A 114886-nucleotide genomic window follows, 5' to 3' on the forward strand; every position below is an offset into this window, starting at 1 on the left:
GACGCCCACGATCGAGCCGTTGACACCGGAGTTGGATGCGATGACGAAGGCGTCGTTCTCGCCCACCGGCACTGTGGCCATGAGCTCGTCGACGACCCACGGCTCGCGCTCCAGGGCACCGGTGAGCACGTCGACGGGGCGATCGCCGTGCAGCACGATGTCGCGCAGGGCGATCTTGTTCGTGGGGATGAGTCCGCCCGCGCGGCCCGCGATCTCCATCGCGAACGCCTCGGAGTGGCCGGTGCCGAAGGCCTGGATGACCCCGCCGTCGCGCAGGCTCTGGGCGAGCAGGCTGATCGCGGGCTCGAGAGCGCCCTGCTCGGCGCCCTGTGCCAGGGCTTCGAGGCGAGTCTCGGCTTCGCGTAGCAAGTCGGTGGGGGTCGCGGTCATCCGGCCGCCTCCTTGGTGCGGTAACGGGTCGACCGGGGGCTTCCGCCGCGTCGGTGCGAGGACACGGCCATGGCGCTCGCCGCCAGACGCAGCCCGGCCTCGGCGAATGTGCGCTGGGCGACGAGCAGGTAGAGCAGATCGATCACCAGCAGCTGAGAATGCTTGACCGAGAGGTTGTCGGGGCGCAGATACGGCGTCGGTGCTGCCGAGGTGAGGGTCACATCGGCGACCGAGGCGAGCCAGGAGTCGGGATCGTGTGTCAGGGCGACCGTGAACGCGCCGGCGGCGCCGGCCTGGGAGAGCATCTGGATGGTCTCCTCGGTGCGGCCCGTGTTCGAGATGCCCACGGCGACGGAGTGCTCGTCCTGCAGGGCGGCGCTGGTGAGCCCCGAGTGCACATCGCTCCAGGCGTGCGCTCTGACCCCGATGCGGTACAGGCGCCCGCACAGCTCCTCGGCAATGATGCCGCTGCTGCCCTGCCCGTAGATGTCGACCGTGCGGCCGCGGGCGATCATGTCGGCCACGCGGGTGACCGCGTCGAGATCGAGACCGGCTGCGGTGGTCTCCAGGCTGAGCGTGTGCAGCGAGACGAGAGTGCGCAGCACGGTCTCGGCGGGGTCGTCGGGGCCGAACTCGCGGCCGATGTCCGCGCTCCATGTGGCGTCGGCGTCGCCCCGTCCGCTCTGCATCGCCACGCCCACGCGGAACTGCGTATAGCCATCGAAGCCGATGGCGCGGCAGAACCGGGTCACGGTGGCAGGCGAGGTGCCGGCACGCTCGGCGAGCTCGGTGATCGTCAGCTCGACGGGGGCGGTGGGGTGCTCGGCGATCACATCGGCGATCTGCGCCATGGCGCGGGGCATACCGGGGCGGCGCTGCGCGATGCGCTGCGCGATCGTCGGCGCATTGCCTGCGCCCTGCTCCCGTGGCACCATTGCCCCCAGTTCGAGATCGTGTCTACCTGACATCACTCGTGAAACGACTGTCATCCTTGAAAACGCACCGTCACCGGCGCGCATCGGATGAAAAGCATTCTCATCCGAGGCCGGGCGGATAGTCAATGAGGACGGATAACAAATTGGGTCGCGACGCGCTGCTGCTGGGCATCGATGCGGGAGGAACCTCCACGCGGGCCGTGCTCGCCACGCACAGCGGCGACTGCGTCGGCTACGGCGTCGGAGGTCCGGGAAACCCGACGGCGCGGGGCGTGGCGGAGGCCTCTTGCGGCGTGGCCGAGGCGGTGGACGCCGCCCTGCGCGCCGCAGGCGGCACGCTCGCCGAGGTCGTGCTGGTCGTCGCGGCCGTCGCCGGACACGACGCCGGTGCCGAGGCGCGCTGGCTCGACCCCGCGTTGCGCGCACGAGGCTTCACCGACGACGTCGTCTTCGAATCCGACCTGCTCGCCGCCTACGCCAGCGGCAGCGTTTCGCCCTTCGGCTACGGCGTGGTCTGCGGCACGGGCGCCAGCGTCATCCGCGTCGAGAAGGAGAAGACGGTCGCCACCTCCGACGGGCTGGGATGGATGCTCGGCGACCGCGGCAGCGGATTCTGGATCGGGCGCCGCGTCGTACGCGCGGCCGCCGCTCACCTCGACGGCACGGGCCCCGAGACCGCGCTCACCGAGGGCGTCCTGACGATGCTCGATCCCGACGGCGCCGCGGTGCTGCCCGGTCGGGCGGTGTCAGGGCGGTCCGAAGACCTGGACCGCCTCATCCGGGTCGTCTACGCCGGCACTCCGGCGCGACTGGCGGGTCTGACCCCGCTCGCGTTCACCGCCGCCGGTGCCGGCGACGCCGTGGGCACGGCGATCCTCACCGCAGCCGGCGAGGAGATGCTGCACACCTTCCGCGCTGTTCGAACCGAGCCCGGTCCGGTCGTTATCGGCGGCAGCGTGCTGAGCACGCCGGGGCCTGCGCATGCCGCGTTCCTCGCCGGGTTGGACGAAGGCTTCCCTCCGATCGCCGTCGTCGACGGGACGGTGGGCACACTCATCCTGGCGATGCGCCGCAGCGGCATCCGACCCGACGAAGCCATGCGGCAGCGCATCACCGACTCGCTGCGCGCGCTCCGCGCCGAGAGTTCTCCCGTGGATCATCGGGCGCGGAGGTCGCGCGCCTAGAATTGGTCGTCTATGAACCCCGACGCCCTCGCCGCCGCCATCCTCTCCGTCCTCGCCCCGATCGCGGCCGAGCGACGTCCCGAGGAGCCCTTCGCGCTCGCCGCCTCCGACATCGTGCTCGAGCGCCCGCGCAACCGCGACCACGGCGACTGGGCGACGAACATCGCGATGCGTCTCGCCAAGCCTCTGGGCACGAACCCCCGCGAGCTCGCCCAGGCCGTCGCCGACGGTCTCGCCGCGGTCGACGGCATCGCCTCGGCCGAGGTGGCGGGGCCCGGATTCATCAACGTGCGTCTGGATGCCGCTGCGGCCGGTGCCCTCGCCCGCGAGATCGTCGAAGCCGCCGACGCCTACGGCACCAACGACTCGCAGGCGGGCGTGAGCGTGAACGTCGAGTTCGTCTCGGCCAATCCCACCGGCCCGCTGCACATCGCCCACACCCGTTGGGCGGCGCTGGGCGACTCGATCGTCCGTCTGCTGCTGGCCAGCGGAGCCCACGCCGTGCGCGAGTACTACATCAACGACGCAGGCGCTCAGATGGAGCGCTTCGCGCACTCCGTGCTCGCGGCGGCGAAGGGCGAGCCGACGCCGGAGGGCGGCTACCCCGGCGAGTACATCGCCCAGCTCGCCCGCCGCGTGCTCGAGGCGCGCCCCGACCTGCTCTCGCTGGACGATGCCGAGCAGCTCATCGTCGCCCGCGATCTCGCCTACGAGTACCAGCTCGCCGAGATCAAGAGCTCGCTCGAGCGCTTCAACGTGCCCTTCGACGTGTGGTTCTCCGAACGCACCCTGCACGCCCCCGCCGCCGACGGCGGTCCGAGCCTCGTGTCGCGCGCCATCGAGCGCCTGCGCGCGCAGGGCCACGTGTTCGACGAGGACGGCGCGATCTGGGTGCGCACCACCGATTTCAGCGACGACAAGGATCGCGTGATCCGCCGCTCCAACGGCGAGTACACGTACTTCGCCGCCGATGCCGCCTACTACCTGAACAAGGGCGATCGCGGATTCGAGAACAAGATCTACCTGCTCGGCGCCGACCACCACGGCTACGTGCACCGGCTCAAGGCCGTCGCGGGCGCGGCGGGTGAGGATCCGGACAGGAACATCCAGGTGCTCATCGGTCAGATGGTCTCGATCAACGGTGCCCGGCTCAGCAAGCGCGCGGGCAACATCATCGAGATGGACGACCTGCTCGACTGGCTCGGCACGGACGCGCTGCGCTACTCGCTGGAGCGCTCGCCGGCCGACTCGCCGCTGGATCTGGATCCCGAGCTGCTGCAGAAGCGCACCAACGACAACCCGGTCTTCTATGTGCAGTACGCGCACGCCCGCACGCACAATGTCGCCCGCAACGCCGCGGAATCGGGTGTCGACCGCTCGGAGTTCGCGCCGGAGCTGCTCGTGCACGAGACCGAGTCGGCGCTGCTGGGGGCGCTGCAGGAGTTCCCCCGCATCGTGGCCTTCGCCGCCGACGTGCGCGAGCCGCATCGCATCGCCCGGTACCTGGAAGAGCTCGCGGGCCTGTACCACCGCTGGTACGACACGTGCCGGGTGATCCCGAAGGGCGACGGCCCGATCGAGTCCGTGCACCGCACCCGGCTCTGGCTCAACGACGCCACCGGCCAGGTGCTGCGCAATGGGCTCGATCTGCTCGGCGTCTCCGCGCCGGAAAGGATGTGACGGCGATGGGCGACACCGAGCCGTATCCGCGAGATCTCGGCGTCGCGCATCCGACGGTGCCGCTGCCGCGCGAACAGGCGGCCGTCGCCGCGCCGCGCCGTCGGCGCCGGTGGCCGTGGGTCGTCGGCATCGTCGTCGTGCTCGCGGGGCTCGTCGTCGCGGGGGAGTTCATCGCGCGGGCTGTGGTCGCCGACGTGGTGCGCAGCGAGGCCATCAAGGCGCTCGAGCTGCCCGAGGAGCAGAAGATCGACGTGCAGAGCGACGGTTTCGTGCTGCTCCAGCTCCTCTCGGGACGTCTCGACAGGCTGCACGTGTCCTCCGATGAGGTGAGGGTCGGCCCTCTCACGGGTGCTGTCGAGGCAGAGGGCACCGGCATCCCGCTGCGCGGGGGAGAGCTGTCGTCCGCCGAGGCGACCGTGCGGGTGACCGCGGCCCAGCTCGCCGCCGCGCTGACCACGACGCAGCTTCCGCTCGAAGAGATCTCGATCACGGGGAGCGACGTCACCGCGTCGGGCACGTTCGACGTGCTCGGCGTCGACGTGCCGATCTCGCTCACGCTCACCCCCGACGCCGACGACGGCGACCTCGTGCTCACACCCGTGTCGGCATCCGTCGTCGGGGCGACGCTGGATGCGGCAGAGCTGCGCAGGCAGTTCGGCGGCCTGGTCGACGGCCTGCTCGATCCGCGGGCGGTATGCATCGCCGATCGCCTTCCGGCGGGCGTTCATCTGCGCTCGCTTCAGGCGATCGACGGCGAGCTCGTCGCGGGCTTCGACATCGACGGCGCGATCGCCGCGGATCCGGCCCTCCGCGAGAAGGGCACCTGCGACTGACGCGCGGAACCGCTCAGCCGCCGGATTCTTCGCGCACGGCTTCGGCCGCCGCTTCCCGTTCCGCCTCGGCGCGAGAGACGGCGAGATCCGCCCTCTGCAGGCGGCGGCCCGCGAAGGTGTGCACCGTGCCCGCGCGGTGATCCTCGGCATCCTCCGCGGCAGTGACGATGAACGCCGCGGCGTACAGGATCACCTGCGCCGAGAGGTTGAGCCAGATGAGCAGCGCGATGAGAGAGGCGAACGAGGCCAGCAGCGGGTTGGACTTGGCGCCGCCGACGAACAGGCCCGACAGCTGCTGCAGCACGAGCAGGCCGAGCCCGCCGATCAACGCTCCCTGCCACAGGGCCTTGGCGGGAGCGCGCACGCCGGAGAGCACGACGAACAGCGCGACGACGAGGAGGGTGTCGAGCGCGAACACGATGAGCATCTCGGCACCGCGCTGCATCCAGCGTGCGGCCGCAGAGCCTTCGGCGCCGAACAGCTCCGACAGCGCCTCGATGCCGATCGAGCTTGAGAAGGATGCCAGGGCCGACACGGCGAACGACACCGCGATCGCCGCGGCGAGTGCCAGGTTGCGCAGGATCACCCACACCCAGAGAACGTCGTCTCCGGTGGTATCGGCGATGCTGCGCAGCGCGGTGCGCAGCGACCCGATCGCCGAGAGCGAGGCTCCGATCAGGCCCACGAGCGAGATGATCCCCGCGATCGACAGGCCCGTGCTCACCGTGATGCCGTCGGGATCGACCAGCCCGTCCTTGCCCACGAGACCGGGGATCGCATCGTCGACGGCGCGGACGAGGGCGTCCCAGGCGTCCTGATTGCCGGCCAGCCAGATCGCTGCGGCGGAGAAGCCCAGCAGGAGGGCCGCGAACACGCTGAACAGCGCACGATAGGTGATGCCGTCGGCGAAGGTGGGGCCGTGCTTCTCGAGGTAGAGCAGGCCCGCCCGCACCGGTCGCAGCCGCAGGGCGAAGGCCTGCACGGCTCCGCTCGCCCGCAGGAACAGATTCTTGCGCTCGCCCTCGTCGGGCGGGCTCTTCTCGCCGTCATCCTCGTTTGCGACCATGTTTCGAGCGTACTGATCCACGCAGACCGACCGTGGTGAAGGGCCCGCGGACGCGGTGCCATAGACTTCTGAGCACTCGGCAACAACCCGCCGAGGCATCCTCCCGCGACCGGATCCGCTCTCGCGAGCGGACATCGTCGCGCGATCCCCTACGATGATTGGCGCCCTGTGGTCACGCATCCGTCCGACGAACCCCTCGCTCCCGCGTGGCTGACGGTGCCCGACGACGCGAACGTCCTGGACCCGGCGGTCTGGCCGGCGTCCGCCGAACGCGATGAGAACGGCGCGCTGCGCCTCGGCGGCGTCGGCGTCGAGGAACTGCAGCACCGGTTCGGCACTCCTCTTTACGTGCTCGACGAGGGCGAAGTCCGCACCCATGCGAGGCGCTTCCGCGAGGCGCTGGAATCGGCGGCCGCGCGGCACGGCGTGACGGCACACGTCTACTACGCAGGCAAGGCCTTCCTCAGCGGGGCGATGGTGCAGTGGGTGCTCGCCGAGCGCCTGCGCATCGACGTGTGCAGCCGCGGCGAACTCGAACTCGCGCTGGCCTCGGGCGCGGATGCCGCCCTCCTCGGCTTCCACGGCAACAACAAGAGCACGACCGAGCTGGAGCGGGCGATCGAAGCCGGCATCGGCACGATCATCGTCGACAGCCTCGTCGAGATCGACCGGATCGCGGAGATCGCGGAGCGGCGCGGCGCGGTGCAGCCCGTGCTCGTGCGCGTCAACAGCGGGGTGCACGCCGAGACGCACGACTTCCTCGCCACGGCGCACGAAGACCAGAAGTTCGGTTTCGCGATGCCGCAGGCGCCTGAGGCCGTCTCCCGCATCCGAGAGCTGCCGAGCCTCCGGCTCCTTGGCCTGCACTGCCACATCGGCTCGCAGATCTTCGGCGCGGCGGGCTTCGCCGAATCGGCCGCGCGCATGGTCGAGCTGCATGCACGATTGAGCGCGGAGGAGCCGTTGCCGCTGCTGAACCTCGGCGGCGGGTTCGGCATCGCCTACACCTCCGCCGACGATCCGACTCCGATCGAAGAACTCGCCGAGGCGATCGTCGGCGCCGTGGCGAAGGAGTGCGCGGCGCGCGGCGTTCCGATGCCGGATCTCGCTTTCGAGCCGGGACGCGCCATCGTCGGTCAGGCCGGCGTCACGCTGTACGAGGTGGGCACCGTCAAACCCGTCGATCTGGGCGAGCGTGGAGAGCGGGTGTATGTGAGCGTCGACGGCGGGATGAGCGACAACGCCCGCCCCGCGCTCTACGGCGCGCAGTTCTCGGCGCGCATCGCCTCGCGCGAGAGCGAGGCCGCACCCGCCCTCGTGCGCGTCGTGGGCCACCATTGCGAATCTGGCGACATCGTCGTCGATCACGACTACCTCCCCGGAGACGTCGCGCCGGGTGACCTGTTGGCCGTCCCCGCGACGGGGGCGTACAGCCACGGACTCTCCAGCAACTACAACCACGCCCCCCGCCGCCCCGTCGTCGCCGTCGGCGACGGCAGGGCGCGAGTCATCGTGCGAGGTGAGACCATCGCAGACCTCCTCGCGCGCGACGTCATCATCGCCGAGGCTCGGGATGCGGCGGAGACACGAACGGCCGGCGACCCCGCCGGAGAAGGAGAAGAATGACCGAGCATCGCACCCTCCGGGTCGCGCTGCTGGGCGCGGGATCCGTCGGATCCCAGGTCGCCCGGCTGCTGCGCGAGCACGGTGACGACCTGTCTGAACGCAGCGGAGCGCGCCTCGAACTCGCGGGCATCCTCGTGCGCGACATCGACGCCCCGCGCGATGTCGAGCTGCCGCGCGAGCTGCTCACGACCGACGCGGAGCAGCTCATCCTCGGAGCGGACATCGTCATCGAGCTGATGGGCGGCATCGAGCCCGCCCGCTCGTACGTGCTGCAGGCCATCCGCGGCGGAGCCGACGTCGTCACGGGCAACAAGGCCCTACTTGCCACGCACGGCGCCGAGATCTTCGAGGCCGCCGATCAGGTGGGCGCCTCGGTCTCGTACGAGGCGGCCGTCGCCGCGGCGATCCCGATCATCCGCCCGCTGCGCGACTCGCTCGCAGGAGACCGGATCGAGCGCATCTTCGGCATCGTCAACGGCAGCACCAACTTCATCCTCGACAAGATGGACCGCGAGGGGCTCGACGCCGCCGAGGCGCAGCGGATCGCCACCGAGCTCGGCTACCTCGAAGCCGACCCCACGCTCGATCTGGAGGGCTACGACGCGGCGCAGAAGGCGGCGATCCTCGCCAGCCTCGCCTTCCACACACGCGTCTCGCTCGACGACGTGCACCGCGAGGGCATCGAGAGCGTCACCGCCGACATGATCGAGGATGCGCGTCGCGCCGGATCGGTCATCAAGCTGCTCGCGATCTGCGAGCGCATCGCCGCAGATGACGACGGGGACGACGCCGTCTCGGTGCGGGTCTACCCGGCCCTCATCAGCCGCGAGCATCCGCTGGCCGCCGTGCACGGCGGCAACAACGCGGTCTTCGTCGAGGCAGAGGCCGCCGGCCCCCTGATGTTCTACGGTGCGGGAGCGGGCGGCGCGCAGACCGCATCGGCCGTGCTCGGCGACGTCGTGTCGGCGGCGCGGCGGCATCTCGCCGGCGGCGTGGGCGTGGGGGAGTCGGCCAGGCAGAACCGGTCGGTCGCCCCGATCGCGCGCATCACCACGCGCTACCAGATCACCCTCGAGGTCGCCGACCAGCCGGGTGTGCTCGCCGCTGTCGCGGGCGTGCTCGGCGAGCAGGGCGTGTCGATCGCCACCGCCCTGCAGACCGTCGAGCGCGAGGACAGCGCCGTGGCGCGCATCGTCATCGGCACGCACCGCGCGTCCGAGAAGGCGCTCAGCGCCACCGTGGCCCGCCTCGCAGCGAACCCCGCGGTCGGCCGCGTGGTGTCGGTGCTGCGGATGGAGGGGGAGTGAGCCTCGTCCGTGCAGGGCTGAGCCTGGACGTCCGCGTCCCCGCCACCAGCGCCAATCTCGGCCCCGGGTTCGACACGCTCGGTCTGGCGCTGAGCGTGTACGACGAGCTGGAGGTCATCGTGCTCGAGGGCGCTGCGCTGGAGATCGAGGTGACCGGATCTGGTGCCGATGAGATCGCGCGCGATGCGTCGAATCTCGTCGTGCGCTCCATCGCGCATGTGTTCGCCGATGTCGGCGTCGAGATGCCCGGGCTGCGCCTCAGCGCCCGCAACGGCGTGCCGCATGGGCGCGGGCTCGGCTCGTCGGGTGCCGCTGTGGCGGCGGGCGTGCTCGCCGCGAAGGGCTTGCTGCGAGGAATCGCCGAGCTCGACGACAGGGCGCTGCTGCGTCTGGCGACCGAACTGGAGGGGCACCCCGACAACGTCGCACCCGCCCTGTTCGGCGGGCTCACGATCGCGTGGAGCGGCGAAGCAGGTCCGCGTCACAAGAAGCTCCTCGTGCATCGCGGCGTCTCTCCACTCGTGCTCGTGCCCGGTTACACGATGTCGACCTCGGCGGCGCGCAGCCTGCAGCCGCAGCAGGTGCCCAGCGAGGATGCCGTCTTCAACGTCTCGCGCTCCGCGCTCCTCATCGCCGCGCTCACCCAGAGCCCCGACCTGCTGCTGGATGCGACGGACGACCGGCTGCATCAGAACTACCGTGCCCCGGCGATGCCGGAGACCGACCGCCTCGTGCGCGCCCTGCGCGCCGAGGGTTTCGCGGCCGTCGTCTCGGGCGCAGGGCCCAGCGTGCTCGTGCTGTGCGATGGGCCGGGGCGGCGGCTGGACGCCGTGGCTCTGGCCGATGCCGTTACGGACGCGCCGTGGGAGCACAGGATGGTCGCCGTCGACGTGCAGGGTGGTACAGTAAGGAACCGAGCGGAGGCCACGTCGTCACGATCGTGATTCCGGCCTGAGGCGCTTCTTCGCCTCATCCGCACCCCAACCCCACTGGTCTCGAGGGACCATGGCGCGTGCGCTGGGCACCCCGTCCCGCGCATAGGCGGTGCGGTCGCGTGCAGCATCGTTGCGCGCATCGCTCTTTCCCATGACTTACAGAGGAGTGCTCGTGGAGACCGTCTCCGACACCCAGAACGAAACCCCCGCCGCCGCAGAGGCGCCCGCCGTCGCCGAAGAGGCGCCCAAGGCTCCGCGCAAGCGTGCACCGCGCCGCGCGACCACGGCATCTGCGGCCGCCGCGACCGATGCACCGGCCGCGACCGATGCGCCGACCCCGTCCGATGCACCGGCAGAGACCCCCGCCGGCGACACCGCGGGCAGTGCGTCGTCCGACGAGGCGCCCGCCGAGAAGGCCCCGCGCCGCACCCGTGCGAAGAAGGCCGAGGCGGCCCCCGAGTCCGATGGCGGCAAGGCCCCGGTTGCCCCCCCCGCCGACACGGCATCCACCGATGCGTCGGAGGCACCCGCCGAGAAGAAGCCGTCGCGCGCCCGCAAGAGCCGTGCGAAGACCGATGACGCCGACGCGTCATCCGACGACATCGCGGAGAAGTCCGACGAGGCGCCCTCGGGCTCCCGCGGACGCGGCGGTCGTGGCAAGGCGGACAAGCCCGACGGCGACGACAAGAGTGCCTCGACCGATGAGAAGGCACCCGCCGAGAAGACACCCGCCGAGAAGACGCAGAGCGCCCGGAACGGCAAGCGCGACGACAAGTCCGCGTCGGACAAGGACGACAAGAACGACGACGCCGCCGACGGCGATGAGCAGGGCGGCCGCGGCCGCGGTCGCAACCGCAACCGGAACCGCAACCGCAACGGCGCTCAGAACGGCGGAGGAGACTCCGCGGACGACGAGGGCTCGTCGAACACCCGCACCCGCCAGCGCAACAAGCGCCGCGGCAACGGGCAGAACGACGAGTTCGAGACCGAGATCGGCGAGGACGACGTGCTCATCCCCGTCGCCGGCATCCTCGACGTGCTCGACAACTATGCCTTCGTCCGCACGACCGGCTACCTCGCCGGCCCCAGCGACGTCTACGTCTCGCTCGGGCAGGTCAAGAAGTACAACCTGCGCAAGGGCGATGCGATCGTCGGTGCGATCAAGCAGCCGCGTGAGGGCGAGCAGCAGGGGCGCCAGAAGTACAACGCGCTGGTGAAGGTCGACTCGATCAACGGCCTGTCCACCGACGACGCCGCCACGCGCGTCGAGTTCGGCAAGCTCACGCCGCTGTATCCGCAGGAGCGCCTGCGGATGGAGACGGCGCCCGAGAAGCTGACGCAGCGCATCATCGACCTCGTCGCCCCCGTCGGCAAGGGTCAGCGCGGGCTCATCGTCGCGCCGCCCAAGGCGGGCAAGACGATCGTGCTGCAGCAGATCGCCAACGCGATCGCGCAGAACAACCCCGAGGTGCATCTCATGGTCGTGCTCGTCGACGAGCGCCCCGAAGAGGTGACCGACATGGAGCGCTCGGTCAAGGGCGAGGTCATCGCCTCGACCTTCGATCGCCCCGCCGAAGACCACACCACGGTCGCCGAGCTCGCCATCGAGCGCGCCAAGCGCCTGGTCGAGCTGGGCCGCGACGTCGTCGTGCTTCTCGACTCGATCACCCGCCTGGGCCGCGCGTACAACATCGCCACGCCCACCTCGGGCCGCGTGCTCACCGGTGGAGTGGATGCAGCGGCGCTGTACCCGCCCAAGCGCTTCTTCGGCGCCGCGCGCAACATCGAGAACGGCGGATCGCTCACCATCCTCGCCACGGCGCTCGTGGAGACCGGGTCCAAGATGGACGAGGTCATCTTCGAGGAGTTCAAGGGCACGGGCAACAGCGAGCTGCGCCTGTCGCGCCAGCTGGCCGACAAGCGCATCTTCCCGGCCGTCGACGTCAACGCGTCGAGCACGCGCCGCGAGGAGATGCTGCTCTCGCCCGACGAGGTCAAGATCACCTGGAAGCTGCGCCGCGCGCTTGCGGGACTGGACCCCCAGCAGGCCCTGGAGGTTGTGCTGGGCAAGCTCAAGGAGACCCAGTCCAACGTCGAGTTCCTCTTGCAGATGCAGAACGTGCAGATGCAGAAGGTGACGCAGGGCACCGGGCACAGCCACGGGCACGAGAACAGCATCCGCTGACGCCGCGCCCTCGTCATGTTCGAACAGGTCGACGCGCTGCGAGAGGAGCACCGGGCGGTCGAGCGCGAGCTCTCCGACCCGGACGTGCACGCGGATGCGGCGCGCGCCAAGCGCGTGAACCGTCGCTATGCCGAGCTCAGCCGCATCGTGAAGGCGCACGACGACTGGACGGCCGCCGGCGACGACCTCGAGGCGGCGCGCGAGCTCGCCCGTGACGACGAGGCGTTCGCCGCCGAGGTGCCCGCGCTCGAGGAAGCGCTGCACGCGGCGCAGGAGCGCTTGCGGCGCCTGCTCATCCCGCGCGATCCCGACGACGCCCGCGACGTGATCATGGAGATCAAGGCGGGGGAGGGCGGCGCCGAGTCGGCGCTGTTCGCCGCCGACCTGCTGCGCATGTATCTGCAGTACGCCGCCCACAAGGGGTGGAAGACCGAGCTGCTGGAGCGCACCGAGTCGGACCTGGGCGGCTACAAAGACGTGCAGGTGGCGATCAAAGGCGCTTCCGCCGATCCCGCCCAGGGAGTATGGGCCCACCTGAAGTACGAGGGCGGCGTGCACCGCGTGCAGCGCGTGCCGGCCACCGAGTCGCAGGGGCGCATCCACACGTCCACGACCGGTGTGCTCGTCTTCCCCGAGGTCGACGAGCCCGACGAGATCGAGATCAACCAGAACGACCTCAAGATCGACGTCTTCCGCTCGTCGGGTCCCGGTGGGCAGTCGGTGAACACGACCGACTCGGCCGTGCGCATCACGCACGTGCCCACCGGGATCGTCGTGTCGATGCAGAACGAGAAGTCGCAGTTGCAGAACCGCGAGGCGGGCATGCGCGTGCTGCGCGCCCGATTGCTGGCAAAGCAGCAGGAGGAGCTCGAGGCGGCCGCCTCGGATGCACGCAAGTCGCAGATCCGCGGCATGGATCGCTCGGAACGCATCCGCACGTACAACTTCCCGGAGAACCGGATCGCCGATCACCGCACCGGGTTCAAGGCCTACAACCTCGACCAGGTGATGGACGGGGCGCTGGACCCGCTCATCGAGTCGTGCATCGCGGCCGATGAGGAAGCACGGCTCGCCGCGCTCTGATCCGTCGCCGCTGTGGCACTCAGATCACGTACTCGGGTGCCATGAGGACGGCCCGCGAGTCCTCGCCCGAGATGCGGGCGCGTGCACGGGCGGGAACGCCGACGAGCACGCTGTCGGCCGGGGCGTCTTTGGTGACCACCGCGTTCGCGCCGATCAGCGAGCGGGCGCCGACCGTGACCGGACCGAGGATCTTCGCGCCGGCGCCCACGGCGACGCCGTCGCCGAGCGTGGGGTGGCGCTTGCCGGTGTCGCGGGTGCGACCGCCGAGCGTGACGCCATGGTAGAGCATGACGTCGTCGCCGATCTCGGCCGTTTCGCCGATCACGACGCCTGAGCCGTGATCGATGAAGAACCGACGGCCGATCGTCGCGCCGGGATGGATCTCGATGCCGGTGAGCCAGCGCGTGACCTGCGAGCCGAGCCGCGCCGGGAACCGGGCGCCGCGACGCCACAGGGCGGCGTTGACGCGGTGCGCCCAGATCGCATGGAGCCCTGGGTAGAGCAGGGCGACCTCGAGGGGCCCGCGCGCGGCGGGATCGCGCAGACGCGCGGCCGCGATGTCTTCGCGGATCCGTGCGAACGGGCTCATCGGGTCAGGCCTTCGGGGCGTCGCGCAGGTCTTCGAACAGCGCGGTGGAGATGTAGCGCTCGCCCGTGTCGGGGGCGACGACGACGATCGTCTTGCCCTTGTTCTCGGGGCGCCCCGCGACCTTCAGCGCCGCGGCGACGGCGGCGCCGGTCGACATGCCCACGAGCAGGCCCTCCTTGGCGGCGAGATCGCGGGCGACCTTCAGCGACTCCTCGAACTCGGCCGTGATGACCTCGTCGAGCACGTCGCGGTCGAGCACGTCGGGCACGAAGTTGGGGCCGATGCCCTGGATCTTGTGCGGGCCGGGGTGCCCCTCGGTGAGCACGGGGGAGTCCTTGGGCTCGACGGCGATGACGGTGACATCGGGCTTGGCGGCCTTCAGCGCCTGGCCCGTTCCGGTCACGGTGCCGCCGGTGCCGACGCCGGCCACGAACACGTCGACATCGCCGTCGGTGTCGCGCAGGATCTCCTGCGCCGTCGTCTCGCGGTGGATCTGCGGGTTGGCGGCGTTCTCGAACTGCCGCACCCAGACGGCGCCGGGGGTGTCCGCGACGATCTGCTCGGTGACCTCGATGGCCCCCGACATGCCCTTGGTGGGATCGGTCAGCACGACCTCGGCGCCGAAGGCCTTCAGCAGCACGCGACGCTCCTTCGACATCGACGCCGGCATCGTGAGGATCACGCGGTAGCCGCGGGCGGCGCCCACCATGGCCAGGGCGATCCCCGTGTTGCCGCTGGTCGACTCGACGATCGTGCCGCCGGGCTTCAGCTGCCCGGACTTCTCGGCGGCGTTGACCATGGCGATGCCGATGCGGTCCTTGACGCTCGCCGCCGGGTTGTAGAACTCGAGCTTGAGCAGCACCGTGGCATCCAGGCCCTCGGTGACGCGGTTCAACCGCACCAGCGGTGTGTTGCCGAAAGCGGTGGTGATGTCGGAGTGGATGCCGGCCATGAGTGCCCTTTCGTGCGCGATACGGCTCGTCCGCGGCCGCCGCACCAGCCTATTGCCCGCAGATCGCGGAGTGTCCGAATGTGACGGGTCCGCCAGTACGCTGGGGGATCGTGCCCGACACCCCCCTCTCCGCCGTACTGCGCGCCGCCGCCCTGCTCCTCGCCGATGCGGGCGTGCCCGATCCGTCCGTCGATGCGGAACTGCTCGCGGCGCACGTCCTCGGCCTCGGCCGGGGGGAGCTGCAGGCCGCTGCCGTGCGCGGAGACGCACTGGGCGAGGCCGACGCCCGCCGACTGGACGACGCGCTGGCACGACGGGCCGCGCGCGAGCCGCTGCAGCACATCACGGGACTCGCCCCGTTTCGCCACCTCGAGCTCGCGATCGGACCCGGGGCGTTCGTGCCGCGGCCCGAGACCGAGATGGTCGCGCAGTTCGCGATCGACGCACTCCTCGCCGCGCCCGCCCCCGAACCCATCGGCGTCGACCTCGGCACCGGCAGCGGCGCCATCGCCCGCGCCATGGCCGACGAGGTGCCGCACGCGGCCGTCCACGCGGTGGAGCGCTCGCCCGAGGCGCACGCATGGGCGCGGCGCAACCTCGTCGCGGCGCCCAACGCGACCCTCGTGCTCGGCGACCTCGCCGACACGCTGGCCGAGCTCGACGGCCGCGTCGACGTCGTCGTCTCCAACCCTCCGTACGTGCCGGATGCGGCGATCCCGCGTGATCCCGAGGTGCGGCTGTTCGACCCGCCCGCGGCCCTGTACGGCGGCGAGGACGGGCTCGACGTCGTCCGCGCCATCAGCACGCGCGCCCTGCGCCTGCTCTACCCCGGCGGCGTGCTCGTGCTCGAGCACGGCGAGCTGCAGGGCGAGGGCATCCGCGCTCTGCTTCGCGCGGACGGCTGGCTCGCGACGGCGACGCATCAGGACCTCACCCATCGCGATCGCGTCACGACGGCGCTGCGGCCGCCGCTGCCTGCGGACGGATCCGCAGGAGACGCCGATCCCGCCCGCGTAGACTGAGCCCGACATGTCTTCCGTCTTCGATTGCCGCGACGCGGATCAACTGCTCGCCGGCATGCGCCATGCACGCCAGGCCATCGGCCGCGGCGAGCTCCTCGTGCTCCCCACCGACACCGTGTACGGCATCGGCGCCGATGCGTTCTCGCCCGACGCCGTGCGAAAGCTCCTCGAGGCGAAGGGCCGCGGACGCGACCAGCCGCCCCCCGTGCTCGTGGGCAGCACGGCGGCGCTGAACGCCCTCGTCGAGACGGTGCCGGAGCCGGTGCAGCGACTGGTCGACGAGTTCTGGCCGGGCGGGCTCACGATCGTGCTCCCCGCGCAGGCCTCGCTCGCCTGGGATCTCGGCGACACGCACGGCACGGTGGCGGTGCGCATGCCCGACCTGCGCATCGTGCTCGAGCTGCTGGAGGAGACCGGTCCGCTCGCCGTCTCCAGCGCCAACCTCACCGGTCAGGCCGCGGCCATCGACGTGAACTCGGCCCGCGGGATGCTCGGCGACAGTGTCGCGGTGTACCTCGACAACGGACCGAGCGCCACCGGCATCGCCTCGACGATCATCGACGCGACCTCACTGGTGCGTCCCGGCGGAGACGAGGCGCGCGTGCGCGTGCTCCGCGAGGGCGCCGTCCGCCGCGCCGAGCTCGAGCGGGTGCTGGGCGACCTTCTCGAAGAGTCAGCGTGAAGCAGTATCTGTTCACGATCATCCTCACGGCGGCGATCACTCTCGCCATGTCGTGGGGGGTCTGGCAGCTCAGTCTCCGTTTCAAGCTCTACCCGGGCATCCGCGAGCGCGACGTGCACACCACGCCCACGCCGCGTCTCGGGGGAGTGGCGATGTTCCTCGCCATCGTCGCCGCGGTCGCGGCGTCATCCGCCAACCCGTTCTTCGGCATCATCTGGTCGCGCCCGCAGACCGTCTGGGCCGTGCTGGGAGCGGCTGCGCTCATCGCCGTGATCGGCGTGATCGACGATCTGTGGGACCTGGACTGGATGATCAAGCTCGGCGCGCAGTTCGTCGCCGCGGGGCTGATCACGGTCGTCGGCGGACTGCAGATCCTGTTCCTGCCGGTGGGGGAGCCCGTCGTCGGCTCGAGCTGGGTGAGCATCGCGGTGACCATGCTCGCGATCGTCATCGTCATGAACGCCGTCAACTTCATCGACGGCCTCGACGGACTCGTCGCCGGGGTGTGCCTCATCGCCAACGCGGTGTTCTTCGCGTACTCCTATGTGCTCGCCAGAGACACCGGAGCCTCGAGCTACTTCAACCTGGCCTCCTTCCTCGCGGCCGTGCTCATCGGCGCGTGCATCGGGTTCCTGCCGATGAACTGGAGCCCGGCGAAGCTGTTCATGGGCGACTCCGGCGCACTCGTGCTCGGGCTGCTCATGGCCACCTCCGCGGTCGCGATCACCGGCTCGCTCAACCCCTCCGCCCTCGGCCACGACCAGATCGGCCGTTCCCAGCTGCTCGGTGCGTTCATCCCGATCCTGCTGCCGGTGGCCGTCGTGATCCTGCCGCTGCTCGACTTCGGCCTCGCCGTGCTGCGGCGCATGGGGGCGGGCAAGTCGCCGTTCTCCCCGGATCGCAAGCACCTGCATCACCGGATGCTCGACCTCGGCCACCGCGATCGCGACGCGGTGCTCATCTTCTACGCCTGGACGGCGATCATCTCGCTGTCGGTGCTGCTCATGTATGTGGGCACGCGTCAGGCATGGCCGGGCGACTATCTGATCGGGATCGGGTTCGGCGTGGTCGGCGTGGCGGCCTGCCTCGTCGTGACCCTGCTTCCCTCCGACAGCCGCGCCGCCGCAGCACGCGCGGCGGCTGCACCCGTTCCCGAACCCGAGATCAGGGGAGACCGATGAGCCCGAGTCCTGTCAGCAGCACGCCGATCCTGCGCCGCACCCTGATCGTCGGCGGCATCGCCGCGATCCTCCTCGCCATCGTCGCCGCCGTCATCGGCGGGCTCGTCGCCGGTGCGAACGGCATGTGGAGCGGACTCGCCGGCGTGCTCCTCGCCGTCGTGTTCCTCGCCATCACGGGCATCAGCATCCTCGTGGCCAACCGCTGGTACGGCGATCCGTTGTACGTGCAGTTCTTCTTCGCGATCGTGCTGGGCGGATGGCTGCTCAAGCTCGCCCTGTTCGTCGTGATCATGCTCGTGCTGCGCGGACAGCCGTGGATCTCGCCGCTGGTGTTCTTCCTCTCGATCGTCGCCGGCGTGGTCATGTCGCTCGTCGTCGACGTCGTCGTGCTGATGAAGATGCGCCTGCCGCACGTGAGCGATATATCGTTGCCGACCTCGGATCCCGAGGACGAGAGCGACCCGCAGGGGGCCGCCGGCCGGGGGGAACAGCCCACAGGGGACACACCTCCGACGTCGCCCGATCCCTGACTCTGCTAGGGTGGGACATGCGCCCGCTCGCTCTGCGAGCGCTTGCGCAACCTCGTCTCACCACGTCCATCGTCGCTCCGGTTTCGCACCGGTGCCCCGAAGCTGGAGCTCGCGCTGTTGAATCTCGCTGCGACCATGATCACCCGACTGGCCTCCGACGGCGGCGAGTTCCACGGCCCGTCGATGAACGACTTCTTCCCGGAGATCCTGTTCGAGGTCGCTGGCATCCCGGTCCACCGGATCCACATCATCCAGTTCCTGTCGGTCGTCGCCGTCGTGTTGATCCTCTGGCTCGGCACGCGCCGCATGAAGGTCGTCCCCGGCCGGTTCCAGAGCCTGGTCGAGATGGGCCTCGACTTCGTCCGCACCGGCATCGGCCACGACCTGCTCGGCCGTAAGGACGGCGAACGCTTCGCTCCGCTGCTCGTGACGATCTTCTTCATGGTCTTGTTCATGAACATCACGGGCATCATCCCGTTCCTGAACATGCCCGGCACCGCGATCATCGCCGTGCCGCTCACGCTGGCGGTCATCAGCTACGTGACCTTCATCTACGCGGGCATGAAGAAGAGCCCGCTCGGCTTCTGGAAGAACTCCCTCTTCCCGGCCGGCGTGCCGTGGCCGGTGTACATCATCGTCACGCCGCTCGAGTTCATCTCGACGTTCATCATCCGGCCGGTCACTCTGACGCTGCGACTCATGATGAACCTCGTCGTGGGGCACATGATCCTCGTGCTCTGCTTCTCGGCCACCTGGTTCTTCTTCTTCACGGCGGGCGGCGGCTGGGCAGCGCTCGGTGTGGGCACCCTCGCCTTCGGCGGCGCCTTCACGATCTTCGAGATCCTGGTCGTCGTCCTGCAGTCCTACGTCTTCACCGTCCTCACCGCGATCTACATCCAGCTCGCGGTGGCAGAAGAGCACTGAGCCCATCAGACACTGAGCGGGCGGGCCAAAGCCCACCCACCCAACGAAAGGAAAAAACCCGTGGACGCAACTACGGTTCTCGCTGACGTCAACGGCCACCTCGCCGCGGTCGGTTACGGTCTCGCCGCCATCGGACCCGCCATCGGCGTGGGCATCGTCGTCGGCAAGACGATCGAGGGCGTCGCCCGCCAGCCCGAGCTGGCCGGTCGACTGCAGGTCCTCATGTGGATCGGCATCGCCTTCACCGAGGCACTCGCCTTCGTCGGCATCGCTGTCGGGTTCATCCCCTTCCCGTAATCCGCACCGACTTCCGAAGGAGACAGGATGCTTGACGCTCTTGTCACGCGCCTCGCGGCGGAGGAGGCACCCAACCCCCTCATCCCCGCGTGGTACGACATCATCTGGTCGGCGCTGTGGTTCCTCATCATCCTCATCGTCGTGTGGAAGGTCGCCCTTCCGCGACTCACGGCCATGCTCGATGAGCGCTCCGCCGCGATCGAGGGGAACATCGCCAAGGCCGACGAGGCTCAGAAGCAGGCGGAGGCCGCGCTCGAGGAGTACACGCGTCAGCTCGCCGAGGCCCGTACGGAGGCCGGACAGATCCGCGAGGCCGCCCGTGAGGACGGCAAGAAGATCGTGACCGAGGCCAAGGAGGCCGCGACCACCGAAGCCGCCCGGGTGACCGCTGCCGCATCCGCGCAGATCGAGGCTGAGCGCCAGAGTGCTCTCGTCTCGCTGCGCGGCGAGGTCGGAACCCTCGCCCTCGACCTGGCCGGCGGTGTGGTCGGGGAGACGCTCTCCGACGACGCACGCGCGAGCGCGGTCGTCGACCGGTTCCTCGCCGATCTCGAGAAGGCGGAGAAGTAATGGGCAGCGCGACCACTCAGGCGCTCGCGGCATCGACCACGGCGTTGACCGCGACGAGCGGGCTCACCCTCGACTCGGCGCGCGAGCTGTTCGCGGCCGCGCGTCAGGTCGGCGAGTCGGCTGGGCTGAGCGGCGCGCTCGCCGATCCCTCCGCACCCGCTGCCGCCCGCGAAGCGCTCGTCGCACGAGTCTTCGCCGGCTTCTCCGCACCCGTCCAGCGACTGCTGGCCGCGGTGGCGGCGGAGCGCTGGTCGAGCCCCGACGACCTCGTCGACGGCATCGAGGAGCTCGCCGTGCGCTCGGCAGCGGTCGGCGCTGCCGAGGAAGACATCGAGGGACAGCTGTTCTCGGTCTCCCGCCTCGTGGCCGACAACTCCGAGCTCGAGCTCGCCCTGGGCAGCCGCCTCGGCGACGCGACGGCGAAGGGTGCGCTGATCGAGAAGCTGCTCACCGGAGCGGCGGGTGCGGCCACCACGCTCATCGTCTCGTCGCTCGTGCAGCAGCCGCGCGAACGACGGGTGCGCCAGCTCCTGAGCCGCGCCATGCGCATCGTCTCCGCGCAGCGCGATCGCATCGTCGCGACGGTGCACTCCGCCGCCGCGCTCAGCGAGGCGCAGCGCACCCGGCTCTCCGAACTCCTCGCCACGCGCTACGGCCGACCCGTCGCGCTGAACGTGGTGCTCGACCCCGCCGTCGTCGGGGGCCTGCGCGTGCAGGTCGCAGACGACGTCATCGACGGCAGCATCTCCGCCCGACTCGCCGACCTCCGGCAGAAGCTCGCGGGCTGACACACGACTTCGCGCGGGCGAACCGCGCATAGATACAAAGGGAAGACAATGGCAGAACTTTCGATCAGCCCCGACGTCATCCGTGACGCGCTAAAGGACTTCGTCGCCGCGTACGAGCCCACGGGCGCTGCGGCGACCGAGGTCGGCACGGTCGTCGACGCAGCAGACGGCATCGCGCACGTCGAGGGGCTGCCCGGCGTCATGGCGAACGAGCTCGTCACGTTCGCGGACGGCACCAAGGGCCTCGCCCTGAACCTCGACGAGCACCAGATCGGCGTCGTCGTGCTCGGCGACTTCACCGGCATCGAGGCGGGCCAAGAGGTCACGCGCACCGGAGAAGTCCTCTCCGTGCCCGTGGGCGACGGCTACCTCGGTCGCGTGGTCGACCCGCTCGGAAACCCGATCGACGGCCTCGGTGACATCGCCACCGAAGGCTCACGCGAGCTCGAACTGCAGGCGCCCGGCGTCATGCAGCGCAAGAGCGTGCACGAACCGTTGCAGACCGGCATCAAGGCCATTGACGCCATGATCCCCGTCGGCCGCGGACAGCGCCAGCTCATCATCGGCGACCGCCAGACCGGCAAGACGGCCATCGCGATCGACACGATCATCAACCAGAAGGCCAACTGGGACTCCGGCGACGTGAACAAGCAGGTGCGCTGCATCTACGTCGCGATCGGTCAGAAGGGGTCGACGATCGCCTCCGTGAAGGGCGCACTCGAAGAGGCCGGCGCTCTGGAGTACACGACGATCGTCGCCGCTCCGGCCTCCGACCCCGCGGGCTTCAAGTATCTGGCTCCCTACACCGGATCGGCCATTGGCCAGCACTGGATGTACGGCGGCAAGCACGTGCTCATCATCTTCGACGACCTGTCGAAGCAGGCCGAGGCCTACCGCGCCGTCTCGCTGCTGCTGCGCCGTCCCCCGGGGCGCGAGGCCTACCCGGGCGACGTGTTCTACCTGCACTCGCGTCTGCTCGAGCGTTGCGCGAAGCTCTCCGACGAGCTCGGCGCCGGCTCGATGACGGGTCTTCCCATCATCGAGACCAAGGCGAACGACGTCTCGGCGTACATCCCGACCAACGTGATCTCGATCACCGACGGTCAGATCTTCCTGCAGTCCGACCTGTTCAACGCCAACCAGCGTCCCGCGGTCGACGTCGGAATCTCCGTCTCCCGCGTCGGTGGCGACGCCCAGGTCAAGTCGATCAAGAAGGTGTCCGGAACGCTGAAGCTGGAGCTGGCGCAGTACCGCTCGCTCGAGGCCTTCGCGATGTTCGCCTCCGACCTCGACGCGGCGTCTCGTCGTCAGCTGGCCCGCGGTGCGCGTCTGACGGAGCTGCTCAAGCAGCCGCAGTACTCGCCGTACCCCGTGGAGGAGCAGGTCGTCTCGATCTGGGCCGGCACCAACGGCAAGCTCGACACCATCGAGGTCGGCGATGTCCTGCGCTTCGAGCGCGAACTGCTCGATCACGTGCGTCGCAACACCAAGGTCCTGGACACGCTGCGTGAGACGAACGTGCTCGACGACGACACCGTCGCAGAGCTCGAGAAGGTCACCGACGAGTTCATCCTGGAGTTCCAGGCCGGCGACGGTCAGTCGATCGGTGCCGTCGGCCACGAGGAGCACGAGGCGGCCGACGTCGACGACGTGAACCAGGAGAAGATCGTCAAGGGTCGTCGCGCGTAATCGCGCGGGTACTGATACATGGGCGCTCAACTCAGGGTCTACAAGCAGAAGATCTCTTCTGCTCAGACGACCAAGAAGATCACGAAGGCGATGGAGCTCATCGCGGCTTCGCGCATTCAGAAGGCGATGGCGCGCGTCAAGGCGTCGTCTCCCTTCGCGCGCGCCGTGACCCGAGCCGTCTCCGCCGTCGCGACGCACTCCAACGTCGATCACCCGCTCACCCGTGAGCCCGAGACGATCCGCCGCTCCGCGGTCGTGATCTTCTCGTCGGACCGGGGCCTGGCCGGCGCGTTCAACTCACAGATCCTCCGCGAGGGGCTGGAGATGGCCGAGCTGCTGCGCGAACAGGGCAAGGAGCCGGTGTTCTACCTCGTCGGCCGCAAGGCCGTGGGCTACTTCCAGTTCCGCGGGATCGCCGCGGAGGCGGAGTGGACCGGTGACACCGACACCCCGTCGTTCCACACGGCCGAGGAGATCTCGGCGGCGCTCCTGGAGGGCTTCAACCGCGGTGGCGAAGAGGGCGGCGTCGACGAGATCCACCTCGTCTACAACCGGTTCGTCAGCATGATGACCCAGACGCCGGAGGCCGTGCGCCTCCTGCCGCTCGAGATCGCCGAGGCGGACGACTCCGAGGCGGGCAGCCAGATCTACCCGCTCTACGAGTTCGAGCCGGACGCGGAGACGGTGCTCGATGCGATCCTGCCGGTGTACATCCAGAGCCGCGTCTTCAACGCGCTCCTGCAGTCGTCGGCCGCCAAGCAGGCCGCGACGCAGAAGGCGATGAAGTCGGCCAGCGACAACGCCGACAAGCTCATCACCGACTACACACGTCTGCGCAACAACGCGCGCCAGGCGGAGATCACGCAGCAGATCGCGGAGATCGTCGGCGGCGCCGACGCCCTCGCATCGAGCAAATAGACCATCAAGAAAGAGACGAAGATATGACCCCCACCGCCACAGCTGAGGCTGGGACCGCGGTCGTCGGGCGCGTCGCACGCGTCACGGGCCCGGTCGTCGACATCGAGTTCCCGCACGACTCGATCCCCGACATCTACAACGCGCTGAAGACGACGATCACGATCGGCGAGGAGTCCACCGAGATCACCCTCGAGGTCGCACAGCACCTCGGTGACGACCTCGTGCGCGCCATCTCCCTCAAGCCCACCGACGGCATGGTCCGGGGGCAAGAGGTGCGCGACACCGGCGAGGCGATCTCCGTTCCCGTGGGCGACGTCACCAAGGGCAAGGTCTTCAACGTCATCGGCGAGGTCCTCAACGCCGAGCCCGGCGAGCAGGTCGAGATCACCGAGCGCTGGCCGATCCACCGCGCCGCGCCCAACTTCGACCAGCTCGAGTCCAAGACCACGATGTTCGAGACCGGCATCAAGTCGATCGACCTCCTCACGCCGTACGTGCAGGGTGGAAAGATCGGCCTGTTCGGCGGCGCCGGCGTCGGCAAGACGGTCCTCATCCAGGAGATGATCCAGCGCGTCGCGCAGGACCACGGCGGTGTGTCCGTGTTCGCCGGTGTCGGCGAGCGCACCCGTGAGGGCAACGACCTCATCGGCGAGATGGAGGAGGCGGGCGTCTTCGACAAGACCGCCCTCGTCTTCGGCCAGATGGACGAGCCCCCGGGGACGCGTCTGCGCGTCGCTCTGTCGGCCCTGACGATGGCGGAGTACTTCCGCGACGTGCAGAAGCAGGACGTGCTGCTGTTCATCGACAACATCTTCCGCTTCACGCAGGCCGGCTCCGAGGTCTCCACGCTGCTGGGCCGCATGCCCTCCGCCGTGGGATACCAGCCGAACCTCGCCGACGAGATGGGTGTGCTCCAGGAGCGCATCACGTCGACCCGCGGTCACTCGATCACCTCGCTGCAGGCGATCTACGTCCCCGCCGACGATTACACCGACCCGGCGCCTGCCACGACGTTCGCGCACCTCGACGCGACGACCGAGCTCAGCCGTGAGATCGCATCGAAGGGTCTGTACCCGGCGATCGACCCGCTGACCTCGACGTCGCGCATCATGGACCCCCGTTACCTGGGCGAGGACCACTACCGGGTGGCCACGACGGTCAAGCAGATCCTGCAGAAGAACAAGGAACTGCAGGAGATCATCGCGATCCTCGGTGTCGACGAGCTCTCCGAAGAGGACAAGATCGTCGTCGCGCGTGCACGCCGCATCCAGCAGTTCCTCTCGCAGAACACCTACATGGCGAAGAAGTTCACCGGTGTCGAGGGCTCCACGGTGCCGCTGAAGGACACGATCGAATCGTTCGACGCGATCTGCCGCGGCGACTTCGACCACGTCGCCGAGCAGGCCTTCTTCAACGTCGGCCCGATCTCGGACGTCGAGGAGAACTGGGCGCGCATCCAGAAGGAGAACGGCTGACCATGGCATTGCACGTCAGCCTCGTCTCCGCCGATGCGGAGGTCTGGACGGGTGAGGCGAGCCTCGTGGTCGCCAAGACCGTCGAGGGAGAGATCGGCTTCATGCCCGGGCACGAGCCCGTGCTGGCGATCCTCGCCGAGGGCCAGGTGCGCATCACTCAGGAGGATGGCTCCAAGGTGCTCGCGAATGCGCAGGACGGCTTCGTCTCCATGGAGGGGAACATCCTGACGATCGTCGCCGGCAACGCGGCGCTCATCGCCTGATCCGAGTCCCTGCACGAAGCGCCGGTTCCCTCGGGGGCCGGCGCTTCGGCTTTGCACACCCTTCCGCCCTCTGTTCGACCGGAGTTCCATGCAGATCCTGCTTCCACCCTCCGAGACGAAGCGTCCCGGCGGCGACGGCCCTGCCCTCGACATCGCGGCGTGGGCGCTGCCGACGCTCGTGCCCGCCCGCGACGCCGTGATCGACGCGCTCATCGCCCTGGCCGCCGATGAGGAGGAGGCGGCGCGGGTGCTCGCGCTCAGCGCCCGCCAGCGGGGCGAGATCGCGCACAACGCGACGCTGCGGTCGTCGGCGACCATGCCCGCGGTCGAGCGCTACACGGGTGTGCTCTTCGACGCCCTCGACGCGGGCACGCTCGATCGTGCCGCACGACGCTGGCTAGGTGCGCACGTGTGGATCCACAGCGCGCCCTTCGGGCCGGTGGGGGCGCTGGATGCGATTCCCGCGTACCGCCTGGGCGCGGCCGCACCCCTTCCCGGCGTCGCTTCTCTCAAGCGGCACTGGGCGGGCGCGGTGTCCGAGGCCATCGAGGCCGCGGCGCCGGTGTTCGTGCTCGACCTGCGCTCGGAGGCCTACGTCGCGCTGGGGCCCGTACCGGATGCGGTGTCGTCGGTGTACGTGCGCGTCGTCACCGAGGAGGGGCGTGCGCTGAACCACTTCAACAAGCACGCCAAGGGCGAACTGGTGCGCCTGCTCGCCCAGCAACGGCCCCGTGTCGCCTCGCTGCGGGGACTGCTCGCGTGGGCCGAGCGGGCGGAGCTCACGATGCGCCGCACGGAGGCGCACGGTGTCGTGGAACTGGTCACGGCGCAGCCGATCCGCCGCACTCGCTGAGAAATCCCTGTATAGACGGGCGCATCGCGCTAAGGTGAGTGTCGCAACGCGGAGGGCGTTGCGAAATCGTATGGAGGGATCCATGAACGACTACTACGACTCGGGAGCCAGCGTCGCTGCGCTTCTCGTCGCCGGCTTCATCTGGCTGATCTTCGTCGCCGGCTTCTACGTGCTCAGCTCGCTGTTCCTGATGAAGATCTTCGAGAAGGCGGGTGTCCAGGGCAAGTGGCGCGCCTGGGTGCCGTTCTACAACTTCATGATCTTCCTGAAGCTCGGCGACTTGAGCCCCTGGCTGATGTTCGGCGTTCTCCTCACCTGGATCCCGTTCCTGGGCTGGCTGGTCGGCATCGGTCTGGCCGTCGTGATGGTCATGGCCGCGTGGCGCGTCGGGCTGAAGCTGCAGAAGGACGCCGTCTGGGTGGTGCTGTACTTTTTCCTCAGCATCGTGTGGCTGGGCATCAACGCCTTCGACAAGTCGCGCTGGAACCCGAACATCGCCCCGGCGCCGTGGGCCGGCAACGGCTTCCTCGGCGACCGCACCGTGTGGGACGGCATTCCCGTGCAGCCGTCGGCCGCCGCTCCGGCCGCCGGCGCGTACGGCGCCCCGCAGGGCTACGCCCCGCCGCAGGGGTACCAGCCGCCGCAGCAGCCGGGCGTTCCCCCGCAGGGGTACCAGCCTCCGGCTGCGCCGCCGGTTCCGCCGGTGACGCCGCCCGCTGCATCGCCGACCGCCCCGGCCGCGCCTCCTGCTCCGCCCGCGCCTCCGGCCCCGCCGGTTCCGCCGTCGACGGAGGCCGGCGAGGCTCCGGAGGCTCCCAGGCCGGACGACAACCCCGCCTGACGACACCGCGATCCGCAGCGAGCCCTCGGTCTTCGGACCGGGGGCTCGCCGTGTCTCGGCTTGATAGCGTGGAGGCATGGTGAGTGGAGATACGGCGACCAGCGACAGACGGGTCGGATCCTCCGGACTGCTGGTCTCCGCGGTCGGGCTCGGATGCAACAACTTCGGCCGGCCGGGCACGGTCACCGAGAACCTCGTGGGCACGCGTCGGGTGCTCGACGCCGCGATCGACAGCGGCGTGACCTTCCTCGACACGGCCGACATGTACGGCAGGGACCCGGGGCTCAGCGAGACGCTCATGGGCGAAGCACTGGAGGGTCGCCGCGATCGCGTGGTCCTCGCATCCAAGTTCGGGCAGCTCCGAGACATGGGCTACGACTTCCCCGCGGCTCGCGCCTCGCGACGCTACGTCCGCCGGGCGGTCGAGGAGTCGCTGCGTCGCCTGCGCACGGACTGGATCGATCTGTACCAGCTGCATCTGCCCGATCCCGAGACGCCGATCGAAGAGACGATCGACGCGCTGGACGACCTGGTGCGCGAGGGCAAGATCCGCTACTACGGGCACTCCAACTTCACCGGGTGGCAGGTGGCCGAGGCCGAGTTCACCTCCCGCATCCGGCACTCGGGGCGATTCATCTCGGCGCAGAACCACTATTCGCTGCTCGCACGCGGTGTCGAGCGCGAGGTGCTGCCGGCGGCAGAGCGATACGGGATCGGCTTCTTCCCCTACTTCCCGTTGCACAACGGCCTGCTCACCGGCAAGTTCTCCCGCGAGGGCGGCCCTGCCGACAGCCGGATCATGGCGACCCGGCGAGGGCTCTGGGAGAACGCACCATGGGATGCGCTGGATGCGTACCGCGCGTTCTGCGACGAGCGCGGGATCACGATGCTGGAGGCGACCTTCGGCTGGCTGCTGGCGAACCCCGTCGTGTCGTCGGTGATCGCCGGGGCGACGACGCCGGAGCAGATCGAGTCGAACGCCCGAGCGGGAGCGGCGTGGCGCCCGGATCCCGACGAGCTCGCCGCGATCGACGCGCTGTTCCCCCTGCCCGAGGACCCCTCTGCATGACACCCGTCGCTTCGGCCGGTACGGCTGAGCCGGTTCACAAGTGTGACGGCCGCATGGGCGACAGCCACTAGCATGTCAAGGAGTGCAGCGGTCGCCACGATCGCCCGAGGTCCGGGAGGGCACCAGTGACGGAGCCGTCGATTCCGCAGACCCATGAGGTCGCGTTGCGCGACGGCGTCATCGCACGCGTGACATGGGCCGGGGCGACGGAGACCGGCCACCGCCGGGAGAACAATCAAGACGCCTTTCTCGCGGAGTTCCCGCTGTTCGTCGTGGCCGACGGAATGGGCGGCCATGCCGGCGGAGAGATCGCGAGCCAGCGCACCATCGCACGGTTGCAGGAGGCAGTTGCCTCCGGCGACGTGTCGGCGGGCGCGATCGAGGCGGCTCTCGGCCGCGCCGTCGAGGACATCTCCGCCCATCCGGACACCACGGACGAGGGCACGGGCACCACACTGACCGGCGTCTTCCTGCGCACCGATGCCGACGAGCCGCACTGGGTGTCGCTGAACATCGGCGACTCCCGCGTCTACCTGCAGCGCGACGGCGCGCTCACCCAGGTCACGACGGATCATTCGGTCGTCCAGGAGCTCATCACCGCGGGGAGGCTGAGTCCCGAGGAGGCCGAGGGGCATCCGTACAGCAACGTGATCACCCGCGCGGTCGGCGTCAGCGAAGCGGCGCCTCCCGACTATCGCGAGTTCGCCGTGCAGGACGGCGATCGCTTCGTGATCTGCTCGGACGGGCTCACGAAGGAGCTCACGGACTACGGCATCCAGCACTTCCTCGCGCAGAACGCGGAGCCGTCCGCCGCGGTCGAGGCGATGATGGCCGCTGCTCTGGAGAACGGCGGACGGGACAATGTCACGCTCGTCGTGGTCGACGTGCATGTACCGGGCGCGGACGCGGAGTCCTCCTCCCCAGCGGCGGATTCCGCCGAATAATCCACGGGCCGGGCGCTCGCGCCCCGCGTGGTCCCGACGATCGGCTGGAATGGCCGCATGGATCCCGCCGAGCCCCTCGTGCTTCCCGCTGCCTCTGCTCCTGCCCGTCGCCCGCCTCTGCCGATGCTCGCCGCCGTCGTGCCTGTCATCTCGGGCATCGTGATGTGGCGGGTGACCGGATCGCTCCTCTCGCTGTGCTTCGCCGCACTCGGCCCGCTCATGCTGCTCGCCTCTTTCGTCGACGGGGCGCGTCATCGCCGCAAGGACGCCCGCAGACTGCGCGAAGAGGCGGATGCCGTGTGGTCGCGCACGGCGTCGGAGTGCGCGGCGCGCGAGGAGCAGTCGCGGGCATCGGAACACCGCACGCATCCGGATGCGGCGTCGTGCATCCTCGCACCGCCGTTGCGACCGGTGCAGGTCGATCCCGGCGCGCAGGTGACGGTAGGACGAGGGAGCGTGCCGACCCCGCTGCGGTTCTCCGGAGGCGACGACGAGCGCGCCCGTGCGTTCCGGGAGGCGCACAGGCATCTCGACGACATGCCCGTCACGGTGCCCCTCTCGGGCGGGATCGCGGTGCGGGGCGACGGACCCGTGGCCGATGCCGTCGCCCGCGCCCTCGTGCTTCAGGTGTGCCTGCGCTTCGCGACGCGTACGGTGCGTCTGAGCGGCACGGGGCTGGCGGAACTGGATCTCGGCGGCCTTCCGCAGGCGCGCACCCGAGCCAGCGATGCATGGCACCTGAGGGTCGGCGACGGCGACGGGCGCGAGCCCGCCGACACGGTGCTCATGCGGCTGCCCGCGGACAGCGACGCGCCCGCAGGCATGGCAACGGTGATCGACGTCGTGGATCCGACGGCGGCGACCGTGCGCACGGCAGCGGGGGAGCGGACCTGCGCCGTCGAGGGCATCTCGGCCGAGCAGGGCATCGAGATCGCGGGACTGCTCGACGCCCAGGCCGACGCCGAACCCGAACCACCCGGACTGCTCGGCCTCGCCGATGCACCCACGCCCGGCGATGCCGGTGGGGTGCTGCGCGTGGCGCTGGGGCGCGATGCGCGCGGGCTCGCGCTCGTCGACCTCGTCGAGGATGGTCCGCACGCCCTCGTGACCGGGGTGACCGGGTCGGGCAAGAGCGAACTGCTGGTGAGCTGGGTGACGGCGATGGCCGCTGCGTACCCGCCCGAGCGGGTCTGCTTCGTGCTCGCCGACTTCAAGGGCGGCACGGCGTTCGACCCGCTGCGCGAGCTGCCGCACGTCGCCGCGGTCATCACCGACCTCGACGACGGCGGCGCCGAGCGCGGCGTCATGAGCATGCGTGCGGAACTCCGCCGACGCGAGGCGGTGCTCGCCGAGTGCGGCGCCCGCAGTATCGCCCAGGCCGCTGACGCCCTTCCGCGGCTCGTGCTGGTGGTCGACGAGTTCGCCGCCCTGCTGCAGGAGCATCCCGATCTCGCCGCCGTGTTCACCGACATCGCCGCGCGCGGCAGGGCGCTGGGCATGCACCTCGTGCTGGGCACGCAGCGTGCGACCGGCGTCGTGCGCGACGCGCTGGCCGCGAACTGCCCGCTGCGGCTGTCGCTGCGGGTAACCGATCCCGCAGACAGCCGGGCGATCATCGGCACCGATGAGGCTGCGCAACTGCCCGGTGACCTCGACGGGCGCGGGCTCGCGCTGGTGCGTCGTTCGGGAGACGCGGATCCGATGCTCTTCCGTGTCGCGCGCACGGCGTCGTCCGACATCGATGCCGTCGCGCGGCGTCATGCGGGCGCGGCGAAGGCGCGCAGTCCCTGGCCCCCGGCGCTGCCGATCGCGATCCGCGTCGAGGAGTTGCGCATCCGCCGGCCAGACGAGGTCCCGGTGGGCGCTCTCGTCGTCGGGCTCGCCGACGAGCCGGAGAGCCAGCGGCAGACGGTGCGCGCGCTCGCGCCGGGCGTCGACCGCGGACTCGCAGTGTTCGGCGGCCCGGGCTCGGGCAAGTCCACCGTCATCGGAGCGTTGCGCGCTCAGCAACCGGATGCGCTCTCGATTCCCGTCGATGCGGAGGCGGCGTGGAGCATCGTGTCCGGACTCGCCGACGGTTCGATCCCCGCACCCCGGCTCTTGCTGTGCGATGACCTGGATGCGGTGCTCGCCGGATTCCCCCTCGACTACGCCCAGGCGTGGGCGGAGCACATGCAGAGCGTGCTCCGCAGGCTCGGCACTCAGGAGACCTCGGTCGTCATCACCGCGGCACGCAGCACGGGACAGGTGGCCGCCATCGCGGGCCTGCTTGCGCAGCGCGCCGTGCTGCGCACGAACGGACGCACGGAGCATCTCGCCGTGGGCGGCGACCCCGGCGCCTTCGATCCGGAACGTCGCCCTGGCCGCGCCCGGTGGGGCGGCGTCGAGGTGCAGTTCGCCGTCGCCGACTCCGCGACCGACCCCGGCCGTGACCGGCTGGTGACGGACGCGCTCCGAACGACGCCGAACTGGATGCCCGGGGCCGCGCTCACCGCCGTGGTGACGCCCATGCCGGCACGGGTGGCGCGGGCGCTCGGTGCCGAGCACGACGCGGCCGAGGTGATCGAACTCGCGGAGACGCCCCCAGCGATGCCTCCGCGGACATCGCCGGGTGAGGCATCGCCGGGTGAGGAATCACAGGGCGGGGTGCCGCGCATCCTGGTCGCGGATGCGGAGACGTGGCAGCGTCACTGGGCGCTGTGGCAGCGGGTGAAGCTGGACGGCGAAGTGCTGGTGCTCGCCGAGGCCGCACGAGACCTGCGCACCCTCGTCGGCATCCGCGAACTCGCGCCGTACGCACGCACCGACGCCGGGCGCGCATGGCGGGTGCGCGACGGCGTACTGCGCGAGCGGGTCGTGATCACCTCGCTCGCCGGTGGCATGCGCTGACGGCGGGCCGACCTGCGATCAAGCCAGCGCGTCGGCCACTGGTGTGTGCGGCAGATTGTGCGCGGCGGCGACGCCGGCGTTGACGACCGCCCCTCCCGCGACGTTCAGGCCCGCGGCGAGCCCGGCATCCGCGCGCAGCGCCTCGGCCCATCCGCGTCCCGTGATCGCGCGGATATACGGCAGGGTCGCGTTGGTCAGCGCCGAAGTCGACGTGTTGGGCACGGCACCGGGCATGTTGGCCACGCAATAGAACACCGTGTCATGCACAGGGAAGGTCGGGGCGTCGTGCGTCGTCGGATGCGTGTCCTCGAAACAGCCGCCCTGATCGACGGCGATGTCCACGAGCACGCTGCCCGGACGCATCTCGCGCACCATATCGTTCGTGACGAGCTTGGGCGCCTTCGCCCCGGGGATGAGGACGGAGCCGATCACGAGATCGGAGTCCAGCACCGCACGACGCAGATCCAGCGGGTTGGACGCGGCGGTCTTGACGCGCCCGGCGAAATGATCGTCGAGCATCCGAAGCCGGGGCACGTTGGTGTCGAAGACGGTGACGTCGGCGCCCATGCCCGAGGCGATCACGGCGGCGTTGGCACCAGCGACCCCGCCGCCGATCACGGTCACGGTGGCGGGTCGCGTGCCGGGCACACCCGACATCAGCAGACCCAGACCGCCGTGAGAGCGCATGAGGGTGTTCGCGCCGACCAGCGGGGCGAGGCGCCCGGCGACCTCGCTCATCGGCGCGAGCAGGGGCAGCGCCCCCGAGGGCAGCTGCACCGTCTCATAGGCGATGGCGGTGACGCCGTCGGCGATCAGGCGGTCGGTGAGAGGCCGGTCGGCGGCGAGGTGCAGATACGTGAAGAGCACGAGATCGTCGCGGAATCGGTGGTACTCGCTCTCGATCGGCTCCTTCACCTTCAGCAGCAGCTCAGCGCGCGACCACACCTCGTCGGCGTCGTCGAGCAGCGCTGCACCGGCCGCGCGGTAGTCGTCGTCGGTCATCGACGAGCCCGCTCCGGCGCCTGACTGCACGAACACCTCGTGTCCGGCCCGTACGAGATCGTGCACTCCCGCCGGGGTCAGCGCGACCCGGAACTCGTTGTTCTTGACCTCTGTGGGAACCGAGATCCTCATGACGGCTCCTTTCTCCCGCGACGATGCGGGATCCGTGTGCCCCTTGTGAGGGCGTTCAGATTCCGGGGGCGGGTCTGATGGACCCGACCCCGGTGCCTCCTCCCAGGACGGCGAGCGGCAGGGCGCCGGCGAGGTCGTCGACCTGCGCGGCGGTGAGGGCCCCGGCGCGGGCCAGGAGTGCGGCGGCGACGATGGTGCGCGCTCGCAGCGAGCCGTCGAGCGTCTTCAGCGCCACCGTGGTGCCGTCGGGGGCGACCATGACCATGACGCCCTCGGCGCCGCCCTTGGCGAAGACGCCGAGGCGTTCGATCGCGACGGTGTCGGCGCGACCGGGGCCGTCGATCGTCCACGGCATCTCGCGCACGGTCTGCACGAGGGTGCCCGCGACGCGGTGCAGCGCGAACGGCGAGCGGGCCGACGCCGTGCCCACCCGGTGGATGGCGCGCGCGAGACCCGCGAGCGTGAGGGCGTGCACGGGGGCGCCGCATCCGTCGATCGTGGTTCCCGCGACCTTCTCGCCGGCGAGGCGCTCGACGACCTCACGGATGTGCACCTGCAGCGGGTGCTCCGGGTCGAGGTAGCCCTCGGTCGGCCAGGAGGAGGCGACGCAGGCCCGCAGCATGGCGGCGTGCTTGCCGGAGCAGTTCATCCGCAGTCGGGTAGGAGCGCCGTGCTCGCGCACGATCGCATCGCGCGTGGCGGAGTCGGCGGGCCAATCCGGCGGGCAGCCGAGGTCGTCTTCGGTGAGCCCGCCCTCGATGAGCATCGCGCGCACGACGTCGGCGTGGCGGTCGGTGCCGGCATGGCTTGCCGTGGACAGGGCCAGCTGCTCGCCTTCCAGCGGCGCTCCCGCCGTGAGGCAGGCGACCGCCTGCAGCGGCTTGAGGCTCGAGCGGGGCAGGACGTGCGCCTCGGCGTTGCCGTGCACCGCTGCGGTCGTGCCGTCGGGAGAGAGCACCACGGCCGCGCCGATGTGGCGGGACTCGATCATGCCGCCTCGTTCGACGACGGCCAGTTCCACGCAATCCTGCACGGTCATCATCTGCACGGTCATCGTCGCCACCACGCCTGAAATCCTATCGGCGTGCGAGCATGGCGTCATGGATCTCGGCAGGCACACCTACGCGCTCACCACGACGTGGACGGGCAATCGCGGCAGCGGCACGAGCGGCTATCGCGACTACGACCGGCTGGCCACGATCGAGGTGGCGGGCAAGCCGGCACTGCCGGTGTCGGCCGATCCGGCGTTCCGCGGTGATCGCGGCCGCTGGAACCCCGAGGACCTGCTGCTGGCCGCGCTGTCGGAGTGCCACCTGCTGTCGTACCTGCATGCGTGCACGAGCGCGGGTGTGGTCGTCGTCGCCTATCGCGACGAGGCGACCGGTGTCATGCGCGAGTCGGGGGGAGCGGGACATTTCACGGAGGTGCTGCTGCGCCCTGTCGTGACGGTCGCCGATGCATCGATGATCGAGGCCGCCCAGGTCGCGCACAGGCAGGCAGGCGAGTGGTGCTTCATCGCGAACTCGGTGAACTTCCCCGTGCGGCACGAGGCGACCACGCTCGTCGCCGGGCAGTGACGGGCGGCGCCTACCGCCGCTCGTGCGGCAGGGCCTGCTTGATCTTCTCGATCGCGCCCTGCGCGGGCACCTCGTTGTATACGCCGGCGAGCTCCTGCTCCGACAGCGCGTGGATGGCAGCCATGATCTCGTCGGTGGCCAGTCGGCGCGCACGCCCCGAACCGGCCGCGCCGTGGCGGGACAGATCCAGCGGCGCACCGAAGCGCACCGTCACGCGCTCGCCGAGGTGCGGCATCTTCGCACCCACGGGCATCGCCTTGTCGGTGCCGATGAGGCCGACGGGGATGACGGGAGCACCGGTCTGCAGCGCCAGGAAGGCGACGCCGGTGCGGCCGCGGTAGAGCCGGCCGTCCGTGGATCGGGTGCCCTCCGGGTACAGCGCGACCGCCAGGCCGTCGTCGAGCAGGCGGCGTTGTTCGTCGAGCGCGTCGAGAGCGGCCTGACCGGCGCCGCGGCGCACGGGGATCGCACCGATCGCGCGCATGAACCCCGCGACGATCCTGCCCTTCAGTCCCGTGCCCTCGAAGTAGCTCGACTTGGCGAGGAAGTGCACGCGGCGGGGAGAGGCGACGGGGATGGCGATCGAATCGATGAACGAAAGGTGGTTCGACGCGAAGATGACGGGCCCCGTCGGCGGAACGGATGCGCTGCCCTCGATACGGGGCCGGTAGATCAGACGCGCGAGAGGGGCGAGGATGAGGCGGCCGACGACGTACAGCGATCCGGCGCGGCGCAGCTCCGCATCCGTGTCGTCGTCATCGGCGCGCTGGTCGCCGGCGGGGGACCGCTCGGTCACCGAAGAGATTCCTGAGTCACCAGACAAGGGTAGGGCAGGATCCATGCCGTCGGTGGAATGCGGGAGATGCTGATCCCCGCTCGGGAATGCATCGGATCGCGCCCTTGTCGCGATGCCGGAGGAGCGGATCGCCCGCGACGAGGCCAGCGGGCTCCCAGCGTGGCCACATGCGCGTGCGCGAGGATGAGCGGATTCCTGTTCGTCATCCTGAGGATCCCTGTGCGCACACGTCTCATCTCCGCCCTCTCCGTCGTCGCCGTCTCAACGCTTCTGCTCGCGGGATGCGCGGGCGCCGAACCCGACGCCTCGGCCACGGGGACTCCGGACGCGCAGGGCACCTGCCTGCTCGATGCGCCGTCCGGCGATGCGAGCGACGCGATCGGCGTGGAGGGAGAGGGTGATGATGTGACCGTCACGGTCCCCGCCGATCTCGACTTCACCGACGACATCGAGCGCACCGTTCTCGGCAGCGGCTCGGGCGATGACGTCGTCTCCGGCGACCTCGTCTCGGTCCGCTATCGGATCGTGGATGCGACGGACAGCAGTGTGCTCGACACGAGCGCCGTCGGGGACGGGGGCGTGCTTCCGGTGCTGCTGGATCCGCAGGCCGCGTCGCTGTTCGTCGCCGCGCTGGAGTGCCAGCCGCTGGGATCGCGCATCGTGATGACCCTGCCGAGCTCGAAGCTCGGCGAGGGACAGAACCCGTTGGTCGTGTACGCCGAGGCGACCGAGCAGCTCTCCACGGTCGCGACGGGCGACGATGTCGCCCCGGTCGACGGCATGCCGACCGTCGAGGTCGCCGCCGACGGCACGCCGAGCATCACGATTCCCGACGCCGATGCGCCGACCGAGACCGAGGTGGCCGTGCTCAAGCAGGGCGACGGGCCCACCGTCGGCGCCGGAGACTACGTCGTCGTGCAGTATCTGGGCGTCAAATGGAGCGACGGCACGGAGTTCGACTCCAGCTGGAGCAGAGGAGCCCCGGCGGGATTCTCCACCTCGGGCGTCGTGGAAGGCTTCCGCAAGGCGCTGGAGGGTCAGCAGGTCGGTTCGCAGGTGGTCGTGAAGATGCCGGCTGCCGACGCGTACGGTGAGAAGAGCGACGACAACACGAGCGAGCTCGCCGGTGAAGCGCTCGTCTTCGTGGTCGACATCCTCGCGACCACACCGATGCCCGCCGCCTGACCGCAGGCTTCACCGTAGGCTTCAGGCATGCGGCGCATCCTCATCCTCGGCTCCACCGGATCGATCGGTACCCAGGCCCTGGAGGTGATCCGCGCCCACCCGCGACGCTTCGAGGTGGTCGGACTCGCCGCAGGATCGGATGCGCACGCTCTGGCCGCCCAGGCCGAGCAGTTCCAGGTCGAGCACACCGCGCTCGGAGCCGATGAGGCCGAGCAGCTCGTGCGCGATGTGGAGGCCGACGTCGTGCTCAACGCGATCACCGGATCGGTGGGGCTGGGCAGCACGCTGGCGGCGCTGAAGGCGGGGCGCACGCTCGCGCTGGCGAACAAGGAGTCGCTGATCGTGGGCGGCGCGCTGGTGACGTCGCTGGCCGCGCCCGGCCAGATCGTTCCGGTCGACTCCGAGCACTCCGCCATCGCTCAGTGCCTGCGCTCGGGCGATCGCTCCGAGGTGCGCCGACTGGTCGTGACGGCCTCGGGCGGGCCGTTCCGCGGGCGCACGCGCGCGCAGATGTCGGCCGTGACTCCCGCCGAAGCGCTGGCGCATCCGACCTGGGACATGGGGCGGATGGTCACGACGAACTCGGCGACGCTCGTGAACAAGGGCCTCGAGGTCATCGAGGCGCACCTGCTGTTCGACGTCGACTATGACAAGATCGACGTCGCCGTGCATCCGCAGTCCATCGTGCACTCGATGGTCGAGTTCGTCGACGGCTCCACGGTCGCGCAGGCCTCGCCGCCTGACATGCGGCTGCCGATCTCGATGGCGCTGGACTGGCCGCACCGGGTGGGCGGCGTGGGTGTGCCGCTGGACTGGAAGACGGCCAGCACATGGAGCTTCGAACCGCTCGACGACGAGGCGTTCCCCGCGGTGTCGCTCGCCAAGCAGGTCGGCCGTGCGGGCGGCACTTTCCCCGCCGTGTACAACGCGGCCAATGAGCAGGCGGTGCACGCCTTCCACGATGGCGGGCTCCCGTTCCTCGGGATCGTCGACACCATCGCGCGCGTGATCGACGCGCACGACGCGCCCGACGATCTGACGGTGGAGAGCCTCACGGAGGCCGAGGACTGGGCTCGTCGCACGGCTGACGCGCTGATCGCCGCCGGATGATCCTCCGGGCATTCTCCTAACCGCCGCCACTAGCGTGGCGGGGTGGAGATCCTGCTATACGTCGGCGGCCTGCTGTTCATGCTGGTCGGCCTGGGCGTGTCGATCGCGCTGCACGAGATGGGTCACCTCGTGCCCGCGAAGCTCTTCGGCGTGCATGTCGGCCAGTACATGATCGGCTTCGGCCCGCGCCTGTGGTCCCAGCGGATCGGCGAGACGGAGTACGGATTCAAGTGGCTTCCGCTGGGCGGCTTCATCTCGATGTCGGGCATGTACCCGCCCTCGCCGCAGGCGCTCGGGGCGGCGGCCGAGCAGGCGGCCGAGGCGGGGCCGCAGCGCGGCGGGGGACTCTTCCGCACCCTCGTGCAGGACGCCAGGACCGCCAACGATGAGACGATCGATCCGGATCGCGCCGAGCGGGTGTTCTACCGGCTCCCCGTCTGGAAGCGCGTGGTGGTGATGGCCGGCGGGCCGGTCATGAACCTCGTACTGGCGACACTCATCTTCACCGTGCTGGCCTCGGGTATCGGCGTGCAGCAGGGCACCACGACCATCGCATCGGTATCGGAGTGCGTGCTGCCGGCGGGGTCTGCGCAGACCGAGTGCGCGCAGGGAGACCCCGTGGCTCCCGCCGCTCAGGCCGGGATCCTGCCTGGCGATCGACTCCTGTCGATCGGCGGCACGCCCGTGGACACCTTCGCCGAGGCGAGCGAGATCATCCAGGCCTCGCCCGGACGGGTGCTGCCGGTGGTCGTGGAGCGCGACGGGCAGGAGGTGACCCTGTCGCTCACCCCGGTGGTCGCCGAACGGCAGGCGGTCGACGAGCACGGACGCGGCGCCGTCGACGACGCCGGTGAGCCCGTGATGCACGAGGTCGGCTACGCCGGGGTCGGCGGGCAGCTGGCCTATGTGCCCCAGCCGATCGGAACCGGACTGGAGATCACGGGTGAGAATGTCGGCGCCGTCGCCGGCATCCTCGTGACGCTGCCGCAGCGCCTGTGGGACGTCGGGGTGTCGCTCGTGACCGGCGGCGAGCGCGACCCGAACGGACCGCTCAGCGTGGTCGGCGTGGGGCGGCTGGCCGGCGAGGTCGCAGCGACCGATGCGCCGATCCTCAACCGCTTCGTGGTGCTGCTGAGCCTGCTCGGATCGCTGAACATCGCGCTGTTCGTGTTCAACCTCATCCCGCTGCTGCCCCTGGACGGTGGTCACATCGTGGTGGCGCTGTGGGACGGCGTGAAGCGGGCCTGGGCGAAGCTTTTCCGTCGTCCGCCGCCGAAGCCGGTGGATGCTACCCGGCTCGTGCCGCTCACGATCGTCGTGGCGGGGCTGCTCATTGTGATGGGCGCCGTGCTGCTGCTCGCCGATCTGTTCAATCCGGTGAAGCTGCTGGGCTGACTGTCAGACCAGGGCGTGGGTGATGAGGCGCTCGAGCGTGCGCATGCCGTCGCGCGACAGAATCGACTCCAGATGGCCCTGCACGGAGGCGAAGCCGGGCCCGCGGAGCGCGTAGACGTCGCCGGTGACCGGGTCGGACGAGATCTCCACGCCCTCCGCGGTCTCGATCGCGGTCTCGCCGGGGGCGACGCGTGCGGTGAACGTGTTGTAGAACCCGATCGAGGCATCCTCGCCGAAGACCGGCACGGACTTCTGCACGCCCTGATGCGGGCTGGCCAGCGGCACGAGGGGGATGCCGAAGGAATCCGCAAGGATCTGGTGGCTCAGGCACACTGCGAGCAGTGGTCGGCCGTCCGCCCTGCGCTGTGCGATCAGGTCGCGCAGGCGCGAGATGCGTGCGGAAGAGCCGTCACGGGGATCGCCCGGGCCGGGACCTGCCACGAGGAGGTCGGCGCTCGCCGCATCCGCATCCGTCGCCTCGGCCCACGGGACGATCCGCACCTCGAGCCCCAGGTGGCGCAGCTGATGGGCGAGCATCGTCGTGAAACGGTCCTCGGCATCGATGACGAGCGCCGTGCGGCCGTCGAAGGGGCCGCGGCCGTCCGCGGCCTGCGGGGTGATCCAGAACTCGGCCAGGCGCTCGTTTCGAGAGGCGAGGAGCGCGGCGATCTCCGGGTCGGATGCGAGGTCGTCGGGCTCCTCCGGCGCATCCGGATCGTCGGGGATGCTGCGGACGGGAGCGTCGTCGCGCGCCACGGCGCCGATGGCGCCGAGCACACCCGCCGCCTTGCCGTGCGTTTCGCCGACCTCCCCGTCGGGATCCGAATGCCGCACGAGGGTGGCGCCGACCGGCACCCGCAGCTCTCCGCCGTCGAGGTACACGGTCCGGATGAGGATGGGGGCGTCGAGGTCGTGCCCGCCGTCGGCGTTCGGCGTGAACAGCGCCGCGACGCCGGAGTAGTAGCCGCGGGGCCGTGTTTCGTGCCGACGGATGACCGTGCACGCGTTCTGCATGGGCGAGCCGGTGACGGTGGGGGCGAACATCGTCTCGCGCAGGATGTCGCGAGGATCGAGGCGGCTCTGTCCGCGCAGCATGTACTCGGTGTGAGTGAGGCGCGACATGCGCTTGAGGTGGGGCCCTGTGATGCGTCCTCCGTCGGAGCAGACGGCGCTCATCATCTTGAGTTCCTCGTCGACGACCATGAACAGCTCCTCGGTCTCCTTCGTGGAGGAGAGGAACTCCGTGAGCGTCGCCTTGGTGGCCCCGCCCGCGGGATGGCGGAAGGTGCCGGAGATCGGGTTCATCGTCACCATGCCGTCTCGGGCGACCACGTGCGCCTCGGGGCTCGCGCCCACGGCGATCACGCCGGGTGTGACGACGGCGAAGGTCCAGTACGCGCCGCGTTCGTGCTCGAGCAGCGCCCGGAACCAGGTGAGCGCGGCCTGACGCTCATCGGCGTCGAAGCGAGCCGTGTAGTCGCGGCGGATGACGAAGTTCGCGCCCTCTCCGCGCCCGATCTCATCGGCGATGACGTTCTTCACGATCGCCGCGTAATCGCCGTCGCTGAGGTCGAACCCGCCGTCGTGCAGCGGGATCGCCCGGGCGGGCAGGCCGTCGCGCACCGGATTCGCCGCGGCGTGCAGGTGCTCGTCGATGAGCAGGCAGCGCAGTGCAGCACCGTCGTCCTGCGCCTCGAAGCCGCGCTCGTGCACCTGCCGGTACGGCACCATGGCGAAGACTTCGCGGGCGGCGCCGTCGACGCTCAGCGGGATGTCGGCGAGGAGGTCGACGTCGGCGAGCTCACCGGTGAGCAGCTCGACATCGTCCGAGCCCTCGCGGGCGAGCAGCACGAACGACGAGGCTCGGTCGGCGGCGAGGGCGCGGATGCGGATGAGGAGAGCGTCGGCGTCGGTCTCGGTCGAAGCGGCGGGGGTCATCGGGTCTCCTGATCGATAGCCGGCGCGGCTGACCAGAAAAGACCGCCCCGGAAGGCGGTCTCAGTCGTCTGGGTACGCGAGAACACCGCCTAGAAGGCGGGCCACCAAGGGCGGTTCACGGGCATGCGCTGAAACTATCACACGGCGCCCATCCAGCCCTGCGGCGTCGGGCGCGAGTACCCTGGAACCGTGCCAGCCGTGAACCTCGGGATGCCCCGCGTCCCCGACATCCTCGCCCCTCGCCGCAAGAGCCGGCAGATCAGGGTGGGCAAAGTGCTCGTCGGCGGAGACGCCCCCGTCAGCGTGCAGTCGATGACCACGACGAAGACGACCGACATCAACGGCACGCTGCAGCAGATCGCCGAGCTGACGGCGTCCGGATGCGAGATCGTGCGCGTCGCCGTGCCGTCGCAGGACGACGCGGACGTGCTGCACATCATCGCGAAGAAGAGCCAGATCCCGGTGATCGCCGACATCCACTTCCAGCCGAAGTACGTCTTCCAGGCGATCGACGCGGGGTGTGCTGCGGTGCGCGTGAATCCGGGCAACATCCGCAAGTTCGATGACCAGGTCGGCGCGATAGCGCGGGCCGCGAAGGATGCGGGGGTCTCGCTGCGCATCGGTGTGAATGCGGGATCGCTCGATCCGCGGCTGCTGGAGAAGTACGGCAAGGCCACGCCCGAGGCGCTCGCCGAGAGTGCGCGTTGGGAGGCGTCGCTGTTCGAGGAGCACGACTTCCACGACTTCAAGATCTCCGTCAAGCACAACGATCCGGTCGTCATGGTCAAGGCGTATCGGTTGCTCGCCGCGATGGGCGATTGGCCCCTGCACCTCGGCGTCACCGAGGCGGGACCCGCCTTCCAGGGCACGATCAAGTCGGCCACGGCCTTCGGCATCCTGCTCAGCGAGGGGATCGGCGATACGATCCGCGTCTCGCTGTCGGCGCCGCCGGTCGAGGAGGTCAAGGTCGGCCACCAGATTCTGCAGTCTCTGAACCTGCGGGAGCGCAAGCTCGAGATCGTCTCGTGCCCGTCGTGCGGGCGCGCCCAGGTCGACGTCTACTCGCTCGCGGATTCGGTCACCGAGGGTCTGAAGGATGTCACGGTGCCGTTGCGCGTGGCCGTCATGGGGTGCGTCGTGAACGGCCCCGGGGAGGCGCGCGAGGCCGATCTGGGCGTGGCCAGCGGAAACGGCAAGGGACAGATCTTCGTCAAGGGCGAGGTCATCAAGACCGTGCCGGAGGCCGAGATCGTGGAGACGTTGATCGCCGAGGCGCAGCGGATCGCCGAAGAGATGGGCCCGGATGCCCCGCTGGGCGCCGCCCAGGTGCTGACGAACTAGTTATATCCGGTCACGGCGTGCTCGTGACGCGCGCGGCGCACGGCAAGGAGGAAGACATGACGCACACCCCGGTTCCGGCACCCGTTCAGGCGATGATCGACGCGATCAACGACGCCGATACGGATGCTTTCGTCGCGGCGTTCCGTGACGACGGCTTCGTCGACGATTGGGGGCGTGTTCTCCGCGGCCCCGAGGGCGTGCGCAGCTGGGCCGATTCCGATGCGATCGGTGCGGGTGCGCGCATGACCGTGCTCGCGGTCGCCACCGAGGGCGACACGACCAGGGTGCACTTCGACTGGCGCAGCAGCGTGTTCAACGGTGAATCCGACGGCATCTTCGTCGTGGCGGGGGAGAAGCTCGCGAGCTTCACGATCCCGCCCGTGCACTGAGACGGTCTTGGGCAGAAGGACGTTCGTGGAGAGCACTGTCGTCACCTTCCCGGCGGGTTCGCTCGCGGAACGGTCGCTCGTGGAGCGGATCGAATCGACTGCTGCCGGCGTGATCGCCATCCTGGACCGGACGCCGTTCCACCCGGTCGACCACACCTGGCCGGACCAGCCCGGCGACTCCGGCGTGATCCGTTCGGGTGAGGCGTCGGTCACGGTGTCGGAGGCGGTCATGGCCGCGGCATCCGACGACGGGGCGCTCGCGGTGGGCGGAGACATCCCGGTCAAGCGCGGCGCCGAAGGCTGGACGTGGCTGGTGGCGCATCGCCTCGACGGCGAAACGCCCGCGTGGCTCGTTCCCGGTGCCTCCGTGGAGGTGGTCGTGGATGCGCAGCGCCGGGTGGGACTGAGCCGTGGGCACACGGCGTGCCATTTGGCCTCGCTGGCGCTGGATCTCGCTCTCGCAGACCTGTGGCGCAAGGATCCCGGCGTCGATGCTCTCGGGAACGCGGACTTCGAAGGGCGCGCGAACCAGTCCAGCCGCATCCATCTCGATGGCGCGGTCGACACGTATCGGTTGGGAAAGAGCCTGCGCAAGGCGGGCTTCGACTCCGAGACGTTCGCGACGTCGCTCTCGGAGCGCGAGGCGCGCATAAATGAGCTTCTCGCGGCGTGGGTCGCTTCGGGCGGGTCGAGCCGTATCGACGTCGACGGCCCTACGATCGTCGACCGGCGGCGGTGGGTGTGCGAGCTGCCGGAGGGCACGGCATCGATTCTCTGCGGAGGCACCCACGTGGCATCGCTCGCGGAGTTCGCGAGCATCCGCGTGCAGTTGGAGCTGCCGGAGCCGCAGGCGCTCGTCATGACGACGACGGTCGTGGCGCGCGGCTGAACGGCAGTTCGTCTTCGCGTGATTGACTCGCGGGATGCTCCTTAACGCGATCACCACCGGTGACGGACCGCGAACCGTCCTCCTGCTGCACGGCATGATGGGCTCGGCGCAGAGCTGGTGGCGCGTGAGCGAGGAGGTCGCCGCGCGCGGCCACCGGGCCGTCGCGCTCGACCTACCCGGACACGGACTCTCGCCACGGGATCCGTCCGGGACGATCGCATCGGCGGCGGATGCCGTGGCCGCGACGGTGCGCACTTTGGCCATCGACGGCGACCTCGTCGCGATCGGGCATTCCTACGGCGGCACGGTCTTGTCTGCTGCCGCTGAGCGGCTGAACCCTGCCGTCGAGGTGTACGTCGATACGATCTGCGCCTTCGCGGGCGGGGCCGATGCCGGACAGCAGCGCGCCGAGTACGCACGAGTGCGTGAGATACGGCGTGATCCCGATGCGCTCCGCGCCGCGCGTCCCGCATACAGTGACTCCGATATCCGCGTCGAATCGCTTGCAGCGCAGCGCTTCGATCCGGAGACGGCGGCATCCGTCACGTGCAGCGGAGACGTCTCCCATCCTCCGCGGCGCGGATCCCTGCTCGTGCGTGCGCAGCCGAGCGCCTTCGTGAGCGATGACGATGCGGCACGGCTGCGGGCGGAGGGTGTCGACGTTCGCGAGATCGACGGCGCTGCCCATACCGTCTGGTACACGCATTTCGAGGAGTTCGTCGATGCTCTGCCGGAAGCATTCGGCCCGCCGCGCGAACGCAGAGGCGTGACGTTGACGGGCCTTCTCGTATGTCGCTCGGATGCCGAGGCCGACGCGGTGCGCGAGCACCTGGCCGCGCACATCGATCTGACCCGAGCCGAGGCCGGCTGCGTGTCGTTCGACGTCGCGGCCACGGACGATCCGCTCGTGTGGAGCGTCGCCGAGCACTTCCGCGATGCCGAAGCCTTCCGCGCTCATCAGCGGCGCGTCGCCGAGTCGGCGTGGGGGCGGGCGACAGAGGGCATCGAGCGGCGTTACTCGGTCGCGGGCATTTGACTTCGATGCCCCTCAGGTCAGGTGTATACAGGTGACTGTATGGTCACCTATCATCGAGTCATGACGACCGACATCCTCGATCGCACCGTGCGGGCTCTCGCCGACCCCCACCGACGGATCCTGCTCGACGCCCTTCGGGCGCAGGACGGCCGGGCGCTGCGCGAATTGGAGCCCCTGCTGCCCGAGCTCGGGCGGCACGCCGTGCTCAAGCACGTGCGCGTGCTGGAGGACGCCGACCTCGTGACGACCCGCAAAGTGGGCAGGAGCCGCCTCGTCCACCTGAATCCCGTCCCGATCGTCGAGCTGGCGCGCCGCTGGCTCGATGACTACTCCGCGTTCGCCGGGCTCGCGCTCGCCGGCCTCCGCGAGCACGTCGAGACCGAGAGCGCGACAGAAAAGCAGCAAAAAGAGCAGGGAAGAGTGAACATGTCCGCAGAGACCAGGACCCTCGTCGCCACCGTCGTCATCGAGGCGACCCCGGATCGCGTCTGGCAGGCGATCGTCGAACCGGAGCAGTCCCGCCGCTGGTTCTTCGGCGGCCTCGTGCGCAGCGAATGGAGAGTCGGTGCGTCGATCGAGTGGACGAGCGCTGAGGGCGCCTCCCTCATCGCGGGGGAGATCACGGCGATCGACGAAGGTGTGCGCCTGGCGCACACGTTCCGGGCGACGTGGTCATCGGAGACGGCGGCGGATCCCGCCTCGCACTACGAATGGCTGCTGGAGCCGATGGGCCCCGAGCTCACCCGAGTCACGGTCACGCACACGGGAGTGCCGGTCGGTACGGCGAGTGACGAGCAGGTGGACGGTGGCAACTCCCTCATCCTGTCGTCGCTGAAGACCTTCGTCGAATCCGGACGGACGATGCCCGGCATGGGGTGAGACGGCCCACGACGTGATGGCTGGTGCTCAATCCGACGTCGAGTGCGGCCAGGCGGCCCATCTTCCGGAAAGTTCGGTGAGAACCGGCACTGCGGCCCTGAGACGGTCTACGGGAAGGTCCTGGGCGCGAGAGTGTCCTGAACTCGTGCCGTCGGGATAGGTGTACGAAAATGCGACCGACTCGCCCCCGAGATCGGCGCTCTCGCGGTAATTCCCGGCGGCGACGGCGAGCACCTGACTCTCCAGGCGGTCGGCTTCCCGAGCCCAGCTCGAATCGCAGGCGTCGCAGCCGCAGACCGGGTAGAGGAAGTCGTGGAGCAGGCCTGCGTGCATGACGATCCCGGGGTAGGCCGTGAACACGAGGGTCAGGGATGCGGATGCCGGATTGTTCGGACGTATCCGCACCGCGCGCGCGAAGTCGTGTGGCACCGGATGGAGCAAGTCTGCCGCCGTCTCCGCGCCCTCATCGATCTCGACATCGTAGGTGTCGCGCAGATGGGTGACGAGGGCATCGGCGACGGTGTGGAGCGGCGCGAAGCGCTCTGGATGCGTGTCGACGGAGTAGGTCGCCTCGGGCGGCGATTCGCTCCACCTTCGGCCGTACTCGATGACGTGGCCGTCTTCGTCACGAAACTCCGGCACCTCGATCGCCGGCCGCTCGTACGAAGTCACCGCGCTCACAGCGCGAACTCTACCTCGCCCTTGGGGTGATGTCGGCGCGCACGAGGGTCGCCGGGTGCGGCACCAGGCGCCAACGGCGCGATGGCCGTGACGGCGGACCCGGCGATCTGGTTCAGGGCATCGAACGGAGATACGCCGTCGACGGCCTGTGAAGCGGACGCGCGGGCGTCAGAACGCCACGAGAGCCTCCGCGAGCATCCGGTGCCCCTGCGCCTCGAAAGCCTCGTCGCCGACGCGGAACGCCCAGACCGCCGTGCCCACCGCTTCGCGGAGCTGATCGATGCGCCAGCGCTCCGGATCGCGCGGATCGCCGCCGTAGCCGTCCAGAAACGCCGCTTCCAGCTCGGGACGATCGCGCCACTGCTGCGCGGCGAGTCGCACGAAGTCGGTGCCGGCGGGACGGAACCCGAACCGGCCGAAGTCGATCACCCGCGTCGTGCCCGCATCGACGAGCCAGTTGCGGGGCTGCCAGTCGCCGTGCGTAGGCACGACGGTGACCGACGGCGCAGCGTCTGAGGACAGGATGCGGCGCACGCGATCGACGGTCGACGGGTCCACGCGATGCGGTTCGTCGAACCACCGCAGTGTGCGGTCGTTCGCTTGGGGCTCGTACTCCTCGTCGTCACGTGACGTCTGGTCGTGCAGTCGCCGCAGCAGCCCTCCGGCCTGTGCGTAGGTCTCCGGTGCGAACTCCTCAGGAGACTCCTGGACGAGCCGTCCCTCGAGGTGTTCGAGGATCATCACCCGCTCGTCGGGGAGCGCATCCACGAGCCGCGCCGCGTGCCCGGTCTCGACGAGCGGGGCGACCCACCGGGGATGCGCGGACAGCTCCCGATCGATGTGATGGTTCGTCTCATCGCCCGCCTTGACGACGAGATCCTGCGCGCCCGCGCGCACGTGCAGCACAACGGAGCCCATCAGGTTCCAGGACATGTCCTCGATCCGCCGGACGCCGCCGAGTCGCTCCTCGACCCATCGGCTCTGCGCAGGGGTCAGCCGCCCGCCGTGCCACGTCGTCATCGCACGAAGCCGGTCTGCAGCCGGCCACCGGCACGCATCAGCTCATCCTCCACCGCATCTGCGAAACGTGTCGAGTCGCCGGACAGGAGCGGCGCGATCAGCGCCTCCGCGCGAGCAGCGTCCATCGCCCGCAGTACGCGCGGCAGGTGCTTGCCCGTGGCGACCCAGCGCCGGTCGCGCAGCAGCATGAGCTGAGCGGTTCGTTCGAACAGAGCGCCGGCGACGACGAGGCGCTCGGCCGCATCCGTCGCGTCGCGCAGATCGTCGAGCAGGTCCGTGACGATGTAGCGGCGCAGGTCGAGTTCGTGCGGATCGATGACGGGTCCCGCAGCGCGGGAGGCATCCCACCGCGCCCGCAGCGCGACCAGTTCTTCGCTGCCGCGCACGACGACGCCATCGAGCAGCATGTTCACGACGACCGGGCGGAACTGATCGAGATCTCGCTGCGCCCACGTCTCGAAGGCGGCTGGCGTGTAGGCGAACACCTCGACGATCTCGCCCTCGAACGCCTCGCAGGTCGCGGCCGACCCCTGGTCCGCCTGAGCGAAGAGCCCCTCACCGATGACGAGCAGATCGATGTCGCTCGTGCGGGTGCGCTCACCGCGCGCGGTGCTGCCGGCCATGATCGCGATCATCGCGCGCGGGTACGATGCGGCGACGAAGCGCTCGACGAGCGCGATGTGCTCCTCGCCGGTCACAGGGCGAACTCCACCTCGCCCTTGGCGATGTCGGCGCGCACGAGGGACAGCGAGACGGTGTCGCCGGGTGCGGCACCTGGCGGCAGCGGCGCGGTGGCCGTGACGGCGGGGTCGGCGATCTGGATCTCGGCACGGTCCTCGCCGCGCACCTCGACGACGGTCGCCTCGATGCGAGAACCGACGAGCGGGGAGAGCAGCGCGGCTTCGACACGGTTGATCGTGTCGGCATTCAGCTGCGATGCGCGCTGCCCGCTCGCCTGCATGAGCGCGGGCAGTTCGGACAGGCTCTCGCGGGCCCATTCCGGCGCCTCCTGGCCGGAGGAGACGGCGAGGCAGATCGCGAGCGACCATCGGTCGACGAGTCGGCGCAGGGGAGCGGTGGCATGCGTGTACGGCGCGGCGATTGCCGCCTGCTCGGCATCCTTCGGGCGCTCGCCGTCGAAGGCGAGGTATCCGGCCCCGCGGAACAGCGATGCCGCGGCCTCGAGCACCGGGAGCGTGAGCGGATCGTCGAGATCGAGCGTGCGGAGGAACTCGCCGTAGCCGCCCCTCGTCCAGGGACGCCCGAGCGCCTCGGTCTGGCGCCGGAACGTCGCGAACGCCTTCTCATCGGGCTCGGGCATGGTCCGGAGGATGCCGACGCCGGCCTCCAGCATGATGTCGGCTGCAGCCATCCCCGTCATCAGCGAAAGCTGCGCGTTCCACTCCTCGATCGCCAGTGGGCGGGCGCGGACGATCGAGTACGTGCCGTCGTCGGCGCGGACCACCTCTTCATCGGGCATGTTGAGGCTCGCCCCGCCGCGCGCGGCCTCCTGCGCGATCCGAAGGCGGCCGATCTCCGGCAGCAGCGCCGCAGGGGAGTCGTCGCCGGCGTCCAGCGCGCGCTGGGCCGCGACGTAGTCGAGCTGCGCGCGCGAGCGGACCATCGCGCGCTCCAGGCGGGTCGCGGTGACGACCCCGTCGCTGTCGAGGGTGAACGTCCACACCAGGGCGGGGCGATCCTGATCGGCCAGCAATGAAGCACGATCCTCGCTGAGCACGCGCGGATGCAGCGGGATGGATCCGTCGGCCGCGTACAGCGTCTGCCCGCGCTCACGGGCGGCGAGGTCGACGGCGCCGCCCGGCGTCACGAATCCGGGAACGTCGGCGATGGCGTAGCGCACGATGTAGCCCGATGCCGACTTCTCCAGATGGAATGCCTGATCCAGATCCTTCGCGCCGGCCGGATCGAGCGTAGCGAAAGGCACCTCGCGCAGGTCCAGCGCCGGCTCGGCGGGTTTCGCGGCCTCCGCCTCGGCGAGCGCCTCCGGAGAGAACCCGGTCGGCGCGTCGAGGTTTTCGCGCAACGCGGCGAGGGCATTGGCGAGCTCGCTCTGCGCGGCGGACGGGGCGACGTGCGATCGGCGCTGAGGCATGCCTCCACCCTATGACCGAGCGCCGACGCGACCTCCGCAGTGCCGCACGCCCTCGAGCGGCGATAGCGTGGAGCCATGACCACTGCGCAGAAGGCACAGAAGCTCCTCTCCCTGTACGAAGCCCCCGAGATCCTCCGGGTCGTGAACGTCTGGGACGTCGTCTCTGCCAAGGCGATCGAGGCGCTCCCCGAGACGACGGCGCTGGCCACGGCCGGCCACTCGATCGCCGCGACGTACGGCTATCCCGACGGGCAGATCCCGCGCGAGATGATGCTCGACATGATCGGCCGCATCGCCGCGGCCACCGAGCTGCCGGTCAGCGCCGACCTCGACGATGGCTACGGCGACGCGGGTGAGACGACCCGGCGCGCGATCGGCGTGGGCGTCGTCGGCGCGAACATCGAGGACCGCCTGGACCCCCTCGCGGACTCGGTCGCGAAGGTGCAGGCGATCGTCGCCGCCGGTGAGGCCGAGGGCGTTCCCTTCGTGCTCAACGCCCGCACGGATGCCTTCGTGCGGGCGAACGGCCGCCCGGTCGAGGAGAGCATCGCGGATGCGATCGTGCGCGGGCGGGCGTTCCTCGAAGCCGGTGCGACGTGCGTGTTCGTGCCGGGCGTGCTCAACGCCGACGTGACCGCGCAGCTGGTCGACGGCATCGGGCGCGGCAAGGTGAGCGTCATCGGGCTGCCCGGTGCGCTGACGGCCGCCGAATACGAGGCCCTGGGCATCGCCCGCATCTCCTACGGCCCCACCACCCAGCGCGTGGCGCTGACGGCGCTGCAGGACGTCGCTTCCTCGCTCTACGCCGACGGCGTGATCCCCGAAGGCACCCGCGCCCTGAACTGACGCGACATCCGGACGGGTGATCGCGCGGCGCCTCACTAGAATCGATGCGTGGTCACCCGTCTTTCCAACTTCTTCCTCCGCACGCTCCGCGAAGACCCGGCCGGTGCCGAGATCGCGAGCCACAAGCTGCTGATCCGCGCCGGGTACATCCGACCGCTGGCGGCGGGCATCTTCGCGTGGCTGCCGTTGGGGTTGCGCGTGAAGGCGAAGATCGAGAGGGTCGTGCGCGAGGAGATGGCCGCCGCCGGAGCTTTGGAGGTGCACTTCCCCGCGCTCATGCCGCGCGAGCCCTACCAGGCCACGGGCCGCTGGGACGAGTACGGCGACCTGCTGTTCCGCCTGCAGGATCGCAAGGGGGGCGACTACCTGCTCGCCCCCACGCACGAGGAGGCGTTCACCCTGCTGGTGAAGGACCTCTACTCCTCGTACAAGGATCTCCCTCTGACGATCTTCCAGATCCAGGACAAGTACCGTGACGAGGCGCGCCCCCGCGCGGGCCTGCTGCGAGGCCGCGAGTTCACGATGAAGGATGCCTACTCCTTCGACTCCTCCGATGCGGGGCTGGATGCGAGCTACCAGGCCCAGCGCGACGCCTACGAGCGCATCTTCCAGCGTCTCGACCTGGAGTACGTCATCGTGCAGGCGGATGCGGGCGCCATGGGCGGATCGCGCAGCGAGGAGTTCCTGCACCCCACTCCCGTCGGCGAGGACACCTTCGTGCGCAGTGCGGGCGAATACGCCGCGAACGTCGAGGCATACGTCACCCAGGTGCCGGCTGCGCAGGGGTGGGACGACGCCCCCGAGGCGACGATCTTCGACTCACCGGACACCCCCACGATCGACACGCTCGTCGAGCACAGCAACGCTGTGCTCGGCGGCGAGTACACCGCCGCCGACACGCTGAAGAACGTCGTGCTGGCGCTGACGCACCTCGACGGCACGCGCGAGCTCGTCGTCGTCGGAATCCCCGGGGATCGCGAGGTGGACGACAAGCGCGCCGAGGTCGCTTTCGCCCCGGCGGAGGTCGAGCCCGCGACGGCGGAGGACTTCGAGAAGCATCCGCTGCTGGTCAAGGGCTACATCGGTCCCTGGTCACCCACGGGCGTCGTTCTGGGGGAGGAGTCGGCCACCGGCATCCGCTATCTGCTCGACCCGCGTGTCGCCGAGGGCACGCGCTGGATCACGGGTGCCAACATCGATCAGAAGCACGTGCACTCGCTCGTCGCCGGTCGTGACTTCACGTCCGACGGCACCGTCGACATCGCCGGCGTGCGCGAGGGCGACCCCGCTCCCGACGGCTCGGGCCCGGTGACGCTGGCGCGCGGCATGGAGATCGGCCATGTCTTCCAGCTCGGGCGCAAGTACGCCGAGGCCCTGGGACTGAAGGTGCTCGACGAGAACGGCAAGCAGGTCACCGTCACGATGGGCTCCTACGGCATCGGCGTGACCCGCATCCTCGCGATCATCGCCGAGCTGAACAACGACGACAAGGGGCTGATCTGGCCGACATCGGTCGCCCCGTTCGACGTGCACGTCGTCGCCACGGGCAAGGACGACACCGCTTTCGCGCTCGCCGAAGACCTCGCGGCGCAGCTCGAGGCCACGGGCCTGGATGTGCTCTACGACGACCGGCCCAAGGTGTCCCCCGGGGTGAAGTTCGGCGACGCCGAGCTGATCGGCGTGCCGCGCATCCTCATCGTCGGACGCGGCGCGGCAGACGGCATGGTCGAGGTGTGGGATCGCCGGTCGGGCGAGCGTGAGACGCTCGTCGCCGCCGATGCTTTGGCGAGGATCGCCGCCTCGCGCTGACGCGACCCGGAAGCGCACAACGCCCCGCAGCGCTCGGGCCTGCGGATCAGTCGCCCTGCAGATCAATGGCAGGGTGGAGGCATGAGCGAATCCACCCGCGCTGAACCGACCCGTGCCGAGGCGTCGACGTCTGCGGAGAAGGTACGTGACGAGATCGATCGCCTCCTCGCCGATGCCGGCATCCGGGAGGATCGCGCGCTGATCTCCCGCATGCTGCACACCGCCGTGCAGTTGGGCCAGGAGGGCACGGACCGGCTCGACCTCAAGATCGCCTCGGCGGCGATCGCCGAGATGCGCGACGCGTTCGGGCTGTTCCGCCCCTTCGAGGGAGTGCCGAAGGTGACGGTGTTCGGATCGGCGCGCACCCGCCAGGACGACCCGCTGTACCGGCAGGCGCGCGACGTCGCGGCGGCGCTCGCGGCCGAGGGGTGGATGGTCGTCACGGGCGCGGGCCCCGGCATTATGCAGGCCGCCGCCGAGGGTGCGGGCAGCCGGATGTCACTGGGCGTGTCCATCCGACTCCCCTTCGAGGAGAAGGCTGATGTGCCCGTGGCGGAGGAGACCCATGTCGTCGCGATGAAGTACTTCTTCACGCGCAAGCTCATGCTGATGAAGGAGTCTCGCGGGTTCGTGTGCCTGCCCGGCGGCTTCGGCACGCTGGACGAGACCTTCGAACTGCTCACGCTGCAGCAGACCGGCAAGGCCGAGCCCATGCCGATCGTGCTGCTCGATGCGCGTGGCGGTGGATATTGGGACGGCCTGCGTCGATTCGTCGAGGAGCAGATGGAGCCGGCGGGCGTCATCTCGCCCGACGACCTCGACCGGGTGCTCATCACCGACTCCGTCGAGGATGCCGTGGCCGAGATCACCGGGTTCTGGCGCAACTACGACTCGCTGCGCTGGGTGGGCGATCGCCTGGTGCTGCGGCTGCGCCACGCGCCGAGCGATGGCCAGCTCGCCGCGCTCAACGCGCAGTTCGGCGAGCTGTGCGCCGACGGGGCGATCGAGCGCACCGCGCCGTTGGGCGCCGAGCGGGCGGACGACGACCTGCTCGACCTGCCGCGGATCGTGCTGCGGCTGCGGCAGCGGTCGGTCGGATCGCTGCACCTGCTCATCCGGGCGCTGAACGCGCTCGATCCGGTATCGTAGGACGGATGTCGCGCGCCTGTTTCGCGCGCGACGAGAGCTGAATAGGGAGGCCGCCATGGACATCGATCTCGGAGTGCTGCGCTTGATCGAGCGCGAGAAGGAGATTCCGTTCGACGAGCTCGTCGAGATCATCGAGCAGGCCATCCTCACGGCGTACTCCCGCAACGACGACACCGCCGATCTCCCCGAGGGCGCGCGCGCCGAGCTGGACCGCAAGACCGGTCACGTCGCGGTCTTCGTTCCGCTGCGCGACGAGGACGACGCCGTCATCGGCGAAGAAGACGTCACGCCCTCCGACTTCGGGCGCATCGCGGCCTTCGCCGCCAAGCAGGTCATCAACCAGCGCCTGCGCGACATCGCGGACGACGCCGTGCTGGGGGAGTTCCGCGGCAAGGAGGGCGACATCGTCGCCGGCGTCATCCAGCAGGGCTCCAACCCGCGGATGATCCACGTGGATCTCGGCTCGGTCGAGGCGATCCTCCCGCCCGAGGAGCAGGTGCCCGGCGAGGAGTACGCGCACGGCTCGCGCCTGCGCGTGTACGTGACCTCGGTGGCCAAGGGGCTGAAGGGCCCCGCCATCACGGTCTCGCGCACGCATCCCGGCCTCGTGCGCAAGCTCTTCGCGCTCGAGGTGCCGGAGATCGCCGCGGGGCTCGTGGAGATCGTCGCCCTCGCCCGCGAGGCCGGGCATCGCACGAAGATCGCCGTCAAGGCCAACGACCCGTCGATCAACGCCAAGGGCGCCTGCATCGGCGAGTTGGGTCGTCGCGTGCGCGCGGTCACCGAAGAGCTCGCCGGCGAGAAGATCGACATCGTCGACCACAGCGACGACCTGCCCACCTTCGTCTCGCACGCCCTGTCGCCGGCCAAGGTGACCAGCGCGTTCGTGCTGGATGCCGGGGCCAAGGCCGTGCGCGCGCTTGTTCCCGACTACCAGCTCTCGCTGGCCATCGGCAAGGAGGGGCAGAACGCCCGGCTGGCCGCCAAGCTCACCGGCGCCAAGATTGACATCCAGCCCGACAGCGTCATGGCCTGAGCCGCGCGGCGCACCGCCGCGGGACCCCGAGGTGTAAGATGGAACCTGTACGAACGTGCGTCGGATGCCGCACTCGTGCGACCCGGTCCACTCTGCTCAGGGTGGTCGTGCAGAACGAACTCCTCGTCTTCGATGAGAAGGCCGTGATGCCCGGACGGGGCGCCTGGGTCCATCCGACGTCCGACTGCGTGGACACCGCCCGTCGGCGTCGCGCTTTCACCCGTGCGCTGCGTGTGCCCGCCTCCGTCGATTTCGCGGAGTCGGACATCCAGACCATCGAGAAACGGCTGAACGGCTATGGAAACAAAGTGAACGGCTCGAAATGAGACCCGTCCGCGATTAGTGGTCTGCCCTGCCTGGGCGGACCGACCCAGACAGGAGAATTGTGGCTGCCAAACCACGTGTGCACGAGATCGCCGCTGAACTCGGCGTCGACAGCAAGTTCGCACTCGCGAAGCTGAAAGAGCTCGGCGAGTTCGTCAAGAGCCCGTCGTCGACGGTGGAGCCCCCGGTCGCGCGCAAGCTGCGCGCCGCCATCGAGGCCGACCGTCCGGCCGACGCCGCGCCCGCCAAGAGCGGGGCCGCGCCGGCCAAGAGCGGTGCCAAGCCCGGCGCCCCGAAGCCCGGCGCGGCTCCGAAGCCCGGTCCGAAGGCGCCCGCGCCCAAGCCCGCGGAGTCCGCGGCACCGGCGCCCGCCGCGCCCTCGGCTCCGGCCGAGAAGGCCGCGCCCGCCGCGCAGGACCAGGAAGGGGCGGCCCCGAAGCCTGGCGGCTCGGCGCCCAAGCCCGGAGCCCCGCGCCCAGGCAACAACCCGTTCGCGTCGTCGCAGGGGATGGGCCAGCGTCCCGCGGGTCCCCGTCCCGGCAACAACCCGTTCGCCTCGCAGCAGGGGATGGGCCAGCGCCCGACCCCGGGCAACATCCCGCGCCCGCAGGCCCCGCGTCCCGGTTCGCCGCGCGTCGGCGGCCCGCGTCCCGGCGGTCCCGGCGGTCGCGGTCGTCCCGGCGGTGCGCAGGGCGGTCGTCCCGGCGCACCGTTCCAGCAGCGCTCCGGCGGTCCCGGCCGTCCCGGCGGCGGCGGCCCCGGCGCCGGCGGCGGCTTCCAGCGCCCAGGCGGCGGCTTCGCCGGTCGTCCCGGCGGCGGCGGTCGCGGTCGCGGCCCCGGCGGTGGCACCGCGGGCGCCTTCGGAAAGGGAGGCGGCAAGAGCAAGCAGCGCAAGTCGCGTCGGGCGAAGCGTCAAGAGTTCGAGATGCGGTCGGCGCCGGTCGTCGGCGGCGTCAACGTCCAGAAGGGCAACGGCGAGATCATCCGTCTTCGCCGCGGCGCCTCCATCGCCGACTTCGCCGACAAGCTCGAGGCGCTGAACGGCTACACCGTCCAGCCCGGCACGCTGGTCACCATCCTGTTCAACCTCGGTGAGATGGCCACGGCGACCGAGTCGCTGGATGAGGCCACCTTCGAGGTGCTCGGCGAGGAGCTGGGCTACAAGGTGCAGATCGTCTCCCCGGAGGACGAGGACAAGGAGCTCCTGGAGGGCTTCGGTCTCGACCTCGAGAAGGAGCTCGAAGAGGAGAGCGACGACGACCTCGAGATCCGTCCCCCGGTGGTCACGGTCATGGGTCACGTCGACCACGGAAAGACGCGACTGCTCGACGCGATCCGCCAGACCAACGTCATCGAGGGCGAAGCCGGCGGCATCACGCAGCACATCGGCGCCTACCAGGTGTGGACCGAGCACGAGGGCATCGAGCGCGCCATCACCTTCATCGACACCCCGGGCCACGAGGCGTTCACCGCCATGCGCGCCCGTGGTGCGCAGGTGACCGACCTCGCGATCCTCGTGGTCGCCGCCGACGACGGCATCATGCCGCAGACGGTGGAGGCGCTCAACCACGCCCAGGCCGCGGATGTGCCGATCGTCGTGGCCGTCAACAAGGTCGACAAGCCCGAGGCGAACCCCGCCAAGGTGCGCCAGCAGCTCACCGAGTACGGCCTTGTGGCCGAGGAGTACGGCGGCGACGTGATGTTCGTCGACGTCTCGGCCCGCGCGAACACCGGCATCCAGGAGCTCCTGGACGCCGTGCTGCTCACCGCAGACGCCGGACTCGACCTCACGGCCAACCCCAACAAGGCCGCTCGAGGCGTCGCGATCGAAGCCAAGCTCGACAAGGGCCGCGGCTCGGTCGCCACCGTGCTCATCCAGTCCGGAACGCTGCACGTCGGAGATGCGATCGTAGCCGGCACGGCCTACGGACGCGTGCGCGCGATGCTCGACGAGAACGGCGACGCCGTCGATGCGGCGGCACCGTCGCGCCCCGTCCAGGTGCAGGGGCTCAACTCGGTCCCGCGCGCCGGCGACGTGTTCATCGTCACCGACGAAGACCGTATGGCGCGCCAGATCGCCGAGAAGCGCGAAGCCGTCGAGCGCAACGCGCTGCTGGCCAAGGCCCGCAAGCGCATCTCGCTCGAGGACTTCACCCGCGCACTCGAAGAGGGCAAGGTCGAGACGCTCAACCTCATCATCAAGGGCGACGTGTCCGGTGCCGTGGAAGCGCTGGAGGAGTCGCTCATGAAGATCGAGGTCGACGACTCCGTGCAGCTGCGGATCATCCACCGCGGCGTGGGCGCCATCACCGAATCGGATGTGAACCTCGCGACGATCGACAATGCGATCATCGTGGGCTTCAACGTCCGCCCCGACGCCAAGGCCCGCGAGGCCTCGACGCGCGAGGGCGTGGACATCCGCTTCTACTCCGTCATCTACAACGCGATCGACGAGATCGAGAGCTCGCTCAAGGGCATGCTCAAGCCGGAGTTCGAAGAGGTCCAGTCAGGTGTCGCCGAGATCCGCGAGGTGTTCCGCTCCTCGAAGTTCGGCAACATCGCCGGTGTGATCGTCCGCTCCGGAACGATCACGCGCAACGCGAAGGCGCGTGTCATCCGCGACGGCGTCGTCCTCGCCGATGGCCTGGCCATCGAGTCGCTGCGCCGCTTCAAGGACGACGTGACCGAGGTCAAGACCGATTTCGAAGCCGGTATCGGCCTCGGCAAGTACAACGACATCCAGGTCGGCGACGAGATCGAGACGACGGAGATGGTGGAGAAGCCGCGCGGCTGATCTGCTCGTTACGCAGGAGGGCATCCTGTGTCGGCCTCATGGGGCCCCGGTCCGCTTCGCGGACGCCCCAACGGCCGCCACAGGACGCCCTCCTGCTCCGCGTGCTGGGAACGAGTGCGCATGGCGTGAGAAGAGATAGGTTTTGGGAATGGCTGGAGAACGACAGGCACGGCTCGCGGACCGCATCCGCGTCATCCTCGCGGAGCGCCTTGAAAAGGGGCTGCGCGACCCGCGACTCGGATTCGTGACGATCACCGACGTGCGCGTCTCCGGCGATCTCCAGCACGCCTCGGTGTTCTACACCGTGCTCGGCACCGACGAGGAGCGCGCCGGAAGCGGCGCCGCACTCGTCTCGGCGACGGGTCTGCTCCGCAAGGAGGTGGGCCGCCAGCTCAACATCCGGCTCGTGCCGACCCTGGAGTTCATCCCCGACGCCCTGCCCGAGAACGCCGGGCACATCGCCGACCTCCTCCGCGAGGCGCGCGAGCGCGACGCCGAGGTGGCCAAGCTCGCTTCGGCCGCGCAGCACGCCGGGGAAGCCGACCCTTACCGCGTCGAGGATCGCGCCGCCGAAGACGACGCCGACGGCGCAGAGGAGCGCTGAGACGGACGCGAGCGGGGCGCGTTGCGCGAGTGCTCTCTCGTGCCCGCCTGCGCGCCTCGCTAGCATGGTGAGCGGATGAGCGGGCGGAGGCAGCATGGCAGCGACTTTCGCCGTTCCTGCGGGAGTGCGCCAGGCATCGCATCCCTCCCGGCACCGGAACGGTGCGGACATGCCGTCCGTTGACATCGAGACGCCCACCGCATCGCCCGAGGTCGTGCATCACGTCCGCGAGGCCTGTGCGCAAGACCTGCGGGCGACCGCCGAGGTGCTCGGCCTTCTCTCCGAAGACCAACGGCGGGGTCTGCGCTCCCTCCCCGATCCGCTGCCGCTCGTGCCGTCGATCCAAGGGCTGGGCGATGCACTCGTGCTGGATCCCTGGGAGCGCGACGCCCTGCTGGTCGCCGCGGTCTGCATCGATGACCGCATGGATGTGCTGCTCGACGTCATCGGCCGGAGCATGGACGACGTGCTCGCCAGCACTCTCTCCGCGCACCTCGCCCTCGTCGCCGGCCGTTTCGCGTTCGCCGACGCCCGCATGCGGATCTGGGCGCACGAGAGCGCGACGCTCAACGAGCGCACGCGCGTGCACGAGCGCCTCGTGGCCGGCTACACACGTATCGGCGACGCGCGTCGGTCGCTGTGGCATCGCGCGCTGAGCACCATGCAAGGCGACCCCGCCCTGGCCAATCCGCTGCTGCTCCTGTCGGCCGACGCGGAACGCACCGGAGACGGGGTCTGGGCCTATGCCGTCGCCCGCGAGGCCGCCAGTCATGCCGATGCGCGCGTGCTGGATCGTGCCCGCGTCGCGGCGGGGCGGTGCGCGCTCGGCGCGGGGTGGCTCGAAGACGCCCTGGACTGGTTCCGGCCCGTGATCGGCGGAGACGACCTCGGAGCGATCCGCGACGCCCTGCCCGCGTTCGTCGTCGCGTCGACGGTGCGCCACGGTGTCGCACCGTCGGCCGACCTGCTCCAGCACCGGCCGAACGTGTCGTTGGATCCGCGCTGGTCGGCCTACGGCCGAGCGGTGGCACTGGCCGCCTCGCTCAGCGCCGAGCGCGGCCACCGCACCGAGAGCAGGCAGTGGTTCGTGGCAGTGCGGGAGATCGACTCGCGGGCGGGGCGCCCTGGTCGGCTCACGATGGCCGTGGCCGAGTGGTGCGCCCTGTTCGCCGGTGCCGAGCAGGAGATGCCCGAGGGCGGTCCCCCCGGACCCGCCTGGGCGTTGAGCAGCGCCCTGCGCCTGGGCCTCGATGGCGATCCGGCGGCGGGTCTGCGTCTGCTCGCAGGCAGCGAGCGGGTGTCGGGCCGCGCCAAGGACAGCCTCATCGTGGGCCGGGAGCGCAGCCGCCTCATGCACGCGCATCGAGCTGTCGCCGAGGCGATCCTCCGCTTCTGGAGCGGCGACCTGCGCGCCTCCCGCTCGGGGCTGGAGGAGGCGGCGCTGCGCCTTCCGATCGCACTGCCGTTCGCCGGTGTCGCGGTTTCGCTCGCTCGGCGTCTCGAGTTGGCCATCGACGGCCATGAGGGCGCACTGTCGGCGGCGCTCGATATCGCGTGCCCCGCGACCCCACCCGGAGACCGCCTCGTCGATCTCGGTCTGAAGGCGTACCTCGAGGGCGATTCGGAGCAGGCCGCCGCGCACCTGCGCCTCTGGGTCGAGCGTGGTGCGCCCAGCCCCGCCTTCGTCCTGCCCGGGCTCGACGAGGTGGGCCCCGTCGAGCTCCCCGACGTGCCCATCGCCCCGCCCGACGCCCTGCGTGCCCGCGCGTTGCGCCGACGGATCCGCGCCGCGCGCGAGCACGCGTGGGAGCGTGATCACCGCGAGGCGGCTGAGGCGAGCCGCGAGATCGTCTCGCCGTTCGAACGCGCGCGGGTGGAGGCGCTGCTCGGCACGGTCTGCGCCACCCGAGGTGAGAACGCCCCGGCGCTGCGGCATCTGCGCGCCGCGCGCACGCTGTTCTCCGATGCGGGAGCAGACGCCTGGACGCGCTCTGTCGATATGCGCCTGTCGCGCTTCGGTGAGCAGGGGGAGTCGGCTGCACAGCCGGTGACCGCGCCGATCCCCGTCTCCGGCGATCCGCTCGGCGTGTGCCGCACGGCATGGGAGCCGCTGCTCACCGAGCGCGAACTGGCTGTGGCGATGCTCGTGGCCGACGGCTGCACGAACCGCGAGATCGCCGCCCGACTCGTCGTTTCGGTGCGCACCGTCGAGGTGCACCTCGGGCGCGTGTTCGTCAAGCTCGACATCCGCGGCCGCGGTGAACTCATCGCCCTCGCGCACCGCACCAGCATGCATCTCTGACTCTCCGCGGGCAGGAATGTGGAGAACACGGATGCCGGGCATCCGTCGTGCCCAATATGTTCGGATCACTGCGAAATTCTCCGCAGGGGTTTCGACAGAGCTGACTGTCCGACGACGTACAGGAGCACGAATGTCTTTTCGACGAGCAACGACGGGCCTCCGCCGGGCCTCGGTGGGCGTCGCCGCCCTCGTGGTGGCGGGCCTGCTGAGCGCCACCGCGCCGGCCGCAGCGGCCGAGGCCTGCGCCGATCCGTGGGATGCGGAAGCGGTCTACACCGGCGGTGACATCGCCTCGCACGATGGATCGAACGTGCGGGCCAAGTGGTGGACGCAGGGCGATGTCCCCGGCGCCGACCAGTGGGGCCCGTGGGAGTCCCTCGGCGCCTGCGGAACGGAGACCGATCCCGACCCGGATCCCACTCCCGACCCGACGCCGGATCCCACCCCGGAGCCGACGCCCGATCCCACTCCGGATCCGGAGCCGGGAACGCCGTGGACGACGAACCCCGACGAGACCTGCCGACCGGACGGGCTGTACCAGACTCCCGGCGTCGACGTGCCCTACTGCACGATCTACGACGAGGCGGGCCGCGAGCTGCTGCCCAACGGCCTCGAGCACCGCGTGATCGGCTACTTCACGAGTTGGCGCACCGGCAAGAACGGCCAGCCCGCGTACCTCGCCGACGACATCCCGTGGGACCGGCTCAGCCACATCAACTATGCGTTCGGCCACATCGGCGCCGACGGCGGGCTCTCGGTGAATCAGGATGTGCCGGGCAACGCCACCGATATGACCTGGCCCGACGATCCCGACGCGACGATGGATCCGGCGCTGCCGTACACCGGCCACCTCAACATGCTGCACACGCTCAAGGCGCAGCATCCGGGAGTCAAGTCGCTCATCTCCGTGGGCGGCTGGGCCGAGACCGGCGGGCACTTCGACGCCGACGGGGAGCGCGTCGCCGACGGCGGCTTCTACACGATGACGGAGTCGCCGGAGAAGATCGAGGCCTTCGCGGCCTCGGCGGTGGAGTTCATCCGCACCTACGGCTTCGACGGCGTCGACATCGACTACGAGTACGCCAACAGCAACGGCAAGGCGGGCAGCCCCGACGACTTCACGTTCTCGGAGCCGCGCCGCGCGACGCTGTGGGCGGGCTACGAAGCGCTCATGAAATCGCTTCGCGAGCACCTCGACCGCGCCGGCGCCGAGGACGGCATGCACTACCTGCTGACCGTCGCCGCGCCCGCCTCCGGCTGGCTGCTGCGCGGGGCCGAGATGTATCAGGTGACTCCGTACCTCGACTACGTCAACGTCATGAGTTACGACCTGCACGGCTCGTGGAACTCGTACGTGGGCGGCAACGCGGCGCTGTTCGACGACGGGATGGATCCGGAGCTGACGGCGGGCGGCGTGTACACCGCGTACGACGGCATCGGCTACCTCAACACCGACTGGGCCTACCACTACTTCCGCGGCGCGATGCCGGCCGGGCGCATCAACATCGGCGTGCCGTTCTACACGCGCGGCTGGGAAGGCGTGCAGGGCGGCACCGACGGGCTCTACGGCTCGGCGCCTCTCGCCGACCAGACGGCCTGCCCGCCGGGCACCGGGCCGTCGCTGGGCGGCACCACGGCGTGCGGGGCCGGTGCGACGGGCATCGACAACCTGTGGCACGACCTCGATAAGACCGGTGCCGAGATGGGGGCGGGCGCCAACCCGATCTGGCACGTGCTCAACCTGCAGAACGGCGTGGTCGGCGACTACGCGGCCTCCTATGGGGCGCCCACCGAGATCGAGGGTGCGTACACGCACCACTTCGACGAGACGACGAAGGTCGAATGGTGGTGGAACGCCACGACGCGCACCTTCCTCTCGGGCGATGCCGATCAGGCGATCGCCGCGAAGGCGGACTACGTGGCCGACAACGGCATCGGCGGAGTGATGATCTGGGAGCTCGCCGGCGACTACGGCTACGACGAGCAGAGCCAGCAGTACGGCATGGGGTCGACCCTCGTCACGATGCTGCACGATCGGCTGGCCGATTCGACGCCGTACGGCGCGGGCAAAGCCGATGAGGCGATGCCCGGCGAGGCCATCGATCTCCAGGTGCAGGTGAGCGAGTTCGCGCTCGGCGACAACAACTATCCGATCACCCCGAAGGTCACCTTCGTGAACGGCTCGGACGCCGATATCCCGGCCGGCTCCACGATCACCTTCGACACGGCCACGAGCGACACGGGTGCCATGGGGGAGCAGAACGGCTGGGGCATCGCGGTCGTCGACTCCGATCACACCGGTGACAACATCGGCGGGCTCGACGGCGACTTCCACACGTACCGGCTCACGGTTCCCACAGGTGGCATCCCCGCAGGCGGCAGCGCATGGACGAAACTGTCATGGCGCCTCCCGATGGCGTCGATCTCCAACCTCCGCGTCGAGATCGGCGGCCAGGTCTACGCCACCCTGTACGACCTGCCGCGCGGCGCGCTGCTCGTGTCACCGGGTGCGGGCAGCGGCGGGGGAGACGAGGGCGGCACCGGCGGCGCGTGCACCGCGGCGGATTGGGATGCCGGGGCGGTGTACACCGGCGGCGACGCTGTGTCGTACGACGGGCGCACCTACACGGCGAAGTGGTGGACGCAGGGTGAGACACCCGGCAGCGCCGCGGTCTGGGGAGACGGCGCGACCTGCTGACGCAAGGGCGGGATGCGGCCGAGCATCCCGCCCACGGACGGCCGTCCGGCGATCCGCGCGGACGGCGGACAGGCGGCGAACCTCGCCGCCGGAGAAGAGGAGAGATGATTCGCAGGAGAACACGCAGACGCGGCATCGTCGCCGCGCTCGCGACGGCCGCGACGGCCGCCTCACTCGCCCTGGCAGCGCCCATGGCGGCCAATGCCGAGGGCGGCAGCGCCCCGGCGGAAGCGACCGCGACGGACGCGCCCAGCGCGCTGAACGGCTACCGAAACGTCGGCTACTTCACGCAATGGGGCGTGTACGGCCGAGGCTTCCAGGCCAAGCAGCTCGACGTGTCGGGGGTCGCCGATGACCTCACGCACATCAACTACGCGTTCGGGAACATCCACTACCAGACGTTGGAGTGCTTCATCGCGAACAAGGCGCAGGGCGAGGGCCCCACCGGTTCCGACGGAGCCGGCGATGCCTGGGCCGACTTCGGGATGGGCTACACGGCGGCGAACTCCGTCGCCGGCGTCGCCGACACCTGGGACCAGCCGTTGGCCGGTTCGTTCAACCAGCTCAAGCAGCTCAAGGAGAAGCACCCGCAGCTGAAGGTCATGCTGTCGCTCGGCGGCTGGACCTGGTCGAAGAACTTCTCAGCCGCGGCGGCGACCGAGCAGTCGCGCCAGAACTTCGTCTCCAGCTGCATCGACCTGTACATCAAGGGGAACCTCCCCGTGATCGACGGGCGCGGCGGCGACGGCGCCGCTGCCGGGCTGTTCGACGGGTTCGACCTCGACTGGGAGTGGCCGGGATCGCCCAACGGACTCGAGGGCAACATCGTCGATGTCGAGCATGACGCAGCCAACTTCAAGGCGCTCGTGCACGAGTTCCGCACGCAACTCGATGCTCTGTCGGCCACCACCGGCAAGGACTACCAGATCTCGGCCTTCCTGCCGGCGAACATCGCCGACATCGAGTCGGGCGGCTGGAACGACCCCGAGCTGTTCCAGGATCTCGACTACGGCAACATCCAGGGCTACGACCTGCACGGCGCATGGGACCCCGAGCTGACCGGGCACCAGGGCAACCTGTATCCCGACCCGGCCGACCCTCGCCCTGAGGACAAGAGCTTCAGCATCGAGCAGGCCGTCGACGCCTACGTCGGCGCCGGCATCGCGCCGGCCCAGTTGGGCTTGGGTATGGCGATGTACGGCCGCGGCTGGAAGGGCGCCGCCTCGGCGGATGCCTGGGGCACGGCCAACGGCGCGGCCCCCGGCACGTGGGAGGCAGGCAACGAGGACTACGACAAGCTCAAGAACCTCGGCACCGGCTACTACGACGCCGCGGTCGGCGCCGCCTGGCGCTATGACGGCGACCAGTGGTGGAGCTACGACAGCACCGAGTCGGTGGCTCAGAAGGCCGCGTTCATCGCTGACCAGCATCTCGGCGGCGGCATGTGGTGGGATCTCTCGGGTGACCGGCAGGGCGAGCTGACCACGGTGGTCTCCGACGCGCTGCGCGCCGCGACCCCGGGAGGAGCGACGGATCCGACGAACCCGACCGACCCCACCGATCCCACGGATCCGACGGATCCGACCGACCCGACGGATCCGACCGATCCGACGGACCCGGGCGAGTGCGCCGCGGCGGCATGGGACTCCTCGGCGGTCTACACCGGTGGTGCCGTCGTCTCGTACGAGGGCGTCGAGTACACCGCGAAGTGGTGGACCCAGGGCGACACCCCGGGCGCCGCGGACGTGTGGGCGCAGGGTGCGGCATGCGCGCCCACGGATCCGACGGACCCCACCGATCCGACAGATCCGACCGATCCCACGGACCCGACCGACCCCGGCGAGTGCGCCGCGGACGCGTGGGACGCCGCGGCGGTCTACACGGGCGGTGACGTCGTCTCCTACGAGGGCTCTAAGTGGAGCGCCCAGTGGTGGACGCAGGGCGAGGCCCCCGGCTCGCAGCAGTGGGGTGCATGGGCGCTGGTCGGCACCTGCTGATATCCGCTCGACGGCGGCGCTTCGGGATTCGTCCCGGGGCGCCGTCGCCGTGCACGCATGCGGATGCGTGCCGACGCGGTCAGCGGGGCAGGCGCAGCTCGTGCGCGAACGCCTCGACGAGCCCGTCGTCGACGAGGGACTGGATCGCACGGTCGCGCTGGGCGGCATCGGGCCAGTCCGCCAGCACCGCGTCGACCGGAAGCGCATGGGCGGAGGCCGCGCGTAGCGCGCGCAGCACGGCGCCGCGAGCCTGCCGATCCGATCCCTCGTACCGTGCCTGGCGCCGACGGCGATCCTCTCCCGCCGGGTGGCCGTTCCGGTGCCATGCGCACTCCGCGGCGAGCGGGCAATGCGCGCAATCGGCCGAGCGCGCGCCGCACACCGTGGCGCCGAGCTCCATCATCGCGGCGTTGACGGCGGCCGCATCCTGATCGTCGTCGGGCAGCAGTTCCGCCATCTCGTCGAGGTCGCGTCGCGCGGGCGGATGGGGCTGTTCGCGGCCGTGCACGACGCGGGCGATCACCCGTCGCGTGTTCGTGTCGACCACGGGATGCCGATCGCCGAACGCGAAGACCGCGACGGCGCGCGCGGTGTACTCGCCGACGCCGGGCAGAGCAAGCAGCGCATCCACGTCGCGTGGGATGCGACCGCCGTGCTCGGCCACGATCGAGCCCGCCGCCCGGTGCAGCCAGAGTGCACGGCGGGGGTAGCCGAGGTTCGCCCACTGATGAACGACCTCGGCGGGGGTCGCGGCGGCCAGCGCCGCCGGGGTTGGCCAGCGCTCCAGCCACGCCGCCAGATGGGGGATGACCCGGGTGACCGGGGTCTGCTGCAGCATCGTCTCGCTCACGAGCACGCCCCATGCCCCGAACGAGTGGAGGAACGCCTCGCCCCGCCACGGCAGGTCGCGCGCATGCTCCCGGTACCAGGGGATCAGCGCATCGGCGACGCGCTCGGCGGCCGGTGTTCTCGGGGCGGGGCAGGGCACGACACCCAGCGTAGGCTGGCGGGATGCATGCACGCGCCGTTCCGCCGGGGATCCTCCTCGTCGACAAGCCGGGCGGCATGACCAGCCACGACATGGTCGCCCGCGCGCGCCGCGCCCTGGGCACGCGCAAGGTCGGCCATGCCGGCACGCTGGATCCGATGGCCACCGGCCTGCTCGTGATCGGCGTCGAGGCGGCCACCAGGCTGCTCACCTTCGTCGTGGGCGCCGACAAGACCTATCTCGCCACGATCCGGCTGGGCTCGACCACCACGACCGACGACGCCGACGGCGAGCAGGTCGACACCGCAGACCCGGCGAGGCTCGCCGCCGTCGACGAGCCGCGCATCGCCGCGGGCATCGCCGAACTCACCGGCGCGATCTCGCAGGTTCCCAGCGCCGTCTCGGCGATCAAGGTCGATGGGCGTCGCGCCTATGACCGGGTGCGCGCGGGGGAGCACGTCGAGCTCGCCGCCCGCGATGTCGTCGTCTCGCGCTTCGAGGTGCTGTCCGAGCGCCGCGAGGGCGACGCGATCGACCTCGACGTCGTCGTGGACTGCTCCTCGGGCACCTACATCCGTGCGCTTGCCCGCGATCTCGGCGCGGGACTGGGCCTCGGCGGGCACCTCACCCGGCTGCGGCGCACGCGCGTGGGGCCGTTCACCGTCGACGACGCCGTCGAGGAGGGGGCGCTGGACCCGGATGCTGCGGCCCCGATGATGCTGAACCCGGCGGAGGCGGCGACACGCATCCTGCCGCGGCTCGACGTCACCGCGCAGGAGGCCGTCGACCTCCGCCACGGCAAGCGCCTGCATGGCCAGGCTGGGAGACTGGGCGAGGCGCGGGCGGCGGCGATCGACCCGGATGGCGTGCTCGTCGGCATCCTGGAGCGGCGCGGAGCCGATCTGAAGAGCGCGATGAACATGCCGGAGCCGACACAGTCCGATCCGGCCGATCCGGCTCAGGGGGCCTCGTGATCATCGGTTTCACCATCGTTCTTCTCGTCGTGGCCGTCGCCGCGGGGCTGCTCTGCGTCGTGCTCGGTCTCGCCGGGCGACCGCCCAGCGATCTGTCGGTCGGCGCCCTCGCCCTGCTCGAAGTGCTGCTCATCGCCCAGGTGGTGATGGCGGTCATCGCTCCGTTCGCGGGAAATCCGCCGCAGGGCGACCCGCTGGAGTTCTGGGTCTACCTCGTCTCCGCGGCGCTGCTGCCGCTGGGTGGTGCGGTATGGGCGCTCGTGGATCGCACGCGGTGGAGCACCGTCATCCTCGGCGTCGTGGGGCTCTCGCTCGCCGTGATGATCTGGCGCATGCAGGTGATCTGGACGACGCCGATCCCTGCATGACCGCGCCGTAGGATGGATGGGCTATGAGCACCGTCTCGTCCTCTCCCCGAACCGCACCCGGCGGCACCCGCATGCGGGGCGCCGGGCGAGTGCTCGTCATCGTCTACGCCGTCATGGCGCTGGCATCGACAGGGCGCTCCCTCGTGCAGATCGCGCAGCGCTTCTCCGAGGCGCCGCTGGCCTATTCGCTGTCGGCGGCCGCCGCCGTCGTCTACATCGTCGCGACCCTCGCTCTGGTCCTCTCCGGCCGCCGCGGCTGGTACACGGTCGCCTGGATCGCGATCTGCTTCGAGCTCGCCGGCGTGCTCATCGTCGGCACGCTCAGCCTCGTGGCGCCCGCGCTGTTCCAGCATCCGACCGTCTGGTCGCAGTTCGGCCTCGGCTACGTGCTCGTGCCGCTCGTGCTCCCCGTCGTCGGCCTGTGGTGGCTGCGCGCGCACCGCCCTGGTGCCGCTGGACCCGGGGTGGTCGCGGAGCCGGGCGCATGATCGTCTACCGCGACATCACGGAGATCCCCGAGGATGCAGGGGCCGCCGTCGTCGCGATCGGCAAGTTCGACGGCGTGCACGCCGCGCACTGCGCCGTCTTCGCCCGCGCCAAGCAGGATGCCGCCGCGCGCGGCGCCCGCACCGTCGCGGTCACGTTCGATCGCAACCCGCTGAGCGTGCTGAGCCCCGACAAGGCCCCCGACAGCCTCGTGACCCTCGACCGCAAGCTCGAACTGCTCGCCCAGGAGGGCATCGATGCGGTGCTCGTGCTCACCTTCGACGAGCAGCTCGCGCAGGTGGAGGCGTCGGAGTTCGTGCAGACGATCCTCGTCGACGCTCTGCGCGCCGTCGTCGTGCTCGTCGGCCGCGATTTCCGCTTCGGACGCGGCGGGGCGGGGGATCCCGCACTGCTCGAGCGGATGGGCGCCGAGAACGGGTTCTCCGTCGACGTCGTCGACGACGTCTTCCTGGACGGCTCCGCGCGCCGCGTGTCGTCCACGTGGGTGCGCGAGCTGCTCGCCTCGGGCGATGTGACGACGGCCGCGGAGGTGCTCGGACGGCCGGTGTCGGTGCGCGGCGAGATCGTGCACGGACTCAAGCGCGGTCGCGAACTGGGCTTTCCCACGGCGAACCTCGAGCCGACGCTGAACGCCATGGCCCCGGCCGACGGCGTCTACGCCGGCTGGCTGATCGATCACACCACCGGCGTGCGGCACCCTGCCGCGATCTCCGTCGGCACCAACCCGACCTTCGACGACGTCGCCGAGCGGCAGGTCGAGGCGCACGTCATCGATCGGGAGGGACTCGACCTGTACGGGCACGATGCGACGGTGGAGTTCGCTCAGCGTCTGCGCGGGATGACCGCCTTCCACGGAATCGAGGCGCTGAAGGCGACGATGGCCGACGATGTCGCGCGCACGCGATCGGTTCTCTCCGGCGCCCCTGCGTCGGAGACACGCGTCGACGGCTGATCGCATCCGCATCGACCGCGCGGACGATGAATCTGCGCGCGGGGCCCTCGTGGCGTAGGATGGAACACGGAGCCTCTCGATGCCCGACGCCCGCGTGCGTTCGCTCGCCGGAGGCCGGGCGCCCGCTTCGTCCTGGCGAAAGCCGCTCGCGGGCGTCTGCACAGCCCGCTCTCGCGGGCATCCCCACCGTCCCGCCCGATCGGGCGCAGGCACCACGCTCAGGAGGAGCATGCCGAGCACGGCGACCGCCCCACGGCGGAACAAGTCGCGTCGCGATGACGACGCCCCCCTCATCCCGATCCTCGCGCGCAAGGTTCGCGAGATCGAGGCCAAGGCCCAGCGCGGCAAGCTCGGGCCCACCAACCGCGTCAAGTTCCAGGTGATCGCCTTCCTCGTGCGCGAGGAGCGCGCCCGCGTGAAGGTCGACGATGCCCTCGCCGACGGCGCGCGCGCCGAACTGCTCAAGCGGCTCGACGGCGTGGCGACCATCCTCGCGAAGACCGCGGCCCGCGACACCTCGCTCATCCAGCTGCTCGAGGTGGATCAGGCCACCAGCCCCGTGGCCAAGCGGATGCGCCGCGACTGGCTGCTCGAATCCGGCGCGGAGCTCGCCCCCGAAGAGCTCATCATCGCCGACATCGCCCCGGTGCAGGCGCCCGTCGTGCCCGCCGCGCTCGCCGAGCGACAGGTGACGCCTCCCGCCGTCGAGTCGCGCATGATGGCCAACCCGTTCCTCGCGCCCGACCTCACCCCGCGCCCGGCCGAGACGCCTCGTCGCCGCCTGGACGGCTGGGAGCTCATGGGCCCGCTGTACAAGGCCTTCGAGACCGGCGCCGGAGGAGGGGCGGCCACGATGGAGCTGCCGCCCCTGCCCGAGGCGGACCACATCTCGCCCAAGGGACTGGAGATCATGGTGCACCAGTCCCGGCTGCTCGAAGCTGTGCGGGCCGGGCATCGTTCGCTCCTGCTCGCCGATGAGCCGGGCCTGGGCAAGACGGCACAGTCGGTGCTCGCCGCATCCGTCGCCGATGCCTACCCGCTGCTGGTCGTCGTGCCCAACGTCGTCAAGATGAACTGGGCGCGCGAGGTGGAGCGGTGGACCCCGCAGCGCCGCGCGACCGTGATCCAGGGCGACGGCGACGACATCGACGCCTTCGCCGACGTGTTCATCGTCAACTACGAGATCCTCGACCGCCACCTGTCGTGGCTCGGCGCCATCGGGCTGCGCGGCATGGTCGTCGACGAGGCGCACTTCATCAAGAACCTCACCTCCCAGCGCTCGCAGAACGTGCTCGCCCTCGGCCAGCGCGTGCGCGAGACCACGCCGGGCGGGCGGCCCCTGCTCATGGCGCTCACCGGCACCCCCCTCATCAACGACGTCGAGGACTTCGACGCGATCTGGCGTTTCCTGGGCTGGACCAATGGCGAGAAGCCGTCGGCGGAGCTCATGGCGAAGCTGGATGCGACCGGATTCACCCCCGCCGACAAGGCGTTCTACCCCGAGGCGCGCGACGCCGTGATCTCCATGGGCATCGTGCGGCGCAAGAAGGTCGACGTCGCCGCCGACCTGCCCGACAAGCTCGTCGCCGACCTGCCCGTGCAACTCGACGACGAGTTCGGCCGCGGCATCCGCGACGCCGAACGCGAGCTCGGCGAGCGGATGGCGGCGAAGTACCGCCGCATCGTCGAGGCGCGCGGCGATCGTGGCCAGGCCGCGTCGCTGGCACCGGGAGAGATCGATGACGACATCGTGCGGCTCGTCGCCCACAACGAGCTCGAGGAGTCGAAGGCGGCAGGCACCGGGGGCGACAACGTCTTCACGATGGTGCGCAGGATCGGTCAGGCCAAGGCATCGCTGGCCGCCGACTACGCCGTGCAGCTGCAGCGCTCGGTGGGCAAGGTCGTCTTCTTCGCCAAGCACATCGACGTCATGGACCAGGCCGAGGCGCATTTCGCCGCGGCGGGCGTCACGGCCGTCTCGCTGCGCGGGGATCAGACCTCCGCGGCCCGCCAGCAGGCGATCGACGACTTCAACGCGGATCCCGAGGTCGGCATCGCGGTCTGCTCGCTCACGGCGGCGGGCGTCGGTGTGAACCTGCAGGCGGCATCCAACGTCGTGCTGGCCGAGCTCAGCTGGACCGCGGCCGAGCAGACCCAGGCGATCGACCGCGTGCACCGCATCGGTCAGGACGAGCCGGTCACGGCCTGGCGGATCATCGCGGCGCACACGCTCGACACGAAGATCGCCGAGCTCATCGACCGCAAGCAGGGCCTCGCGGCGCGTGCGCTGGACGGCGAGCAGATCGACGACGACGAGACCGAGTCCGTGCAGCTGGCCGCCCTCATGCACCTGCTGCGGCAGGCGCTCGGCGGCGAGTAAGGTCGTCTCAGGCAACGTCGCCGTCCCCTCACTCGCTCACCACCTCGAAGGCGGCAGCATGAAAATCGGCATCCTCACCAGCGGCGGAGACTGCCCAGGGCTCAACGCCGTGATCCGTGGCATCGTGCTCAAGGGCACGACCACGCACGACCTCGAGTTCGTCGGCATCCGCGACGGATGGCGCGGAGTCGTCGAGGGCGATTTCATGCCGTTGACCCGCCACGAGGTGAAGGGGCTGTCCAAAGTCGGCGGCACGATCCTGGGCACCAGCCGCACCAACCCGTATGAGGGTGAGCGCGGGGGCGCCGAGAACATCGCGAAGACCCTGTACGGGCACAAGATCGACGGCATCGTCGCGATCGGCGGAGAGGGCACGCTCGCCGCCGCAGACCGGCTGGCGAAAGACGGACTGAACGTGATCGGCGTGCCGAAGACGATCGACAACGACCTGCGGGCCACCGACTACTCGTTCGGCTTCGACACCGCCGTCAACATCGCCACCGATGCGATGGACCGGCTGCGCACCACCGGCGACTCGCACCAGCGATGCATGGTCGCCGAGGTCATGGGCCGTCACGTCGGCTGGATCGCGCTGCACGCGGGCATGGCCGCCGGGGCGCACGTCATCTGCATCCCCGAGGTGCCCATGTCGATCGACGAGATCGCCGCCCAGGTCACCAGCGCCCACGACCGCGGCCGTGCGCCGCTCGTGGTGGTCTCGGAGGGCTTCACGCTCACCGGCATGGACGAGGCGTACAGCGACAAGGGCCTCGACGCCTTCAACCGCCCGCGGCTGGGCGGCATCGGCGACCAGCTCGCCCCCGAGATCGAGCGGATCACGGGCATCGAGACCCGCGCGACGATCCTCGGGCACATCCAGCGCGGCGGATCGCCGTCGGCGTTCGACCGCGTGCTGGCGACGCGCCTGGGTCTGCAGGCCGCCGACGCGATCGTCGACGGCGCGTGGGGGCAGATGGTCGCGATGCGCGGCACCGACATCGTGCGCGTGCCCTTCGCGGAGGCGCTCGGCGAGCTCAACACCGTGCCCCTGAGCCGCTACGAAGAGGCCGCCGCCCTCTTCGGCTGACGGGATCAGGCGAGGCCGAGGCGGTCGAGCAGCCAGGCCAGCTCGAAGGCGCGCTCACGCCACGAGCTGTAGCGGCCGCTCACGCCGCCGTGACCGGCGACCATCTCGCACTTGAACAGCACGTCCTGCGCGCCCGCATCGCGCAGGCGTGCCACCCACTTGGCCGGCTCGACGTACAGCACGCGGGTGTCGTTGAGCGAGGTGACGGCGAGGATCGGGGGATAGGGGGCCCCGTCGCGCACGTTCTCGTACGGGGTGTACGACTTCATGTACGCGTATACCTCGGCGTTGTGCAGGGGATCGCCCCACTCATCCCACTCGATGACGGTCAGCGGCAGCGATGGATCGAGGATCGAGGTGAGCGCGTCGACGAACGGCACCGAGGCGAGGATGCCGGCGAACAGCTCCGGGGCGAGGTTGGCGACGGCGCCCATGAGCAGCCCGCCGGCGCTGCCGCCCTCCGCGACGAGGCGTTCGGGCGCGGTGATCCCCGCATCCACGAGATGACGCGCGCATGCGACGAAGTCGGTGAAGGTGTTGATCTTGTGGCCGAGCTTGCCGTCTTCATACCAGCCGCGGCCCATCTCGCCGCCCCCGCGCACATGCGCGACGGCGAAGACCGCGCCGCGATCGAGCTCCGACAGCCGCATGACCGAGAAGCCGGGATCGATGGAGTGCTCGTACGATCCGTAGCCGTACAGGTGCACGGGCCGCGGAGCGTCGGCCTCGCGCGGATCTCCCTCCGAGCGCTTCCACACGAGCGAGATCGGCACGTTCGTGCCGTCGTCGGCACGCGCCCATTCTCGCGACTGCGCATAGTCGTCCGGGTCGTATCCGCCGAGCACGGGCTGGCGCTTGCGCAGCTGCAGCGAGCGATCGGCCAGCTGCAGGTCGTACACCGTCGCCGGGGTGACGAACGAGGAGTACCCCAGGCGCAGCGACGGCGTCGTCCACTCGGGGTTTCCGCCGAGCCCCACCGAGAACAGCGGCTCGTCGAACTCCAGTTCGTCGAGGGCGCCGGTGCCCAGATCCAGCAGCGCGAGTCGGCACAGTCCCTCGCGGCGGTACTCGACGGCGGTCGCGTCGCGGAACGCATCCACATCGAGCAGGCGGCGCCCGGGGGTGTGCGGCACGAGCACGCGCCGCTCGCCCTGCGGGTCGGCGGCGGAGACGGCGACGAGCTCGAAGTCGAGCGCGCCGTCGTTGTGCAGGATCAGCAGCTCGTCGCGGCCGTCGACGACGGCGTGCTCGAGAGAGTACTCCACCCCCTCGGCGCGCGGCCACACCACCCGCGGCGGCGCGGTGAGGTCGTCGAGGTCGACGAGCAGTTCCTCGCTCGTCACGTTCGAGCCGAGGCCGATGACGAGGTACTTGCGGCTGCGTGTGATGCCCGCACCCATCCAGAACCGCTCATCGGGCTCGTGGAACAGCTGCACGTCGTCGGCGACGTCCGTGCCCAGACGGTGCAGCCAGAGCGTATCGGGGCGCCAGGATTCGTCGACCGTCGTGTAGAGCACTGACGCACCGTCCGGGCTGAAGAACGCGCCCGAGGTGCCGGGGATCACATCCGGCAGCCGCTCGCCGGTCACGAGGTCCCGCACGTGCACGGTGTAGCGCTCGTCGCCCTCGAAGTCGACCGACCACAGCAGGCGCGTGGCGTCGTCGGAGACGTCGAAGGATCCCATCGAGAAGAACTCGTGACCGTCGGCCTCGGCGTTGCCGTCGAGCAGGACCTCCTCGCCGGCCACAGGGGTCTTCGGATCGAGTACGGGCGGGGTCCAGTCGTCGGCCGAGGCGATGCGCGCGCGGCACTGCAGCCCGTACTGCTGCCCCTCGACCGTGCGTCCGTAGTACCACCAGTCGCCACGGCGGCTGGGCACCGACAGGTCGGTCTCCTGCACGCGCCCCTTGATCTCCTGGAAGAGCGTCTCACGGAGCGGTTCGAGGTGGGCGGTGCGCGCATCCGTGTACGCGTTCTCGGCCTCCAGATGCGCGATGACCTCGGCATCGTCCTTGGCGCGCAGCCACTCGTACGGGTCGTCGAACACGTCGCCGTGATGGCTGCGCTGCTGAACGCGGCGGGCGGCGCGGGGAGGGGACGGGCGGTCGGATGCGGCAGTGCTGTTCACGCTCCCACGCTAGTCGAGCTCGAGTTGACCGGCACCGGGCGCGGTGGGAGGATTCAAGCGGCGCCTTAACGGCTGCAGAAACCACGGTGAACTCTTCGTTCGTCACGCCGATCCCGTCGGCAGTCTCCCCGTCCGTCCAACGAAAGAGAACGGTGGAAACCGCAGTCCTCATCGTCGTGCTGGTCATCGCACTGGCACTGTTCTTCGACTTCACCAACGGATTCCACGACACCGCGAACGCGATGGCCACGCCCATCGCGACGGGGGCGCTCAAACCCAAGACCGCCGTGCTCCTGGCGGCAGTGCTCAATCTCGTCGGCGCGTTCCTGTCGACCGAGGTCTCGAAGACCGTTTCGCACGGCATCATCCACGAAGACAGCATCCAGGCGCAGGTGTTCCTGCCGATGATCTTCGCCGGGCTCATCGGCGCGATCACCTGGAACATGCTCACCTGGCTCCTGGGGCTGCCCTCGAGCTCGTCGCACGCCCTGTTCGGCGGGCTCATCGGCGCGACGCTAGTGGGCGTCGGGTTCACCGGGATCGATTTCGGCATGGTGCTGTCGAAGATCGTGCTGCCCGCGCTGATCGCTCCCGTGACGGCGGGCATCATCGCCTTCGCGGCGACGAAGATCGCCTATGCGGTCACTCGGCGCTACGACGGCCGGCCCGATGGTCGCGACGGGTTCCGCTGGGGGCAGATCTTCACCTCCTCGCTCGTCGCGCTCGCCCACGGCACGAACGACGCGCAGAAGACCATGGGCGTCATCACCCTCGCCCTCATCACGGTCGGATGGCAGAGCGCGGATCACGCCGATCCCTATCTCTGGGTCATCATCGCGTGCGCGTTCACGATTGCCCTCGGCACGTATCTGGGCGGCTGGCGGATCATCCGCACGCTCGGCAAGGGGCTCACCGACGTCAAGCCCGCCCAGGGGTTCTCCGCCGAGACATCCACCGCGGCCACGATCCTCGCCTCCAGCGCGCTGGGCTTCGCACTTTCGACCACGCAGGTCGCCTCCGGCTCGGTCATCGGATCGGGACTGGGGCGCCGTGGCTCCACGGTGCGCTGGCGCACGGCAGGGCGCATCGCGATCGGATGGCTGCTCACCCTGCCGGCCGCCGGCGCTGTCGGCGCCGTGGCCGCCCTCGTCGTCGTGTGGTGGGGCACCTGGGGCGTTCTCGTCGACGCCGTGCTGGCCCTGGCGATCATCCTCGGGCTGTTCCTGCGCTCGCGTCGCGACGCCGTGACCGCGAGCAACGCGTTCAGCGACGTGGCCGAGTCGGGTCACGCCGTCGACGTACCGGATGCGCCGCCGCCCACGCCCCGTCAGGAGCGCATCCTTCGCGCCGAGGAGGCCCGCAAGAAGCGGGCCGCCGAGGCGAAGAAGCGCGCGGAGGACGCCGAGAAGAAGGCGGCGAAGAAGAAGTCCGACAAGAAGAAGAAATCGGACAAGAAGAAGTCTGGCGACAAGAAGAAGTCTGACCCCAAGAAGAAGTCTGACCGCAAGAAGAAGTCGGGCGAGGAGAAGACCGACTCGGGCAGGAAAACGGACGCGGACGTGACGGGCGAGAACCAGAGGAGCACGAACGCGGCCGCTGAGGCCGAGATCGTGACGGGCGCCGAGGCGGGGCAGGGGGAGCGATGAACGTCGTTATCGATTGGCTGGCGTTCTTCAAGGTCCTCGGCGCGGCCCTCGTGGGTGCGACCGTCGTGGTCGGGTTCTACGCGCTGGGACTGCGGATGCTCGTGCGCTCCGGACGCGCACCCGTGGTGACTCCGGCCGAGTTCACGGATGCGATCACGGTGATCTCCGAGAAGGAGGCTCGTCGCGCGACGAAGGCGGCAGCCAAGGCCGCGCGCAAGAGTCCGCTCACCGATGCGCAGAAGAAGCTCGCGCTCGTGGCGGCTTTCGCCTGCTTCGCGGTGTGCGTGCTCGCGGTGCTCGGCGGCATCGGCATCATCGTCTTCGCCGGGCGATAACCTGGCGCCATGCCGCAGTTCGGACGATTCGCTCCGCCCACGCACACCCTGATCCACCTCAGCGACCCGCATCTGCTCGCCGGAGGCGCCGCGCTGGGTGGCCGCTTCGACGTGGATGCGAACCTCGCGCGCACGTTGCGGGCGATCGAGTCGGCGGCCGAGAACCCGGATGCGATCGTCGTGACCGGCGACCTCGCCGACCTCGGTGAGCCGGAGGTGTACCGCCGGCTGCGCGCGAGCGTGGAACCGGTGGCCGAGCGCCTCGGCGCCCCGGTGATCTGGGTCGCGGGCAACCACGACGAACGGCCGGCACTGCGCGAGCATCTGCTCGGGGCCGCCCCCACGGAGGAGCCGGTGACGGGCGTGTGGGAGCAGAACGGGCTGCGGATCGTCACGCTCGACAGCACCGTGCCGGGCTGGCATCACGGCGACGTCGACGCCGTGCAACTCGCCTGGCTGGCCGATGTGCTCGCCGAGCCCGCGGAGCACGGCACGCTGCTGGCGATGCATCATCCGCCGGTGCCGAGCCACATCCCGTTCTTCGACATCCTCGAGCTACGCCATCAGGACGAGCTGGCGGCTGTGCTCGAGGGAACCGACGTGCGCGGCATTCTCGCCGGGCACCTGCACTACTCGCTGCACGGCACGTTCGCGGGCATCCCGGTGAGCGTCGCCTCGGCGACCTGCTACACGATGGATGTGTCGGCTCCCGCCCAGCGCGTGAACGGCATGGATGCCGCGCAGTCCTTCCAGCTCGTGCACGTGCGGCCCGAGGTGATCACCCATACCGTCGTGCCCGTCGTCGACGCCGATCCGGTGCAGACGTTCAGTCCGGAGTGGGTGGCGCAGATGGAACGGCTGAGCCCCGAGCAGCGCCTGGAGGCGTTCTCGCGCAAGCCTGCGCGCTGACGGGGTTCCGGGCGCGCGGCGATAGACTGAACCGTACCGGATGTCCCGTTCGTCACGACCCACAAGGATGTGTTCATGGCTTCTGCCGCGCCCGTTCAGACTCGTACCGAGACCGATTCGCTGGGAAGCAAGGAGATCCCCGCGGATGCGTACTGGGGCATCCATACGCTTCGCGCCGAAGAGAACTTCCCGATCACGAAGCGGCCGATCTCGGTGTACCCCGATCTCATCCGCGGTCTTGCGATGGTCAAGCAGGCCAGTGCGCGCGCGAACAAGGAGATCGGCACCCTCGACGCGGAGCGCGCCGACCTGATCGACGCCGCGGCGCAGCGTGTGATCGACGGCGAGTTCCACGACCAGTTCGGCGTCGGTGTGATCCAGGGCGGCGCCGGCACCTCGACGAACATGAACGCCAACGAGGTGATCACCAACATCGCCCTCGAGATGGCGGGACGCGAGAAGGGCGACTACGCCTATCTTTCGCCGATCGACCATACCAACCGCAGCCAGTCCACCAACGATGTCTATCCGACGTCCATCAAGATCGGCCTGTCGCTCACCCTGCGCTCGCTGCTGGATGAGCTCGACCTGTTGCGCCAGGCCTTCCTGAACAAGGCGGTCGAGTTCCACGACGTGCTCAAGGTGGGACGCACCCAGCTTCAGGATGCCGTGCCGATGACGCTGGGCCAGGAGTTCCACGGCTTCGCCACGACGCTCAGCGAAGACCACCACCGGCTCACCGAGAACGCGTCGCTGTTGTTCGAGATCAACATGGGCGCCACGGCCATCGGCACCGGCATCACCACCCACTCCGGTTATGCGCCGGCGGTGCTCCGGCATCTGCGCGAGATCTCCGGACTCGACCTCGAGACGGCGACTGACCTCGTGGAGTCCACGAGCGACACCGGCGCCTTCATGTCGTTCTCGTCGTCGCTCAAGCGCAACGCGATCAAACTCTCCAAGATCTGCAACGACCTGCGGCTGCTCTCCTCCGGCCCCCAGGCGGGGCTCGGCGAGATCAACCTGCCCGCGCAGCAGGCGGGGTCGAGCATCATGCCGGGCAAAGTCAACCCGGTCATCCCCGAGGTCGTCAACCAGGTGGCGTTCGCCGTCGTCGGCTCCGACGCGACGGTCACGATGGCCGTCGAGGGCGGCCAGCTGCAGCTCAACGCCTTCGAGCCCGTGATCGCGCACTCGATCTTCCAGTCGATCACGTGGATGCGCCAGGCGATGTGGACGCTGCGCGTCAACTGCGTCGACGGCATCACCGCCAACCGCGACCGCCTGGGCGCGATGGTCGGCTCCTCGGTGGGCGTGATCACGGCGCTGACTCCGTTCATCGGCTACGCCGCCTCGGCCGCGCTGGCCAAGACGGCGCTGCTCACCAAGCGCAACGTCGCCGACCTCGTCGTCGAGGCGGGGCTCATGAGCCGCGAAGAGGTCACCAAGCAGCTCTCACCCGCACGCCTGTCGGGGCTGGAGGCTGTGACCGCCGCGATTCCGATCGTCGCGGCCGAAGACCTCGTCGAGCCCGTCGCCGACGCCTGATTCGACCCGCAACGCATCGACGGCCGGCCCAGAGGGGTGCCGGCCGTCGATGCGTGAAGGCTCCGTGCGCGGTGATCAGTCGTCCAGGATGCGGCAGCGCGTGGTGAGCTCGCCGATGCCGTCGATGCCGACGGTGACCGTGGAGTGATCGCGCAGAAAGATCTGCGGGTCGCGCGAGTATCCGGCGCCGCCGGGGCTGCCGGTGGAGATGAGCGTGCCCGGCATGAGGGTGAGCGACTGCGACAGGTGCTCGATGAGCGTGGCGACCGAGCGCACCATCTGGCCGGTGGAGGCATCCTGCACGGTCTGGCCGTCGACCACAGCCCAGATGTGCAGATCCTGCGGATCGGGGATCTCGTCGGCCGTGACCACGACCGGGCCGGTGGGCGTGAAACCGTCGAACGACTTGCATCGCGACCACTGCGCCTCGGAGAACTGGATGTCGCGGGCCGTGATGTCGTTGACCACGGTGTAGCCCCACACATGATCGAGGGCGTCGTCGCGGGAGACGTTCTTGGCCGAGGCGCCGATGATGACGCCCAGCTCTGCCTCGTAGTCCACGGATTCGCTGAGCGAGCGCGGCCATGACGTGGTGCACTCGTGCCCGGTGAGCGAGTTCGGCCACAGCGTGAAGACCGTCGGGGCGGTGTCGGTCTTCAGGCCGAGCTCGGAGGAGTGCGCCGCGTAGTTCAGACCCACGGCGAGCACGGCGGGCGGACGCTGCACGGCCGATGCGTACTCCAGCCCCGCCATCGGGAGCCGCTGCGTGGTTCCGGCAGCGGCGGTGCGCACGGCGTCGAGCAGGGCGGGGCCGCCGTCGATGAGCTCCTGCAGCGCGGCCGGAGCGTCAGCGAAGAGAGAAGCGACAGGAAGCGCCCCGGAATCGTCCAGCACGGCGAGAACCGCGGAGGGGGAGTCGGGGGTGCGCAGATGAGCGAACCGCATGTCTCCACGGTACCGGGATTCGCGCCCGTTCCGCGTGCGTTCGCCGCCGAGTCACGCGCTCATCCCGTGCGGGCGGCCCGTCTAGGCTTTGAGCATGAGCACCGGTGCCCCTTTTCCCTCGCCGCTGCCGGGCGCGCAACGCGCCGCGCCCGCATCCCCTCTTCCGACTGCGCGTTACGCTCCGCCGCCCGCTCCCGCGGCTCCGGAGGCGCCGCTGCCCGTCGTGCCGGCGCGCAAGGGACGATCGGTGTCGGTCTGGCTTTTCGGCCTGCTCGCCGTGCTGCTGCTCGGCCTCATCGCGTACTTCACCGCCTTCCTCGGTGCGGCGGCCTCGGTCGTGGGGCTCGTGCTCGCGCTCATCCCCCTCGGCGTCGTGCTGTTCGGCGTCTATCTCATCGACCGATGGGAGCCCGAGCCGCGCGGCGTCATGGCCTTCGCGATCGGATGGGGCGCGACCGCGGCCATCGCCATCGCGCTCGGCGTCGATCTTCTGATGAGCTTCGTCGTGCGCGGCCCCATGCGCGAGGTGTTCACGAGCGTGGTGCAGGCGCCCATCGTGGAAGAAGTCGGAAAGGGTCTCGGCGTGCTGCTGATCTTCGTCGTCGCACGTCGCGCATTCGATGGGCCCGTCGACGGTGTCGTGTACGGTGCGCTCGTCGGTGCCGGGTTCGCCTTCACCGAGAACATCCAGTACTTCGCCATCAGCCTCGTCGAGGGCGGCGGCGCCGAGCTGACCTGGACCTTCCTCCTGCGTGCGATCCTGTCGCCGTTCGCGCACGCCATGTTCACGGCCGTCACCGGATTCGCCATCGGACTCGTCGCGCGTCGGCAGGGATCGACGGGCGCGGCCGTCGGCGCGGGCATGCTCGGTCTTCTCGGTGCCGTCGTCCTGCACGCGCTGTGGAACGGATCGGCGCTGTTCGGCGACTTCTACGCCCTCTACTTCACCCTGCAGGTGCCGTTGTTCGTCGGATTCATCATCGCCATCGTCGCGCTGCGCCGCGAGGAGGAGAAGGTCACCCGCACCCGCCTCACCGACTATGCGGATGCCGGCTGGTTCACCGCGCAGGAGGTCACGATGCTCGCGACCAAGGGCGGGCGCAAGGCCGCGCTGGCCTGGGCCGCGTCACTGCGCGAGGATCGCCGGCCGCTCATGCGCTCGTTCATCAGGGACGCCACGACCCTGGCCGCGGTGCGCCAACGTGCGGTGGCGGGCTCCGATCCGCTCGCGGCGTACGACGAGCGGGCGCTGCTCGCGCGCACCGCGGCGACGCGGGCGGCGCTGCTGGCCTACTGAGTGCTTCCGGCTCTCGATCAGCATCCCGGACAGACTCAGCGCCCGGTGCCGCGGCGATGCCTGCGTGTCTCCCGGGCGCTGAGTTGACCTGCCCTCAGGGTGCACCCGGTTCGTCCGGGTTGTCAAGCATCCGCCCGCCCGTGGTCGTGCTGTGATGCCCCTGCCGTGTTCGCTCTCGGCGCGCGGGTCCGCGTTGACCGCACGGAGCCGCTCGGGTTGGATGGTTCCCATGACTGAGCGCACAAAGCCCGAGTTCGACGCACCGACCGGACCTGCTCCCACCGAGCTCGTCGTCCGCGACATCATCGAGGGGACCGGCGACGAGGCGAAGCCCGGCGACACCGTGACGGTGCACTACGCCGGCGTCGAGTACGACTCCGGTGAGGAGTTCGACTCGTCGTGGGGTCGCGGAGAGACGATCCAGTTCCCGCTGCGCGGCCTCATCCAGGGGTGGCAGGAGGGCATCCCCGGCATGAAGGCGGGTGGTCGACGTGAGCTCGTCATCCCGCCGCAGCTCGCCTATGGCCCCGCGGGGTCGGGGCACTTCCTCGGCGGCAAGACCCTCATCTTCATCATCGACCTCATCGCCGTCGGCTGACCTCGACCGCGACCCGGGCCCTCTCGCCACGTGCGAGGGGGCCCCTTTTGCCATCGGGGCATTTTCTTCCGACTCGCGGGAATACATGCATACGCATGTAAGTTGTCCTCTCTGTCGCCGATCGTGCGGCATCTGCAACCGACGCTCATCCCGACGAGGAGAACCACACCCATGACCATCGACATCCCCGGCTACCGCCCCGGCACCTGGACCCTCGACCCCGCTCACAGCGAGGTCACCTTCAGCGTGCGCCACATGATGATCTCGAAGGTCCGCGGCAGCTTCGGCGTGAAGAGCGCCACGATCGTCGCCCCGGAGAACCCGCTCGACGCGAAGGTCGAGGCCAGCGTCGACGTCACCTCGATCGACACGAACGACGAGGGCCGCGACACCCACCTGCGCTCGGCGGACTTCTTCGACGTGGAGAACCACCCGACCATGGAGTTCCGCTCCCGCAGCGCCCGCGTGGAGGACGGCGACCTGTTCGTCGACGGCGACCTCACCATTCGCGGCGTCACCCGCCCCGTGAGCTTCGCGCTCGACTTCGGCGGCTTCGGCACCGACCCGTGGGGCAACTACAAGGCCGGCGCATCGGCGACGGCGACGATCGACCGCGAGGACTTCGGCCTCACCTGGAACGCGGCGCTGGAGACCGGCGGCGTGCTCGTGGGCAAAGACGTCACGATCAACCTCGACCTGCAGGGCTCGCTCGCGCAGGACTGAATCCGGACGCTCAAGAGAACCCCGGACCCGCTCAGGGCTCGGGGTTCTCCGCGTCATAGGCGCGAAAGCGCGGCGACAGGCGCACGAGCATCGCCACGATGACGATCACGAGCAGCCCGCCCAGCAGCGGCGGGAACCACAGGCTGCTGATGGCCGCCAGCGCGCCGACGTAGAGCGCGCCGAGGCGCGGGCCTCCCGTGACGACCACCACGAAGATGCCCTGCAGGCGGCCGCGGATGTTGTCGGGCACGGATGCCTGCATCATGGTGCTGCGGTAGATGGAGCTGATGTTGTCGGAGGCGCCGGAGCCGGCCAGGGCGATGCACGCCGCCACGATGAGGCCGAGATTCACAGTCGTCTCGCTCACCGGCGGCAGCCAGATGCCCACGAGCAGGACCGCGCCGAACGCGAGGATGCACGCGCCGTACGCCTGGATCGCCCGCTCGATGCCGCGGCCGTGCCACCGGTAGCGCACGATCCTGCCCGAGAACAGGCTCGACAGGAACGTGCCCGCGGCGACCGACGCGGTCAGGGCGCCGGTGGTGACCGCGCCGCCGCCGAGCAGCAGCGTCCCCAGCGCCGGGTACAGCGCCATCGGCTGCCCGAACGTCATCGCGGTGATGTCGAGGATGTACTGCATCCGGATGTTGCCCGCGCGCCTGAGGAACTGCCATCCGTCGATGAGCGATGCGAGTCCCGGGCGGATCACGGTGCCCTCGGGGCGCAGTGCCGGAAGAGTCCACAGCCCCAGGAACATCGCCAGCATCAGCACGACGTCGATCGTGTACGTCCAGCCGTACCCGGTCATGGCGACGAGGATCCCGGCCAGCGCCGGGCCGACCATGAGCATCACTCCGATCGTGATGCCGTTCAGCGCCGAGGCCGACGCCAGCAGCTGGCGGGGGAGCAGGCGCGGGATGATCGCGGTGCGGGTGGCGAGGCTCACCGAGTTCGCGGCGGCGTTCACGACGCTGAGCACGTACAGCCACCAGATGGTCTCCAGGTGGGCCCAGGTGAGCACGGCCAGCAGCAGGGTGGAGGCGAAGGTGATGACAGCCGCGATGAGCGCGACCTTCCGGCGGTCGAAGGCGTCGGCGAGCATCCCTCCGTACAGACCCGCGAGGATCATCGGCACGAGTCCTGCAACGGCCACCATCGACACGGCGAAAGTGCTGCTCGTCAGCTCGAACACGTGCAGCATGACGGTCACGAGGGTGAGCTGGCCGCCGAGCCCGGTGAGGGTCGAACCGATCCACAGCCGAGTGAAGGCGCCGCTGGCGCGGAAGGGACGCAGATCGATCAGGGCGCTGGGCACCAGACGAGGGTATCCGCTGTGCTCGGGGACAGGTCGCGTTCCTCGAGGCGTTCTGGGACTGGTAGACTCTATTGGTTGCCGTTTGATCGGCCGCGGATAAAGAGAGCCCTCGCATCAGGCGTCGGGCGCCGCGCAACAAGCAGAGAGGGGATCGAATCTATGGCACTGGAAGCAGACGTCAAGAAGGCGATCATCGAAGAGTACGCGACGCACCCCGGTGACACCGGATCCCCCGAGGTGCAGGCCGCGATGCTGACGCAGCGCATCAAGGACCTCACCGAGCACCTCAAGGAGCACAAGCACGACCACCACTCGCGTCGTGGCCTGTTCCTGCTCGTCGGTCAGCGCCGCCGTCTGCTCGGCTACCTCCAGGGCGTGGACATCGAGCGCTACCGCTCGCTGATCCAGCGCCTCGGGCTTCGCCGATAAGGCATCCGCCAGCGTACAGTCGCGCAAAACATTCTTGAGAAGGCCGCCCCCGGTGGGGCGGCCTTCGTCGTTCCCGCCCGTTGTATCAGAGACCGGCGGCGTCGAGCGCGGCGGCGACGTGGATCGCCGTGGTGGGGAACACCGGCACGGGGGAGTGGCTCTGGCCGACGAGCAGCTCGATCTCCGTGCAACCGAGGATGATCCCCTCAGCCCCTGCGTCGACGAGACGCGCGATGACGCGCTGGTACACCGTGCGAGAGTGCTCTTCGACGACGCCGTGCACGAGCTCGTCGTAGATGATCCGGTGCACCTGAGCGCGATCGTCCACCTCGGGGATGATCGCACTCAGCCCGTGATCCGCGAGGCGGTCGCGATAGAACGGCTCCTCCATCGTGAACGCCGTGCCGAGCAGGCCCACGGTGGTGAGCCCCTGCGCGATGATCGCCTCGGCCGTCGTGTCGCCGATGTGCAGGAACGGAACGGTGAGCGCATCGACGATCCGGTCGGCGACGATGTGCATCGTGTTGGTGCAGAGCACGACGATCCCTGCTCCGGCCTGTTCCAGGCGCTGCGCGTGCTCCGCGAGGATGCGGCCGGCCGCATCCCAGTCGCCCGCTGCCTGCAGCGCCTCGATCGCGGCGAAGTCGAGCGAGTCGAGCAGGATGGGTGCGGAGTGGTAGCCGCCGAGTCGATCCCGCACCCGCTCGTTGGCGAGGCGATACCAGTCCAGCGATGATTCCCAGCTCATCCCGCCCAGCACGCCGATCGTCTTCATCACGGCAGACTACCGGGCGAGTGCGGGACCGATGATTGACTTTCCTCTTGGAAAGCTGCAAGCTTTCCGTATGGAAAGCGATCGCCCTTTCGAGCAGCGCCCGGAAGCGGGACAGGAGCCGTTGACGCCGCCGCCATCTGACGTCGCGGTGGCGTATCTCGACGAAGCCGCCGCCGTGGGGCGCCGTCGTGACGTCTACGTCGACCGGCGGCTCTCCGCGCGCTTGCACGTCGCGAACGCCATCGTCTTCTTCGCCTTTTTCTCACTCGCGATGTTCGCCAGCGTGCCGAGTCGGAGCACGAGCATCATGCTCGTGCTCGTGCCGGTGCTTGTCTGGAGTCGCCTGCAGACGGAGCTGCGCGAGAGCAGGGGTGCCCAGATGCGGATGACCGGACAGGCGAGAGCCTGGTATCTCGCGGCGTTCGTCGTCATCCTGGGAGCGTTCCTCACGCTCACCTGGTTGCGCATCTCGGGACAGATCTCGGTGTCGCCGATGCTGCTGATCCCTGGGGTCCTGGCGGGCATCGTCTTCGGCATCTTCGCGTTCCGCGATGCGCGGCGGAGTGTGCGGCAAGAGCACGAACGTCCGCCGCGTCCGCCGTTCTCGTTCGGCGAACGAATGATGACCCTCGCAATCGGCGTCGGTCTCGGGGCACTGGCTGCCGCGTCCGCGGCGTGGGGTGAGATCCCCGTGGTGGCTTCGGCGCTGTTCCTGGTGGCGGTGTTGGGGATGCTCCTGTGGTTCTTGACAGCGCAGGTGAGCGGCTCGGTTCCCGCCCCGGGCGCGGTCTGGCGCGCGCCGCAGTGGTGCGTGTTCGCGGGCGCTGCCGGTCTTCTTGCCGTGGTCGCCGCATCGCCGGCGTTCGGCGTCGTCGTGCCGGGTGCCATCGGGTTCGCGATCGGGACGGTGATCATCGCCGCCTTCGTCGTGACCGCCTTCGTGGGAGGACGCCATGAGGAGTGACGGCCGGTCGCATCCACGCGCGCGTCTCGACGACAATTTCGCCAGTGCCATCCGCTTCTCCCTCATGGCGTCGCTGGAGGAGGATCTGGAGCTGGACTTCGCCACGTTGGGCGAGATCCTCGATGTCGGCGATTCCGCGCTGAGCAAGGCGATCTCGCACCTCAACGCCGCAGGGTACGTCACGGCGCGTCGAGGACAGGTGGGTTCGCGGCCGCGCACCTGGGTGCGCGCCACGATGATGGGTGTGTCTGCGTTCGCCAGGCATCTGGATGCGCTGCAGGCCATTGTCGAGTTCGGACACGGCACCGCGACCGGCGAGAGGGAGAAACCAGCCGCACGGTGAGGAACCACGCCCGTGGGTCCCCACGGTGAAAGTGATTCTCGGGTGGGGTGGGGTGTTCAGATGGCGGCGGCGGCCACCAGGTCGGGGTGGTGGATCGCGGCGACGTCGGGATGGGCGCGCAGGCGCGACTTGAGCGCGTTCTCGCCGTACAGGCTGTGGATGGGGTTCGTCGGGTCGGCGGTCACACCGGTCGCCTGCGCGGCGAGATCGGCGGGCAGTTCGATGATCGGCAGCAGCGCATCCAGCGCCGGGTTGAAGAAGAACGGGATCGAGATCCGCTCGTCGGGGGCCTTGGGCGACACGACACGGTGGTTGGTGGCCTTGAGGTAGCCGCCCGTGGCGTACTCGAGCAGTTCGCCGATGTTCACGACGAACGCGCCGTCTACAGGCGGCGCGTCCACCCAGGTGCCGTCGCGCTCCACCTGCAGTCCGCCCTTGCCGGGCTCCACCCACAGCAGCGTCAGCACGCCCGAGTCCTTGTGCGCTCCCACGCCCTGCTGCGGCTCGGGCTCGTCCGTGCCGGGGTAGCGGACGATCTTCAGCAGCGTCGAGGGCTCGCCGAAGTTCGCGTCGAAGTACGACTCCTCCGCACCCAGGGCGAGCGCCCAGGCGCGCAACAGCTTCCGCGAGACGCCGATGAGGTGATCCTGCCACTCCTCGGCAACCTCGCGCAGCTCGGGCTGCGCCGCCGGCCACAGGTTCGGACCGATGAGGCGGTTGAACGCCGGGCCGCCCTCGACGGCGTCGCGCTCCGCGCCGATGTCGATCTGTTCGCGCCAGTCGACCTTGCCCTGCGTGCGCTCGCCGCCGATACGGGTGTACCCGCGGAAGTGCGGGCTAGTCACGTTCTCGATCGCGAGCTTGTCCTGTTCGGGCAGGGCGAAGAAGTCGAGCGCGGCCCGGTGCAGACGCGCCTCGAGCTCGGGGGAGATGCCCGTGCCCGTCAGGTAGAAGAAGCCGACGTCGTGCGTCGCGGCGCGCAGGTCGTCGCGGAACTGCCGAGCGGCCTCGGGGCCGGCGTCGAGGCGGGAGAGGTCGAGGATCGGGAGCGTCAGATCAGCCATGGATCGAGGCTAGGTCTGCGCTCCCGCCGTCGTCTCGTTTGTTGCCGTCTATGACCGGTTCCGGTATCGCTACCTTTGCCGCCTCAGGCGTCTGGGCGATCCCTCCCGGCGCTGCCGAAGGCTCGTTCGTCGGGGCGTCGCTGTTCGCCTGAGCATGCGTGCGGTCGTGCTCGCGACCAGTGGCCTCAGCGCCGAGGCGTGTCGCGCGGTCGCCGCGACCCCGTTGGATCGTTGCGGTGCCCCCCGGATCCGGCCAGCGCGGCGTCGCCGATCAGCCAGCGCGGTCGCGGCTCGATGAGCGGGCGCAGCACCGTGCGCACCGGCTTCGAGGCGAGGCCCAGCGCGATGAGCACGGAGGCGACGACGACCGCGGGAAGCCAGAACCAGGTGGGATCCAGTCCGCGCAGCACCCCCGACTCGCGGAACGGGTACAGCACGAAGGAGTGCAGCAGGTACACGTACATCGTGTAGCGGCCGAATGCCGTCCACCACAGGCCGCGCCGCGGCACGAGGGCGAAGAAGGCGGCCGAGAGGATCAGTGCGATCGCCATGAGGACCAGTCGCACTCCGCCGGCCCACCACTGCTCGCCGGCCAGGTCGGCGTAGGCGTCTTCGTAGAAGAGCCAGTGCCGCAGGTCGATCGCCTCCCACAGCTCCAGGCCCGCCCAGGCGATCCATCCCGCGGCAGCCAGCACGACCGCGGCGATGGCGCCCACCCACCACGGGCGACGACCGAGCAGTCCGAGGCGCTCGACGATGCGATGCTCGCGCAGCCACCAGCCGAAGGTGAAGAAGAACAGCAGGCCGAGGGTGCGCGACAGCGAGAAGGTGCTGTCGACGTTGGGGAGGTAGCCCACGGCCAGCGAGATCAGCAGCGCCCAGGCGAGCGGCCAGCGTAGCAGGGCGAGGTAGGGGAGCACGAGCCGGAAGATGCCGAGGGCGAGCAGGAACCACAGTGTCCACGACGGCTGGGTGAGGTTCGGGTCGGCGCGTCCTTCGACGAGCCATTTCGTGAGCGTCCACAGCGCCTCGAAGACGACGTACGGCACGAGGATGTCGGTGATCACCCGTGCCATCTGGCGCTTGGTCGGCGGCGATGATTTGGAGAAATAGCCCGAGATGATCGCGAAGGCGGGCATGTGGAAGGCGTAGACGGCGACGTACAGCGCGAGGGCGATCTTCGAGTCGTAGGTGAGGCGCTGCACGGCGTGGCCGAGCACGACGAGCACGATGCAGGCGAAGCGGGCGTTGTCCCAGAAGGGCACGCGCCGCGTCTTCGTGCGCCGCGCAGGCGGGGCACCGCCAGCGGATTCCGGGGTCGTGCCGTGCATTCTTCGATCGTAAGGGGCGCGATCCGAGGGCACGGGGAATACTCGGAGCAGAGGCGTGTTGGATAAAGTGTATTCACCTGAATGCAAATGGCACGACGAACCGGAGACGAAGTGAACGAGCAGGGCACCATGGCGCACAGCGGGATGCAGTTCGGCCTGATGTCGGTCAGTGACATCACTCAGAACCCCACGACGGGGGAGACGCCCAGCGAGGCGGAGCGCATCCAGGCGACCGTCGCCATCGCCACGCACGCCGAGGAGGCGGGACTCGACGTCTTCGCGATCGGCGAGCACCACAATCCGCCGTTCTGGTCCTCGAGCCCTACGACGTTCCTCGCCTATATCGCCGCGCAGACGAAGCGGATCATCGTCTCCACCTCCACGACGCTGATCACCACGAACGACCCGGTGCGCATCGCCGAGGAGTACGCGATGCTGCAGCATCTCTCCGGGGGTCGGATGGATCTGATGATGGGCCGCGGCAACACCGGCCCGGTCTATCCGTGGTTCGGCAAGGATATCCGGCAGGGCCTGCCCCTGGCGATCGAGAACTACGCGCTGCTGCACAAACTGTGGACCGAGGACGTCGTCGACTGGGAGGGAACCTTCCGCACGCCGCTGCAGGGCTTCACCTCCACGCCGCGTCCACTCGACGGCGTCGCACCCTTCGTCTGGCACGGTTCGATTCGCACGCCCGAGATCGCCGAGCAGGCCGCGTACTACGGCGACGGCTTCTTCGCCAACAACATCTTCTGGCCGGCCTCGCACTACCAGCGCCTCATCGGCCTGTACCGCCAGCGCTGGGAGCACTACGGTCACGGCGCACCCGAGACGGCGATCGTGGGCCTGGGCGGTCAGGCGTTCATCGCGAAGAACTCGCAGGATGCCGTGGCGCAGTTCCGCCCCTACTTCGACAACGCGCCGGTCTACGGTCACGGGCCGTCGATGGAGGACTTCACCGAGATGACGCCGCTCACCGTCGGTTCGCCGCAGCAGGTCATCGACCGCTATGCCGGGATGCGCGAGCTGTACGGCGACTACCAGCGCCAGCTGTTCCTGATGGACCACGCCGGTCTGCCGTTGAAGACGGTGCTGGAGCAGATCGACTTCCTCGGCGAGGAGGTCGTGCCGGTGCTGCGCCGCGAGCTGGCCGTCGACCGGCCCGCCGAGGTGCCGGATGCGCCCACGCACGCCGCCCGCGTACGCGCCGTGTACGGCGACGGCCCGACCCGCCAGGCCCGGCCCGGCGCCAACCGCGGCGACAATCTCACCGCGGGATCGCCCTACCAGGACGGCGGACTGCCCGCCCCCGCCGGTGCCGCATTCGGCGCCGCTGCTACGACCGCGAAGGAGAACTGAGATGAGCGCCCGTCGCATCGCCGTGATCTCGGCCGGCCTGTCCACGCCCTCGTCCACCCGGATGCTCGCCGATCGCCTGACCGCCGCGACGGCCACGGCACTCGGCGAGCTCACCGGACCCGACGGCGCGCCGATCGAGGTGTCCGTCGACGTGGTCGAGCTCCGCGATCTCGCCCACGCGATCACCGACAACCTGCTCACCGGCTTCGCCTCCGCCGAGCTCGAGTCGGCCATCAACACGGTCGTCTCCGCCGATGCGCTGATCGCCGTGACGCCGATCTTCTCGACGAGCTATTCCGGACTGTTCAAGTCGTTCATCGACGTGCTCGACCCGGATGCTCTGCGCGGCATGCCCGTGCTCCTGGGGGCGAACGCGGGTACGGCGCGTCATTCGCTCGCGATCGACTACGCCCTGCGCCCGTTGTTCGCCTATCTGCACGCCGATACCGTCTCGACCGGTGTGTTCGCCGCATCGGCGGACTGGGGAGGCGCGGGGGACGACGTCGCCCCGCTCGCTGCGCGCATCGAGAAGGGCGCGCGAGAGCTGGCAGAGGCGATGGCCCGCCGCGATGCGCGCACCGGCAACGATCCGTTCGACCCGGCGAACTATCTCGGCGAGGGAGGCTCCTTCGGCCACCTTCTCGGAGGACTCGCGGGCGAATAGCGCCTACGGCCGCCGAGGGCGCGTATTGCGAAGATATGACCTCCAGCTCAGGCATTCGTCGAGATCCGCGACTCCGACATCGGCGGCATCGTGTGCGACGAAGATCGCGGAGTCCACGAGTCCGGCGAGGTCGAAGGCGACGGGAAGCAACTCCCGCTCGGCCTCGGACAACGGCCGGACCGCCTCATATCCGGCCAGGACGGCTTCATCCATGCCGTCCGGCAGGCCGAGATCCGGGGTGTCGAGCGCCGCGTACTGAAGCACCCTGGCGACATCGACGATGAGCGGACCGCGGTTGAGTTCGTCGAAGTCGAGGAGTGCGGTCACCTCGCCGTCTGCGACGAGGACGTTCTGTCGATGAAGGTCGTGGTGGAGCGGCCCCGTGGGGAGGCGCTCCAGCCGATCGAGCTCGTCTGCGTGGTCCTCCAGGAACCGCCCGATTCTCTCACGCCAGGCGTCGGCGCCGGAGAGCGGCGGCCGGGAGTCCGCGGCTTCCCGCAGGAGAGCGACTCGGTCGATCACCGGCACGCGCCGGTCGATCCAGCCCGCGGTGAGCACATGCATCCGGGCCAGGAGCGCTCCGAGGCGCGCGGCCAGAGCTGCGGTCATCGCCTCGGGGACGTCACCCTCGATCCAAGGGAACACCGCGAAAGGGTGTTTGGCTTCCAGCACGAACTCATCGCCCGCCGGCAACGGCGCGGGAGTGGGGAAGCCATGCTCGGCGAGGAACCCGACGAGCCGCAGCTCGGCGCGGATCTTCTCGATCCCGGACTTCCGGTACTCGCGCACGACCATCTCGCCGTGGTCGGTCGTGACTCGGAAGTTGCCGTTGTCCTCGCCGCCTTCGAGCACCGTAGGCAGGCCGACGGGACGGAGGCCGAACGGGGCCAGGATCTCGGGGAGGTCGATCTGCTGCCACTGCACGAGGCGGACTCCCGACGGATGCTCAGCCGCTCTTGCGCCGGAACTCGCGCTTCGTCTTGGCCCCGGCGGTGTGGTGCACGACGGAGTCGCCGTCGAGGTGCGCCTCGCCCTGACGCTGATGCGCGTTCTTCTTCTCCAGCGCTTCCTTGAACTTGCGCTTCATCTCGTCGGAGGGCGCTGCGCTACTGTTGCCGTCGTCGTTGCCGCTCATACGCTCAGCCTAGCCATGATGGGGCCGTCGTCGAGCGGATTCATCGGGATTGCCTGGCATCGCTGGTAGGCTGGCAGGTGGAGCGGTCGGTTGAGAAGCTGGTCCCCTGTGGTGGATTCCCCGAAGAATTCGGGTGATCGTCCACTGGTGGCCAGCACCGATGACAAGGCGCGGGATTTCCGCGTGTCGGGATCTGCCGAGATCCGCTCCTCGATGATGCTCGCGTGTCACACGGATGCGCGAGTCTAAACAAAGAAGGAGAGACCTCTTGGAAGGTCCTGAAATCACCGCCGCCGAAGCCGTTCTCGACAATGGCCGATTCGGCACCCGTACCGTTCGTTTCGAGACCGGGCGTCTCGCCCAGCAGGCGCAGGGCGCCGTCGCGGCGTACCTCGACGAAGAGACGATGATCCTGTCGGCCACCAGCGCCGGCAAGCACCCCCGCGAGGGCTTCGACTTCTTCCCGCTGACCGTCGATGTCGAGGAGCGCTCGTACGCCGCCGGCAAGATCCCCGGCTCGTTCTTCCGCCGCGAGGGCCGCCCCTCGACCGAGGCGATCCTCGTGTGCCGTCTCATCGATCGCCCGCTGCGCCCGTCGTTCGTCGACGGCCTGCGCAACGAGGTCCAGATCGTCATCACGGTGCTCTCGATCGCACCGGGCGAGTACTACGACGCCCTCGCGATCAACGCGGCCTCGGCCTCCACGCAGATCTCCGGTCTGCCGTTCTCGGGCCCCATCGCCGGCGTGCGCCTTGCGCTCGTTCCTGGTCACGGCCAGCACGAGGATCAGTGGGTCGCGTTCCCGAACCAGGCTCAGGTCGAGGAGGCCGTGTTCGACCTCATGGTCGCCGGCCGTGTGGTCAAGAAGGCCGACGGCACCGAAGACGTCGCGATCATGATGGTCGAGGCCGAGGCCACAGAGAACAGCTGGAACCTCATCAAGGGCGGGGCCGTCAAGCCGAGCGAGGACATCGTCGCCGGTGGCCTGGAGGCCGCGAAGCCCTTCCTCAAGCAGCTCGTCGAGGCGCAGGCCGAGATGGCGAAGCACTCGTCGAAGGAGCCGGGCGTCTACCCGGTCTTCCCGGCCTATGAGCAGGCGACCTACGACTTCATCGCGAAGTCTGCGACCGCCGACCTCGAGAAGGTCTACCAGATCGCCGACAAGATCGAGCGCCAGAACGCCGACGACGAGGTCAAGGACCGTGTCAAGGCCGAGGTCGCTGCGGCCATCGAGGCGGGCACGCTGCCCGAGTCCGCTGCCGGCGAGATCTCCGGTGCGTACAAGTCGGTCACCAAGAACATCGTCCGTGGGCGCATCCTCGCCGAGGGCGTGCGCATGGACGGCCGTGGCCTTGCCGACATCCGCCCGCTCGACGCCGAGGTGCAGGTCATCCCTCGCGTGCACGGCTCGGCGATCTTCCAGCGCGGCGAGACCCAGATCATGGGCGTCACCACGCTGAACATGCTCAAGATGGAGCAGCAGATCGACTCGCTCTCTCCCACGACGAGCAAGCGCTACATGCACCACTACAACTTCCCGCCCTACTCGACCGGTGAGACCGGCCGCGTCGGGTCGCCGAAGCGTCGCGAGATCGGGCACGGCTTCCTCGCCGAGCGCGCCCTCGTGCCGGTGCTGCCCAGCCGCGAGGAGTTCCCGTACGCGATCCGTCAGGTCTCCGAGGCTCTCGGCTCCAACGGCTCGACGTCGATGGGCTCCGTCTGCGCATCGACCCTGTCGCTGCTGAACGCGGGTGTGCCGCTGCGCGCACCCGTGGCCGGCATCGCCATGGGCCTGGTCTCGGACGAGGTCGACGGGCAGACGCGCTACGCCGCGCTGACCGACATCCTCGGTGCTGAAGACGCCCTGGGGGACATGGACTTCAAGGTCGCCGGAACCAGCGAGTTCATCACTGCGATCCAGCTCGACACGAAGCTCGACGGCATCCCCTCGGATGTGCTGGCTGGCGCGCTGACGCAGGCGAAGGACGCGCGTCTGACGATCCTGAACGTGCTGAACGCCGCGATCGACGCTCCTGACGAGATGGCGCCCACTGCGCCGCGCGTCATCAGCGTGCAGATCCCGGCGGACAAGATCGGCGAGCTGATCGGCCCGAAGGGCAAGACGATCAACGCGATCCAGGACGAGACCGGTGCGCAGATCTCCATCGAGGAGGACGGCACGGTCTACATCGGCGCCGTCGACGGACCGTCGGCCGAGGCCGCCCGTGCGCAGGTGAACGCGATCGCCAACCCGACGAACCCCGAGGTCGGCGAGCAGTTCCTGGGCACGGTCGTGAATGTGCGCGACGGCCTGGGCGCCTTCGTGTCGCTCCTGCCCGGCAAGGACGGTCTGCTGCACATCAGTCAGCTGCGCAAGCTCAACGGCGGACAGCGCGTCGAGAACGTCGGCGACATCGTGAGCGTCGGTCAGAAGATCCTCGTGAAGATCTCGAAGATCGATGACCGCGGCAAGCTGTCGCTGGAGCCCGTGGTCGACGAGCCCGCCGAGGACGCGTCGAAGGAGGCCGCGCCCGTCGAGGCGTGATCGGCATCGTCTGACAGGCGCTCGGCCTACAGGGCCGTGTCGCCCCGAATCGGGGAGGACACGGCCCTGTCGTCGTGTTCGTGATCGAATAGTTATGCGATGTTCGCCGGAACGTTGCCTCAATGAACGGTTCCGTCTGCGGACTCCCATACTCTGTCTTTACGCACCGGGGGTGCGTGATTCGCTGCAAGCTTCGGGGGTGAGAGCATGCGTCTTTTCGGCGTAGGCACCGCAACCGGTTCGGAGCGCGTCGAAACCGCCGCCGCGGAGCATCCGTCGGCGCCCATCCCGCTCGTCGGTCCCGGTGTCGGCGAATGCCTGCGCGTCGCACTCGGCGCGACCGGCATCCGCGTCTTCCCACTCATGATCGGTGGTGCGGAGTTCGGCTGGAACACCGACACCGACTCGAGCCACCGCATCCTCGACCGCTATGTCGAGTTCGGCGGAAACGCCGTGCACACGGCCGACGGGTTCGCCGCCGGCCGCAGCGAGCACATCGTGGGCCGCTGGCTGCGCTCTCGTCGTCGCGACGACATCGTGCTGGGGGTACGGGTCGGTGGACATCCCGACAACCCCGGCCTCGGCTCGATCAACCTCGTGCGGGCGGTGGAGGCCTCGCTCACGCGGCTGGGCGTGGAGCGCATCGACGTGCTGTACCTCGACGGCGCCGCCGATCAGGACGCTCCCCTGGAAGACACCCTGGCGACGGCCGAGTGGCTCGTCGAGAGCGGCAAGGTCGCCGCTCTGGGAGCCTTCGGATTCTCGGCCGAACGCCTCGTCGAAGCGCGCATCCTCTCTTCTGCCGGATACCCGCGCATCGACGTGCTGGACGAGCCGTACAACCTGCTGCGTCGCGCGGGATTCGAGGGGGATCTGCGCCTCGTCGCGGGGGCGCAGGGTCTGGCGGTCACACCGTCGCACGCGCTGGAGCACGGCTTCCTCTCCGGGCGTCACCGCTCGAAGGCCCGGGCGCTGGACGGCGTGCGGGGACAGCAGTTGCGCAGCAACATCAACCGCCGCGGCATCAAGGCGCTGCGTGCTCTGGATCTCGTGGCCGAGGAGCTCCAGGTTCCCGTCGCCGCCGCGGCGATCGCCTGGTTGCTGGCCCAGCGCACCATCACCGCGCCCATCGTCAACGCATTCTCGACCGAGCATGTCGAGGAGCTCATCCAGGGGGCGGGCGTCTCGCTCAGCCGTGCCCAGCTGGGCGAGCTCAGTCGCGCCGCCGCGTAGTCCGCCGCCGTCCTGACCGGTCATCCACAGCTTCGACGCACGCCGACTCGTGTCGGAGGCCGTGGCGTAGGCTGGCAGAAGACCGGCGGAACCGTCGGATACGGATCGAGCGGTTGTGACGCACTACATCTATCTGGTCAGGCATGGCGAACACCAAGACGCCGAGTACGGCGTCGACGACGGTCCGCTCTCCCCGCGCGGTCGCCGCCAGGCCGAGCTCGTGGCCGACCGGCTCTCCGGGCTTCCGCTCGATGCCATCTGGCACTCTCCGCTGCTGCGCGCGGCAGAGACGGCGCGCGCGATCGCCGAACGCCTGCCGGCGGTCACGGCCGAGCCGTCGGCACTGCTGTTCGACTGCATCCCCACGGGGATGACCGATGAGACGCCATCGACCTTCGAGCCGTTCTTCGGGTCGGTGACCGAGGCGGAGATCGAGGCCGGCCGCGCGCAGATGGGCGATGCGGTCAGCGAGTTCCTCGTGCGCAAGCCGGGGGATGTCCACGAGGTGCTCATCACGCACAACTTCGTCATCTCGTGGTTCGTCCGCGAGGTGATCGAGGCGCCCGAATGGCGTTGGATGACGCTGAATCAGGCCCACTGCGGCCTCACCGTGATCTCGCAGAAGCAGGGCAGGCCGTGGAGCCTCGTGGCGCACAACGACCTCGGCCACCTGCCCTTCGAGCTGCACACGGGCCTGCCCGACCCGATACCGGTCTGAGCATTCCGCCTCAGAGAGGTCAGACGGCCTTGCGGTACCAGCGCGTCGCGTTCGGGTTGTCGTTGTACGCCTCCACCTGCTCGTAGCCGAGTCGGGCGTACAGGCGCCCGGCAGGCACCAGGGTGTGATGCGTGTCGAGCACGAGCTCGGTGGCGCCCCAATCGATCGCGCGTCGCTCCAGCTCGGCCATGAGCTCGACGCCCCAGCCCCTGCCGCGGCTGTCGCCGCGGAGGAAGATGTGCTTCACCTCGAAGCGCACCGTGCCGGGAGCATCGACGGCGAGTCGGCGGATGGCTCCGCAGCCGACGAGGGCGCCCTGCTCGTCGTTCGCGAGCAGGAGCACACCGTCGGGCTCGGCGAACGCATCGGGTGCGGGGAACGTCGGGGAGTAGCTGCCGCCGGGGAAGTCTGCGGCACGCGCGGCGAAGTACTCCTCGAGCAGGGCGCGGGCATCCGGGGCATCCGGGCGGGCCGGACGGAACGTGAGCATGATCCGACGCTACGCCGAGCGGCGCGGCGTGCCGCGTCGGCACGCTGAATAGACTGGGGGCATGACCACGCGAGTTGCCCTGGTGGGCGGAAACGGCAAGCTCGGCGCGATCATCCGCACGGTGATCGACGAGCTGGACGGCTTCGATGTGCACGCCGTTCTCGGCTCGCAGAGCGCGCTGTCCGAGCTCGACGGGGCGGATCTCGTGGTCGACGCCTCGACTCCATCCGTCTCGGTCGATGTGGTCCGCGCCGCTGTCGAACGGGGGGTCAACGTGCTCGTGGGCACCTCCGGCTGGTCGGCCGAGCGCATCGCTCTCGTGCGCCCGCTCGTCGAGGCGGCGGGCACCGGGGCGGTCTTCATCCCGAACTTCTCCGTCGCCTCGGTGCTGGGCTCGGCGATCTCGGCGCTCGCCGCCCCGTTCTTCAGCTCGGTCGAGATCATCGAAGCGCACAGGCACACCAAGATCGACTCGCCCAGCGGCACGGCTGTGCGCACCGCCGAACTCATCGCCCAGGCGCGCGACGGGCAGGGGCCGGTGGATGCTCCGCACGCCGACCAGCGCGCCCGCGGTCAGCAGATCTCCGGCATTCCGATCCATTCCCTGCGCCGCCCCGGTGTGGTCGCACGGCAAGAGGTGATTCTGTCGGGCGCGGGGGAGACTCTGACCATCACGCACGACACCGTCGACTCCGCCGGCGCCTACGCGCCGGGGATCCGTCTCGCGCTGCCGTACGCCCGCGATGCGCGCGGAGTGATCGTGGGGCTCGAGCACGTCATCGATCTCGGGATCACACCGAGCGCATGATGTCTCGCGTCGGCGTGGCCGTGATGACGGCGGCCCTCGCTCTCTATCTCGCCTTCGCCGTGCAGCGCGCGTTCATCATGTTCGCCACGGGAGAGCCGGTGGGCATCGCCTTCGGCGTCGGGCTGCTCGTGCTGCCGCTCATCGGGGCATGGGTGCTCGTGCGCGAAGTCATGTTCGGTGTGCAGTCCGCGCGTCTCACCCGCCGACTGGAGGATGAAGACGGGGTGCCCGACGACGACGTGGCATTGACGCCGAGCGGCCGGGTGGTGCGCGAGGAGGCCGCCGGACTCGTGCAGCGATATGCGGATGCGGCGGCCGCGGCCCCGGAGGACTGGCGATCCCGCCTGCGACTCGGCATCGTTCAGCGCGCGGCGGGGCAGCTGGGCGAAGCGCGGGCGAGCGTTCGTGCCGCGATTCGCTTGGAGAAGACGGCGCACTAAAACGCGACCCCGCCTGATCAGTCAGACGCGGCCGCGCTTCAGGTGGTGCGGGGGATCAGGCCAGCGTTGCTTCGAGCGTGATCTCGATACCCGACAGCGCCTGCGAGACCGGGCAGCCGGTCTTTGCCTCGTCGGCGATGCGCTGGAAGGTCTCGGCGTCCAGGCCGGGCACGCTCGCGTTGACGTTGAGGTGGCTGCCGGTGATGCCGGTGCCGGGCTTGAAGGTCACCGACGCCGTGGTGTCGACGCGCTCCGGCGGGGTTCCGTTGCCGGCGAGGGCGTGCGAGAGCGCCATGCTGAAGCAGGACGAGTGCGCGGCCGCGATGAGCTCTTCAGGCGTCGTGGTGGTGTCAGACCCCTCCGAGCGCGACTTCCAGTCGAGCGGGAAGGTTCCGAGGTGGGATGACGAGAACGAGACCGTGCCCGAGCCTTCGGTGAGGCTCCCCGTCCAGGTGGCTGCTGCTTCGCTCGTGACGGACATGTCGACTCCTCCGGATAGGGGGCTGATGGTGCCTGCCAGCCTACCGATCAGGCCGTGGCGGAGGAACCGCCTGTGGAGCGGCCCACGAGTCCGGCGCGCTGCAGCAGGAGCCAGATCTGGCAGCCGAGGCAGAAGCCGAAGGCGGCGTTGAGGAACGCCGCGACGAACGCGGCCGCCGTGGCCACGGGCAGCGCCCACGGTACTCCGAGCAGGTGCAGCACGAGACCGATACCCACGACGATCAGCCCGACCCCTTGCGCGAACCGGGGCGGCCGAGGATCCTCGAGTTCGGCGGGCGGGCTCAGTCGCGGGCGCACGAGCGTGCGGAACAGCGCGTTCCAGGGCTGGGTGCGCGAGGAGACGAGGCTCCAGGCGAACAGCAGCGCCACGACGAGGGTCAGCAGGAATCCGGCATCCACGACCCGCTCGGGCACCGTCGCCTGGGGGAGCGCCCACCCTCCCGGGATGTCGAAGGATGCATCGGTGAGCGTCTGGACGGCGACGTAGCCGCTGACGCCGCGCGCCGTGGAGATCCCGGTGAGTGCGAGCGCCGTCGCCACGAGCAGCAGAGCCGACGTGATCGACGCGCCGAAGCGCGGGCCGCGCGGATCGATTCCGGCCGGAGTGGTCATGAGGCTCCTTCGGAGACAGAGAATCGTTCGGAGACCGAGGATCGCTCATCAGCGGCGTCGGGAGCGGATGCGGACAGGTCCGCGAGTGCTTCGTCGAGCGCCGTACGCGCGGGGATGCCGTGGAAGCGCGAGCGCACGACGCCGTCCTCGTCGACGAGGAAGACGGTGGGCGTGGCGAGGATGCCGTAGCGCGACGCGAGATCGGTGCGGCGGGTGAGGTCGATCTCGACGGCCGAGACGCCCTCGATCGGCGCTGTCCAGTCGGCGAGCACGCGCCGCACCTGAGGGCAGCGCGTGCAGAACTCGGTGCTGAACTGCACGAGCGTCGCGCGCGGTGCCAGTGCCGCCGGCGCGAGATCGTCGGCGCGGACGGTCACCGCGCGGTCGGGGTGAATGCGCCTGCGGCGACCGTCGCGCATCCGCAGCAGGAGTCCCGCAGCGGTGGCCAGCACGAGCAGTGCGGCGACGGCGGCGAGGGCGAGCGGGGCGGGCACTCACCCAGGCTACGGCGCGGGTTTCGTATCGGGCGGGATGTGACGATGAATGACAGGATGTCCGACGCCGAATGTCGCACGCCGCCGGTAGTCTGGCGGGCATGAGCGCCGCGATCCCCACGCCCTACGAAGACCTGCTCCGCGACGTGCTCGAGCACGGTGCGCACAAGGACGATCGCACCGGTACGGGCACGACGAGTGCCTTCGGCCGACAGATCCGCTACGACCTGTCCGAGGGCTTCCCGCTCATCACGACCAAGCGCGTGCACTTCAAATCGATCGCGTACGAGCTGCTGTGGTTCCTGCGCGGCGACTCCAACGTGCGCTGGCTGCAGGAGCACGGCGTGACGATCTGGGACGAATGGGCCGATGCCGACGGCGACCTCGGCCCCGTCTACGGCGTGCAGTGGCGCTCGTGGCCGACGCCCGATGGCGGTCACATCGATCAGCTCGCCCAGGTGATCGACCAGATCAAGGCCGACCCCGATTCGAGGCGTCTGATCGTCTCGGCGTGGAATCCCGCAGACATCCCCGATATGGCGCTCGCGCCGTGCCACGCCCTGTTCCAGTTCTACGTCGCCGAGGGCAGGCTGTCGTGCCAGCTGTACCAGCGCAGCGCAGACCTGTTCCTGGGCGTGCCCTTCAACATCGCCTCCTATGCGCTGCTCACCCTCATGGTGGCCCAGCAGACCGGCCTCGAGCCGGGGGAGTTCGTGTGGACCGGCGGCGACTGCCACATCTATGACAACCACCGCGAGCAGGTGAGGGAGCAGCTCACGCGCGAGCCGTACCCGCTGCCGACGCTGCGGATCGCCCGCACACCCGACTCGATCTTCGACTACCGCTTCGAGGACTTCGTGGTCGAGGACTACCAGCACCACCCGGCGATCAGGGCGGCGGTGGCGGTATGACCTGGGCGGGTCTCATCTGGGCGCAGGCGCACGACGCAGTGATCGGCGCGGAGGGCGGCATGCCCTGGCACGTTCCCGAAGACCTCGCACATTTCAAGGAGGTCACCCTCGGCGCCCCTGTCGTGATGGGGCGCAAGACCTGGGATTCGCTGCCCGAACGCTTTCGTCCGCTGCCCGACCGCGAGAACATCGTCATCACGCGTCGGCAGGACTGGTCCGCGCCCGGCGTGCGTCGTGCGGCGACGGTGTCCGAGGCGGTGCGGGGCCTCGACCGGGTCTGGATCATCGGCGGGGCTGAGATCTTCCGGCAGACGATCGGCGATGCCGACCGGCTCGAGGTCACCGAGATCGACCTCGCCGTCGACGGCGACGCCTTCGCCCCGTCGACGCAGGGGTGGCGCCTCGTCGACGAGGGGGAGTGGCAGACTTCTCGCAGCGGCGCGCGCTACCGCTTCCTGGGATACGAGCGCTGATGGCCACGGCGCTGATCACGGGTGCGGCGGCCGGGCTCGGAGCGGAGTTCGCGCGTCAACTGGCGCAGCGCGGTGCCGACCTCGTTCTCGTGGGGCGCACCCGCGAGACGCTGGATACACTGGCCGCCCACCTGCGGGAGGCGTACGAGGTGCGGGTCGAGGTGCTGACGGCCGATCTGTCCGTCGAGCGTCAGCTCGCCAGAGTCGTGCGGCGCGTACAGGACAGGCAGCACCCGATCGACGTGCTCGTGAACAACGCCGGCTTCGGCCTCCCGCTGGCCTTCGCCGACAACGACATCGACGACGAGGTGCGCCACCTCAGGGTGCATGTCGAGGCGCCGATGCGGCTCATGCACGCCGCGCTCGGCGCGATGCGCGGGCGAGGCGGCCGGATCATCAACGTCGCCTCGGTGGCCGGCTTCATCTCGCGGTCGACGTACTCGGCCTGCAAGGGCTGGCTGATCGGCTTCAGTCGGTGGGCGAACGCCGAGTACGCGCGCGATCGCGTGACGGTGACCGCCGTGTGCCCCGGCTTCACGCACACGACCTTCCACGAGCGGATGGGTCTGCCTCCCGGCAAGGAGGGCATCCCGGACATCATGTGGCTGAACGCGGCCGACGTGGTGCGCGAAGGTCTGCGCGACGCCGCACGCGGCAAGGCGGTGTCGATCCCGTCGCTGCGCTACAAGGCGATCGTGGCGCTCAGCCGGGTTCTGCCGTCGGGGCTCACGGCCTCGGTGGCACGGCGGGGCCGGATCTGAACGATCGGCGTGCGCCGTCGCCATCGGGTCGATGACGATACGCTGAGAGCATGACGCACACGGGCAATCCCTTCGGACAGGTGCTCGTCGCGCTCGTCACCCCGATGACGGCCGACGGAGAGGTCGATTGGCCCGCCGTCGAGAAGCACATGGACCGCGTGATCAGCGACGGCGCCGACGGCATCGTCGTCACCGGCACCACGGGTGAGACCTCCACTCTCACCGACGATGAGAAGATCCGCCTGGTCGAGGTCGGCAAAGACGTCTCGGCCGGTCGCGCCAAGATCATCACCGGCGGGGGCTCCAATGAGACGGCGCACGCGATCGAACTGTACAAGGCCAGCGAGAAGGCCGGCGCCGACGGCATCATGATCGTCACGCCGTACTACAACAAGCCCACCCAGGCGGGTATCCTCACGCACTTCCGGCTCGTCGCCGACGCGACCGACCTGCCGGTGATCCTCTACGACATCCCCGGGCGCACGGGCGTTCCCATCCAGTACGAGACGATCCTGCGCCTGGCCAAGCACCCGAACATCCTCGCCGTGAAAGATGCCAAGGGCGACTTCTCCGAGGTGAGCCGGGTGCTCAACCAGACCGGATTGATGTACTTCTCCGGCGATGACGCCAACGTGCTGCCGCACCTTTCGATCGGGGCCACAGGCCTGATCGGCGTGACCTCGAACGTGACATCGGCGCCATACCGGACCATCGTCGATGCCGTCAACCGCGGCGACCTGGCGGCGGCGACGGCGGCGCACAAGCAGCTCGAGCCCCTCGTGCGCGCCGTGGGCACGCACGTGCCGGGAACCGTGTCGGTGAAGTACATCCTGCACGGCCTCGGCCGCATCGGCAGCCCGCGCGTGCGCCTGCCGCTGGTGGGCCCGGAGGAGTGGGAGGCCGCGATCATCGAGGACGAGCTGGCTCTGGTCAGCGGTGTTCCGGGGGCCGACTTCTCCGACTTCCGTCCCGACCGCAACGCCGCAGCCGGGGGCGCCCTGCCCAAGGTGCACGGCACCACCCGATGACCCGCACGGTCACCGGCCCACGAACGATCGCCCGCTGAGGGCAGCGATCACGAGATCGCACAACGCAAGAGAATGGGCGTCTCGGATGCCCCTTGAGGAGGCACCATGACCATCCCGCTCGCCGAACCCGACAAGCTCGCTCCGCAGACGCTGCGCGTCATCCCGCTGGGCGGACTCGGAGAGGTCGGCCGCAACATGACGATCTTCGAGTTCGACGGCAAGATCATCATCGTCGACTGCGGCGTGCTCTTCCCCGAAGACCATCAGCCGGGCGTCGACCTGATCCTGCCCGACTTCGAGCCGATCAAGGACCGCCTCGACGACATCGTCGCCGTCGTGCTCACGCATGGTCACGAGGACCACATCGGCGCCGTGCCGTACCTGCTGCGGCTGCGCCAGGACATCCCGCTGATCGGTTCCGGACTCACGCTCGCGCTCGTGGAGGCCAAGCTCAAGGAGCACCGCATCAAGGCCACCACTCGCGTGGTCGCCGAGGGGCAGGACGTCGCAGTCGGGCCGTTCGACCTCGAGTTCGTCGCCGTCAACCACTCGATCCCGGACGCGCTCGCCGTCGCGATCCGCACACCCGCAGGGCTCGCGCTGGCCACCGGCGACTTCAAGATGGACCAGTTGCCCTTGGACGGCCGGCTCACCGACCTGCGCGCCTTCTCCCGTCTGGGGGAGGAGGGTGTCGACCTGTTCCTCGTGGACTCCACCAACGCGGATGTGCCGGGCTTCACGCCCCTCGAGCGCTCGATCGGGCCGGTGCTCGACCAGGTGATCGGCAAGGCGCCGCGCCGCGTGATCGTCGCCAGCTTCTCCAGCCACGTGCACCGCGTTCAGCAGGTGCTCGACGCCGCGCACGCCCACGGCCGCCGCGTGGCGCTGCTCGGCCGCAGCATGCTGCGCAACATGACGATCGCCGAGGACCTCGGCTACCTCCGCGTTCCCGACAACGTGCTGATCGACTACAAGAAGGCCAAGGACCTTCCCGACGACAAGATCGTCTACATGTCCACGGGCTCGCAGGGCGAGCCGATGGCGGTGCTCAGCCGCATGGCGAACCTCGAGCACGCCATCGAGCCGGGGCCGGGAGACACCGTGATCCTCGCATCGAGCCTCATCCCGGGCAACGAGAACGCCGTGTACCGCGTCATCGACGGACTCACCAAGCTCGGCGCCGACGTCGTGCACAAGGCGAATGCGCGGGTCCATGTCTCGGGACACGCCGCCGCGGGCGAACTGCTGTACTGCTACAACATCCTCAAGCCGCGCAACGTGCTGCCCGTGCACGGCGAGTACCGGCATCTCATCGCCAACGCCAAGCTCGCGCAGGACACCGGAATCCCCGAGGAGAACACGATCATCGCTTCGAACGGCACCGTGATCGACCTCGCCGGCGGCGTCGCGCGCGTCGCGGGGCAGCTCGACCTCGGATTCGTCTACGTCGACGGCTCGACGGTGGGCGAGATCACCGACGCCGACCTCAAGGACCGACGCATCCTCGGCGAGGAGGGCTTCATCTCCGTCATCGTCGTCGTGGACTCGGCGACGGGCCGGATCGTGTCCGGCCCCGAGATCCACGCCCGGGGCGTCGCCGAGGACGACGCGGTGTTCGACGACGTCGTTCCCAAGATCGTCGCGGCGCTCAAGGAGGCCGCCGGCAACGGCGTGCGCGACAACCACGCTCTGTCACAGGCGGTGCGGCGCACGATAGGTCGCTGGGTCAACCAGAAGCTGCGTCGCCGGCCGATGATCGTCCCGCTCGTGATCGAGGCCTGAGCCGCCCGGGCAGCCCTTGTGCCCGGCGCCGTTGGCCGCGCAATCCTCCGGAAACCCGCGTCATTACGGGCCGATGTCATCGGTGGGCCGTAGCGTGGGGGCATGCCCAGGAGTACCAGTGCGACCAAGAGCGATGCGGCGTCGGCGAAGCCCTCGACCCGCTCCCGCTCCGGTTCCGGCACGGGATCCGGCGCGAAGCGACGCAGCGCCGCCGCTCCCAAGAAGTACATCGACGAGGTCGACAAGCCGCCGGTGGCGGTGCGCGCCGGGAACGGGCTCGCCCACGGCGTCGGCGGGCTGTTCCGCGCCTTCGGGCCGGAGACGCTCGAGAAAGACCAGCGCCGCGACGGATTCCCGTTCCTGCTCGTGCTGCTCGCGGCGGCGGGCGCCGTCGTCGAATGGTTCTTCATCGGCAACGACGTCGCATCGGCGATCAGCGCCTACACCTTCGGCGGGATGATCGGCCGGGCGGCGTTCGTGCTGCCCGTACTGCTGCTCCTGCTGGCGGGATGGCTGTTCCGCCACCCGTCCTCGGTGCACGACAACGGGCGCATCGGCATCGGCTTCGGACTGTTCGTGCTGGTGCTGGCGGGGTTCTGCCATGTGGCCGGCGGTGAGCCGGAGCCCAGGCAGGGCATGCTCGCGCTCAGCGAAGCCGGCGGACTGTTCGGCTGGTTGCTGGGTGCGCCTCTCGTCTTCCTCACGCCCGTCGTGGCCTACGTCGTGCTGTCGCTGCTCGCCGTGCTGAGCATCCTGATCCTTACCAAGACGCCCCCGAACCGGATCGGCTCGCGCCTCGGTGATCTCTACGCCTGGATGTTCGACGCCGAACGCGCACCGCGCGCGACCGCCGTCGAGACCGATCCCGAGGTCGAGGGCGAGAAAGACGACGACGCGCTGCCGTGGTGGCGGCGCAACAAGACCGGACGTGAGGAGGATCCCGACGAGGGCGGACTGGGTTCGCAGGACCTCACCGAACTACTGCCCGCGCAGGGATCGAGCTCGTCGACGCCGGCCTTCGATCAGGCGGTGATCGTCGGCGACGATCCGTACGACGCCGCGACCGAAGTGCTCACCGACGTGCGCGCCGTCGCCGACGGGCTGGCCGAGAACCAGAGCACGGCGCTGCTGGACGACGGCGACACGGGGGAGGCTCCCGAGCTCCCCGGATTCGACGGATTCGGCACGGCCGGCCCTGGTGAGCGCGGGCCTCAGGCTCCCGCCGCGCCGTACATCCTGCCCTCGCCCGGCGTGCTCAGCGCAGGCCCGGCTCCCGTCGTGCGCTCGGACGCGACGGATCGCGTCATCGAGCAGATCACGAGCGTGCTCACCCAGTTCAAGGTCGACGCGAAGGTCACCGGCTTCTCCCGCGGACCCACCGTCACCCAGTACGAAGTCGAGGTAGGGCACGGCGTCAAGGTCGAGAAGATCACCCAGCTCTCCAACAACATCGCGTACGCGGTGGCCTCCAACGACGTGCGCATCCTCTCGCCGATCCCCGGCAAGAGCGCCATCGGCATCGAGATCCCCAACACCGACAAGGAGAAGGTCGCGCTCGGCGACGTGCTGCGTTCTCCTGCCGCGCAGAAGAGCACGCATCCGCTGACGATCGGCGTCGGCAAGGACGTCGGCGGCAACATCGTCGTCGCCAACCTCGCCAAGATGCCGCACCTGCTCGTCGCCGGATCCACCGGTTCGGGCAAGTCGAGCTTCGTGAACTCCATGATCACGAGCCTGCTGATGCGCGCGCGTCCGTCGGATGTGCGCATGGTGCTCATCGACCCGAAGCGTGTGGAGCTGACCAGCTACACCGGCGTACCGCACCTGATCACCCCCATCATCACGAACCCGAAGAAGGCGGCCGAGGCGCTGCAGTGGGTCGTGAAGGAGATGGATATGCGGTACGACGACCTCGCGTCGTTCGGCTTCCGTCACATCGACGATTTCAACCGGGCCGTGCGCGCGGGCGAGGTCGAGGTGCCGGTCGGCAGTGAGCGCGTGCTCAAGCCGTACCCGTACCTGCTCGTCGTGGTCGATGAGCTCGCCGATCTCATGATGGTCGCCCCGCGCGACGTCGAGGACTCGATCGTGCGCATCACCCAGCTGGCGCGGGCCTCGGGCATCCACCTCGTGCTCGCCACGCAGCGCCCCAGCGTCGACGTCGTCACCGGTCTCATCAAGGCCAATGTGCCCTCGCGTCTCGCCTTCGCCGTGACCAGCGTCACCGACAGCCGGGTCATCCTCGACAGCCCCGGAGCCGACAAGCTCATCGGGCAGGGCGATGCGCTGTTCTCGCCGATGGGCTCCTCAAAGCCGTTCCGGCTACAGGGAGCCTGGGTCGAGGAGAGCGAGATCGACGCCGTCGTCAAGCACGTCACGTCTCAGGCGCACCCGGAATACCGGCCCGACGTGCAGGAGGCCATCGAACCGAAGAAGAAAGAGGTCGACGAAGACATCGGCGACGACCTCGAGGTGCTTCTCGCGGCGGCAGAGCTCGTCGTGTCGACGCAGTTCGGATCGACCTCGATGCTGCAGCGCAAGCTGCGTGTGGGCTTCGCCAAGGCCGGGCGCCTGATGGACCTGCTGGAGTCGCGCGAGATCGTCGGCCCTTCCGAGGGCTCCAAGGCACGCGATGTGCTCGTCACGCCCGAACAGCTTCCCGATGTGCTCGCCCGCCTGCGCGGAGACGGCCCCTCGGGCCCCGCACCCTCCGCAGACGCGAGTGCGGCGCCGAGCGCGCCGTCGCGTCCGGCCGATCAGTACGGATCCGATCCCGTGAGATCGCAGTTCGAGGGACTGCCCGAGGTCGACGGCGACAGCGACGAGGATGCCTGGGGATTGACGGGGCGCGACTGATGGCGATCCCGCGCCAGCTGCCCAATGCGATCACCGTCATCCGCATCCCGCTGGCGATCGTCTTCTTCGTGCTGCTGCTCCTGGGCGGGCGGTACGGTGAGACTGACATCGCCCTGAGGTGGGTCGCCGCGGCGCTGTTCGTCCTCGCGATCAGCACCGACTGGGTCGACGGGTACCTGGCGCGCAAGTACGACATCGTCAGTGACTTCGGCAAGCTGTGGGATCCGATCGCCGACAAGCTGCTCACCGGCGCCGGCTTCATCGGCCTCGCCATCCTCGACGAGGTGTGGTGGTGGGTTGTCATCGTGATCCTCATCCGCGAGTGGGGCATCACGGCGCACCGGCTGGTCGTCGCCAAGGAGCACGTGGTGGCCGCCGCGTGGATGGGCAAGATCAAGACCGCGGTGCAGGGCGTCGCCCTGGCCTGGGCGCTCCTGCCGCTGCACCTGCTCATAGGCCTCGACGCCTGGACGCTCGTCACCGCCGTGCTGATGGGGATCGTGCTCGTGCTGACCCTGGCCAGCGGCGCGGATTACGTGCGGGCCCAGGTGCGGGGTTCGCGGGCGCACGCCTCCGGATCGCAGGCTCCGCATGACGAGCGTTGACGACGCCTCGTCGCTCGCGCCGCGGGTACTCGCGGCGCTGAACGAGCGGGGATGGACCCTGGGTGTTGCCGAGTCGTTGACGGGCGGGGCGCTGGTCTCGGCGCTCGTGTCGGTCCCCGGCGCCTCCGACGTCGTCGCGGGAGGCGTGGTGGCCTACGCGACGCCCCTCAAGCACACGCTGCTCGGCGTCGATGCGGGCCTGCTCGACGAGCATGGCCCCGTGCATCCGGAGGTTGCCGGGCAGATGGCGGCAGGAGTCCGCTCGACGCTGGCGATCGACGGTCGCGAGGCGGATGCCGGCCTGTCCACCACGGGGATCGCCGGTCCCGACTCCCCGGACGGCCAGCCGGTGGGAACCGTGCATATCGGTGTGAGCACCCCCGAGGGATCCGAGGTGCGCTCGCATGTCTTCCGCGGCGATCGCGCATCGATCCGATCGCAGAGCGTGGATGCGGCGCTGGTGCTGCTCGCCGACCATCTGGCGCGCGGATCGGGCGCATCCGGGGAATAGGGGAGCGGTTCACGAAGTTGAGTCGAGTGTGCTCACATTCACGACACAGGTTGACACGCTAGATTTTCCCCCGATGGATCGGGTTAGACTGACGATCCGATCGGACGCAACCATCGGGTCGGAACGGCGAGAGAGGAGGTCCCGATGATCCTCGTACGACAGGAGATCGGCGACGTGCTGAGGGACTTCCGTCTGCAGAAGGGCCGGACGCTCCGTCAGGTCGCCGGCAAGGCATCCGTCGCACTCGGCTACCTCAGCGAGGTCGAGCGCGGTCAGAAGGAGGCCTCCAGTGAGATCCTCGCCTCGGTCGCCGAGGCGCTCGACGTCCCCATCTCGACCATCATGCGCGAGGTCGGCGACCGCATCTCGGTGCTCGAGGGCATCCAGGTCTTCCCCGATGTCGTCCCCGACGACCTCGTCGCCGAGGTGGGCCCGGAGCTGTCGCTGCGGTGATCGCGGCCGGCGGCGGACACAGATGCGCAGAAGCGAGTTCCTCCGTGCTGTCGACGCCGAGTTCGGCGCCCGTGCATCGTCGTTGCTGAACGACCTGGTGCTGAGCGGGCTCGGAGGACGGTCGTCGAGTCGCGCCCTGGACGACGGCGTGCCGCCGCGGGACATCTGGCTGGCGCTGTGCGAGGAGACCGACGTTCCCGCCGCCCGCAGATACGGTGTGGGCCGCCGCGAGCTCAAGCGCTTCTGACGGGCATCGCCCTCGATGCCGGCTCGCGGCGTGTTCGAGATCGGATCGCCCGAGATCCGGCGTGTCGTCGAATCTGTGTTCGATGACGGCGTATCGTCCTCCACAGATGACATCGAGCAGGAAGTCGTCCACAGTTCGGGTGAACATCGCAGCGATGTCGGTGGCCCTCCGTACCGTGAACGACATGACCTCGACGGTTATACGCCTTGTCGAAGAGTCGACCCGCCGGGAAGACCGAGACAGCCTACAGGCGGCAGTTCGCGATCACGAAGGAGCACACCATGCCCACACCGGCAGACCGCGAGAAGGCCCTCGAATCGGCCCTCGCACAGATCGACCGCCAGTTCGGAAAGGGCTCGGTCATGCGGCTGGGCAGCGACGAGCGCGCCCCGGTCGAAGTCATCCCCACGGGCTCCATCGCCCTCGACGTCGCGCTCGGCGTCGGCGGACTGCCCCGCGGCAGAATCATCGAGATCTACGGTCCGGAGTCGTCGGGTAAGACGACCCTCACGCTGCATGCGATCGCGAATGTCCAGCGCGCGGGCGGCATCGCCGCCTTCGTCGACGCGGAGCACGCGCTCGACCCGGAGTACGCGCAGAAGCTCGGCGTCGACATCGACCAGCTGCTCGTGTCGCAGCCCGACACGGGTGAGCAGGCGCTCGAGATCGCCGACATGCTGATCCGCTCCGGCGCGATCGATCTCGTCGTGATCGACTCCGTGGCTGCGCTCGTGCCCCGAGCCGAGATCGAGGGCGAGATGGGCGATTCGCATGTGGGACTGCAGGCGCGACTCATGTCGCAGGCGCTGCGCAAGCTCACCGGTGGCCTGAACCAGACCAAGACCACCGCGATCTTCATCAACCAGCTGCGCGAGAAGATCGGCGTGTTCTTCGGATCGCCCGAGACCACCGCGGGCGGCAAGGCGCTGAAGTTCTACGCCTCGGTGCGCCTTGATATCCGTCGCATCGAGACATTGAAAGACGGCACGGACGCGGTCGGAAACCGCACGCGCGTCAAGGTCGTCAAGAACAAGATGGCGCCGCCGTTCAAGCAGGCCGAGTTCGACATCCTCTACGGCACGGGGATCTCCCGGGAGGGCAGCCTCATCGACTTCGGCGTGGAGCACGGCATCGTGAAGAAGTCGGGTGCCTGGTACACCTACGAGGGCGACCAGCTCGGCCAGGGCAAGGAGAACGCCCGCAACTTCCTGCTCAAGAACCCCGACATCGCGGCGACCATCGAGACGCAGATCAAGCAGAAGCTCGGCATCGGCGGGGCGGCCGCGGTCGTGGAAGAGCCGGCCGACGAGCTCGCGCAGCGGCGCCCGGCCTGATCATGACGGATCGGAACGGGGGCGAGCGCATGTCGGACGATGAGCGTCTCGCCCCCGTCATCCCGCTCTTCGGTGGCGCGGCGCCCGGCCGGGCGCGGAAGGCGGATGATCGAACGAAGTCCCGGCAGGGACATCTCGCGGAGCAGTCGGACGATGAGCCATCGGGAACGCCGGGCCCTGCCCATCCGGCGCGGCGGGCAGCCTCGCGGCCCGTTCCCGTCGGAGTGCATGTGGCACGCACGCACGCTCCGACCGCGGGTTGGGATGACAGCGGATCGGTCGACGAGGAGGGCCTGCGGAACGTGCTCGTGCGCAAGCTGCGCTCCAAACAGCTCTCCTCCGCGGAGGCACGCACTCTGCTGCGCGGCTCCGGGGCGAGCGAGGCGCAGATCAGCAACCTCGTCGACGAGTTCGAGGAGCGTCGCTATCTCGATGATCAGACCCTCGCCGATCACATCGTCCGTGCGGGCATCGAGCGAAAGGGACAGGGACGCGTCGTCATCGGGCGCACGCTGCGCCAGCGTGGAATCGCGAGCGAGCTCATCGATCAGGCTCTCGCCGCCGTCGAGGACGACGACTTCGAGCACGCCCTCGCCTTCGCCGAGGGCAAGGCGCGCAGCCTCATCCGCTACGACGACGAGACGGCGCTGCGACGGCTCACCGGCCAGCTGGCTCGTCGAGGGTACAGCGGCCAGATCTCCCGAAACGCTGCGACCCGTGCGCTGCGGGAGGCGCGGCATGCCGCAGGCGGTGGCGGGGTCGGTGTGCGCTTCGTCGACTCGGACTGATAGCACCCGGCAGGGCCGTCACGGGTGGACGATCGTAGAATGGTCTGCATCATGACCACTCCCTCCAGTGCCCCGACCGTCATCGCGCCGTCTTCGGCCGCGTTCGACGACACCGGCCGCGCACGCACCTACGAGGTGCGCACCTTCGGTTGCCAGATGAACGTGCACGACTCCGAGCGCCTGTCCGGCTCTCTGGAGAGCGCCGGGTACATCCGCGCCGAGGCAGGTGCCGAGGCCGATGTCGTGATCATCAACACCTGCGCCGTGCGCGATAACGCCGCGGGCAAGCTCTACGGCACGCTGGGGCACCTGAAGTCCCGCAAGGACAAGCGCGAGGGCATGCAGATCGCCGTCGGCGGGTGCCTGGCACAGATGGACCAGCAGAAGGTCGTCGACAAGGCGCCCTGGGTCGATGTCGTCTTCGGCACGCACAACATGGGCTCGCTGCCCGGCTTGCTCGAGCGTGCGCGTCACAACGGCGAGGCTGAGCTGGAGATCCTCGAATCGCTCGAGGTCTTCCCCTCCACCCTCCCCACGCGCCGCGACTCGGCGCACAGCGGCTGGGTGTCGATCTCGGTCGGCTGCAACAACACGTGCACGTTCTGCATCGTGCCGAGCCTGCGCGGCAAGGAGAAGGACCGTCGCCCGGGCGATATTCTCAGCGAGATCCGTCTCCTCGTCGACGACGGGGCCATCGAGGTCACCCTCCTCGGTCAGAACGTGAACTCCTACGGCGTCGAGTTCGGGGACCGCCGGGCCTTCGGCAAACTGCTGCGGGCCGCGGGCGAGATCGAAGGGCTGGAGCGCATCCGCTTCACGAGTCCGCACCCGGCGGCCTTCACCGACGACGTCATCCACGCCATGGCCGAGACCCCGAGTGTCATGCCGCAGCTGCACATGCCGCTGCAATCCGGTAGCGACCGCATCTTGAAGGCGATGCGTCGCTCCTATCGGAGCGCGAAGTTCCTCGGCATCCTCGATCGCGTGCGCGAGCGCATTCCGCACGCGGCGATCTCCACCGACATCATCGTCGGCTTCCCCGGCGAGACCGATGAGGACTTCGAAGACACCATGCGTGTGGTGGAGCAGGCGCGCTTCGCCAGTGCGTTCACGTTCCAGTACTCGATCCGCGAGGGCACTCCTGCCGCGACGATGGCGGATCAGGTGCCCAAGGCGGTCGTGCAGGAGCGCTATGACCGGCTCATCGCGCTGCAGGAACGCATCTCACTCGAGGAGAACCAGAAGCAGCTGGGCCGCGAGGTCGAGGTGCTCGTGTCGGTGGGCGAGGGCAAGAAGGATGCCGAGACGCATCGGCTCACCGGTCGGGCCAAGGACAACCGTCTCGTCCACTTCGAGGTTCCCGTCGGGTCAGACCTTCCGCGTCCCGGCGACGCCGTGACCGTGACGGTGACCCACGCCGCGCCGTTCCACCTGCTGGCCGATGCTGTCGACGGCGCGCCCCTGCGCATCCGACGCACGCGCGGCGGCGAGGCATGGGATCGCGCGCAGGCAGAGACGTGCGGCGTCCCGGCCGCGCCGTCCGAGCCTGGCGCGCCGCGTCCGGTGTCGCTGGGCCTGCCCACGCTTCGCATCGGTGTCTGAGAGCTCCCGTTCGACGACCATGCTCTGGGCGGTCGTCGGCGCGACGGGCACCGGCAAGAGCGAACTCGCCCTGCGCCTCGCCGAGCATCTGCGTGCAGGGGGAAACCCCGCCCAGATCGTCAACGCGGACGCCATGCAGCTGTACCGCGGCATGGACATCGGCACGGCCAAGCTCAGTGTCGACGAGCGGCGCGGCATCCCGCATCACCTGCTCGACGTACGCGAGGTGACCGAGGATGCCGCTGTGGCGTGGTACCAGCCGCTGGCCCGTGCGGCGATCGCGCGGATCCATGCCGGTGGCGGCGATGCGATCCTCGTGGGCGGTTCGGGGCTGTACGTCTCCAGCGTGCTCTTCGACTTCCGCTTTCCGCCGCGCGACCCCGAGGTGCGCGCGCGGCTCGAGCAGGAGCTTGCCGATCTCGGGCCGGGTGCGCTGTTCGCGCGGCTGCAGGAGCGGGATCCCCTCACCGCCGCGCGCATCGACATGAAGAACGGCCGCCGTGTCATCCGGGCTCTGGAGGTCCTGGAGCAGGGCGCGCAGACGCACGGTGCCGCCCTGCCCGCCGAGCCTGCGCTGTGGTGCGAACGCACGCGCATCCTCGGCCTGCACGTCGACCGAGCCGACCTCGTCGAGCGTCTCGACGCCCGCACGGAGCGGATGTGGGCGCAGGGAATGCTCGACGAGGTGCGCGCACTGCGCGAGGCCGGCCTCGAGGAGGGGACCACCGCCTCGCGCGCCATCGGCTACGCCCAGGCGCTCGCTCAACTGCGCGGGGAGAGGAGCGAGACGGAGGCGATCGCGGAGACCCAGGCGCTCACGCGCCGCTACGCGCGCCGCCAGGTGTCGTGGTTCAAACGGTACCCGCAGATCGAGTGGATCCCTCCGATGTCGGAGGCTGCTGACATCCTGGCAGGATGACGACCCATTTCTACACGGCGACCAGCCTCGACGGGTTCATCGCGACAGCGGATCACTCACTGGACTGGCTGCTGACTCAGGACATCGATCTCGACGGGCCGATGGCCTACCCGGCCTTCGTCGAGGGCATCGGGGCGCTGGCGATGGGCGCCTCGACGTATGAATGGGTCATGGCGCACGAGAACGGGGCGTGGACCTACACGCAGCCCACCTGGGTGTTCACCCACCGCGATCTTGCGCCGCCGGCCTCGGGCGACGTGCGCTTCACACAAGCCGATGTCCGCGAGGTGCACGCCGAGATGGCTGCTGCTGCAGAGGGAAAGGATCTGTGGATCGTGGGCGGCGGAGATCTCGCCGGCCAGTTCGCCGACGCCGGCCTCCTCGACGAGGTCTGGCTGCAATACGCCCCGGTGACACTCGGCGCGGGCGCCCCGGTGCTTCCGCGGCGGCTGGAGCTGGATCTCATCGACACCGCACGCAACCGCGCCTTCCTCTGCGGTCGTTACAGAGTCTTGCGGTGACCGGGACGATACGCAGATCCGCCGGTGAAGAGATCGCGAAGGGGAGATGCTTCGTAGACTTGGCGCATGGTCGCATTCGCCAAGGGGCACGGGACGGGCAATGACTTCGTCATCATCGAAGACGCCGACGGGCAGGCGGGCTTCGAGCCCGATCAGGTTGCGGCGCTGTGCGACCGCCACTTCGGTATCGGGGGCGACGGCCTGCTGCGCGTTGTGCGCTCCACGGCGCTCGTCGAGGGTGCGGCCGCGCTCGCGGAGAATCCTGCGGCGGAGTGGTTCATGGACTACCGCAACGCCGACGGCTCGGTGGCGGAGATGTGCGGCAACGGCGTGCGCGTCTTCGCGCACTACCTGATCCGCAGCGGCCTAGCCGAACTCGGCGCGGGCGAGACGCTGCACATCGGCACGCGCGCCGGTGTGCGGGCCGTGACGCTGGCCGACAACGGGTACGAGGTGGACATGGGCACTTGGCGTATCGCGGGCGGCGAGCCCCTCGCGCGCGCCGCCGGATTGGGTGTGCCGCGTCCTGGACTCGGCATCGACGTGGGCAACCCGCACGTCGTCGTCGCCCTGGCCTCAGATGCCGAGCTGGCCGGGCTCGACCTCGTGCACTCGCCGGAGCTCGCCCCTGTACCGGAGAACGGCGCGAACATCGAGTTCGTGGTCCCCGGCGATCCGCTCGTGCAGGACGGGGTCGGACGCGTGCGGATGCGCGTGTTCGAGCGCGGCGTCGGCGAAACCCTCAGC

General features: G+C 69.6%; 109 protein-coding genes (2 of these 109 only partly in view). 83 read left to right on the top strand and 26 right to left on the bottom strand.

The window, feature by feature from the left end; translation table 11 throughout:
- Window positions 1-390, bottom strand: partial view of a sugar isomerase domain-containing protein gene (locus tag BKA02_RS10535; protein ID WP_179433838.1) — the 5' portion only. It extends 363 nt beyond the left edge of the window; only the first 390 of its 753 coding nucleotides appear in the window; it begins with the start codon at window positions 388-390; its stop codon lies off the left edge, out of view.
- Window positions 387-1358, bottom strand: coding sequence for a MurR/RpiR family transcriptional regulator (locus BKA02_RS10540; RefSeq protein ID WP_246286018.1), 972 nt, complete (start codon window positions 1356-1358; stop codon window positions 387-389). Before BKA02_RS10540 ends, BKA02_RS10535 begins: the two co-directional genes overlap by 4 nt.
- Before the next feature lie 110 nt (window positions 1359-1468).
- Between BKA02_RS10540 and BKA02_RS10545 the strand changes: the two genes are divergently transcribed.
- Genes BKA02_RS10545 through BKA02_RS10555 form a run of 3 tightly spaced genes read left to right on the top strand, consistent with a single transcriptional unit; the run spans window position 1469 to window position 5022 of the window.
- Entirely contained in the window at window positions 1469-2509 is a 1041-nt protein-coding gene (locus tag BKA02_RS10545) for an N-acetylglucosamine kinase (protein ID WP_179433840.1), read from the top strand.
- Between the two features lie 12 nt (window positions 2510-2521).
- Entirely contained in the window at window positions 2522-4189 is a 1668-nt protein-coding gene (gene argS / locus BKA02_RS10550) for an arginine--tRNA ligase (RefSeq protein ID WP_179433842.1), read from the top strand.
- A 5-nt stretch (window positions 4190-4194) separates the two neighbouring features.
- Window positions 4195-5022, top strand: a complete 828-nt coding sequence (locus BKA02_RS10555) for an LmeA family phospholipid-binding protein (RefSeq protein WP_179433844.1) — start codon at window positions 4195-4197, stop codon at window positions 5020-5022.
- Window positions 5023-5035: 13 nt separating this feature from the next.
- Here BKA02_RS10555 and BKA02_RS10560 read toward each other — a convergent pair whose 3' ends face one another.
- Complete coding sequence (locus tag BKA02_RS10560) at window positions 5036-6088, bottom strand: YihY/virulence factor BrkB family protein (protein WP_179433846.1); 1053 nt, start codon at window positions 6086-6088, stop codon at window positions 5036-5038.
- A 168-nt stretch (window positions 6089-6256) separates the two neighbouring features.
- On the opposite strand from BKA02_RS10560, the gene lysA reads away from it, so the two are divergent.
- From lysA to prfA, 5 genes are all read left to right on the top strand, one after another.
- On the top strand, window positions 6257-7714 hold the full coding sequence (lysA, locus tag BKA02_RS10565; protein ID WP_179433848.1) for a diaminopimelate decarboxylase: 1458 nt from the start codon (window positions 6257-6259) through the stop codon (window positions 7712-7714).
- On the top strand, window positions 7711-9021 hold the full coding sequence (locus BKA02_RS10570) for a homoserine dehydrogenase (RefSeq protein WP_179433850.1): 1311 nt from the start codon (window positions 7711-7713) through the stop codon (window positions 9019-9021). Before lysA ends, BKA02_RS10570 begins: the two co-directional genes overlap by 4 nt.
- Window positions 9018-9965 carry a homoserine kinase gene (gene thrB, locus BKA02_RS10575; RefSeq protein WP_179433852.1) on the top strand — a complete coding sequence of 316 codons (948 nt, stop codon included), beginning with the start codon at window positions 9018-9020 and terminating at the stop codon, window positions 9963-9965. The genes BKA02_RS10570 and thrB overlap by 4 nt, the downstream gene beginning before the upstream one ends.
- Before the next feature lie 142 nt (window positions 9966-10107).
- Window positions 10108-12141, top strand: a complete 2034-nt coding sequence (gene rho, locus BKA02_RS10580; protein ID WP_179433854.1) for a transcription termination factor Rho — start codon at window positions 10108-10110, stop codon at window positions 12139-12141.
- Window positions 12142-12156: 15 nt separating this feature from the next.
- Entirely contained in the window at window positions 12157-13224 is a 1068-nt protein-coding gene (gene prfA / locus BKA02_RS10585; RefSeq protein WP_179433856.1) for a peptide chain release factor 1, read from the top strand.
- A gap of 19 nt (window positions 13225-13243) precedes the next feature.
- On the opposite strand, the gene epsC is transcribed toward prfA, so the two are convergent.
- Together epsC and cysK are read right to left on the bottom strand one after the other, a co-directional pair.
- Window positions 13244-13813: a serine O-acetyltransferase EpsC gene (gene epsC / locus BKA02_RS10590; RefSeq protein WP_179433858.1), complete on the bottom strand. Its 570-nt coding sequence runs from the start codon at window positions 13811-13813 to the stop codon at window positions 13244-13246.
- Window positions 13814-13817: 4 nt separating this feature from the next.
- Window positions 13818-14765, bottom strand: coding sequence for a cysteine synthase A (cysK, locus tag BKA02_RS10595; RefSeq protein WP_179433860.1), 948 nt, complete (start codon window positions 14763-14765; stop codon window positions 13818-13820).
- A gap of 110 nt (window positions 14766-14875) precedes the next feature.
- On the opposite strand from cysK, the gene prmC reads away from it, so the two are divergent.
- From prmC to BKA02_RS10680, 17 genes are all read left to right on the top strand, one after another.
- Window positions 14876-15787 carry a peptide chain release factor N(5)-glutamine methyltransferase gene (prmC, locus tag BKA02_RS10600; RefSeq protein WP_179433862.1) on the top strand — a complete coding sequence of 304 codons (912 nt, stop codon included), beginning with the start codon at window positions 14876-14878 and terminating at the stop codon, window positions 15785-15787.
- Between the two features lie 7 nt (window positions 15788-15794).
- Complete coding sequence (locus BKA02_RS10605; protein ID WP_179433864.1) at window positions 15795-16469, top strand: L-threonylcarbamoyladenylate synthase; 675 nt, start codon at window positions 15795-15797, stop codon at window positions 16467-16469.
- A complete protein-coding gene (locus tag BKA02_RS10610) occupies window positions 16466-17650 on the top strand; it encodes an MraY family glycosyltransferase (RefSeq protein ID WP_179433866.1) in 1185 nt (394 codons plus the stop codon). Before BKA02_RS10605 ends, BKA02_RS10610 begins: the two co-directional genes overlap by 4 nt.
- The gene (locus BKA02_RS10615) at window positions 17647-18180 is read left to right on the top strand and encodes a Cg1360 family ATP-synthase-associated protein (protein WP_179433868.1); all 534 of its coding nucleotides are present in this window, start codon (window positions 17647-17649) and stop codon (window positions 18178-18180) included. The genes BKA02_RS10610 and BKA02_RS10615 overlap by 4 nt, the downstream gene beginning before the upstream one ends.
- A 135-nt stretch (window positions 18181-18315) precedes the next feature.
- Window positions 18316-19104, top strand: a complete 789-nt coding sequence (gene atpB / locus BKA02_RS10620; RefSeq protein WP_179433870.1) for a F0F1 ATP synthase subunit A — start codon at window positions 18316-18318, stop codon at window positions 19102-19104.
- A gap of 60 nt (window positions 19105-19164) precedes the next feature.
- Window positions 19165-19401, top strand: a complete 237-nt coding sequence (atpE, locus tag BKA02_RS10625) for an ATP synthase F0 subunit C (RefSeq protein ID WP_179433872.1) — start codon at window positions 19165-19167, stop codon at window positions 19399-19401.
- A 27-nt stretch (window positions 19402-19428) separates the two neighbouring features.
- Entirely contained in the window at window positions 19429-19971 is a 543-nt protein-coding gene (locus BKA02_RS10630) for a F0F1 ATP synthase subunit B (RefSeq protein WP_179433874.1), read from the top strand.
- Window positions 19971-20759, top strand: coding sequence for a F0F1 ATP synthase subunit delta (locus BKA02_RS10635; protein WP_179433875.1), 789 nt, complete (start codon window positions 19971-19973; stop codon window positions 20757-20759). The genes BKA02_RS10630 and BKA02_RS10635 overlap by 1 nt, the downstream gene beginning before the upstream one ends.
- Before the next feature lie 48 nt (window positions 20760-20807).
- Window positions 20808-22448, top strand: a complete 1641-nt coding sequence (gene atpA / locus BKA02_RS10640; RefSeq protein WP_179433877.1) for a F0F1 ATP synthase subunit alpha — start codon at window positions 20808-20810, stop codon at window positions 22446-22448.
- 18 nt (window positions 22449-22466) lie between these two features.
- Window positions 22467-23366, top strand: coding sequence for a F0F1 ATP synthase subunit gamma (locus tag BKA02_RS10645; protein WP_179433879.1), 900 nt, complete (start codon window positions 22467-22469; stop codon window positions 23364-23366).
- A 23-nt stretch (window positions 23367-23389) separates the two neighbouring features.
- Window positions 23390-24841: a F0F1 ATP synthase subunit beta gene (atpD, locus tag BKA02_RS10650; RefSeq protein WP_179433881.1), complete on the top strand. Its 1452-nt coding sequence runs from the start codon at window positions 23390-23392 to the stop codon at window positions 24839-24841.
- 2 nt (window positions 24842-24843) lie between these two features.
- A complete protein-coding gene (locus tag BKA02_RS10655; RefSeq protein WP_179433883.1) occupies window positions 24844-25104 on the top strand; it encodes a F0F1 ATP synthase subunit epsilon in 261 nt (86 codons plus the stop codon).
- Window positions 25105-25192: 88 nt separating this feature from the next.
- On the top strand, window positions 25193-25957 hold the full coding sequence (locus BKA02_RS10660) for a YaaA family protein (RefSeq protein WP_179433885.1): 765 nt from the start codon (window positions 25193-25195) through the stop codon (window positions 25955-25957).
- Window positions 25958-26039: 82 nt separating this feature from the next.
- Window positions 26040-26798 carry a DUF5684 domain-containing protein gene (locus BKA02_RS10665; RefSeq protein ID WP_179433887.1) on the top strand — a complete coding sequence of 253 codons (759 nt, stop codon included), beginning with the start codon at window positions 26040-26042 and terminating at the stop codon, window positions 26796-26798.
- A 76-nt stretch (window positions 26799-26874) separates the two neighbouring features.
- Window positions 26875-27867 carry an aldo/keto reductase gene (locus BKA02_RS10670; RefSeq protein WP_179433889.1) on the top strand — a complete coding sequence of 331 codons (993 nt, stop codon included), beginning with the start codon at window positions 26875-26877 and terminating at the stop codon, window positions 27865-27867.
- A 125-nt stretch (window positions 27868-27992) separates the two neighbouring features.
- Window positions 27993-28811 carry a PP2C family protein-serine/threonine phosphatase gene (locus tag BKA02_RS10675; RefSeq protein WP_370467867.1) on the top strand — a complete coding sequence of 273 codons (819 nt, stop codon included), beginning with the start codon at window positions 27993-27995 and terminating at the stop codon, window positions 28809-28811.
- A gap of 57 nt (window positions 28812-28868) precedes the next feature.
- Window positions 28869-31700 carry an FtsK/SpoIIIE domain-containing protein gene (locus tag BKA02_RS10680; protein ID WP_179433891.1) on the top strand — a complete coding sequence of 944 codons (2832 nt, stop codon included), beginning with the start codon at window positions 28869-28871 and terminating at the stop codon, window positions 31698-31700.
- A gap of 18 nt (window positions 31701-31718) precedes the next feature.
- Here the strand turns inward: BKA02_RS10680 and ald are convergent, their stop codons facing one another.
- The gene (gene ald, locus BKA02_RS10685) at window positions 31719-32834 is read right to left on the bottom strand and encodes an alanine dehydrogenase (RefSeq protein WP_179433893.1); all 1116 of its coding nucleotides are present in this window, start codon (window positions 32832-32834) and stop codon (window positions 31719-31721) included.
- A gap of 55 nt (window positions 32835-32889) precedes the next feature.
- Window positions 32890-33888, bottom strand: a complete 999-nt coding sequence (locus BKA02_RS10690) for an asparaginase (RefSeq protein WP_179435416.1) — start codon at window positions 33886-33888, stop codon at window positions 32890-32892.
- Between the two features lie 46 nt (window positions 33889-33934).
- On the opposite strand from BKA02_RS10690, the gene BKA02_RS10695 reads away from it, so the two are divergent.
- Window positions 33935-34411 (top strand): OsmC family protein, encoded by a 477-nt coding sequence (locus BKA02_RS10695; protein WP_179433895.1) that lies wholly within the window; start codon window positions 33935-33937, stop codon window positions 34409-34411.
- Window positions 34412-34421: 10 nt separating this feature from the next.
- Here the strand turns inward: BKA02_RS10695 and BKA02_RS10700 are convergent, their stop codons facing one another.
- Complete coding sequence (locus BKA02_RS10700) at window positions 34422-35207, bottom strand: lysophospholipid acyltransferase family protein (protein WP_370467868.1); 786 nt, start codon at window positions 35205-35207, stop codon at window positions 34422-34424.
- Between the two features lie 219 nt (window positions 35208-35426).
- On the opposite strand from BKA02_RS10700, the gene BKA02_RS10705 reads away from it, so the two are divergent.
- The 3 genes from BKA02_RS10705 to BKA02_RS10715 are packed head-to-tail and all read left to right on the top strand — an operon-like array spanning window position 35427 to window position 38897.
- Complete coding sequence (locus BKA02_RS10705; RefSeq protein ID WP_179433899.1) at window positions 35427-36392, top strand: FKBP-type peptidyl-prolyl cis-trans isomerase; 966 nt, start codon at window positions 35427-35429, stop codon at window positions 36390-36392.
- 27 nt (window positions 36393-36419) lie between these two features.
- Window positions 36420-37502: a 1-deoxy-D-xylulose-5-phosphate reductoisomerase gene (gene dxr, locus BKA02_RS10710; RefSeq protein ID WP_179433901.1), complete on the top strand. Its 1083-nt coding sequence runs from the start codon at window positions 36420-36422 to the stop codon at window positions 37500-37502.
- A gap of 42 nt (window positions 37503-37544) precedes the next feature.
- Complete coding sequence (locus tag BKA02_RS10715; protein ID WP_179433903.1) at window positions 37545-38897, top strand: site-2 protease family protein; 1353 nt, start codon at window positions 37545-37547, stop codon at window positions 38895-38897.
- A gap of 3 nt (window positions 38898-38900) precedes the next feature.
- On the opposite strand, the gene BKA02_RS10720 is transcribed toward BKA02_RS10715, so the two are convergent.
- Window positions 38901-40835 carry an anthranilate synthase family protein gene (locus BKA02_RS10720; RefSeq protein WP_179433905.1) on the bottom strand — a complete coding sequence of 645 codons (1935 nt, stop codon included), beginning with the start codon at window positions 40833-40835 and terminating at the stop codon, window positions 38901-38903.
- Between the two features lie 189 nt (window positions 40836-41024).
- Between BKA02_RS10720 and ispG the strand changes: the two genes are divergently transcribed.
- Genes ispG through BKA02_RS10745 form a run of 5 tightly spaced genes read left to right on the top strand, consistent with a single transcriptional unit; the run spans window position 41025 to window position 45369 of the window.
- Window positions 41025-42176, top strand: coding sequence for a flavodoxin-dependent (E)-4-hydroxy-3-methylbut-2-enyl-diphosphate synthase (ispG, locus tag BKA02_RS10725; RefSeq protein ID WP_179433907.1), 1152 nt, complete (start codon window positions 41025-41027; stop codon window positions 42174-42176).
- Between the two features lie 56 nt (window positions 42177-42232).
- A complete protein-coding gene (locus BKA02_RS10730; RefSeq protein ID WP_179433909.1) occupies window positions 42233-42565 on the top strand; it encodes a nuclear transport factor 2 family protein in 333 nt (110 codons plus the stop codon).
- Between the two features lie 25 nt (window positions 42566-42590).
- On the top strand, window positions 42591-43454 hold the full coding sequence (locus BKA02_RS10735; protein ID WP_179433911.1) for an alanyl-tRNA editing protein: 864 nt from the start codon (window positions 42591-42593) through the stop codon (window positions 43452-43454).
- A 34-nt stretch (window positions 43455-43488) separates the two neighbouring features.
- The gene (locus tag BKA02_RS10740; RefSeq protein ID WP_179433913.1) at window positions 43489-44490 is read left to right on the top strand and encodes an alpha/beta fold hydrolase; all 1002 of its coding nucleotides are present in this window, start codon (window positions 43489-43491) and stop codon (window positions 44488-44490) included.
- A gap of 60 nt (window positions 44491-44550) precedes the next feature.
- Window positions 44551-45369 (top strand): ArsR/SmtB family transcription factor, encoded by an 819-nt coding sequence (locus BKA02_RS10745; RefSeq protein WP_179433915.1) that lies wholly within the window; start codon window positions 44551-44553, stop codon window positions 45367-45369.
- Window positions 45370-45396: 27 nt separating this feature from the next.
- Here BKA02_RS10745 and BKA02_RS10750 read toward each other — a convergent pair whose 3' ends face one another.
- From BKA02_RS10750 to BKA02_RS10765, 4 genes are all read right to left on the bottom strand, one after another.
- Window positions 45397-46050: a DUF6226 family protein gene (locus tag BKA02_RS10750; protein ID WP_218844535.1), complete on the bottom strand. Its 654-nt coding sequence runs from the start codon at window positions 46048-46050 to the stop codon at window positions 45397-45399.
- Window positions 46051-46218: 168 nt separating this feature from the next.
- Window positions 46219-47070, bottom strand: coding sequence for a phosphotransferase family protein (locus BKA02_RS10755; protein WP_179433917.1), 852 nt, complete (start codon window positions 47068-47070; stop codon window positions 46219-46221).
- Window positions 47067-47768: a nucleotidyltransferase domain-containing protein gene (locus BKA02_RS10760; protein ID WP_179433919.1), complete on the bottom strand. Its 702-nt coding sequence runs from the start codon at window positions 47766-47768 to the stop codon at window positions 47067-47069. Before BKA02_RS10760 ends, BKA02_RS10755 begins: the two co-directional genes overlap by 4 nt.
- A complete protein-coding gene (locus BKA02_RS10765) occupies window positions 47765-49183 on the bottom strand; it encodes an RNB domain-containing ribonuclease (RefSeq protein WP_179433921.1) in 1419 nt (472 codons plus the stop codon). Before BKA02_RS10765 ends, BKA02_RS10760 begins: the two co-directional genes overlap by 4 nt.
- A 75-nt stretch (window positions 49184-49258) precedes the next feature.
- Here BKA02_RS10765 and BKA02_RS10770 point away from each other — a divergent pair, with 75 nt between their 5' ends.
- The 10 genes from BKA02_RS10770 to BKA02_RS10815 all read left to right on the top strand — a co-directional run bounded on the left by BKA02_RS10770 (window position 49259) and on the right by BKA02_RS10815 (window position 64742).
- Window positions 49259-50029 carry an isocitrate lyase/PEP mutase family protein gene (locus BKA02_RS10770; RefSeq protein WP_179433923.1) on the top strand — a complete coding sequence of 257 codons (771 nt, stop codon included), beginning with the start codon at window positions 49259-49261 and terminating at the stop codon, window positions 50027-50029.
- Window positions 50030-50077: 48 nt separating this feature from the next.
- Window positions 50078-51838: a proline--tRNA ligase gene (locus tag BKA02_RS10775; RefSeq protein ID WP_179433925.1), complete on the top strand. Its 1761-nt coding sequence runs from the start codon at window positions 50078-50080 to the stop codon at window positions 51836-51838.
- 81 nt (window positions 51839-51919) lie between these two features.
- On the top strand, window positions 51920-52987 hold the full coding sequence (locus tag BKA02_RS10780; protein ID WP_179433927.1) for an LOG family protein: 1068 nt from the start codon (window positions 51920-51922) through the stop codon (window positions 52985-52987).
- A 55-nt stretch (window positions 52988-53042) separates the two neighbouring features.
- A complete protein-coding gene (gene nusA, locus BKA02_RS10785; protein ID WP_179433929.1) occupies window positions 53043-54023 on the top strand; it encodes a transcription termination factor NusA in 981 nt (326 codons plus the stop codon).
- Window positions 54024-54061: 38 nt separating this feature from the next.
- Window positions 54062-54349 carry a YlxR family protein gene (locus tag BKA02_RS10790; RefSeq protein ID WP_179433931.1) on the top strand — a complete coding sequence of 96 codons (288 nt, stop codon included), beginning with the start codon at window positions 54062-54064 and terminating at the stop codon, window positions 54347-54349.
- Window positions 54350-54408: 59 nt separating this feature from the next.
- Window positions 54409-57141, top strand: coding sequence for a translation initiation factor IF-2 (gene infB / locus BKA02_RS10795; protein ID WP_343045395.1), 2733 nt, complete (start codon window positions 54409-54411; stop codon window positions 57139-57141).
- Window positions 57142-57289: 148 nt separating this feature from the next.
- Window positions 57290-57745 carry a 30S ribosome-binding factor RbfA gene (gene rbfA, locus BKA02_RS10800; RefSeq protein WP_179433933.1) on the top strand — a complete coding sequence of 152 codons (456 nt, stop codon included), beginning with the start codon at window positions 57290-57292 and terminating at the stop codon, window positions 57743-57745.
- A 169-nt stretch (window positions 57746-57914) separates the two neighbouring features.
- A complete protein-coding gene (locus tag BKA02_RS10805) occupies window positions 57915-60047 on the top strand; it encodes a helix-turn-helix transcriptional regulator (protein WP_179433935.1) in 2133 nt (710 codons plus the stop codon).
- Between the two features lie 130 nt (window positions 60048-60177).
- Entirely contained in the window at window positions 60178-62745 is a 2568-nt protein-coding gene (locus tag BKA02_RS10810; protein ID WP_179433937.1) for a glycosyl hydrolase family 18 protein, read from the top strand.
- 104 nt (window positions 62746-62849) lie between these two features.
- Entirely contained in the window at window positions 62850-64742 is a 1893-nt protein-coding gene (locus tag BKA02_RS10815) for a glycosyl hydrolase family 18 protein (protein ID WP_281370283.1), read from the top strand.
- Window positions 64743-64821: 79 nt separating this feature from the next.
- On the opposite strand, the gene BKA02_RS10820 is transcribed toward BKA02_RS10815, so the two are convergent.
- The gene (locus BKA02_RS10820) at window positions 64822-65730 is read right to left on the bottom strand and encodes an A/G-specific adenine glycosylase (RefSeq protein ID WP_179433940.1); all 909 of its coding nucleotides are present in this window, start codon (window positions 65728-65730) and stop codon (window positions 64822-64824) included.
- Between the two features lie 23 nt (window positions 65731-65753).
- Here BKA02_RS10820 and truB point away from each other — a divergent pair, with 23 nt between their 5' ends.
- The 6 genes from truB (at window position 65754) to BKA02_RS10850 (ending at window position 71998) form a co-directional block, all read left to right on the top strand.
- Window positions 65754-66704, top strand: coding sequence for a tRNA pseudouridine(55) synthase TruB (truB, locus tag BKA02_RS10825; RefSeq protein ID WP_179433942.1), 951 nt, complete (start codon window positions 65754-65756; stop codon window positions 66702-66704).
- Entirely contained in the window at window positions 66701-67072 is a 372-nt protein-coding gene (locus BKA02_RS10830; RefSeq protein WP_179433944.1) for a hypothetical protein, read from the top strand. The genes truB and BKA02_RS10830 overlap by 4 nt, the downstream gene beginning before the upstream one ends.
- Window positions 67073-67095: 23 nt before the next feature.
- Window positions 67096-67560, top strand: a complete 465-nt coding sequence (locus BKA02_RS10835) for a hypothetical protein (protein ID WP_246286019.1) — start codon at window positions 67096-67098, stop codon at window positions 67558-67560.
- Window positions 67557-68531, top strand: a complete 975-nt coding sequence (locus BKA02_RS10840; protein WP_179433945.1) for a bifunctional riboflavin kinase/FAD synthetase — start codon at window positions 67557-67559, stop codon at window positions 68529-68531. Before BKA02_RS10835 ends, BKA02_RS10840 begins: the two co-directional genes overlap by 4 nt.
- A gap of 229 nt (window positions 68532-68760) precedes the next feature.
- A complete protein-coding gene (locus tag BKA02_RS10845; protein ID WP_179433947.1) occupies window positions 68761-70911 on the top strand; it encodes a DEAD/DEAH box helicase in 2151 nt (716 codons plus the stop codon).
- Window positions 70912-70969: 58 nt separating this feature from the next.
- Window positions 70970-71998, top strand: a complete 1029-nt coding sequence (locus BKA02_RS10850) for a 6-phosphofructokinase (protein ID WP_179433949.1) — start codon at window positions 70970-70972, stop codon at window positions 71996-71998.
- A gap of 5 nt (window positions 71999-72003) precedes the next feature.
- Here BKA02_RS10850 and BKA02_RS10855 read toward each other — a convergent pair whose 3' ends face one another.
- Entirely contained in the window at window positions 72004-74127 is a 2124-nt protein-coding gene (locus BKA02_RS10855) for a prolyl oligopeptidase family serine peptidase (protein WP_179433951.1), read from the bottom strand.
- 152 nt (window positions 74128-74279) lie between these two features.
- Between BKA02_RS10855 and BKA02_RS10860 the strand changes: the two genes are divergently transcribed.
- The 4 genes from BKA02_RS10860 (at window position 74280) to BKA02_RS10875 (ending at window position 78565) form a co-directional block, all read left to right on the top strand.
- Entirely contained in the window at window positions 74280-75773 is a 1494-nt protein-coding gene (locus BKA02_RS10860; RefSeq protein ID WP_179433953.1) for an inorganic phosphate transporter, read from the top strand.
- Window positions 75770-76108: a peptidase gene (locus BKA02_RS10865; RefSeq protein WP_179433954.1), complete on the top strand. Its 339-nt coding sequence runs from the start codon at window positions 75770-75772 to the stop codon at window positions 76106-76108. The genes BKA02_RS10860 and BKA02_RS10865 overlap by 4 nt, the downstream gene beginning before the upstream one ends.
- Before the next feature lie 9 nt (window positions 76109-76117).
- Window positions 76118-77017, top strand: a complete 900-nt coding sequence (locus BKA02_RS10870) for a metallophosphoesterase (RefSeq protein WP_179433956.1) — start codon at window positions 76118-76120, stop codon at window positions 77015-77017.
- A 75-nt stretch (window positions 77018-77092) separates the two neighbouring features.
- Window positions 77093-78565: an aspartate ammonia-lyase gene (locus BKA02_RS10875; protein ID WP_179433958.1), complete on the top strand. Its 1473-nt coding sequence runs from the start codon at window positions 77093-77095 to the stop codon at window positions 78563-78565.
- A 75-nt stretch (window positions 78566-78640) separates the two neighbouring features.
- On the opposite strand, the gene BKA02_RS10880 is transcribed toward BKA02_RS10875, so the two are convergent.
- Complete coding sequence (locus BKA02_RS10880; protein ID WP_179433960.1) at window positions 78641-79510, bottom strand: fumarylacetoacetate hydrolase family protein; 870 nt, start codon at window positions 79508-79510, stop codon at window positions 78641-78643.
- 94 nt (window positions 79511-79604) lie between these two features.
- On the opposite strand from BKA02_RS10880, the gene BKA02_RS10885 reads away from it, so the two are divergent.
- The 3 genes from BKA02_RS10885 to BKA02_RS10895 all read left to right on the top strand — a co-directional run bounded on the left by BKA02_RS10885 (window position 79605) and on the right by BKA02_RS10895 (window position 82128).
- Window positions 79605-80807 (top strand): PrsW family intramembrane metalloprotease, encoded by a 1203-nt coding sequence (locus BKA02_RS10885; RefSeq protein ID WP_179433962.1) that lies wholly within the window; start codon window positions 79605-79607, stop codon window positions 80805-80807.
- 229 nt (window positions 80808-81036) lie between these two features.
- The gene (locus tag BKA02_RS10890; protein ID WP_179433964.1) at window positions 81037-81405 is read left to right on the top strand and encodes an FKBP-type peptidyl-prolyl cis-trans isomerase; all 369 of its coding nucleotides are present in this window, start codon (window positions 81037-81039) and stop codon (window positions 81403-81405) included.
- A gap of 171 nt (window positions 81406-81576) precedes the next feature.
- Complete coding sequence (locus tag BKA02_RS10895; protein ID WP_179433966.1) at window positions 81577-82128, top strand: YceI family protein; 552 nt, start codon at window positions 81577-81579, stop codon at window positions 82126-82128.
- Between the two features lie 31 nt (window positions 82129-82159).
- On the opposite strand, the gene BKA02_RS10900 is transcribed toward BKA02_RS10895, so the two are convergent.
- Window positions 82160-83446, bottom strand: a complete 1287-nt coding sequence (locus BKA02_RS10900; protein ID WP_179435426.1) for an MFS transporter — start codon at window positions 83444-83446, stop codon at window positions 82160-82162.
- Between the two features lie 156 nt (window positions 83447-83602).
- On the opposite strand from BKA02_RS10900, the gene rpsO reads away from it, so the two are divergent.
- The gene (gene rpsO / locus BKA02_RS10905; RefSeq protein ID WP_147037780.1) at window positions 83603-83872 is read left to right on the top strand and encodes a 30S ribosomal protein S15; all 270 of its coding nucleotides are present in this window, start codon (window positions 83603-83605) and stop codon (window positions 83870-83872) included.
- Window positions 83873-83957: 85 nt separating this feature from the next.
- Here the strand turns inward: rpsO and BKA02_RS10910 are convergent, their stop codons facing one another.
- Entirely contained in the window at window positions 83958-84647 is a 690-nt protein-coding gene (locus BKA02_RS10910) for an aspartate/glutamate racemase family protein (protein WP_179433968.1), read from the bottom strand.
- A 70-nt stretch (window positions 84648-84717) separates the two neighbouring features.
- On the opposite strand from BKA02_RS10910, the gene BKA02_RS10915 reads away from it, so the two are divergent.
- Both BKA02_RS10915 and BKA02_RS10920 read left to right on the top strand, forming a co-directional pair.
- Entirely contained in the window at window positions 84718-85611 is an 894-nt protein-coding gene (locus tag BKA02_RS10915) for a hypothetical protein (RefSeq protein WP_179433970.1), read from the top strand.
- Window positions 85601-85954 carry a transcriptional regulator gene (locus tag BKA02_RS10920; protein ID WP_179433972.1) on the top strand — a complete coding sequence of 118 codons (354 nt, stop codon included), beginning with the start codon at window positions 85601-85603 and terminating at the stop codon, window positions 85952-85954. Before BKA02_RS10915 ends, BKA02_RS10920 begins: the two co-directional genes overlap by 11 nt.
- Window positions 85955-86010: 56 nt before the next feature.
- On the opposite strand, the gene BKA02_RS10925 is transcribed toward BKA02_RS10920, so the two are convergent.
- Together BKA02_RS10925 and BKA02_RS10930 are read right to left on the bottom strand one after the other, a co-directional pair.
- Window positions 86011-87018 (bottom strand): isopenicillin N synthase family dioxygenase, encoded by a 1008-nt coding sequence (locus tag BKA02_RS10925; RefSeq protein ID WP_179433974.1) that lies wholly within the window; start codon window positions 87016-87018, stop codon window positions 86011-86013.
- Window positions 87019-87203: 185 nt separating this feature from the next.
- Window positions 87204-88349, bottom strand: coding sequence for an acyltransferase family protein (locus BKA02_RS10930; RefSeq protein ID WP_179433976.1), 1146 nt, complete (start codon window positions 88347-88349; stop codon window positions 87204-87206).
- 144 nt (window positions 88350-88493) lie between these two features.
- On the opposite strand from BKA02_RS10930, the gene BKA02_RS10935 reads away from it, so the two are divergent.
- Both BKA02_RS10935 and BKA02_RS10940 read left to right on the top strand, forming a co-directional pair.
- Window positions 88494-89708: an LLM class flavin-dependent oxidoreductase gene (locus BKA02_RS10935; RefSeq protein WP_179435428.1), complete on the top strand. Its 1215-nt coding sequence runs from the start codon at window positions 88494-88496 to the stop codon at window positions 89706-89708.
- Between the two features lies 1 nt (window position 89709).
- Window positions 89710-90372 (top strand): FMN reductase, encoded by a 663-nt coding sequence (locus tag BKA02_RS10940; protein ID WP_179433978.1) that lies wholly within the window; start codon window positions 89710-89712, stop codon window positions 90370-90372.
- A 3-nt stretch (window positions 90373-90375) separates the two neighbouring features.
- Here BKA02_RS10940 and BKA02_RS10945 read toward each other — a convergent pair whose 3' ends face one another.
- Both BKA02_RS10945 and BKA02_RS10950 read right to left on the bottom strand, forming a co-directional pair.
- Window positions 90376-91296 carry a phosphotransferase gene (locus BKA02_RS10945; RefSeq protein WP_179433980.1) on the bottom strand — a complete coding sequence of 307 codons (921 nt, stop codon included), beginning with the start codon at window positions 91294-91296 and terminating at the stop codon, window positions 90376-90378.
- A gap of 22 nt (window positions 91297-91318) precedes the next feature.
- A complete protein-coding gene (locus tag BKA02_RS10950) occupies window positions 91319-91507 on the bottom strand; it encodes a DUF5302 domain-containing protein (RefSeq protein WP_179433982.1) in 189 nt (62 codons plus the stop codon).
- 268 nt (window positions 91508-91775) lie between these two features.
- Here BKA02_RS10950 and BKA02_RS10955 point away from each other — a divergent pair, with 268 nt between their 5' ends.
- From BKA02_RS10955 to BKA02_RS10965, 3 genes are all read left to right on the top strand, one after another.
- Window positions 91776-94052 carry a polyribonucleotide nucleotidyltransferase gene (locus BKA02_RS10955; RefSeq protein WP_179433983.1) on the top strand — a complete coding sequence of 759 codons (2277 nt, stop codon included), beginning with the start codon at window positions 91776-91778 and terminating at the stop codon, window positions 94050-94052.
- A 207-nt stretch (window positions 94053-94259) separates the two neighbouring features.
- Window positions 94260-95285, top strand: coding sequence for an aldo/keto reductase (locus tag BKA02_RS10960; protein WP_179433985.1), 1026 nt, complete (start codon window positions 94260-94262; stop codon window positions 95283-95285).
- A gap of 115 nt (window positions 95286-95400) precedes the next feature.
- On the top strand, window positions 95401-96003 hold the full coding sequence (locus tag BKA02_RS10965; RefSeq protein WP_179433987.1) for a histidine phosphatase family protein: 603 nt from the start codon (window positions 95401-95403) through the stop codon (window positions 96001-96003).
- A 19-nt stretch (window positions 96004-96022) separates the two neighbouring features.
- Here BKA02_RS10965 and BKA02_RS10970 read toward each other — a convergent pair whose 3' ends face one another.
- Window positions 96023-96493 carry a GNAT family N-acetyltransferase gene (locus BKA02_RS10970; protein ID WP_179433989.1) on the bottom strand — a complete coding sequence of 157 codons (471 nt, stop codon included), beginning with the start codon at window positions 96491-96493 and terminating at the stop codon, window positions 96023-96025.
- A gap of 61 nt (window positions 96494-96554) precedes the next feature.
- Here BKA02_RS10970 and dapB point away from each other — a divergent pair, with 61 nt between their 5' ends.
- Window positions 96555-97301, top strand: a complete 747-nt coding sequence (gene dapB / locus BKA02_RS10975) for a 4-hydroxy-tetrahydrodipicolinate reductase (RefSeq protein ID WP_179433991.1) — start codon at window positions 96555-96557, stop codon at window positions 97299-97301.
- Window positions 97298-97741, top strand: coding sequence for a hypothetical protein (locus tag BKA02_RS10980; protein WP_246286020.1), 444 nt, complete (start codon window positions 97298-97300; stop codon window positions 97739-97741). Before dapB ends, BKA02_RS10980 begins: the two co-directional genes overlap by 4 nt.
- Before the next feature lie 55 nt (window positions 97742-97796).
- Here BKA02_RS10980 and BKA02_RS10985 read toward each other — a convergent pair whose 3' ends face one another.
- From BKA02_RS10985 to BKA02_RS10995, 3 genes are read right to left on the bottom strand one after another with little or no spacing between them, the layout of a single operon-like run.
- Window positions 97797-98222: an OsmC family peroxiredoxin gene (locus BKA02_RS10985; RefSeq protein WP_179433993.1), complete on the bottom strand. Its 426-nt coding sequence runs from the start codon at window positions 98220-98222 to the stop codon at window positions 97797-97799.
- A 47-nt stretch (window positions 98223-98269) separates the two neighbouring features.
- On the bottom strand, window positions 98270-98854 hold the full coding sequence (locus BKA02_RS10990) for a DUF4395 domain-containing protein (protein WP_179433995.1): 585 nt from the start codon (window positions 98852-98854) through the stop codon (window positions 98270-98272).
- A complete protein-coding gene (locus BKA02_RS10995; RefSeq protein ID WP_343045396.1) occupies window positions 98851-99348 on the bottom strand; it encodes a TlpA family protein disulfide reductase in 498 nt (165 codons plus the stop codon). Before BKA02_RS10995 ends, BKA02_RS10990 begins: the two co-directional genes overlap by 4 nt.
- A 101-nt stretch (window positions 99349-99449) precedes the next feature.
- Here BKA02_RS10995 and BKA02_RS11000 point away from each other — a divergent pair, with 101 nt between their 5' ends.
- The 16 genes from BKA02_RS11000 to dapF form a co-directional block, all read left to right on the top strand.
- A complete protein-coding gene (locus BKA02_RS11000; protein WP_179433997.1) occupies window positions 99450-100259 on the top strand; it encodes a thymidylate synthase in 810 nt (269 codons plus the stop codon).
- Window positions 100256-100732 carry a dihydrofolate reductase gene (locus BKA02_RS11005; RefSeq protein WP_179433999.1) on the top strand — a complete coding sequence of 159 codons (477 nt, stop codon included), beginning with the start codon at window positions 100256-100258 and terminating at the stop codon, window positions 100730-100732. The genes BKA02_RS11000 and BKA02_RS11005 overlap by 4 nt, the downstream gene beginning before the upstream one ends.
- Window positions 100732-101493 carry an SDR family NAD(P)-dependent oxidoreductase gene (locus tag BKA02_RS11010; protein WP_179434001.1) on the top strand — a complete coding sequence of 254 codons (762 nt, stop codon included), beginning with the start codon at window positions 100732-100734 and terminating at the stop codon, window positions 101491-101493. Before BKA02_RS11005 ends, BKA02_RS11010 begins: the two co-directional genes overlap by 1 nt.
- A 50-nt stretch (window positions 101494-101543) precedes the next feature.
- Window positions 101544-102521, top strand: a complete 978-nt coding sequence (gene dapA, locus BKA02_RS11015; protein ID WP_179434003.1) for a 4-hydroxy-tetrahydrodipicolinate synthase — start codon at window positions 101544-101546, stop codon at window positions 102519-102521.
- 105 nt (window positions 102522-102626) lie between these two features.
- Window positions 102627-104303 (top strand): ribonuclease J, encoded by a 1677-nt coding sequence (locus BKA02_RS11020; protein WP_179434005.1) that lies wholly within the window; start codon window positions 102627-102629, stop codon window positions 104301-104303.
- Between the two features lie 102 nt (window positions 104304-104405).
- Window positions 104406-107159 carry a DNA translocase FtsK gene (locus BKA02_RS11025; protein ID WP_179434007.1) on the top strand — a complete coding sequence of 918 codons (2754 nt, stop codon included), beginning with the start codon at window positions 104406-104408 and terminating at the stop codon, window positions 107157-107159.
- Window positions 107159-107764, top strand: coding sequence for a CDP-diacylglycerol--glycerol-3-phosphate 3-phosphatidyltransferase (pgsA, locus tag BKA02_RS11030; protein WP_179434009.1), 606 nt, complete (start codon window positions 107159-107161; stop codon window positions 107762-107764). Before BKA02_RS11025 ends, pgsA begins: the two co-directional genes overlap by 1 nt.
- The gene (locus BKA02_RS11035; protein WP_179434011.1) at window positions 107751-108275 is read left to right on the top strand and encodes a CinA family protein; all 525 of its coding nucleotides are present in this window, start codon (window positions 107751-107753) and stop codon (window positions 108273-108275) included. The genes pgsA and BKA02_RS11035 overlap by 14 nt, the downstream gene beginning before the upstream one ends.
- A gap of 144 nt (window positions 108276-108419) precedes the next feature.
- Window positions 108420-108728 (top strand): helix-turn-helix domain-containing protein, encoded by a 309-nt coding sequence (locus BKA02_RS11040; RefSeq protein ID WP_179434013.1) that lies wholly within the window; start codon window positions 108420-108422, stop codon window positions 108726-108728.
- Between the two features lie 22 nt (window positions 108729-108750).
- Window positions 108751-108975: a DUF3046 domain-containing protein gene (locus BKA02_RS11045; protein ID WP_179434015.1), complete on the top strand. Its 225-nt coding sequence runs from the start codon at window positions 108751-108753 to the stop codon at window positions 108973-108975.
- 281 nt (window positions 108976-109256) lie between these two features.
- Complete coding sequence (recA, locus tag BKA02_RS11050; protein ID WP_179434017.1) at window positions 109257-110309, top strand: recombinase RecA; 1053 nt, start codon at window positions 109257-109259, stop codon at window positions 110307-110309.
- A 230-nt stretch (window positions 110310-110539) separates the two neighbouring features.
- Window positions 110540-111097: a RecX family transcriptional regulator gene (locus BKA02_RS11055; protein WP_179434019.1), complete on the top strand. Its 558-nt coding sequence runs from the start codon at window positions 110540-110542 to the stop codon at window positions 111095-111097.
- A gap of 51 nt (window positions 111098-111148) precedes the next feature.
- The gene (gene miaB, locus BKA02_RS11060; RefSeq protein WP_179434021.1) at window positions 111149-112699 is read left to right on the top strand and encodes a tRNA (N6-isopentenyl adenosine(37)-C2)-methylthiotransferase MiaB; all 1551 of its coding nucleotides are present in this window, start codon (window positions 111149-111151) and stop codon (window positions 112697-112699) included.
- 19 nt (window positions 112700-112718) lie between these two features.
- On the top strand, window positions 112719-113618 hold the full coding sequence (gene miaA / locus BKA02_RS11065) for a tRNA (adenosine(37)-N6)-dimethylallyltransferase MiaA (protein ID WP_179435434.1): 900 nt from the start codon (window positions 112719-112721) through the stop codon (window positions 113616-113618).
- Window positions 113615-114139, top strand: coding sequence for a dihydrofolate reductase family protein (locus BKA02_RS11070; RefSeq protein WP_179434024.1), 525 nt, complete (start codon window positions 113615-113617; stop codon window positions 114137-114139). Before miaA ends, BKA02_RS11070 begins: the two co-directional genes overlap by 4 nt.
- Before the next feature lie 66 nt (window positions 114140-114205).
- Window positions 114206-114886: the 5' portion of a diaminopimelate epimerase gene (gene dapF / locus BKA02_RS11075; protein WP_179434026.1), read on the top strand. 192 nt of this gene lie beyond the right edge of the window; only the first 681 of its 873 coding nucleotides appear in the window; the start codon lies at window positions 114206-114208; the stop codon falls past the right edge of the window.

The sequence above is a fragment of the Microbacterium pseudoresistens genome, from assembly GCF_013409745.1.
GTDB lineage: Bacteria > Actinomycetota > Actinomycetes > Actinomycetales > Microbacteriaceae > Microbacterium > Microbacterium pseudoresistens.

Coding starts and splice junctions, on each gene's coding strand:
- BKA02_RS10540 (WP_246286018.1), bottom strand. CDS start 1,358: ATGTCAGGTAGACACGATCTCGAACTGGGGGCAATGGTGCCACGGGAG.
- argS (WP_179433842.1), top strand. CDS start 2,522: ATGAACCCCGACGCCCTCGCCGCCGCCATCCTCTCCGTCCTCGCCCCG.
- BKA02_RS10555 (WP_179433844.1), top strand. CDS start 4,195: ATGGGCGACACCGAGCCGTATCCGCGAGATCTCGGCGTCGCGCATCCG.
- BKA02_RS10560 (WP_179433846.1), bottom strand. CDS start 6,088: ATGGTCGCAAACGAGGATGACGGCGAGAAGAGCCCGCCCGACGAGGGC.
- BKA02_RS10570 (WP_179433850.1), top strand. CDS start 7,711: ATGACCGAGCATCGCACCCTCCGGGTCGCGCTGCTGGGCGCGGGATCC.
- rho (WP_179433854.1), top strand. CDS start 10,108: ATGACTTACAGAGGAGTGCTCGTGGAGACCGTCTCCGACACCCAGAAC.
- prfA (WP_179433856.1), top strand. CDS start 12,157: ATGTTCGAACAGGTCGACGCGCTGCGAGAGGAGCACCGGGCGGTCGAG.
- epsC (WP_179433858.1), bottom strand. CDS start 13,813: ATGAGCCCGTTCGCACGGATCCGCGAAGACATCGCGGCCGCGCGTCTG.
- cysK (WP_179433860.1), bottom strand. CDS start 14,765: ATGGCCGGCATCCACTCCGACATCACCACCGCTTTCGGCAACACACCG.
- BKA02_RS10605 (WP_179433864.1), top strand. CDS start 15,795: ATGTCTTCCGTCTTCGATTGCCGCGACGCGGATCAACTGCTCGCCGGC.
- BKA02_RS10615 (WP_179433868.1), top strand. CDS start 17,647: ATGAGCCCGAGTCCTGTCAGCAGCACGCCGATCCTGCGCCGCACCCTG.
- atpB (WP_179433870.1), top strand. CDS start 18,316: ATGATCACCCGACTGGCCTCCGACGGCGGCGAGTTCCACGGCCCGTCG.
- BKA02_RS10630 (WP_179433874.1), top strand. CDS start 19,429: ATGCTTGACGCTCTTGTCACGCGCCTCGCGGCGGAGGAGGCACCCAAC.
- BKA02_RS10635 (WP_179433875.1), top strand. CDS start 19,971: ATGGGCAGCGCGACCACTCAGGCGCTCGCGGCATCGACCACGGCGTTG.
- atpA (WP_179433877.1), top strand. CDS start 20,808: ATGGCAGAACTTTCGATCAGCCCCGACGTCATCCGTGACGCGCTAAAG.
- BKA02_RS10645 (WP_179433879.1), top strand. CDS start 22,467: ATGGGCGCTCAACTCAGGGTCTACAAGCAGAAGATCTCTTCTGCTCAG.
- atpD (WP_179433881.1), top strand. CDS start 23,390: ATGACCCCCACCGCCACAGCTGAGGCTGGGACCGCGGTCGTCGGGCGC.
- BKA02_RS10655 (WP_179433883.1), top strand. CDS start 24,844: ATGGCATTGCACGTCAGCCTCGTCTCCGCCGATGCGGAGGTCTGGACG.
- BKA02_RS10660 (WP_179433885.1), top strand. CDS start 25,193: ATGCAGATCCTGCTTCCACCCTCCGAGACGAAGCGTCCCGGCGGCGAC.
- BKA02_RS10665 (WP_179433887.1), top strand. CDS start 26,040: ATGAACGACTACTACGACTCGGGAGCCAGCGTCGCTGCGCTTCTCGTC.
- BKA02_RS10670 (WP_179433889.1), top strand. CDS start 26,875: ATGGTGAGTGGAGATACGGCGACCAGCGACAGACGGGTCGGATCCTCC.
- BKA02_RS10680 (WP_179433891.1), top strand. CDS start 28,869: ATGGATCCCGCCGAGCCCCTCGTGCTTCCCGCTGCCTCTGCTCCTGCC.
- ald (WP_179433893.1), bottom strand. CDS start 32,834: ATGAGGATCTCGGTTCCCACAGAGGTCAAGAACAACGAGTTCCGGGTC.
- BKA02_RS10690 (WP_179435416.1), bottom strand. CDS start 33,888: ATGACCGTGCAGATGATGACCGTGCAGGATTGCGTGGAACTGGCCGTC.
- BKA02_RS10695 (WP_179433895.1), top strand. CDS start 33,935: ATGGATCTCGGCAGGCACACCTACGCGCTCACCACGACGTGGACGGGC.
- dxr (WP_179433901.1), top strand. CDS start 36,420: ATGCGGCGCATCCTCATCCTCGGCTCCACCGGATCGATCGGTACCCAG.
- BKA02_RS10720 (WP_179433905.1), bottom strand. CDS start 40,835: ATGACCCCCGCCGCTTCGACCGAGACCGACGCCGACGCTCTCCTCATC.
- BKA02_RS10730 (WP_179433909.1), top strand. CDS start 42,233: ATGACGCACACCCCGGTTCCGGCACCCGTTCAGGCGATGATCGACGCG.
- BKA02_RS10740 (WP_179433913.1), top strand. CDS start 43,489: ATGCTCCTTAACGCGATCACCACCGGTGACGGACCGCGAACCGTCCTC.
- BKA02_RS10745 (WP_179433915.1), top strand. CDS start 44,551: ATGACGACCGACATCCTCGATCGCACCGTGCGGGCTCTCGCCGACCCC.
- BKA02_RS10755 (WP_179433917.1), bottom strand. CDS start 47,070: ATGACGACGTGGCACGGCGGGCGGCTGACCCCTGCGCAGAGCCGATGG.
- BKA02_RS10765 (WP_179433921.1), bottom strand. CDS start 49,183: ATGCCTCAGCGCCGATCGCACGTCGCCCCGTCCGCCGCGCAGAGCGAG.
- BKA02_RS10770 (WP_179433923.1), top strand. CDS start 49,259: ATGACCACTGCGCAGAAGGCACAGAAGCTCCTCTCCCTGTACGAAGCC.
- BKA02_RS10780 (WP_179433927.1), top strand. CDS start 51,920: ATGAGCGAATCCACCCGCGCTGAACCGACCCGTGCCGAGGCGTCGACG.
- nusA (WP_179433929.1), top strand. CDS start 53,043: ATGGACATCGATCTCGGAGTGCTGCGCTTGATCGAGCGCGAGAAGGAG.
- BKA02_RS10790 (WP_179433931.1), top strand. CDS start 54,062: ATGGAACCTGTACGAACGTGCGTCGGATGCCGCACTCGTGCGACCCGG.
- rbfA (WP_179433933.1), top strand. CDS start 57,290: ATGGCTGGAGAACGACAGGCACGGCTCGCGGACCGCATCCGCGTCATC.
- BKA02_RS10805 (WP_179433935.1), top strand. CDS start 57,915: ATGCCGTCCGTTGACATCGAGACGCCCACCGCATCGCCCGAGGTCGTG.
- BKA02_RS10810 (WP_179433937.1), top strand. CDS start 60,178: ATGTCTTTTCGACGAGCAACGACGGGCCTCCGCCGGGCCTCGGTGGGC.
- BKA02_RS10815 (WP_281370283.1), top strand. CDS start 62,850: ATGATTCGCAGGAGAACACGCAGACGCGGCATCGTCGCCGCGCTCGCG.
- truB (WP_179433942.1), top strand. CDS start 65,754: ATGCATGCACGCGCCGTTCCGCCGGGGATCCTCCTCGTCGACAAGCCG.
- BKA02_RS10835 (WP_246286019.1), top strand. CDS start 67,096: ATGAGCACCGTCTCGTCCTCTCCCCGAACCGCACCCGGCGGCACCCGC.
- BKA02_RS10840 (WP_179433945.1), top strand. CDS start 67,557: ATGATCGTCTACCGCGACATCACGGAGATCCCCGAGGATGCAGGGGCC.
- BKA02_RS10845 (WP_179433947.1), top strand. CDS start 68,761: ATGCCGAGCACGGCGACCGCCCCACGGCGGAACAAGTCGCGTCGCGAT.
- BKA02_RS10850 (WP_179433949.1), top strand. CDS start 70,970: ATGAAAATCGGCATCCTCACCAGCGGCGGAGACTGCCCAGGGCTCAAC.
- BKA02_RS10865 (WP_179433954.1), top strand. CDS start 75,770: ATGAACGTCGTTATCGATTGGCTGGCGTTCTTCAAGGTCCTCGGCGCG.
- BKA02_RS10870 (WP_179433956.1), top strand. CDS start 76,118: ATGCCGCAGTTCGGACGATTCGCTCCGCCCACGCACACCCTGATCCAC.
- BKA02_RS10875 (WP_179433958.1), top strand. CDS start 77,093: ATGGCTTCTGCCGCGCCCGTTCAGACTCGTACCGAGACCGATTCGCTG.
- BKA02_RS10880 (WP_179433960.1), bottom strand. CDS start 79,510: ATGCGGTTCGCTCATCTGCGCACCCCCGACTCCCCCTCCGCGGTTCTC.
- BKA02_RS10885 (WP_179433962.1), top strand. CDS start 79,605: ATGAGCACCGGTGCCCCTTTTCCCTCGCCGCTGCCGGGCGCGCAACGC.
- BKA02_RS10890 (WP_179433964.1), top strand. CDS start 81,037: ATGACTGAGCGCACAAAGCCCGAGTTCGACGCACCGACCGGACCTGCT.
- BKA02_RS10895 (WP_179433966.1), top strand. CDS start 81,577: ATGACCATCGACATCCCCGGCTACCGCCCCGGCACCTGGACCCTCGAC.
- rpsO (WP_147037780.1), top strand. CDS start 83,603: ATGGCACTGGAAGCAGACGTCAAGAAGGCGATCATCGAAGAGTACGCG.
- BKA02_RS10910 (WP_179433968.1), bottom strand. CDS start 84,647: ATGAAGACGATCGGCGTGCTGGGCGGGATGAGCTGGGAATCATCGCTG.
- BKA02_RS10915 (WP_179433970.1), top strand. CDS start 84,718: ATGGAAAGCGATCGCCCTTTCGAGCAGCGCCCGGAAGCGGGACAGGAG.
- BKA02_RS10920 (WP_179433972.1), top strand. CDS start 85,601: ATGAGGAGTGACGGCCGGTCGCATCCACGCGCGCGTCTCGACGACAAT.
- BKA02_RS10925 (WP_179433974.1), bottom strand. CDS start 87,018: ATGGCTGATCTGACGCTCCCGATCCTCGACCTCTCCCGCCTCGACGCC.
- BKA02_RS10930 (WP_179433976.1), bottom strand. CDS start 88,349: ATGCACGGCACGACCCCGGAATCCGCTGGCGGTGCCCCGCCTGCGCGG.
- BKA02_RS10935 (WP_179435428.1), top strand. CDS start 88,494: ATGCAGTTCGGCCTGATGTCGGTCAGTGACATCACTCAGAACCCCACG.
- BKA02_RS10940 (WP_179433978.1), top strand. CDS start 89,710: ATGAGCGCCCGTCGCATCGCCGTGATCTCGGCCGGCCTGTCCACGCCC.
- BKA02_RS10950 (WP_179433982.1), bottom strand. CDS start 91,507: ATGAGCGGCAACGACGACGGCAACAGTAGCGCAGCGCCCTCCGACGAG.
- BKA02_RS10960 (WP_179433985.1), top strand. CDS start 94,260: ATGCGTCTTTTCGGCGTAGGCACCGCAACCGGTTCGGAGCGCGTCGAA.
- BKA02_RS10970 (WP_179433989.1), bottom strand. CDS start 96,493: ATGCTCACGTTCCGTCCGGCCCGCCCGGATGCCCCGGATGCCCGCGCC.
- dapB (WP_179433991.1), top strand. CDS start 96,555: ATGACCACGCGAGTTGCCCTGGTGGGCGGAAACGGCAAGCTCGGCGCG.
- BKA02_RS10980 (WP_246286020.1), top strand. CDS start 97,298: ATGATGTCTCGCGTCGGCGTGGCCGTGATGACGGCGGCCCTCGCTCTC.
- BKA02_RS10985 (WP_179433993.1), bottom strand. CDS start 98,222: ATGTCCGTCACGAGCGAAGCAGCAGCCACCTGGACGGGGAGCCTCACC.
- BKA02_RS10990 (WP_179433995.1), bottom strand. CDS start 98,854: ATGACCACTCCGGCCGGAATCGATCCGCGCGGCCCGCGCTTCGGCGCG.
- BKA02_RS11000 (WP_179433997.1), top strand. CDS start 99,450: ATGAGCGCCGCGATCCCCACGCCCTACGAAGACCTGCTCCGCGACGTG.
- BKA02_RS11005 (WP_179433999.1), top strand. CDS start 100,256: ATGACCTGGGCGGGTCTCATCTGGGCGCAGGCGCACGACGCAGTGATC.
- BKA02_RS11010 (WP_179434001.1), top strand. CDS start 100,732: ATGGCCACGGCGCTGATCACGGGTGCGGCGGCCGGGCTCGGAGCGGAG.
- dapA (WP_179434003.1), top strand. CDS start 101,544: ATGACGCACACGGGCAATCCCTTCGGACAGGTGCTCGTCGCGCTCGTC.
- BKA02_RS11020 (WP_179434005.1), top strand. CDS start 102,627: ATGACCATCCCGCTCGCCGAACCCGACAAGCTCGCTCCGCAGACGCTG.
- BKA02_RS11025 (WP_179434007.1), top strand. CDS start 104,406: ATGCCCAGGAGTACCAGTGCGACCAAGAGCGATGCGGCGTCGGCGAAG.
- pgsA (WP_179434009.1), top strand. CDS start 107,159: ATGGCGATCCCGCGCCAGCTGCCCAATGCGATCACCGTCATCCGCATC.
- BKA02_RS11035 (WP_179434011.1), top strand. CDS start 107,751: ATGACGAGCGTTGACGACGCCTCGTCGCTCGCGCCGCGGGTACTCGCG.
- BKA02_RS11040 (WP_179434013.1), top strand. CDS start 108,420: ATGATCCTCGTACGACAGGAGATCGGCGACGTGCTGAGGGACTTCCGT.
- BKA02_RS11045 (WP_179434015.1), top strand. CDS start 108,751: ATGCGCAGAAGCGAGTTCCTCCGTGCTGTCGACGCCGAGTTCGGCGCC.
- recA (WP_179434017.1), top strand. CDS start 109,257: ATGCCCACACCGGCAGACCGCGAGAAGGCCCTCGAATCGGCCCTCGCA.
- miaB (WP_179434021.1), top strand. CDS start 111,149: ATGACCACTCCCTCCAGTGCCCCGACCGTCATCGCGCCGTCTTCGGCC.
- miaA (WP_179435434.1), top strand. CDS start 112,719: ATGCTCTGGGCGGTCGTCGGCGCGACGGGCACCGGCAAGAGCGAACTC.
- BKA02_RS11070 (WP_179434024.1), top strand. CDS start 113,615: ATGACGACCCATTTCTACACGGCGACCAGCCTCGACGGGTTCATCGCG.